This window comes from Halomonas sp. V046, from assembly GCF_052645355.1.
Genome location: NZ_JBQXYF010000006.1, coordinates 110,840 through 225,063 on the forward strand (window position 1 = coordinate 110,840; position 114,224 = coordinate 225,063).

Below are 114,224 nucleotides of genomic sequence, written 5' to 3' on the forward strand. Positions count from 1 at the left end.
TGGGAACGCAAGGAGTGGCTGATGCACCCCGAAGGCTACAAGTTCACCGACGCCTCTGTCGCTGATCTCTCTCCGACCATCGCCGAGTTCGAGACCGCGGCCAACTGGTCGCGCGAGTTCGAGCGCGAGAACGTCGGCATGGCCTTCTTCGTCCACAACTGATCGACAGGGGGCGCCACTAGGCGCCCCGCTGCTCTCCACTCTAAGCACAAGGTGATCGACATGGCAGAAGCCTCCGAAACCCAAGAAAAGGCCACCACGCAGAAGACCAACAAGGACGGCTTCGTCCCTGGTCAGCGAGTGAGTCCGAAAGAACTGGCCGAATTCCGAAACAAACAGCGCAAGGCCGCTCGCAAGTAACTACCCAGTAACACCCCGGGCGGCCCCAGCCGCCCACCTATTTCCGAGGCCATGACATGACCCAGTACATCACCGTTGCCGACGTGGACGCCCTGCTGCCTGCCGGCTGGGAAGGCACTGGCGACAAGACCCGCGCCGTCCTCGAGGCCAACACCTGGATGACCTCGCGCGGCGTCATGGCCTCCGATCCTGTCGAAGCCGACATCAAGCAGGCCGGCGCCTACCTGGCGCAGGATGCTGCCGCGGGCACGCTGTACGGCGACCGCGATCCGGCGCTCAAGAGCAAGCGGGTCAAGGCCGATACGGTCGAGTCGGAGAAGCAGTACCAGGACGGCGCCACGGCTAGCTCCGGCACGCTGAGGCTGGTCAACGACCTGCTCCGGCCCTACCTCACCGGCGGCGGTGGCTCCACCTTTGCTGTTCGGAGGGCGTGACATGAGAGTAACCATCAAGCCGGAAACCACATACACCGTAAATGTTGATGGCAAGACGTTTAGAGGGATGATCAAGCGCAGCGAGTGGAACGGGATGATGGAGCTGCGTGACGAGCAAGGCAGGACCATTATCGTCGAGTCGCCGCCACCCCTTGGCGCCATCCTCACCAACGTCTTCGGCGGCGATAACGAAGCCTGGGAGGTTGATCTGGTAAAGGCATCTCCGGGGGTGGTGTGACATGGGCCTACGTGACGATATTCAGGCCGACATTGCCGAAGCCTACGACAGCGACCTTGCCGATGCTGTGCGATCCTTCACCGGCTCCCGGGAGATAGCCGGCGAGTACGATCCCGATACTGGCAGCAGCAGCACGACAACGGTTACCTATACCGGTCGCGGCGTGGCCGGCGGCTACTCGGTCGAAGAGGTCGACGATCAGCACATCAGGCGCACCGACGTGAAGATCTCCGGCGTGCTCCAGAATGAGCTGATCTTGGACGCTGACCAGACCCCGGCTACGCCCAAGATCGATGACACCATCGATGGAATGCTGGTGGTCAACGTTGGACAGGACCCCGCCAAGGCCACTTGGACAATCCAGCTTCGGAGGTAGCCATGGCCAAGCGAGGATGGAGCAAATCGCTCTCTGGATTCTCTCGCCAGGTTGAGAGCGACCAGAACAAGCGGCTGCGGGCCACGGCCCTGCAGGCGCTAACAGGCGTCATTGAGCGGTCGCCCGTCGATACCGGCGCGTTCCGTGGCAACAACATCGTGTCCGTAGGTCAGCCGCAGAACACCTACAACCTCGAAGCCACTGGTGACTACAACCTACAGCAAGGCGAAGTGCGGCTGTCGCGAGTCACTGGGGCGTTCGAAGTGATCTACATCCAAAACAACCTCCCCTACAGCGAGGAACTGGAAGGCGGTTCGTCCACCCAAGCCCCTGCCGGCGTCTACGCCATCACCTTCGACAACCTGCGAGCGCAGAACACATGACCTTCGACGAGATCCGCATCGCTATCGAGTCGCGCCTGGTGTCGTGGGATGGCGTGCCGGTAGCGTTCGACGGCGCCCCGAATGGCCCGAGCGTGGATGCGGCCATCGCCAACCAAGAGCCATGGATCCGCCTCACGATCCAGCACGGCGACAGCTTCACCGCCGGCGTCGGCTCAAAGCCCTGTGTTCGCCGCCCCGGGCTGATTCAGTGCCAGGTGTTCACCCTGGACAATAAGGGCAGCCGGCAGGCGTACCAGATCGCTGACTCCCTAGCCGAGCACCTTCAATACTGGCGTACCGGGCACCTTGAGACGCTCGCGTCGTCTGTGCAGCGCATAGGGCCGTCTGGCGGCACCTATCAGATCAACGTATCGACGCCCTTCCGCGCCGGCTAAATCGCCCCACCGCCCACATCCGAGCCGCCTTGAGCGGCTTTTTTCATGCCTGGAGAAAATGCCATGTCCAGCGGCTCTCAGATCGCAACTTACCTCGCTCCTGAGTCCACACCAGGGGAAACGCCCGATCCGGCGACCTGGGACACCCTGCGCCTCACCGGCAACACCCTGACGCCCAACGTCTCCACTGAGGTCTCTGCGGAGGTCCGCGAGACTCGCATGCAGGGCGGCGGCATCATCACCAGCCTCGACTACTCCGGCGACCTGGCCGGCGAAATGAGCGCAGGTACGTTCGACAAGCTGCTGGAAGCAGCCTTCTACGGCACCTGGACGACCGACGTGCTGGAGATCGGCGCTGACCGCCACACTTTCACCATCGTGAAGGCGTTCAAGGACGTCGGCATCTACTCGACCTTCAAGGGTGTGCACATCGGTGCCATGCAGCTCGACATCCCCGAGGAAGGCAAGGTGACCTGCAGCTTCACCGGCATGGGCCTCGGCTATGAGGACGGCGAGACCGACCCGACCGCCGCTGGCACCGTGAACCCTCAAACAACCACCGTGGCGATGGGCTCGGCCACCAGTGTTGGCGACATTCTCGTCGACGGGGCCACCCTAGCCGGTGAGGCCTGCATCAGCGCCCTGTCCATGTCCATCGACAACACGCTGAAGACCCAGCGCTGTCTCGGCAAGGACGGCCCCGGCGCCCTGATTGCCACGTCGGCCAACGTCTCCGGCTCGCTCACCATGGCCTGGGGCAAGGCGGCCTGGAACCAGTGGAAGAAGATGCTGACCCGGGAGGCCATCGGCGTGTCCTTCCCGCTCTCTGATGCCGCTGGCAATGAGTACACCTTCGAGCTGCCCGAGATCGAGATCGACGGCGAGCTGCCTGACGGCGGTAACGAGGACATCGTTCAGGTGACCCTCAACTACACGGCCAAGAACACACCGATCAAAGTCACCCGCAGCCTGGCGTAAGGAGTCAGTATGGCTTTCAATGCAGAACAGAATGACCCCGCCAAGATTGAAGAGGGGGCAGTAGTCGAGCTGCGCGGCGCCAGGTGGTACGTAGCCCGGGCAGGAAACGCGGTTTATCGCGAAGAGATTGAGGCTATCCGACGCAACCCACCCGAGACGCAGCAGGACCGGATGGTGGCCGAGGCCCGAGCAATTGCCAAAGGCATCCTGCGCGGCTGGCATGTGGATGACGTGGTTGATCGTCACGGCGAGCCAATCCCATACACTGTTGAGAACGCAACTCGAATTCTGTTGGAAAACGATGATGTTGCCTGGGACTTGGTTCAAGAATCCAAGCGGCGCGAGAACTACCTCCGGGACGATATTGCAGACCAAGGAAAAAAGCCGCGGCAGCGCTCAAGTACCGCCTGACAGCAGCCGGGCGGGAAACCAAACTCGCCACGATCGCAAAGGCACTAAACCTCACAAAACAGGTTGAACCGCCCGAGATCGACGAGCGCTGCGCCTTCTGGCTGCATCTGTTCGATCTACTCTCTCCTTCAAGGCCAGCCGGCTTCGGCTCCATCCAACCCATACCGTTGTCTGAGATGGCTGCCTTGCTCCAGATGATGGTGCTACCCTGCTTAGCAGACGAGTTCATTAGCGTTATGCGAGAGATGGACTTTGCCTATCTAGAACACCACAACAAGGGTAAAGGGAAATGAAGGGAGCGATTGCCTTGTGCGCCGCCGTAATGCTGACCGGATGCGCTACCTCTCCAGTTCCAGCCGAGCAAGCTGACCAGGTTCCAAGCGAAAGGCTATACGGCCTTCAGAACCAGCCAAAAACACCACACGCCACTGTTCAAATCACACGAGACTCCGGTGTTAACTTCTCCATGTGCAATGCGAGTGTGCACATCGACGGCAAGAAAGTGGCGGAGCTAGAGCCCAGCGAGACAGCGTCGTTCTACGTTGATCCGGGCGAGCGGGTTTTAGGAATTACCACTGGTGGAGGAATCTGCGCCAACCTTATGCAAGAGCTTGAGTCCAGCCTCAAGGAAGGAGAGCGGAAACGCTACCGCATATCAATGGACGCCAGTGGATCATTAGACCTTTCTCGAACAGCATTCTGAGGTCCGTATGGAAGCTGGATATGCTTACGTCCAGGGGCTGCCGGTCCACCCTCTGATTGCCCTAGCCATGGCGATAGCGGCGTACTTCTTGCCGTGCATCATTGCTGCCATTCGAAAGATGCCTCACACAGCAGCAATCACAGTGCTGAACCTCGTCGCTGGCTGGACCTTCGTCGGCTGGGTTGTCGCGCTCACGTGGGCCTGCCTCGATAAGCCAAAGCCTAGTCAGTAGCCGCTACCATTCCCCTCTTCAAGCCCGCCAATGTGCGGGCTTTTTTGTGCCTGGAGAAAACGATGGCCTTTGAATCTCGCCTAGAGCTGACCATCGACAGTCGTGGCGGCGAGCGACAGCTCAAGCGTCTGGAGCGTGGGCTAGATGGAGTCGAGCGCCAAGGCGATAAAACAGCCCTAGCGACTAAGAGGATTGGCGCCGCCGCAACAGTCGCTGCTGGGGCCCTGGCTGGGCTTACTGTCGGCACCGGCGTGTTTGCGGCAGTAGCACGCCAAGCGTCGAGTGCTGCGGTCGAAATCGAGCGCATGGCACGCATCTCGAACACAAGTGTCGAGAGCTTTCAGCGTATGGCCTACGCCGCCAACCAGTACAACGTCGAGCAGAACGAAGTAGCGGACATTCTGCGCGACGTGCAAGACCGGGTCGGTGATTTCCTGTCCACAGGCGCCGGTGAGTTCGCCGACTTCTTTGAAAACATCGCTCCACAGGTCGGCCTGACCGCCGACGAGCTGGCCAGAATGTCCGGCCCGGAAGCCCTGCAGGCGATCTACAACGCCCTGGACAAAGCCAACCTCTCCGCGTCAGAAATGACGTTCTACATGGAATCCCTCGCCAGCAACTCAACCGAGCTGATCCCGCTTCTGCAGAGCGGTGGGCAGGCCCTTCGCGAGATGGGCGACGAGGCTGATCGCACCGGTAAGATTCTTTCGAGCCTGGAAATTCAGCGTCTCAAGGATATCCGAACCGAGTTTTCCGAGCTTGAGCAGCAGCTCACGGTTGAGACCTCTCGAGCCATAAGCCAGTTCGACGACATGATGAAGTCGTCATTGGAAGGTGTTAGCTGGGCCATTGAAAACGTGTCGCGGGGATTTTCCGCGTTCATGGACTATTTCCGGGAAAACGATCTTAAAAGGTCTCTGGTCGGTATCGATGACGAACTTAGCCGAGTATTCGACGACAAGCGTCGAATCGAGCTGCGCATCGAGATGTATGGTGCCGATTCTCCGCAAGGCCAGGACGCACTCGCCGCCCTGGATGAGGTGAAGGAGAGCTATGACGAGCTAATCGATCGCAAAAAGGAGCTTCTCCAGGAGCCTGAGGCGTTCCAACCACCAGAAGCGCAGACGTTCGATCGCGTCAGCAGCAAGGAGCGTGCGGAAGCGGAGCGTGAAGCCGCCAAGCTTGAGCGCGAACACGCCCGCGAAACAGAGCGCCTGGCTGCTGCACAGCAAAGCCTCGTCGACCGACTCTACCCTGCCCAGGCGGCATGGGAGCAGTACCGCGAAGACCTGGAGATGCTCAACCTAAGGGTAGCGACTGACGAAACGCTTAGTCTGGCCGATGCCACAGAGCGACTTCGTACCGAGCTTTCTGTCGAACTGACCGGCGGCTTTATGGAGCAGATAGCCACCGGCGGGCTTGCGGAGAAGGTCAAGGAGACCGACGACATCACCCGGGACCTCGGGCTGACATTCTCCAGCGCGTTCGAGGACGCCATCGTCGGAGGCAAAGGGTTCCGTGACGTGCTGGCGGGAATCACAGAAGACATCGCGCGCCTCGCGGTACGCAAGAACATCACCGAGCCTGCCGTCGACTGGCTTGGAACAGCCTTCTCGACCGGGCTGGCGGCATTCGGTGGTGGATCAGGGTCAGCAGGCACCTACGGCGGCGGCAGCGTCGGAGGCCTGTATGCCGATGGTGGCTATACCGGCGATGGCGGCAAGTATGAGCCCGCTGGCGTCGTCCACCGCGGCGAGTTCGTCGTGCAGAAAAGTGCCGTCGCTCAGCCTGGCGTCCTGCCGATGCTCGAGCGCCTCAACAGCATGCCTGGCTACGCCAACGGCGGCATGGTAGGCGGGCCCGCCTCATCCAGCCCCGTGGCCCCGCAGATCACCTATGCCCCTCAGCTCAACATACAGGCACAGCCAGGGGCCACGCAGCAGGATATCGATCGCCAGACCGAGGCATTCAAGCGAGCCAACAAGGCGCAATTCGCGCAGTTCATCATCGAACAGCAGCGCCCTGGTGGACTGCTGGCCAAGGGTTAAGCCATGGAACTCGACTTTCTCCCCGATATCAGCCGGGCGCCCGACTATGGGCTGATCGACCAGCCATCCTACAACGTCGATACCGTCAAGTTCGGCGACAACTTCACTCAGCGGCGTCCCGCAGGCCTCAATAGCGTCATGCGCGAGTGGACTGTCACTTGGTCGCTCATTACTCGAGAGGAAATGGAACGCCTGCGCGACTTCCTGAATTCTCGCCAGGGTGTCTATGCCTTTCTGTGGGGTGTGCCGGGCGAGCCTGAGGCATTGCGAGTGGTGTGCAAGGAGCCGCCCAAGACGGTCAATACGAGCTTTGGACGCCATACCCTTTCAGCCACTCTCACCGAGGACTTCGGGCTATGAGCCAGGTCATCGCTTCCGATGCCCAGCACCTCGAGCAGGACGCGATCGTCACCATGTTCGAGCTTGATGCTCGCAACTACGGTGACGGCATTCTGCGCTTCGCACCCTCGCCGGTGGACGGCGGCCCGGTGGGGTTCAACGGCTACGAGTATCAGCCGGTTCCGATCAAGGCCGAGGGCTTCGAGTGGAATGGCCAGGGCACCCTGCCCCGGCCGACGCTCACGGTCACCGCCATGGAGCTCGCGTTCCTGTCGCTGGTGATCAGTGCCGACGACCTGGTGGGCGCGCCTGTCAAGCGGCTTCGCACCTATCGCCGGCACCTGGATGACGGCAGTGCGCCCGATCCCGAGGCCTTGTTTCCGGTCGATTACTACGTGATCGAGCGCAAGGCCTCGCAGAACCGCCGCCAGATTCAATTCGAGCTGTCTGTTCAGATGGATCAGCAGGGTCGCATGATCCCTCACCGCCAGATACTGCGTGACACCTGCACCCACACATATCGCTATTGGGATGGTAGCCAGTACCGCTACGAGGGCGTGACCTGTCCCTATGCGGGCTCTGGCGAGTGGGAAGCTGACGGCTCGGATGCCCTGCCTGGCATGGGGCGCGATGTATGCGGCAAGCGGTTGAGCGACTGCCGGTTGAGGTTCGGGCAAGCCGGCGTCCTCCCGACACGTGCCTTCCCGGGCGTCGGGAGGGTTCGCTGATGCTTGAGCAGTACGCCAACCAGATTCGAGCCGAGGCCCTGGCCGCCTACCCCGAAGAAGCGGTGTGGCTTATCACCGACGACGGCTGCCGCCAGGTAAAGAATACCGCCGACGATCCTCTAGCAACCTTCGCTATCGGCAAGCGTGACATGGCCGCCGCGACCGCGCACGGGCTGCTCGCGATCATCCATTCGCACCCTGACTACCCAGACTGCCCCAGCGAGGCCGACATGCGCGGCCAGATCGCCTCAGGAGTGCCTTGGGGGATCGTGGCCACCGATGGCACAGACACCACGCCAATCCGCTGGTGGGGCCATGGTGATCGCCCAGAGCTGATAGGGCGAGGCTTCGCTCATGGGGTCACAGACTGCTACGCGCTGATCCGCGACTACTACGCCATGGAGCTCGCCATTGACCTACCTGAGTTCCCGCGATCGTGGGAGTGGTGGCTCAAGGGTCAAGACCTCTACCGCGATGGCTTCGCCGAGGCCGGGTTCCGCGTCATTGAGGCGAATGAAGCCCGGCCTGGTGATATGTGGTTTGCCCAACTGCGCAGCGACGTACCAAACCACGCCGGAGTACTGCTTGACCATGGCCTGGCTCTGCACCACCCATCGGCGCGTAACCCTGTTGACCCTGAGCGACTGTCACGCCGCGAGCCGATTGGCCGCTGGTTTCCCTACATCACCCACTGGCTCCGTCACACGTCGAGGGACTGATGAAAACGCTATTCCTGCATGGATCCTTGGGGGCTCGCTTCGGCGAGTCCTTTTCGTTGGACGTGCGCGATCCTGCCGAGGCATTGCGCGCCTTGCTGACTCAGATTCCTGGGTTTGAAGCCGCCATACGTGACGGCGACTGGCATGTCGTGCGCGGCCGGCTAGATGACGGTGACTCACTGGATGAGGAGGGACTGCTGGTCGGTGTTGGGGAGGACAGTGAGATCCATATCCTGCCCGCCATCTCGGGCGCCGGCGGCGACGGTATTTGGCAGACCATCGCCGGTGCCGTTCTGATCGTTGCCAGCTTCTGGGCCGGCCCTTATGGGCCGATGCTGTTCAATGCCGGTGTCGCGCTAGCCCTGGGCGGTGTGGCGCAGATGCTATCCCCGACCCCGCAGACAGGCGACTACGGCGAGCGAGAGCGACCCGACGAGCGCCCTTCCTTCCTGTTCGATGGCCCGGTCAACACATCGACCCAAGGCCTACCCGTGCCTGTGATCTACGGCCGCATCAAGACCGGCAGCGTCGTTGCGTCCGCCGGCATGACCTCTGAGGAGCTGGACGCATGACCGATCTGGTTGTCTATGGCGAGAAAGGCGGCAAGGGTGGCGGCGGTGATGCTCGCACGCCGCGCGAGGCGCCGAATACGCTACGCTCCACGTCCAAGGCTCGGGTCGTCGATATCATCGCTGAGGGGCCGATTGTCGGCCTCGTGGGCGGACTCAAGGGCATCTACCTGGATGACACGCCGCTGCAGGATGAAGGGGGTAGCTACAACTTCTCGGGCGTCACCGTTCACACTCGCACCGGCGAGCCTGATCAGTCTCATATTCCTGGCTTCCCTGCTATCGAAACGGCCAGCGATGTCTCGACCGAGGTGACCAAAGCCACGCCGGTGATTCGGACGGTCACGAATCCGGAGGCCGATGCTGTGCGCGTCACCGTGCAGCTTCAGGCACTGAGCTATCAGAACGTCGAGAATGGCGACCTGCTGCCGTCTGAGGTGGCCGTGGCCATCGATGTGCGCCCAAACGGAGGAAGCTGGTCAGAGAAGCGCTACGACACCATCAAGGGCAAGACAACCAGCCCTTACCAGCGGTCCTATCGTGTCGACCTCACTGGCCAGGGGCCTTGGGATGTCCGCGTGCGCCGCATCACCCCCGACAACGGCAGCGCGACACTGCGCAACCAAACGTACTGGTCCACCTTCACCGAGATTATCGACGCCAAGCTTCAGTATCCCGACACCGCTCTCGTCGGCATCGAGGTGGACGCTCAAGACTTCGGCAGCCAGATCCCGGCGCGTAGCTATGACGTGAAGGGCCTGATCGTCAAAGTGCCGACCAACTACAACCCGGTGACGCGAGCCTACTCCGGCCTATGGAATGGCGCGTTCAAGCTGGCATGGACGGATAACCCTGCTTGGTGCTTCCTCGACCTGGCCACCAGCACCCGCTATGGCGCGGGTCTCGAGAGCGTCGACAAATGGGGGCTGTACCAGATCGCGCAGTACTGCGACGAGCTGATCCCTGACGGCTTCGGCGACGAAGAACCGCGGTTCACCTTCAACACCGTGCTGTCGAGCCGCAAAGAAGCGATCACCGTCCTCGATACCCTGGCGTCTGCTTTCCGCGGCATGACGTACTGGGGCGCCAATACCGTGATGGCCACCGCTGATATGCCGGCGGATCCGGTCAAGCTCGTGTCTCCGGCCAATGTCGTCGATGGCGAGTTCGAGTACAGCGGCACTGCGCTCAAGGCTCGGCACTCGGTTGCCCTGGTCAGCTGGAACGATCCGGCAGACAACTACCGCCTCCAGGTGGAGGTGGTCGAAGATGCCGACGCTATCCAGCAATTCGGCTGGAAGCAGGTCGACGTCACCGCCGTTGGCTGCACCAGCCGCGGTCAGGCGCATCGACTCGGCAAGTGGATGCTCTACAGCGAGCGCGCCGAGACTGAGACGGTCACCTATCAGGCCAGCGTCGATCATGCCGACGTGCGCCCTGGCGATATCATCGCAGTGAATGATCCTTCGACAGCCGGTGCTCGCTTGTCCGGTCGGATCGCTATGCCTGGCCTCTCGGAGCTGACGCTCGATCAGGTGCCGCCTGAAGCGTCCGGAAGCAACTGGTTCCTCGACGTACTGCTGCCCACGGGTGGCATTGAGCGCCGTGAAGTTGACCAGTTCCGCGGTGACCGCATCACCTTGGTCGCCCCGTTGTCCGCCGAGCCGATCCGCGGCGCCATCTGGATGCTCTCTAGCCAGGACGTGGAGCCCCGGAAATTCCGCGTTCTCTCCGTGGTTGAGCAAGAGTCTGCGGTCTACCAGGTCACTGCCGTCGAGCACGACCCGACGAAGTACGATCGCGTCGAGCAAGGCCTGAATCTGCCCGATGAGGATTACACGCTGATCCCGACCGGGCCGGTGGTGGCGCCCTACTCCATCACCGTCGAGGCCTCGAAGTACCTGGCCGGCGGCACTGAGCACCAGAAGATCACCGTGAGCTGGACGCCAAGCGATGACGCTCGAGTCGTCCGTTACATTGCCGAGGTGCAGGGACCGAATGACGTGTCTTGGGGCGAGGTCTTTACCGGTACCGGCACGTCCTTCGATATTCTCGACGCCGCTCCTGGCGAGTGGCAGATTCGCGTGCACGGTGTCACCGGCACCGGCACCAAGTCGCCCTGGGCATATCGCACCACTAACGTCGCTGGCCTGCTGCTCCCGACGCCGCCGGATAGCATCGACATCCGCGCGGGCACCTTCGAGATCACGCTGATCCCCAATGGCCTCTACCCTGGGCAAATGTGGGAGTTCTGGCGGTCGAATGCGGCACTATCGTTGGGCCAGATCACCTCCAATGCTGTGCGCGTCGGCGTTGGGCCCACCCTCACCGATACCGACCTCACGCCCGATACGACATATTTCTACTATGTCCGCGGCGTAAACGCGTATGGCGTCTCGAGCTGGTACCCGGTGCAGGCCACTACTGAGAATGATCCCGAAAAGATCATGTCGGTGATCAGCGGGCAGATCAAACAGACAGACCTGTTCAGTGATCTGAGCCAGAACATCGACGGGCTCAACTCTAGCTGGGTGCTCAACGTCACCGGCGGCGGTCGCGTGGCCGGCTTTGGTACCGCCTACGACGACGACCAGGACGTGTTCGACTTCGGGGTGCTCGCCGATCGCTTCTACATCGCCCAGCCGGGTGACGGCGCCGCCGAGGTAATCCCGTTCATCTTCACCAACAACACGCTGTACCTGAAAGAGGCGCTAATTCAGTACCTCACCTTCACCAAGCTTAAAGCGTCAGATGGCTCGTTCATCGTCGAGAACGGAAAGGTGAAGGCCAGCTACATCCAGGCCGATGAGCTCCATGTGGATTACGGCAAGCTCTACAACATCGACGTGCAAAACGCCCACATCCGCAACGCCGCCATCACCAACGCCAAGATCGCAAACGCAGCAATCACCACTGCGAAGATCGGCATCGCCCAGATCGATACGCTACGGGTCGCCGGCAACGCGATCACCGTACCGGCTGGGGCTGCCCGCTCGGGAAACCTCGGAAGCACCGGCAATTGGAGGGACCTGCTCTCGGTTTATATCAACGCCGAGGGCAACCGAGTGTTTGGCTGGTTCTCCGCCGTCAGCAGAAACGATGGCAATTACTTCCGCTGGGTGGTGGATGGGAGCGTCAAGCACGAGATCGGTGGCGGCGCCAACTCTGCTCCGAACGGCATCATTGATTGCGGGACTCAATACGGGGTGACAGTGAAGGTGCAGACCAAAAATGCTCTCGGAACGTCCTACCTCGACTATTCCTCACTCCTGGTGATGGGGGCTAAACGATGAAAATCGCCATCTACTGCGAGCTCACCGGCTTGATCCAGCGCATCACCGAGTGTCCCGAGCAATTCGTCGAAATGCAGTGCGGCGATGATGAGAGCTACGTGATCCTCGATAGCGACCTGGACGACTCGGCGCACTACGTCGACCTGGCCAGCGGTGCAATTCAGCCGAAGAAGACTCGCGACTACAACCTGGCGTGCCGCGGCCTGTCGGCCATCATTACCGGTCTGCCCGCCGGCACCCTCGTGCGCGTCGAAGGTGCTGAGGTGATAGCCGACAACGACCCGACAACGGTGACATTCGACGTGCCGGGCGAATACCTACTGGAGCTGGTGGGCCCGGCCGAATGCCTCGATGAAACGCTGGAGGTGGTGATCGATGGCTGATCTTGGCATCAAGCGCTTCGCTTCCCGAGCAAAGGCCGAGGCTCACTATCTCGCCTTGGTCGATCAGGAGGCGGAAGCGGCCCGCTATGTCTCACCGGCCCAAGAGGCTATCTATCAGCTCAAACTGGCAGAGGCGGCCAACGGCTTCGGCCCCAGGTTAGAAGCCGAGGCTGCTGCGACTGACACCGATGTGGCTACTGTCTGCCAGCGCATCAAGCATGCCCGGCAACGATGGGAGGATCGCGCCGGCGCCATCGAGGACGCCCGGATTGCGGCTAAGGCCGTCATCCGACAATCCAAGGCTCCCGCCGACATGCACTGTGCTCTATCGCAATTTCGCAACGCACTATGACAGCCGCCCTCAAGGCGGCTTTTTCATGGGAGTAATACCATGACTCTGAGCCTATCCGGCACACTGAAAGACCCCTATGGCGACGCCCTGCCCGGGGCTCGCATTCGATTCGACGCAGTGCTCACCTCATCGTCTGTGCTTCAGTACATCCGTGCTGAGGCCACGACCGACAGCGGCGGTGACTACGCCCTGCAGGTGCAGGAAGGGCGTTACAACGTCTACGTGCTGACCGATCGCTCATACCTCACGCTCGGCAAGAACGTAGAGGTTCGAGCCGACACTTCGGCGACCACGCTCAATGAGCTGCTGATCGACTGGCAAGGTGAGCAAGACCTGACCCCGGCCATCGTAATCGAGTTCCGAGCGCTTACCGCGGAGGCCCGTGGGTATCGAGACGAGGCCGAGTCCTCGGCAAGCGCCGCCTCTGACAGTGAGATCAACGCAGCGCAGTCCGAGAGCAATGCCAGCACGAGCGCGAGCAATGCCGCCGACAGCGAGGCAAACGCTGGACAATCAGCGACGGCGGCTGCCGGCTCTGCCACCGCTGCCAGCAACAGCGCGGGCGCTGCCGCGACATCCGAGTCAAACGCCTCAGGCTCGGAATCTGCAGCAGCCTCCTCGGCCACTAGCGCCGCTGACTCAGCGGACGCCGCTGCAACGTCTGAGAATAACGCCTCGACCTCAGCCACCAATGCCGCTGAAAGCGAGACCGGCGCTGGCGACTCTGCTGCCGAGGCCATGCACTGGGCTCAGTATCCGAACGACACGCCTGTGCCGGAAGGTAACGGCTCTCAATACTCTGCCGCTCACTGGGCCGAAGTCTCGCGGCAGCGCGCCGTCAATGCCATGGTCGCCCAAGGTGCCTGGGATGCAAGCACAGGCACGCTCCCCGCCGAGCCTGCCGGTGCCAGCTATTGGCTCGTCACTGGCGCAGCCAGTGGCGAAATCATTGGCGGTGTCGAGTATCGCAATAAGGACATGCTGCTGTGGACGCCGAATGAGAGTGGCGGTGGTGGCACCTGGTCCAAGATCGACAATACCGACAGCGTGGCCAGCGTTGCCGGCAAGACTGGCGCGGTCACGCTCGTTCCGGGAGACGCAGGTGCCGACCCTGCTGGCTCGGCCGCTGCCGCTGAGCAGGCGGCTAAAGACTATGCCGTCCAACGCTCAAACCACACAGGCACCCAGCCGCTCTCGAGTATCTCAGGTGCAGGCACTGCTGCTGGTGCTGATACAGGCACTGGTGCGGGGCAGGTACCCACAACCGCCGATGCAGATGCCCGATATGCGGTACTGGCTGGGCCGAACAGCTTCGACACGATGCTTGAGGTCAATGGTGTCCAAATTGTCGCCAGCGGATCGAACACTGATGGAAACTGGACGCGTTTTTCTGACGGCACGCTTATCCAATATGGCAGGCATGTTTCGTTCAACTCCACAACAGACACTGTCATGGGGCCATTGTATCGAAGCACTGCAGGGCAGATAGCCATTCTTCTCCCACAAGCATTTTTTGGCAATCGAGATGATTACTCTTCATCCGTTCAGGTTGGAGGAACGAGCTTTCAGGCGGCTGCAGACGATTTGGTAGGGGTTCAGCAAGTACAACATGAGAGCCAATCTGAGATAAGGCCAATTCTGGTATCCACTATCATTCAGTCAGGGACGCTATATTTTACGTGGCAAGCGAAAGGTCGCTGGAAAGCCTAGAGGATAACATGATGAAAATTAGATTCTTGGCAGTGGGCGTAGGGCCCGACTACTACTCATTTGACGACGACAAAGTGATCGCTCACAAAAATGGAAAACAATCAGCATACGACTTCTCAGAAATGGAAGATGGCGACATAGCCACCATTGGCGTTTTCGGCGATCGCGCACCAATTCGCAGAGCTGAAAAGACTGGCGGAGTTTTGCACCTTCACTTGCTCCAAGTAGTTGATGCTGGCTTCTGGACTGCGGGCGACTGGTTTAATGTCAGTGAATATAACCCTGAGGGCGTACACGTCAAACTAATTAAGACCAAAAAAAGTCATGGAGTGCCGACAGCAATGACCAAGTTAGGAGTTAAACCTATCAGTACCGACGAAGGATGCCAATGATGGGGAGCGTTACGTTGCACAAACCAAAGTCCGCCGCCGACAGGCTGTCTGACGCTCAGGCGTCGAAGCTCGCCACCATCGAGCAGTCCCGCAAAGACGCCGAGGCCTATGGCGTCAATCTGAACGGCATCCGCTATGCCGGTGATCCGAGCAACCGGCAGGCGCTTTCCGAAGTGCTGGACCTGGCCGAGGCCACCGGCATGACGATCATCTCAGCGTGGAAGGATAGCGATGGTGGGTTTCACTCTGACCATCCGGTCGCCGACGTTCGTCAGGCACTTCTCGATATCGCGGCTCGCCGCGGTGACCTGATTGCACAGGAGGGAGCGCTGGCCGCGCAGATCGCTGCCGCCGAGACGGTTGAGGCTGTCGAGGCGATCACCTGGAAGGGTTGAGGCCGGCGCCAGGGACGGCGCTACCAGTCTGGGATCAGTGATGCCCAGGAGTAGGTGTTGCCACAACTCTTGCACTCGACGCAGTAGGATCGACTGTGAGGGCCGGCGGGCATGATGTAGAAGTGATCCCACCCCTGGTATCCCGACGGAGTGAACTCAAGCGTCTGGCAGGCCGTACAGAACATCTGCAGCCCACCAGCGACGACCTTGTAGGTGATTTTCTGATGTTCCATGCCACCTCCGCCGTCTGCGCGCTCGAGGTCAGCTTAGGTCACCACGACCTCTCGAAGAGTCGAACGGCTCAACGGTTCAGGCGCTACCACAGCTCAACGACTTTGAAAACGTATTCGTTCTTCTTTACCTGCACCACTTGGAGCAGAAGGTCCTGCAGAGGCGACCCCGGCTCGTTCTTGTCAACGATGCCGTGGTAGGGCCGCTTCTCGCCAACAGCCAGCCCTTCGATATAGGTCTCGTGCGGAAGGGCTATGGTGTCTCCGCTTTGAAAGGCCATATCCATCCTTACTTTGCACGTGCCAATGTGCACCAATGAGCATAGCATATAGCATTAGATTATAAAGAAAGCCTAGTCTTTAGGCTTAGGAGCAGACAGGAACCATTGACTGCTATCAGCCTACGACGTCGCCCCACAGGACTGGTACCGCCACGCCTCCGAACTTTGCCTATGCTTGAGCCATGTGCGGACGCTACAACCTTCACGACATGCCAGCCATCGACACGCTCCGGCAACTGATACCGGGGCTCAGCGAGGTCGTGCCTCCCTCTCGGCGATACAACGTTGCCCCGGGCACCGACATCTCTGCCGTATTCCTGCCCGATCCAGAGTCGGACCCACAACTAAACCTGCTCTGGTGGGGCTTCCGCCCTGCCTGGGTCGGTGAAGGTGGGCCAACATCGATCATCTACAAGGCCGATGCATGGATGCAGGCAAGCGCCAGGCTCTTGAGGATCAGGTAAAGGCTGCCGAGACAGTGGAAGCGGTTGAGGCGATCAGCTGGGAGGGTTGAAGCCGGCGCCAGGGATGGCGCAAAATCAGCGGTTGAGTTTTTTCACAATCCACTCGGTTGGACAGGTCAATAAACCATCCAGCTTTCTAGCAATGGTTGAAATGAGCAAAGTAATGTTAGACTCGTATGCGTGCAGCTCAATTCTGGCGAGCTTTTCAGCGTCAGCTAAAAGCCTCTCTTTATGCCCTCTATTAAGCTCCGCCATGTCTTCACCATCCATATACTCATGAAACTCAAGATTCTCAAACAGCCTTTGAAAAAGAAACACTTCTTCCTTACTCATAAACAGATAGTTGATGCTGAAGACTTTTTTTGCCTTCTGTCGAGCTTCATTGCTCACAGAACTCGCCTGATCTACATTATCTTTAAGGTCCTGACCTCCATTCGACTGCATCAACTCTAGGAATGACTCAGCATAATCAATGCTTTTATTTATAGCGTCAAATAAAAGAAAGTAAGCCTCTTCCTTTTTCTCCCACGCGCGCTCTCTTTTAAATCTCCTTACTGCTAAATTTGCGGTAATGGAAGCGGTCACAAACGCCACTACAAATGGCATAACAAACGACAACCAAATAGTTCCACCTTGCCCCATGCTGCACCCCATTAAGTGAACTTCCTTCGAGCCTGCCCCACCTCTTCACCTTGGCCCTTTGCCTGCCGCCACACGCCATCGCTGACGCCATGCTTACGGGCCCGCAGGTACTGCGGCGTCTCAGGCTCCCACCAGTCGACCCTGTTCTCGTCATCCAGCCGACACCGCCCGCTGATCAGCCAGCCCTGCCACACGACGTGGTACTCGACCAGCCTGTCTATCGGCGGCGATGACCAGCTCAGGCCGAGCCAGCCCTTGCGCTCGAGGCGTTTGCGCCACTGGGTGATCTCGTACTCGCTCATTGGCACCACTGAGTCTTGCTGGCCCCTGGCCGGTATGGCCGAGCCAGCCCTGCCTCAATCAGCTGGTCGCCCAGGTCGTGGCCGTCGACCGTCACTCTAGCCAGGATGCGGAAGAAGCTCCCTCGCTCGATCTCGTGCAGCTGAATGCGCTCAGCGTCACGCAACGCCGCCACGGTGAACTGCTTGGCCTCCCGGGCCAGCGCCTTCTCTCGCTCCTGCTGCTCGGGCGTCGGGCACCTGCTGCGCATCTCTGGCGTATTGATGCCCTCGATGCGCACCGGGATCCGCTCACCGATCACCGCCGGCCAGCCGTCGATGTCGGCCCGGAATGTGTCGCCGTCAACGATGCTGGTTACCCTGGCGACGGTGGCGCTGCCATAGCCGGCATGAGCCTGGGCAGTGACGGCAGTCAGCAAGACGCCGAGAAACACTGCTACAGGTGCAACAGCCACTCGATCTCACGCTCATCGTCGACGTAGTACGATTCCAGGTCATCGGGGTTTTCGAAGCGAATGGCTGACTCAAGGGTGAGGCTCTCGCCGGAAGGCAGTGTGAACCGCTTGTGAGTGGCCTGCCATACAGACAGGCTCTCAGACACCGCAAGCTCAGCCTTCTCGTACTCGACCAACACCGTTGTAGCGCCGCCTTCCGGGTGCACTACCGGGATAGTTCTATGCTGCATGATCAACCCTCATTGGCAAATTGTATTAGAAGATGAGGGTAGCGCATGAAGGCCAGCCGTTTCCGAAGAATTTTGCATGGCGTCATCCAACACGACCTGCCATAGGATGGCCCATGGCGCGTTGTGCTGGCGTGACCAAATCGTGACTCGCAGACCTCGCACTGACGCCTAAACGTGTACCAAGGTATGCAAAATGTCACGTTGCATGGGTTGCGCCCGGCATGCAATCGATTGAAATTAAACGACAATCCTGTTCTTCGTTTTGGATAGCCGGGATTTAGGTTCTAGTGCCTTAGCGCGTGGGAGTTCGAGTCTCCCCATCCGCACCATTTTGATTCCCTTCAGTTTTTCCCGAATTCCAGCACGTTGTCATGGCGCACTAGATTTTCGGGTGTGACCGGATTGTGACCGAGCCAAATCACGGCCTCGCTCGACGCGCGCCCAGATGTGTCTCTCGATTCTGCCAGAGCAGTGCGACAAGGCCGATGCCCCGTCATGTCGGGAAGAACGGCAAGCTGTCCAGGCGTCGACGGCCGGCACGCTTCAACGGCAGCCAGCCCCCACGGTGAGGGGGCTGGGTGATCGCGGGAGACGACGGGACTCGTCGTGAGCGACACTGGCGTGCCCAGGCCTAGAGCGGCCCGCCAGCAAGTGATGCGAGCACCATCAGGACAGAAAAGGCATCACCGCCGGGGCAGCACCAGAGGGGACCGAACGCAAGAGCCGGGAATCCCGCTCTCAGACGTTATTCGGAGAATCGCGGTGGAACTCATCGACTTCCTTTTCCGCTTCTTCGCGTGCCAGGCCATGGCGTTCCTGCAGTTTGCCGACCAGCTTTTCACGCTCGCCGTCGATAACGTCAAGATCATCGTCGGTGAGTTTTCCCCAGCGTAGCTTGGCTTCGCCCTTCAGTTGCTTCCAGCCGCCTTTCAACTGATCGCTATTCATGACGCACTCCTTCCTTATCACTTCAGGGGATGTCGTTTCGAGCTCTTCCTAGCCCTCGCCCTCAAGCTAGCAGACGTTGTGCGAGTCGCTACAGCATAATGTTGTTCATGCCAAAGGCCGTTTCACCACGCAAAGAAGGTCCGCCAACCACTCGACCATCGTGACCACGTGCGTCTTTCAGGGAACAAGCGGGACATACTGTGATCTCAGAGACTTACGGATGTGCGGCCGACCCGCCGCCGAGCCTGGAGAAACCCGCGGCATCAACATCTAAGCGCAGGAAGCCAACCACCGCTGCCACGCCTGCCACGCATCCATAACGCCCCAACCGGGCCACTCCCACGAGCACGGAAGTTCCCCATGAAGACATCACTGATCAAGCTGCCCGGCCTTACCTTGGCCATCGCACTCTCCTCCCACGCCGTGGCCGACGGCGATGCATCCCCCTGCCAGGCCAAGGAAGATGATGTCCGAGAGCAGATCCAGCACGCCCAGGACCAAGGCAACGATGATCGCCTCGAGGGCCTTGAACGGGCGCTGAAAGGCATACAGGAAGGCTGCACACTGGAAGGCCTGCTCGCCGATGCCGAACAGGAAGTGAAGGACAGCCTCGCGGAAGTCCAGGAACGCCAGGATGACCTCGAAGAAGCGCTGGAGAATGACGATGTCGAAGACATCCAGAAGCGTCGCGAGAAGCTCGAAGAGGCGACGTTGGAGCTCGAGGAGCATTCCCGGCAGCTGCAGTCCCTCCAGCAGCCTCACTGACTGCGGCCACTACGGCCACAACCGGCGTCAGCTGAGCGGCTTGCCGATAGCCGCTTAGCTGAGTCGCCGCATAGCTACGTCGCTGCGTATCTGGGTGGCCGCGTATCTGAGTCGCTGCGTATCTGAATCGCTGCGTATCTGAATCGCTGCGTATCTGAATCGCTGCGTATCTGAATCGCTGCGTATCTGAGTCGCTGCGTATCTGAGTGGCTGCGTATCTGAGTCGCTGCGTATCTGAGTGGCTGCGTATCTGAGTGGCTGCGTATCTGAGTGGCTGCGTATCTGAGTGGCTGCGTATCTGAGTGGCTGCGTATCTGAGTGGCTGCGTATCTGAGTCGCTGCGTATCTGAGTCGCTGCGTATCTGAGTCGCTGCGGGTCGGAGTGGCCGCTTAATCGCCGCGAAGAAAGTCGCGCCGCTCCCCGGGCGGCGCAGATCCTTTGTGCGTCAGTCCTGCCAACCGCCGACATCTCGCGCTATCCGATCCCTCCCGAATCTGAAACGGCTCGCTTGCCCTCGCGTCGACCGCCGGCATCTCGCGCTACCCGATCCTCCTCCTGAATCTGAAACGGCTCGCTTGCCCCTCGGGTCGACCGCCGGCATCTCGCGCTACCCGATCCTCCTCCCGAATCTGAAACGGCTCGCTTGCCCTCGCGTCGACCGCCGGCATCTCGCGCTATCCGATCCTCCTCCTGAATCTGAAACGGCTCGCTTGCCCCTCGGGTCGACCGCCGGCATCTCGCGCTATCCGATCCTCCTCCCGAATCTGAAACGGCTCGATTGCCCCTCGGGTCGACCGCCGGCATCTCGCGCTACCCGATCCTCCTCCCGAATCTGAAACGGCTCGCTTGCCCCTCGGGTCGACCGCCAGCATCTTGCGCTATCGATACTCCTCCTGAAACGGCTCGCTTGCCTCTTGCGTGGCCGCCAGCACCTCCCCGACGAGGCAACGTTGACCGGAAATGCCCTCATGCACGTCGCACTAGGATATTCTCTACGCCAGAACACTTCTCACTCCACGCAAGATGGCGTTCAGCGGGCTTGTGACCCGCGGCTAGAGGACACTGCATGCTTAATTACTTCGCCCTGGGCGTTCTGTGCTTCGTGGTACTGACGCTCTTCTACGGGGTTATCGCCATTCACGATATTCCCTACGGGATAGCGAAGAAACGCGATCATCCTCATCAGGATGCCATCCACGTCGCCGGCTGGGTCAGTCTATTCACGCTGCACCTGCTGTGGCCCTTTCTCTGGATCTGGGCGACCTTGTATCGCAAGGACCGGGGCTGGGGGTTCAAGCAGATCGAACAGGAGCAGGCACGCGAGCGCCAGGAGATGGACGAGCTGCGCCTCGAGCTGGAGGCGCTCAGGCATCGTCTGGATGCCCACGAGGCCGCCGTCTCTCGGCCGCCTGAGCAGGAGCAACGCTGATGGACCTGCTGATCCTGCTGACCTATGCCGCGCTATGCATTGCCGTGTTCAAGGTGTTCCGTATCCCGCTCACCAAGTGGACGGTCCCCACGGCGGTGCTGGGAGGCATCATCCTCATTGCCACCCTCGTATTGCTGATGAACTACAACCACCCCTTCACGCGCCAGGTTCGCCAGGCCTACGCGATCACTCCTCTGGTATCGGAGGTGCGGGCCAGGGTCGTCTCGGTCGATGTCGCACCCAACACCCTGGTCGAGGCCGGCACGCCACTCTTTACCCTGGACGCGCGTCAGTTCCAGGCCAAGGTCGACCGCCTCACGGCGGAACTGGCCGACGCCCTGCGTGGCTCCGATAGCCGCGGCGCCGGGGTGTCCGAAGCCGAAGCCAATCTGCTGGCCGCCGAGGCCGAGCGCGATCAGGCCCGGCGCACGTTGGCCCGCTACCAGGGCGCCTCCTCGGCCTTCAGTCGCCAGCAGATCGATGAGGCCCAGCAGAATGCCCAGACCACTGAAGCCCGGGTAGCCCAGGCCGAAGCCGCATTGGAGCGGGCCCAGGCAGAGCAGCGCCCCGGCGATGACGATGAGGACCCGGTGGTCGCCGCCAAGCGCGCCGAGCTCGTTCAAGCACAACTCGACCTGGACAACACCGTCATTCGCGCGCCGACGGCCGGGTACCTCAGCCAACTGGCGGTGCGGCCCGGCATGATGGCGGTGCCCCTGCCGCTGCGCCCGCTGGGCGTCTTTATCCACGATGAGAAAGGCCGCTTCACCGGCGCCTTTCGCCAACAGGCGTTGAACCGCATCGAAGCCGGTAACGACGCGGAACTCACCTTCACGGCTCTCCCCGGGCAGGTCTTCGCCGCCGAGGTGATCGAGGTACTGCCGGCGATTGCCGAGTCCCAGGTCGCGGCGAGCGACCGACTCCTGGGGGCAGATGCTTTCGCCAGCACCAATGCGCCCGCACTGGTAACGCTCAGGCTCAAGCCGGGACAGGACATCCCCGACCTGCCGCTCGGCGTCAGCGCCCAGGCGGCGGTCTACACCGAGCATTTCCACCATGTCGCCATCATGCGCAAGGTTCTCCTGCGGATGCTCGGTTGGCAGCACTACGTGTATCTGGATCACTGATCCAACCAGCGCAGGCGACCCCGCGGCTGGGCCGCGGATGCCGACGTACCAGCCCCAACCAGCCCCAGCCCGTGTCGAGCCGAACCCGGCTCGCCACGGGCGCCTTGCCTACCCCTCTCCGGCATGCGGTATGCCCCCGACGATCACCTGGCTGGCCTGGTCCAGGTGCCGTGCTTCCGACGACGCATCACCACGCCTTGGCCCGGCCTGAAGTCACAGTCCCCCCCCGGCCTTGCCGAGCCGTTGATTCTCCGCCGTCCTCCCGGCCGGCTCTGGCCTCAGGTTGCTCACAACACCGCTTACAACACCGCCCACATCAACGCCCACCTCACATCGCTGCAAGCCCCCAAGTGCGTCACTCGCCTGGCGGCGCCACCTGGATGCCGGCTGCGGGGTCGCCCGCCCGTATCCGACCCACCGCCTCGCCAGACCAGACCACACTGGCAAGCGATCCCCTGGGCGGATAGTCTGGTTCCTCGAGTCGTCGGCTCTCTCCTCCGCCTCTCCTCCGCCACCAGGACACGCCATGAAACGCGAAACCCTTGCCCTGCATCACGGCTACGCACCGGACAACCAGCACGCCGTGGCGGTGCCCATCCACCAGACCACGTCCTTCTCCTTCGATGATGCCCAGCACGCCGCCGATCTGTTCGATCTAAAGGTCGAGGGCAATATCTACTCGCGGATCATGAACCCGACCTGTGCCGTACTCGAACACCGGGTTGCCGCGCTGGAAGGCGGCATCGCGGGCCTGGCCGTGGCATCGGGCATGGCGGCCATCACCTGTACCCTGCAGACACTGGCCGAGACCGGCGACAACATCGTGTCGATCAGCGAGCTCTACGGCGGCACCTACAATCTCTTTGCCCACACCTTGCCGCGCCAGGGCATCGAGGTACGCTTCGCCGACAAGGATGACCTGGCCTCCATCGCCGCCCATATCGACGCCAGGACAAGAGCGGTGTTCTGCGAGAGCATTGGCAACCCGTCGGGAAGCGTGGTGGACATCGAGGCCCTCGCGCGGATCGCCCACGACCACGGCGTCCCCTTGATCGTCGACAATACCGTGGCGACGCCCTTCCTGTGGCGCCCGATCGAACACGGTGCCGATATCGTGGTGCATTCCGCGACCAAGTACATCGGCGGCCACGGCACCACCGTGGGCGGCGTCATCGTCGACGCCGGACGCTTTCCCTGGGCCGAGCACAGCGAACGCTTCGCGCTGCTCAATGAGCCCGACCCGTCTTACCACGGCATTAGCTACACCCGCGACGTAGGCGATGCGGCCTTTATCGCCCGGGCACGGGTGGTTCCCCTACGTAACATGGGGGCCGCCCTTTCCGCCCAGGCCGCATGGAACCTGCTGCAGGGCCTGGAGACGCTGGCCCTGCGCATCGAACGCATCTGCGACAACAGCCAGAAGATCGCCGAGTTCCTCGATCAACACCCCAAGGTGACCTGGGTGAAGTACGCAGGCCTCGCCCACCACAACGACCACTCCCTCGCCCGTCAGTACATGCAAGGACGCGCATCGGGCATCCTCAGCTTCGGCATCGTCGGCGGCCGCGAGGCCGGCATGCGCTTCTACGATGCCCTCGGGTTGATTCTGCGACTCGTCAATATCGGCGACGCCAAGACCTGCTCGGCGATACCGGCGGCGACCACCCATCGGCAATTGAACGACGCGGAACTCAAGGCCGCGGGCGTCTCGGCGGATATGGTGCGACTCTCGATCGGCATCGAGCACGTCGATGATCTAATTGCCGATCTGGACCAGGCGTTGTCTGCCTCACAGCTGTGACCGAGTGACTCTCCCAGGCCCGATGCCGCATCCGGCCACGAACGCTTCGTATTCCCCCGGTCGTGCCTGCCCCGGCGCGACCGACATCCCCTGCCTCCCCCCGTTCGGGCCAACCGCCGATACGCATATCCTCTCGCCGAGCAGGATGGACTACGCTGAGAGCAGCGCCAGCGGAAGGCCCTCTTTCGCCTTGTCGCGCAGCAACGGAGGCGAGCGATCATGGCAGAACGCATTGACCAGCAAGGCGAGTACGACGATGAGGATACGAGCAAGGGGCGCTCCCCGCGGCTGATCTGGAGCTTGCGCGCCCTTGGGCTGCTGGTCGCAGCGGGGGTGTGGTTGGCAATGGGCAGCGCCGGATCATTGACCCCGGATGCCCGCTGGGTCGCCACCATCGGCACGCTGATGGCGATCTGGTGGATGACCGAGGCGATTCCGCTGTCCGTCACCTCCCTGCTGCCGATCGTGCTGATTCCGATGCTCACGGACCGCACCGTGTCGGAAAGCACCGCCCCCTATGCCAGCTCGATCGTGTTTCTGTTTCTCGGTGGCTTCCTGATCGCCATCGCCATGGAAAAGTGGGAACTGCATCGACGTATCGCCCTGTTGACGCTGCAGCGAGTGGGCGTCGAGCCCCGCCGTATCGTACTCGGCCTGATGCTGGCCACGGGCTTTCTATCGATGTGGGTGTCCAATACCGCCACGACGCTGATGATGCTGCCGATCGCCCTGTCCGTGTTGACGCTGGTGGTGGAGCGAAGCGGCACGGACGATGGCGAGCAGGTCGGGGACGATCTTCACAAAGGCGGCAGGATCTCTGACGTCATCGCCGACAAGAACATCCGCCAGTTCGGCGTCTGCCTGGTCCTCGCCATCGCCTGGTCGGCGTCCATGGGAGGCCTCGGCACCCTGCTCGGCTCGCCGCCGAACGCCATCGTTGCCGGCTACGCCGCCGATGAACTGGGCCGCGATATCGGCTTTCTGGAGTGGATGCTGATCGGCGTGCCGTTGGCGTTCACCTTCATCATGATCGCCTGGGTATTGATGACGCGGGTCCTCTACCGTTTCAAGCTCGACGAGGTCCCCGGTGGGCGCCAGATGATCGAGGATCAGCTGCACGCCTTGGGTCCGGTCAGCCAGGGCGAGCGCATGGTCATGCTGGCCTTCGGCGGCGCCGCCTTCTTCTGGGTAGTGCCCGGCATTCTGACCAGCCTGCCGCTGATCGGGGACTGGTTCGGCTTCCTGGGGGCGCTCGACGACACCGCCATCGCCATCGCCGCCGGCATTGCCATGTTCTTCCTTCCCGGCAACACCAAGGGCGACATGGTCCTCGACTGGACCGACGCCGAGAACGGCCTGCCCTGGGGGGTGTTGCTGCTGTTCGGGGGTGGACTGTCGCTGGCCAGCGCCGTGGCGGCGACGGGCCTCGATGGCTGGTTCGGCGAACAGGTAACGGCGCTCGGCGCGCTGCCCATGATCGCCCTGGTCGCCGCCGTGACCTTGATCGTGCTGTTTCTGACCGAGATCACATCGAACACGGCCACCGCGGCGACCTTCATCCCGGTTCTCGGTGGTGTTGCCACCGGCATCGGCGCGGATGCCATGACGCTGCTCATCCCCGCGGCCTTCGCGGCGACATGCGCGTTCATGCTGCCGGTCGGCACCCCACCCAACGCCATCGTCTTCGGCTCCGGCGCGGTCACCATCACCCAGATGGCACGCGGCGGCATCATCCTCAACATCATCGGCGTGCTCTTGATCACGCTGTTCTGCTACGTGCTCGGTGGCTTTGCGCTCGGTCTGGCATTCTGACGCCTGGAGCTCCCGGGCCGAACGCAGCTAAGAGCGCAGCCAAGAGCGCAGCCGCCACATCGCCTACCAGGCCAGGGAAACCAGGCCAGGGAGGCCAGGGAAACCTAGGAGCCTCCCTCACCAGGCAGCGCGATCGGTATCGGCGAGGGAGGAATCCAATGGCCACTGATCAGCGCCTCGGCCGGTCGATAGAAGCGCAGGGTGTAGCTCCAACCGGGGGCGATGGCGAGGTAATTCGGCGCCTCGGGATTGCCGCCGAACTGAATCGTCACCGAGCCATCCTCATTGGCATCGGCGCGTGTGCTGGTCAGGGATGAAGCGCCCTCGGCGTCAGGCAGAAACCGGCCCTGCTGGTCATAGACACTCAGCGACCAGAAGCCGGTCACCGGCACCTCCACCGGCAAGGTCAGAATATGGGGGGTGACGCCATCGTTGGCGGCGACGCTGAAGGTCATGAAATAAGCGTCCTCGATGGGCTGGCCGAGCCAGCCCGCCGCCGTCCCCCATAGATGTCGAATGGGATCGACGTCATCCTGGGCACCAAACATGCCGTGGCTACCGGAAATGAACGGCGACAGCCCGAGGATCGCCTCGCGAACCTTGCCTAGGCTCTCCTCGTCCCATTGCGGCAAGCTCAACTCGCCGGGATCAGACTGCTGCCATTCGATGGCATCCTGCATGGCATTGGCCTCGGCGATGTCGGCGACATCATCGCCATCCACCTGGGTACGAAACATCACCAGCCCATAGCGGCTCCCCACACTTCCCTCGGTCAGCTCTATCTCGACACCGCCGTACTCCATCGCGACCGTGTAGTGATCCTGGTTGACCACCTGCATCGATTGCAGGCGTGTGGCGCTGGACGGCGTCACGAAGGTGATCGCTTCACTCAGATCGAAGATGCCGACACTGTGCAGCACATCACGATTGGCCCGGATGACCTCGGGTTCATCCAGCGAGGGCGGCGCTCGGTCATGGCGCAGAGTGCCAAAGTAACCGTCGTCACCGTACAGGGTGAAGTAACGATCGGTCTCGGCACGCACATAGTTGTCGAGATTGACCACCACGGGCTGCTCACCGGCGAGCGCCCTAGCGGGGAGGCCAGCGGGGAGGCCTGCCCCGACCAGGGCACAACACGCCAGGACCTTCGTCACACCGGACGAGCCTCGCCGCACGGAAGACGGCATACGCATAGGTCTCATGGGGCCTCTCCCATCGCCACGTTCGAAGGTGAAACGTATTGGTGGAGCATAGCCTGTCTCGCCCCGAGGGCGGTCAACGCGGGGCCACCGTCCATGAATTGGCAAAGCGCAATGGGGATACCAGGGAGGCCAACCTGAGACCGGCCAACCTAAGACGAGCCGCCGATATGGCGAGAAAGCGTGCGCCGATGCATCCAAAGCGCATGCCCAAGCGTATATCTCAAGGCTGCGGTCGGTTGTGTCTTTGGCCGTGGCAATTCCCTGTTTGGCCCGTCTCCTGGCGGGCCACTTTTTTCGTGCATCCGCCACCACCGCGTTGTGCTGCAACGCCCACCGGGGCCCCCGGCACGCATCGTCGCCCTACGGATCGGCCCATCGCGGTCCGAGGTCCTGGACCAGCCCCTGTACCAGGCCCCGCACCAGGGCCTGAGGAGACGCCCAGATATCACGCCAGGATGAGTCGCCCGGCGATCGCCGCTGGCGTGTCGCGGCGGCAGACGAGCGCTTCTCGCGCCCAAGGGTCAGCCGCCGGCCACGGTCATCTTGTCGATCAACCAGCTGCCGGTGTGGATGCTGCCCCGGGTATCGGTGTCGTCGCCGATGCCGACCAGGCCCTGGAACATCTCGGCCAGATTACCGGCGATGGTAAACTCTTCCACCGGGTGCTGAATCTCGCCGTTCTCGACCCAGAACCCGGCCGCGCCACGCGAATAGTCCCCCGTCACCCCATTGACTCCCTGCCCCATCAGCTCGGTCACGAGAATCCCACGCCCCATCTTCTGGAGCAGTGCATCACGGCTTTCCAGCGGTGCCGTGATGCGCAGGTTGCGGGCGCCACCGGCGTTGCCGGTGCTTTGCATGCCGAGTCGGCGACCGCTGTAGGCCGAGAGCATGTAGCTTGCCAGGCTGCCGCGATCGATGAAGACGTTGTCCCGGGTCTGGACGCCATCGCCATCGAAAGGACTACTCGCCATGGCGCCGACCAGCATCGGCTTCTCCTGCAGCGAAAACCACTCAGGGAACAGCGAGTCACCGAGGCGACCGCACAGGAAGGACGCATCACGATAGATGGCTCCCCCGGCGATGGCCGACATCAGGTGGCCGACCAGGCCGCTGGCAAGCATCGGGTCAAACAGCACCGGAAAGCGCCCGGTCTCGGGACGCTGGGCGCCGAGACGGCGCAGGGTGCGTTCGGCGGCGCTGCGCCCGACCGCCGCGGCATCGCGCAACTCGTCGGGGTTGCGTGCACTGGTGTAGTCGTAGTCGCGCTGCATGCCACCGGCATCCTCGGCAATCAGCATGCAGGACAGCGAGTGATGGCTGCCGCGCTGGCTGCCGAGAAACCCATGGCTGTTGGCGTAGACCCTGACGCCCTCGCCACTGGACAGGCTGGCGCCGTCGGAACTGCGCACGCCGGCCACGGCCAGGCCCGCGGCCTCGCAGGCCAAGGCACGCGTGATGGCGTCATCGGTCGTCAAGGCCCAAGGATAGTGCACGCCCAGGTCGGGCAGGTGGGTCGCCATCAGTTCTGCGTCGGCCAGGCCCGAGGCCGCGTCCTCACCGGTGTAGCGGGCGATGGAAAGGGCTCGCTCGACGACACTGCGAATCGACTCGTCGCTGGCATCGGTCGATGACGCACTGCCCTTGCGTTGGCCGACATAGACCGTGATGGCGATGCCTTGATCCCGCGACAGCTCCACCGACTCGACGTCGCCTTCGCGCACGCTGACGCCGATTCCTTGATCGACGCTGGCGCCAAATTCGCAGGCATCGGCCCCCAGGCGACTGGCCAAGGCCAGGGCCGTTTCTGCGCGACTCTCCAGGACCCGCTGTTGGGCCACGGCATCAAACGCCTGTGTCATGAGGTCTTCTCCTATCGCGGCCGCCTGAGCGACCCTATCGTTGACTGTGACGCTGCGCCGCCGTCAGGCCGCGCAGGCTGGTATACTCTGACCATCGTGACTCCGACGGAGCCAGGATGCGTCATGGGCCGAGGCGTCGTAGGCCCGTCTGATTCGAGGCTCTCGCCCGATGCAGGCCTTCTGACCCGCTCCTTCTGACCCGCTCCTTCTGACCCGCCCTTCTGACTATGGACCCGGCATGACCCAGGATGATCTCTCCGCCGCCGACGAGCGGCCCAGCAAGTCCCAACTCAAGCGCGAAATGCACGAACTCCAGGATCTCGGCGAAACCTTCATCGCCATGAAGCCCAAGGAGCGCGAGCGCTTCCCGCTGTCCGACGAATTCATACGCGCCATCGAGGAAACCGACCGTATCCGTGCGCGTGAGGCGCGCCGCCGCCATATGCAATACGTCGGCAAGCTGATCCGCAAGGAGGATCTCGACGGCATTCAGGCGGTGTTCGACGAGATCGAACAGACCCAGGTCAATCGCGACCACGCCTTGAACCGGCTGGAGAAATGGCGCGATCGTCTGATCGAGGAAGGCACTCCCGCCATCGAGTCCTTCATCGCCGACTACCCGGACGTCGATCGCCAGGCGCTACGCCAGCTGATTCGCAATGCCGTCAAGGAACGCGAACAGAACAAGCCGCCGACCAACGCCAAGCGCCTGTTCAAGTTGATTCGCGAGACCGCCGGGGTCTGACGCCGGCCTGTCATCACCTTGCCGGCACGGCGGGTCGACGCCATTGTCTTTGCACCGCGCCGTCGGCCGTCATTGCACGGCCGTGGCGCGCCCCGTTCGTCGACCGATTGCAGACGGATCAGGACTGGGTGCCGCCCACCGTCAGCTCGTCGAGCTTGAGCGTCGGCTGACCGACGCCCACCGGGACGCCCTGCCCCTCCTTGCCGCACACCCCGATACCGGTATCCAGGGCCAGGTCATGGCCGATCATCGACACCCGCCCCATGGCCTCAGGCCCGTTACCGATCAGGGTCGCCCCCTTGACCGGGGCGGTGATACGCCCGTCTTCGATCAAGTAGGCCTCGCTGGCCGAGAACACGAACTTGCCGGAGGTGATGTCGACCTGACCGCCACCGAAACTGACCGCATAGATGCCGCGGGAGACGCTCTTGATGATGTCCTCGGGATCGTCGCTGCCCGCCTGCATATAGGTGTTGGTCATGCGCGGCATCGGCATATGCGCGAAGGATTCGCGCCGTGCATTGCCGGTGGGCGCCATGCCCATCAGGCGCGCATTGAGCTTGTCCTGCATGTAGCCGGTAAGAATGCCGTCCTCGATCAGGGTCGTGCACTGGGTCGGGGTGCCTTCATCATCGACCGACAGCGAACCGCGTCGGTCGGCCAGGGTGCCGTCATCGACCACGGTCACGCCGGCGGCGGCGACCCGCTGGCCCATGCGCCCGGCGAAGGCCGAACTGCCCTTGCGGTTGAAATCGCCCTCCAGGCCATGGCCAACCGCCTCGTGCAGCAGGATTCCCGGCCAGCCAGAGGCCAGCACCACCGGCATCTGGCCCGCGGGGGCATCGACTGCGTCGAGGTTGACCAGCGCCTGACGCACCGCTTCCTTGGCATAGGTCTCGGCGACGCCTTCATCGCGCAGTCGCGCCATCGGATAGCGCCCGCCCCCGCCGGCGCTGCCGCGCTCGCGGCGGCCGTCACGCACCGCGATCACACTGACATTGAAGCGCACCAGCGGACGGATATCCGTCGCCAGGGTGCCGTCACTCGAACGCACCAGCACTACCTCATAGGTACCGCTCAAGGAGGCACTGACCTGGGTGACGCTGGGATCGGCCGCCCGAGCGACGCGATCGGCGTGCTTGAGCATCGCCACCTTGTCCTCGGCGGACAGCCCAGACAGCGGGTCGATACCGTCATAGCGTGCGTCGCTGACGACCTGAACCCGTGGAGCCTGCTTGAGGCGCTGACCGCTGCGCACGATGCCCGCCGCGGTGCGCCCGGTCTCCGCCAGGGCATCGACACTGATCTGGTTGGAATAGGCGAACCCGGTCTTCTCGCCGGCCATGGCGCGCACGCCGACGCCACCATCGATATTGTAGCTGGCGTCCTTGACCTCTCCGTCCTCGAGGACCCAGCCCTCCTGCCAGCTGCGCTGAAAGTAGAGATCGGCGTAGTCAATGCCCTGCCCCAGGGCGTGCTCGAGGCCGCTATCGAGGCCATCGAGGTCAAGCCCGCCAGGCGTCAACAGGGTGGCCACGGCTTCATCGAAGGATGCATTGGGTGATGTCATTGAGCACTTTCCAGAGAAATCTGCGGCGAGGTCCAGGGACCTTTCACCTGATAATGAATGCGTGTCACGCGGTCAATCACGTCGCCAAACAGCTTGTCGGCCACGAACAGCGCGCCACCGATGACCGGGGCGCCGGCGATAACCGCCGCCAAGGGCAGGTTGTTACTCACCGGCACGGTCACACCGAGCTTCAAGTCCAGCTGGCGTCGCGCCAGGTCGGCGGCCCCGTCCAGCGTAAAGTTGGTCGCGGGGCCATCGATCGTCACCGGGCCCTCCGTCTCGAGTATTCCACCATACAGGGTTGCCGAGCCGCTGACACGGTCGAAGGCGGTGCCCTCTCCGGTCACATCGGAGAAGTCCAGGCGTAGGCGCCGGAGCAGGTTGTCGACGTTGAGCAAACCCACCACCCGGGCGGAGGGCGAGCTGACATTGGCAAAGGTGCCGTCGCGCATCTCGATGTCGAGGCTGCCGCGGGACCGTGCCAGGGCAAACTGCCAGGGCGCCCCCGGCCAGGCCAGCTGACTGTCGACATTGAGTTCGTCGGCACGCACGGCAACGTCCTGGCCCAATGCCGCCAACGCCGTGCCCGGATCACCGCCGCTCAGGCTCAGGCGCGACCGAGTCAGACTGTCCTCGGCGCCGGAGGCCTCCCAGACCAGCGACCCGCTGGCGGTGACCTCGCCCAGCGTCATGGACAGCGGCTCCAGGGATAGCCGTTCGGGGCTCGCGCGCCACTCGCCGCGGAAGGGACCGAAGCGATTGCCCTGATGCTCCAGGGTATCGATGGACACGCGCCCCGCGGGCAGCTGCCCCACCCGAGCAGGAAAGCTCGCCGCATCCGGCGCCACCTCGAGCTCACCGAACAACGACCCTGCCTCGGCGCCACTGACGGCGGACGAGGCCATGTCGTCTGGTACCAGGCCATCGAGTCGCAACCGCGCGAGATCGATCACCAGAGGCTGAGCATTACGCCCTTGATAGGTCAAGCGCCCGGCCAGCAGACTGCCCGCGAGAGCCACATCCCAGTCGCGACCACGCGGCGAGGCGTCGATCGACAGCGAGCCCAGGCAGCGGTCTTCGTTGCTCAGGCAGTCGGTATCGACCTGAACACGAGACACCGCCGGCTGGCCGCCACCGCTTGCGCTCGGCATCGACGACGCCAGGGGCTTCAAGGCATCGGCCCAGGCCGTGAGATCGAGTTGCGGCACGTAGGCCAGCACCGACCAGCCGGGGCGACTCGGCCACTGCCGCGGGGCGTCTCGGCCGATCCAGACCTGGCCCTGGCTAGCGCCGGCTGCCCGCCAACGTACGCCGACATCGCGACCGAAGCTCCCGGTCATTGACGCCGAGTCGCCAAGGCCAATGTCGAGGTGCAGGGGACGTGTCGCCGACGCGCGCTTGCCGAGCGGCGATGGCAGGGCAATCGACAACCCCTCGAGGGTGCTATCCAGGCTCAGTTGCTTGGCGTCCAGGTTGAGCCGGCCCCGCCACGGCATCCCCCCGGACAGCAGGACGTCCCGCGGCAATCCGGCCCAATCGAGCAGCGATGGCGCATCGACCTGCCCCGACAAGGCAATCACATCGTTGGCACCCTCCAGCTCAGCCGTCACCTGCCCACCGAGAACGCGTCCGCCCATCTGTCCCGACAAGCCGCCGTCTTCGCCTTCCTGTGTCCAGGTCAAGGGCCCCGAGACATCGCTGAACATCAGACCAGTACTGGTATGCTCGACCTGGGAGGCGCGGGCATCGGCGGCCACGGTCAGACTCAGCGCCTCCGGATTCTGCATCGGCACGCCAAGCGAGAGCGTGCCGGTCACGGCGCCGTCGCCTCGCCAGCTCTCGGCGGCGTCGGCGCCCTCGACCGGCATCGCGGCCAAAAACGCCAGCAGGTCGGTCAGCGAGGCCGTCAACGGGCCCTCGACCTTGAGCACATCGTCGTCCAGGGAGACCTCGGCCTGCTGTGTCTCGACGCCGAGACTCTCGGCGTGATTCACCGTGGCGTTCAGGCTGTCGCCTTCCAGCGCCAGGTGGCCGCTGACGTTCTCCAGCGCCGGCCAGCCATCGGCGTAAGGCACCGTGCCGTCGACGACATCGAGATCCAACTCGAGCGTCGGCTCGAGCACCGGCGCGGACAGGTCCTGCTGCTCACGCAGCGGCACGTGAATGCGCAGGCTGCCCTCGGGGACCCTGCCGGCCAGGCCGCTGGCCAGCCACTCGGCGAGTTCGGCGTCGACGTCGTTGCGCAGCAGCGGCATCGGCAACCAATCGACCAGCGGCCGGGAACGCGCATCCACATCGCGAAAGTCCAGCGTCAGGCCGAAACCGCCGCGCCGATCCGAGGCAATGGCCAGGCCGAAGTCGCCTTCGACCTCGGCCCCCTGCCAGCCCACCCGAAGGTCGCGTCCGCTGACGAAGCTGCGTGGGCCGTCGTAGGACCACGCGACCTCTCCGCTGGCATGATCCAGCGCCATGGGCGCGGCAAACAGTTCGGGAAAGCTCATGCTGGCATCGCCGCTGTCGACGAACTCGACCCGGCCGCGCTTGCCATCGGCCTCGACCCAGATATCCAGCGGCCCGCCGCCCGGCGCACTCTCCCACGGCGAGACTTCGACCCCGGTTCCGGCGACCCGGGCCTGCCATTCGCCGCCACGCTTGCCGAAACCGAGGCCGGTGACTCGCCCTCTCGGCTGCAGCGAATCGACCGTCCGAGCCAGGCCTTCGGGGAGCCGCAGCCGCTCGCGCCACTTGGCCAGCGCAGCCAACTCGAAGCCGCTGGCATTCGCCCACCAACCGTCATCGACGCGCTCGATGTGCCAGAACTGGGGGACCGGATTGGCATTCGGCGCCTGCTCTCCGTCGCTGCCGGTCCACGCCACGCCTTCGGCATCGCCTTCGAGCCAGACCTCCCAGTCATCGAGACCACGTCTGAGCCACTGCCCGCGTATCTCGGCGCCGCGCATCACCACGCCACCGCCCTCGTTGGTGACCTGCCCGAGCGGCGGCGACTGGTTGAGCGCCAGGCGCGGCGCGGTGACGTCCAGGCGCACATCCGCCAGTTGACCGTTGTCCCACCGTCCCCACAGGGTGGCATCGCCGCTCGCTTCATCGAAGCGCAGCACCTTCTCGATGCCAAATAGTTCCGAGAGTCCGGTGAGGCTGTGAAGCTTCATCGTACCCTGCAAGGCGGCGCTGAAATTGCTGGCATCACGCTGCCCGGGCGTCAGCGACATCACCACTTCCATGGCTTCCTGCGAGCGCCCCTCGACGAAGACCTCGCCTTCGATATGGGTCCGACTCTCATCGCCGGTCATCAAGAGTCTGGGCGCGTGCAGCACGGTGACCTTGCTCTGGCCGTGAAGCACCAGGCGCAGGTCATCGACCCAGGCGCGCTGCCTGAGCAGCACCCCGACCCAGAAATCCAGGCGCTCGAGATCGAACTCGCCTTCGGGCATCAGTTCAGGGGGGATGCGCGCGGGAGGGGGCCAGATCCAACGGCGTTCGGGGTCCTGATAGAGGTGCAGCGTCACCCCTTGGAAGTGGGCCTTATCGACCACGGGGATGAGCTGGGACAAGCTTTCCAGCGTATCGAGACGGACCTCACCGCGATCGATCTCGAGCAGCGGGTAGCTGCCCATGGCGTCTTTGGCCTCGAGGCTCAGGCCATCGAGGATCAAGGCGGGGTCGAGGCCTTCCAGGGCCCCATCGACGGCCACGAGACTGGCCTCGGCGTTGAAACGATCGCGCACCATGTCGACCAGGGTCGGCTCGAGACGCTCGACCTGGCCCAGCGACACACGCAGCACCACGATCACCAGGGCGGCCACTGCCAGCCCCACCGCGATCAGCGTCAATAGCCAGCGCGACAGTAGGCGGAACGGCACCATGGGATCACATCAGCACGATGTCGTACTGCTCCTGTGAATAGTGGGTCTCGACCTGGAAGCGGATCGTCTTGCCGATGAATTCCTCGAGATCGGCCACCGCCGCGGACTCCTCATCGAGCAGGCGATCCACCACCGATTGGGACGCCAGCACCGCATAGGTCTCGGCGTTGTAGGCGCGCTCCTCGCGCAGAATCTCGCGGAAGATCTCGTAGCATACCGATTCAGGCGTCTTCAGGGTGCCGCGGCCCTGACACGACGGACAGGGCTCGCACAGGGTCTGTTCGAGGCTCTCTCGGGTGCGCTTGCGAGTGAGCTGCACCAGGCCAAGCTCGGTGACGCCGGTGCACTTGGTCTTGGCGTGATCACGCTCCAGCGACTTCTCGAGCATCCTCAGCACCTGGCGTTGATGCTCGAGGTCGATCATGTCGATGAAGTCGATGATGATGATGCCGCCGAGATTTCTCAGGCGCAGTTGGCGAGCGATGGCGGTCGCCGCCTCGAGGTTGGTCTTGAAGATGGTTTCTTCGAGATTGCGATGGCCGACATAGCCGCCGGTGTTGACGTCGATGGTGGTCATCGCCTCGGTGGGATCGATCACCAGATAGCCCCCGGACTTGAGCTGCACCTTGCGCGCCAGGGCCTTGAGAATCTCATCCTCGACGCTGAACAGGTCGAAGATCGGACGTTCACCGGCGTAATGTTCGATGCGCCCGACCGCCGTAGGCATGAACTCTTCGGCGAACTCGATCAGCTTGACGTAGTTCTCGCGGGAATCGATGCGCACCTTTTCGATATCGTCGCGCATCACATCGCGCAGCGTGCGCATGAACAGGGGCAGATCGTCGTAGATCACGCTGGGGGCCGGTGCGGTGATCTTGCGCTCGCTGACCTTGCGCCACAGGCGCAGCAGGAAATGCATGTCCGCGGCCATTTCGTCGAGGGTCACGCCCTCGGCGGCGGTACGCACGATGAAGCCGCCACAGATATCGATCTGCTGCTCGGCCTGGGCCGCCTCGACGAGTTCTCGCAGGCGCTCCCGCTCGCTGTCGTCCTCGATCCGCTGAGACACCCCATTGTGTGGCGAGTCCGGCATGTAGACGAGATACCGCGACGGCACCGACAGATGGGTGGTCAGACGCGCGCCCTTGGAGCCGATGGGGTCCTTGGTGACCTGAACGACCAGGGACTGCCCCTCGTGGAGCAGGTGCGAGATCGACTGCTGATCCTCGGCGGGAGCGCCCGGCGGTGTCACGTCGTGGGCATGGATGAAGGCGGCACGATCGAGCCCGATGTCGACAAAGGCGGCCTGCATGCCCGGCAGTACCCGCACCACCCGCCCCTGGTAGATGTTGCCGACGATACCCCGGCGCCTCGCGCGCTCGATGAACGCCTCCTGCAGCACGCCGTTTTCCACCACGGCAACACGGGTTTCCATGGGCGTCAGGTTGATGAGTACTTCACCACTCATGCGGCAGTCCTTGTCCTGAAAAGTCTCGAGCCATTATGACATAGGGCAGGCGACATAGGGCCTTATCCGTCAGGCCATGACAAGACCTGGTGAACGCTCTCCCAACGCGAATGCGCGCCTCAGGATAGCTGCCAGGTCGGCACCCCCTGACGCGCCAGCAGTCTCGCCGTCTCGAACAGCGGCAGCCCTACCACCGCCGAATGACTGCCCTCGATGCGTGCCACGAACACCGACGCAAGGCCCTGGATGGCGTAGCCCCCCGCCTTGTCTTCGGGTTCGGACGTGCGCCAGTAAGCGCCGATTTCCTCATCCGTGATGTCGCGCATCCACACCTCCGTGGAGACGGTCGCCTCCAGCATGCCCGCCGGGCCGGTGACCGCCACCGCCGTCAGGACCTGATGGCTGCGCCCGGACAACGATCGCAGCATGGCACGGGCATGGGCTTCGTCCACGGGCTTGCCAAGAATGGTGCCATCCAGCACCACCGCGGTATCCGACCCGAGGGTGGGCAGATCGCTCGAGACGGCGCCGGCTTCGGCCTTGGACCGGGCCAGGCGCGCGACATAGGCCTGCGCCGACTCACCCGGGATGGGCGTCTCGTCGATATCGACCGGGCACAAGGCGACGCTGACGCCGATAGCGCCAAGCAAGTCACGCCGACGCGGCGATGCCGACGCCAGGCACAGCACCGGATCACGCACCTGGCTCGACTGCGCTTCGATCATGGCCCCTTCTCCCCTTGCGTCTGGTGAGAGCGCAGGTCGGATTCGAACACCGCCGCCCCCTGGGTCATTCTCGCACCGGACGTCGTGCCAACGCCTTGAACAGCGTCGCGAGCCACGGCCACAGTGCCGCGCCGATCAGCGACGGCAGCAGGAACGACAAATGAATCGAAAAGGGGCCAAACAGCGTGCGCAGCCATTGCTCGACGAGCTGCACCATGCCCAGCAAGACGAAGATCAGCACCGCCTGCTGGAGCAGCGAATAGGTACGAAAACGCGGATACACCAGGGCCCCCAGAAACGCCAGCAGGGACAGCGTCAGCGCATTCTGGCCGAGGGGCGCCCCTTCGATCAGGTCGAGCAACAACCCCAGCACAAAGCCGTGGAAGACGCCGATGCGATCGGGTTGCTGCATGCACCAGTAGATCAGCATGAGCCCCAGCCAGTCGGGGCGCCACACCTGCCACCCCTCAGCCATGGGCATGACCTGAAGGCAAAGTGCCAGGGCCAGGGTCAGCCACACCCAGATCAGACCAATGCGCGGAGCGACGGCCATTACTCCTCCTCCTCGACGGGCGGCGTGAGCAGCTCGACCAGACGCAGCGCGGCCTCGATCGCCACCGGATCAAGATCAGGATGCCAACGGCCATCGGCCGCATTGAGCGCAGGCTCGGGCGGAAACAACAGCAGGAAATGCCGTGAGCGCTGCAGCTGAGCCACCGGACGCGCCTTGACCGTGGCGAAAGGTTCGCCCGGGTCGTGGGACACCTCGCTCACGCGAGCCACTGGATAGCCCGCCGGGAAGCGCCCGGCAAGCCCGGAACTGACCAGCAGGTCGCCCTCGCGAATGTCGGCGGTATCCGGCACATGCAACACCTTGAGGGCCTCATAGTTGCCGGTACCCTGCACGATGAAGCGCAGGCCATTGCGATTGACCTGGATCGGTAACGCGTGGCTGGCGTCGGTCAGCAGCAGTACTCGACTGGAATACGCGGACAGTTCACTGATCTGCCCGGCAAGCCCCGACGAGTCCATCACCGGCTGGCCGACGTAGACGCCATCGCGCCGGCCCCGATCGATCACCATCTGGTGGGTGAAGGGGTCGGGGTCCAAGGACAACAGCTCGGCGGTCAGGTAAGGAACCTCGCGCTCGCGCCCGGCGTCGAGCAGCTCGCGCAGGCGCACGTTCTCCGCGGTCAGGCTCGCCATGCGCTGAACCCGATGGGACAGCGTCAGCAACTGCTCGCGCAGGCGACGATTTTCCTCCACCAGGGCACGCTGATCCGACAACGCCAACGCCCCCCAGTTGAGCACGTCGCTTGGCAGGCTCACGGCCCACTGAATCGGCGCCACCAGTGTCGACAGCTGGGCGCGCACCGACTCCATGCGAGTGAAGTGGGTGTCCACGAACATCAGCGCGCCGGCCAGCACCGCACACAAAAACATGCGGTAGCCGGGCACTGAGCCGTGAGAGAACAGCGGTTTGATAGGCCGACTCCCTCGAGATCCTGGGCCAGATTAATCGCTGGAGAGCAGCTCGAAGGTGTGCTGATCGATCATCTCAAGCGCCTTGCCACCGCCGCGGGCCACGCAGGTCAGCGGGTCGTCGGCGACCACCACCGGCAGGCCGGTTTCCTCGGCGATCAACTTATCCAGATCACGCAGCAACGCACCACCGCCGGTCAGCACCAGACCGCGCTCGGCGATGTCGGATGCGAGCTCCGGGGGCGACTGTTCCAGCGCGCTCTTGACCGCCGCGACGATGGACCCCAACGGCTCCTGCAGTGCATCGAGGATCTCGTGGGAATTCAACGTGAAGCTGCGTGGAATGCCCTCGGCCAGGTTACGACCGCGCACGTCGATCTCGCGCAGCTCCCCCCCCGGATAGGCGCAGCCGATCTCTTCCTTGATGCGCTCGGCGGTGGCCTCGCCAATCAGGCTGCCATAGTGGCGACGCACGTAAGCGCTGATGGCCTCGTCGAAGCGATCGCCGCCAACGCGAATGGATTCGGAATAGACCACGCCATTGAGCGAGATGATCGCGATCTCGCTGGTGCCGCCGCCGATATCGACGACCATGGAACCCTGGGCCTCCTCGACAGGCAGGCCCGCACCGATGGCCGCGGCCATTGGCTCCTCGATCAGGAACACCTCACGCGCGCCTGCGCCTTCGGCGGATTCCTTGATCGCGCGCCGCTCGACCTGGGTCGACATGCAGGGCACGCAGACCAGGACACGCGGACTCGGCGTCAGGAAGGTGCTCTGATGCACCTTGCGAATAAAATACTGCAGCATCTGTTCGGTCACGGTGAAGTCGGCGATGACGCCATCCTTCATCGGACGAATCGCGGTGATATTTCCGGGGGTGCGACCGAGCATACGCTTGGCGTCGGCACCCACCGCAGCCACGCTGCGCATGTTGCCGGACTGCCGAATGGCGACGACCGACGGCTCGTCGAGCACGATGCCGCGATGACGCACATAAATGAGCGTATTGGCCGTTCCCAGGTCGATCGACAGATCGCTGGAGAACACACCTCTTAAACGTTTGAACATGGAGACGATACCTAGTGCAGACCGGAAACCCTGTGCGGACGCAAACGGTATCACTCACCCCCCCCAGCGGCAAGCGGAAGCCGCGCCGTTGTTGACCGGACAGAGCTGCCCGATGGGCGGCGAATGTGGTACCTTCTGCGGTCATTTCACGGACCCTTCCCTCGAGGAAACGATCATGGCGCTCGAACACGCCGAGGTCCTCCGCGCGGCCCACCTGGCCCGGATCGACCTTTCTGAACACGACGCAAGCCACTATCTCGATGACATCGGCCGCATTCTGGCGATGGTCGATCAGCTCCAGTCACTGGACACCGACGGCGTGGCCCCGCTGGCCCATCCCCTGGATGCCACCCAGCGATTGCGCGCCGACGAGGTCACCGAGACCGACCAGCGCGACAGCTACCAGAGCGTCGCGCCCCAGGTCGAGAATGGCCTGTATCTGGTGCCCCGGGTCGTCGAATGAGCGACCGGCCCGCATCGTCTCCTACCGCTTGAACCATCGCCATTGGCGGAGCCACGTCTTTACGGAGCCAGGCCCATGCATGACAAGACGCTGACCGAGATCACTCAGGCGCTGGCCGCCGGCACGATCTCCAGCCGCGAGCTGACCCAGGATCTGCTCGGGCGCATCGACCGACTCGACGGTCGCCTCAACAGCTTTATCACGATAACCGCCGAGGAGGCACTCAGCGCCGCCGAGCAGGCCGACGCCACTCGCGCCAAGGGCGCTGCCGGCCCACTGACCGGCGCGCCCCTGGCGCTGAAGGACATCTTCTGCACCCAGGGGGTGAAGACCACCTGCGGCTCGAAGATGCTCGAGACCTTCGTCTCGCCCTACGACGCGACCGTCGTCGAGAAGCTCAAGGCCGCCGGCACGGTGAGCCTTGGCAAGACCAACATGGACGAGTTCGCCATGGGCTCCTCCAACGAGTCGAGCTTCTTTGGCCCGGTGAAGAACCCCTGGGACCTCGGCGCCGTCCCCGGCGGCTCCTCCGGCGGCAGCGCCGCGGCCGTGGCGGCAGGCCTGGTGCCCGCCGCCATGGGCACCGACACCGGCGGTTCGATCCGCCAGCCGGCGGCCTTCTGCGGCATCACCGGCCTCAAGCCGACCTACGGACGCGTCTCGCGCTACGGCATGATCGCCTACGCCTCGAGCCTCGACCAGGGCGGCCCCATGGCCCGCAGCGCCGAAGACTGCGCCCGCCTGATGAACGTCATCGCCGGTCACGACGTGCGTGATTCCACCAGCGTCGCCCGCGGCGTGCCGGATTACACCAATGAGCTCGACGCACCGCTCAGCGGCCTCAAGATCGGCCTGCCCAAGGAATACTTCGGCGACGGCCTCGACGCCGGCGTCGCGGCCTCCATCGACGCCGCGATCAAGGAGTTCGAGGCCCTCGGTGCCAGCGTGCGCGAAGTCAGCCTGCCGCACACCGCCTACGCCATTCCGGCCTACTACGTCATCGCCCCGGCGGAGGCATCGTCCAACCTGTCGCGCTATGATGGCGTGCGCTTCGGTCACCGCTGCGACAACCCCGCCGATCTGATCGACCTGTACAAGCGCTCCCGCGCCGAGGGCTTCGGCGAAGAGGTCAAGCGGCGCATCCTGATCGGCACCCACACCCTGTCCGAAGGCTTCTTCGATGCGTACTACACCAAGGCCCAACAGGTCCGCCGCCTGATTCGCCAGGACTTCCTCGACGCCTTCGAAGAAGTCGACGTGCTGATGGGACCGGCAGCGCCGACCCCGGCCTTCGACCTGGGCGCCAAGAAGGATCCGGTGTCGATGTACCTGCAGGATATCTACACCATCGCCATCAACCTGGCGGGCATCCCCGGCATCAGCGTTCCGGCAGGCTTCTCCGGCGCTCGCCCGATCGGCCTGCAGATTCTCGGCACCCACTTCGCCGAGGCGCGGCTGTTGAACGTCGCCCACCAGTTCCAGCAGGTCACCGACTGGCACCTGCGTCGCCCCGACGTCATCGAGGAGAACGCCTGATGCAATGGGAAACCGTGATCGGGCTGGAAGTTCACGTCCAGCTTGCGACCCGCTCCAAGATCTTCTCGGGCTCCTCCACCACCTACGGCGCCGAGCCCAACACCCAGGCCAACGCCGTCGACCTGGGCCTGCCTGGCGTGCTGCCGGTGCTCAATGAGCAGGCGGTGGCCATGGCGCTCAAGTTCGGCCTCGGCATTCACGCCGAGATCCCCGAGGTGTCGGTGTTCGACCGCAAGAATTACTTCTACGCCGACCTGCCCAAGGGCTACCAGACCAGCCAGATGTACCATCCCATCGTCGGGCCGGGGGAAGTCGAAATCTGCCTGGATGACGGTACCTCCAAGGCCATTCGAGTGCACCACGCGCACCTCGAGGAGGACGCCGGCAAGTCACTGCACGAAGACTTCCACGGCATGACCGGGATCGATCTGAACCGCGCCGGGACCCCGCTTTTGGAGATCGTCTCCGAGCCGGACATGCGCTCGGCCAAGGAGGCGGCCGCCTACCTGAAGGCGATCCATTCCATCGTCACCTACCTCGGCATCTCCGACGGCAACATGGCCGAAGGCTCCATGCGCTGCGACGTCAACGTCTCGGTGCGGCCCAAGGGCCAGGAGGCCTTCGGCACCCGTGCCGAGGTCAAGAACGTCAACTCCTTCCGCTTCGTCGAGCGAGCCATCGCCTTCGAGGTCGAGCGTCAGATCGAGCTGATCGAGGACGGCGGCAAGGTGGTGCAGGAGACCCGCCTGTACGACCCCGACGCCGACGAGACCCGCAGCATGCGCACCAAGGAAGAAGCCAACGACTATCGCTACTTCCCCTGCCCCGACCTGCTGCCGGTGGTACTCGACTGCGCCTACGTCGACCACCTGCGCGAGACCTTGCCGGAGTTGCCCGCCGACAAGCGCGCGCGCTTTCAGAACGACTTCGGGCTCTCGGCCTACGACGCCGGCGTGCTGTCGGCCAGCCGTGAGATGGCCGAGTACTTCGAGCGCACCAAGGAGGTCTGTGGCGATGCCAAGCAGGCGGCGAACTGGGTCCAGGGCGAACTCGCCGGGGCGCTCAACCGCGATGGCCTGGACATCTCCGACAGCCCGATCAGTGCCGATACGCTCGGCGCCCTGGTGGCGCGCGTGGTCGACGACACCATCAACGGCAAGGCCGCCAAGCAGGTCTTCCAGGCCCTATGGAACAGCGAAGGGACCAGCGCCGATGAGATCATCGAGGCCAAGGGCCTCAAGCAGGTCACCGACACCGGCGCCATCGAGGCCATGGTCGATCGAGTGATCGCCGATAGTCCGGCCCAGGTCGCCCAGTACCGTGACGCGGAGCCCGACAAGCGCGGCAAGATGATCGGCTACTTCGTCGGCCAGGTGATGAAGGCCTCCCGCGGCACCGCCAACCCGCCGCAGGTCAATGCCCTGCTCAAGGACAAGCTCGACGCCATGTGCTAGCCGAGCCCCGGCGTGAGCATGGCGCGCCGGTGACAGCGTCACGAGGGCATCGGCGCGCTGTCACCCCCTGAAGCAATGCGCTAATGTGCTGGAACCGGCCGGCGGCGACAGCCGCCGGCGGCCTTTCGATCCATTCAAGGAAGCTTCGATGTCCGACGATGTCGGCGCCCGTCTGCGGGCCCTGAGAACGCTGCGCGGCATTTCCCAGCGTGAGCTGGCCAAGCGCTGCGGCGTGACCCACTCCAGCCTGTCGCTGATCGAGCAGAGCAAGGTCAGCCCCTCGGTGAGTTCGCTGAAGAAGATTCTCGACGCCATCCCGATGAGCGTCGGCGACTTCTTCACCATGGATCTCGAGAGCAAGAACCAGGTCTTCTACGGCGCCGATGAGCTCACCGACGTCGGCAGCGGCGACGTGATGTTCAAGTTGATCGGAGCCAACCGCGAGACCCGGGCGCTGTCGTTCATGGTCGAGACCTACCCGCCCGGCACCGACACCGGCCGCGAGATGATCGCCCACCAGGGCGAGGAAGCGGGCGTGGTGCTCGAGGGGGAAATCGAGATCACCATCGGCGCCGAATCACGGGTGCTGACGGCAGGCGAAGCCTACTACTTCGACACCAACGTGCCCCACCGCTTTCGCAACCCCGGCAAGACCCCTTGCCGCCTGGTCAGTTGCGCCACCCCGGCACGTACGTTCTGACAGGCACACCCAAGCCTCAGTAGTACCGAATTGCCTGCCAGTTGCTACAAGCCCCGGACCAGACGGCCCGGGGCTCGTTGTATCTGGGAGCCGCCTGTCACTGCCAAGTCGCATCAACGATGCACGAAGACTGCCGCACGCTTCTCGGCGAAGGCCGCCATGCCCTCGCGCCGATCGGCGAAGTCGAAGGTCGCCTGGAAGGCTCGCCGCTCGTGCACCAGACCGGCAGCCAGACCAGTCTCGAAGGCCTGATCGATCGACTCGCGTATGCGCATCACCGCGGGCCTGGAGTGGCGAGCAATGACTCCCGCCACCTTCATCGCCTCGGCCATCAACTCGCCGTTGGGCACGACACGGGCGACCAGTCCAGCACGCTCGGCTTCCAGGGCATCCATGGTGCGCCCGGTCAGGCATAGCTCCATGGCCTTGGCCTTGCCGATGGCACGGACCAGGCGCTGGGTCCCGCCGGCCCCCGGCATGGTACCCAGCTTGATCTCGGGCTGGCCGAAACGGGCACTGTCACTCGCGAGCAGGATGTCACAGGCCATGGCAAGCTCGCACCCGCCGCCCAGCGCCAGGCCCGACACTGCGGCGATCACCGGCAGCCGGCAGCGCTCCAGGCGCTCGAAGCCGCGACTGCGTTCGAACGGATAGTCGTCGGCATAGAGCGAAGCATGATCGCGGCCGGCCATCTCGCCGATGTCGGCGCCGGCGGCGAACACCTTGCCGCCACCGGTGATGATCACCGCCCCGATGCTCTGCCCAGCGACGGCGCCGTCTTCACCGTGGCCAACAAGGTCACCCTCGGCCTCTCCACCGGCAGGCTCTCCACGACCAGGCGCGTCATGAACAGTCCAGGCACGCCGCTCAAAAGCATCCAGCGCCAAGCCAAGCTCCACCAGTAACTGGTCACAGAGTGCGTTGTGGGCGTCGGGGCGATGCAGCCGAATCACGCCGACCCCGCTCTCGACCCAGGCCTCGATCATCGAAAAAGACCCATCCCTCAAAGGCGACTGGTTCATGGACTCAGCTCCTGGGCCAAGGCCTGCTGCTTGGGCAGGCTGTCGCCAGCGTTGAGTCGCGGCCGGCCTGGCTCCTGCTCCGCCAGTGGCTCGCAGGCCTCGAGATGATCACGACTGCGTTCCACCAGGCGCTGATACTCGCGTGTGCCGCGCCGCTTCCAGGCCACTTCCTGATCCGACAGCGCCCGGCGAACCCGCGCCGGTGAGCCCATCACCAACGACTGCGGCTCACATCGAAAGCCGGTCTTGACGAAGGCCGCCGCCGCCACGATAGAACGCTCTGCGACGTGGGCCTCGTCCATCACCACGGCATTCATGCCGACCATGGCATCACGCCCGATAACGCAGCCATGCAGCACCGCACCGTGGCCGATATGACCATCACGCTCGACCCGAGTGACACCCCCGGGAAAGCCGTGCATGACACAGGTATCCTGCAGGTTGGCTCCTTCCTCCAGCTCCAGGCGACCGAAATCACCACGCATGACCGCGCCGGGTCCGACGTAACACCGCGGACCGACGATCACGTCGCCGATCAACACCGCCGTGGGGTGAACGTAGGCGCTTTGGTGGACCACCGGGGTCACGCCTTCCAGGCGATAGCAGGGCATGGCAAACCTCCTCAGGCCGCGGTGTGGTGACGACGACTCTGGACGACGACGAAGCGGTCGGCGACGAAGGCCAGGTTCGACAGTGAGGCATTGGCCGCCGGATTCCCCCCGGTGGCATGGAAGTCACTGAAGGCCGCCGACTGGTTGACGAACACACCGCCATCCATGTTCAGCGACAGCGGCACGGCGACGTCCATGGCCAGGCGTTCGAAACGCTCCGCGACGGCCTCTTCGGTGGTATAGGCGCCAAGGGTGATGGCGCCCTGCTCGGAAATGACCTCCCGGGCCAGAGCCATGCTGTGATCGGTATCCTCGGTCGCGACGATGAACGAAATCGGGCCGAAGCGCTCCTCGCGATAGGCGGCCTTGTTGTCGCCATCGACCTTCAGCAGCAGTGGCGTGTGCACCCTGGCCTTGGGGAACTGAGCGTGCACCCTGGCCTCGCTGTCGAGGACCACCTCGCCGAGGGCGCGACTCGCGGCGATGCGCTCTTCGGTGGCGCAGGACTGGATGGCGCCGAGCACGGCGCAGGCACGGTCATTGTCGGACAGAAACTTCTCCACCGCCGTGGCAATGGCGGCGGCCACCTCGTCAAAACCGACATGACCTTCCGACGTCTGGATGCCGCCCTTGGGCACATAGATCGCCTGGGTCGTAGTACACATCTGCCCCGAGTAGAGGCTCAAGGTAAAGGCCAGGTTCTGGGTCACCGCCTTGAGGTTATCGACACTGTCGATGATCACGCTGTTGATCCCGGACTTTTCGCTATACACCCGCGCCTGACGGGCATTGTCCTCGAGCCAGTTGCCGAAGGCGCTGGAGCCGGTGAAGTCGATCAGCTTGACCGCCGAGTCGAGCGCCAGGCGCTTGGTCACCGGCGCCGCTTGGGAGTCGGGCACCAGGCTGACGATCCAGGGCGAGAAGCCGGCCTCCGCCAGCACCTCCTGGGCCACCTTCACCGTCATCGCCACCGGCAGCACCGCCCCCGGATGGGCCTTGACCAGCACCGGGTTGCCGGTGGCAAGGCTCGCAAATAGGCCCGGATAGGTGTTCCAGGTAGGAAAGGTGGAACAGGCCACCACCAGCGACACACCGCGCGGCACGATGTGATAACGCTTGTCCAGCACCAGGGGGCCATGCTTGCCCTGGGGCTTCTCCCAACGCGCCTGGCTCGGCACCTGAGACATCGCCTGCCAGGCGTAGGTGACCGCCTCCAGCCCACGATCCTGAGCGTGCGGACCACCGGCCTGAAACGCCATCATCGGCGCCTGCCCACTGGTGTGCATGACCGCCTGGGCAATATCGGGGCTCAAGGCATTGAGACGCGCCAGGATCTCCAGGCAGACCCCCACCCGCGCCTCGACGCCGGCATCACGCCACTCGGGCAGCACCGACCCCATGGCCGACACCAGCGCATCGGCATCGGGCCGCGCATAGCTCACACCAAGTTCGAAGCCGTAAGGCGAGACCTCCTCCCCCACCGACTCACCGCTGTCGACACCGCCTGGCAACGATAGCGCGAAGGGCTTTCGTAGCATCTGTTCGAACCGCTGCGGTGCTCCCTTCACGGCATCATCGGGGTACTGCTTGAGGCTTTCGGGATAGGGCGTCCAGAAGCCGCGATCGGCAATGGCCGCCAAGGCCTGGTCGAGGGTCTCACGGTGACGCTGGAACATCTGTTGGGCAACGGAGGACATGGCACGGCTCCTGATACAGGGGAGAAGGAAGCTATTTTTGATACCCTATGGAACAAAAATGCTACACATAGCGTAACGGTTCATCAAACGCTTCCGAACCAGACACAGAACCGAAAACTCATTCCTTTTCGCAGCAAATCAACATAATAATGTTATATTACAAAGAGATAACGCCAAAAGTTGAGTTAAAAACACGCTACCTAAGACCATGGTCTAGTCTGCCGCAACGGCACGACACATACCTTTCTTACCATTGTTTTTTAACACTATTTTTCATTGACCACCAAAAAACGACACAATAGCCGAAAATATCAAATTTGATCTGTGTCATATCATGATTATACTTTTCCTCGTATCGCGAAAGCCTTGCGCCCTCTCCTCACCGGTCACTGTCCAGGACGGCAAGGGACGACAACGCAGATACGCCGAGCGCCTGCGGCTATCCGAAGACAGCGCCTGCGGCTGCCCGAAACCACAGCGCCTGCGGCTGCCCGAAACCACAGCGCCTGCGGCTGCCCGAAGACCCAGCGCCTGCGGCTAACCGAAGACACAGCACTTGCGACAAACGCTAAGACACAGGCCTCCGCCAGAGAGCGCCCCAACAAGAGATTCGCCATGAGCCACCCCCTGATCATCGACGGCCCCGAGCGCGGCGTACTGCGCCTGACACTGAATCGCCCCGAGGCCCGCAACGCGCTCACCACCACCTTGCTGCGCGCCATCGCCGAGGCGCTCGCCGCCGCGGCCACCGACGACAAGGTGGGTGCGGTGGTGCTGACCGGCGACCAGCGTGCTTTCGCCGCCGGCGCCGACATCAAGGAAATGGCCGAACGAGACCTGGTCGGCATGCTCAACGATCCACGCCAGCGTCACTGGCAAGCCATCGCCGACTTCCCCAAGCCGATCATTGCCGCGGTCAACGGCTACGCACTCGGCGGGGGCTGTGAGCTGGCCATGCACGCCGACATCATCATCGCCGCCGACACCGCGCGCTTCGGCCAACCCGAGATTCGCCTCGGCATCATGCCCGGCGCTGGCGGCACCCAGCGCCTTGTGCGCGCGGTCGGCAAGTCGCTGGCGAGCCAGATGGTTCTGACCGGCGAGGCGATAGACGCAGGTCGCGCCCTGGCGGCCGGCCTGGTCAGCGAGATCACCCCACCGGAACTGACCCTCGAGCGTGCCACCGCCATCGCCGAGACCGTCGCCGCCCAGGCACCGCTCGCCGTACGCCTGGCCAAGGAGGCCCTGGCCAAGGCCGGCGACACCGACCTGGCCACGGGCCTGCGCTTCGAACGCCATGCCTTTACCGTGCTGGCGGGCACCCAGGACCGCGACGAGGGCATTGCCGCCTTCCACGACAAGCGTGCGGCAAGGTTTCTGGGGCGCTGATCGCCGGCCGCCCCTGAGCATGCCCCGCTTCTCGCCCCCTCCGCCTGCAAGACCGATATCACAAGGACCGCAACATGAGTGAAGCCACTGTTCTCTACCGCGTGGAAGATGGCCTGGCGCGCCTGACCCTGAACCGCCCCGAACGACTCAACAGCTTCAACGGCGAGATGCACGAGGCTATGGCCAAGGCGCTGAAGGACGTCCAGGCCGATGCATCGGTGCGCTGCCTGCTGATCACCGGCAACGGTCGAGGCTTCTGTGCAGGCCAGGACCTGGCGGATCGTCAGGTATCCCCCGGCGATGGCGCCCCCGACCTCGGCGAATCCCTGGAGACACGCTACAACCCGATGCTGCGCACCCTGAGGGCTCTGCCGATGCCGGTAGTCTGCGCGGTGAATGGTGTCGCCGCCGGCGCCGGCGCCAATATCGCCCTGGCCTGCGACATCGTGCTTGCGGCCCGTTCGGCGAGTTTCCTGCAGGCCTTCTGCCGACTCGGCCTGGTGCCGGATTCCGGCGGCACCTGGAGCCTTCCCCACCTCGTCGGCATGGCCCGGGCCAAGGGCTTGGCACTGCTTGGCGACAAGCTCAGCGCCGAAAACGCCGAGCAATGGGGACTGATCTGGCGCTGCGTGGACGACGCGGCGCTGGCCGACGAATCCCTGAACCTGGCCCGCCATCTGGCCACCCAGCCGACCCAGGGACTCGCGCTGATCAAGCGCGCCCTTCACGCCAGCCAAGAGCAGAGCTTCGATCAGCAACTCGATCTCGAACGCGACTTCCAGCGCCTCGCCGGACGCAGCGACGACTACCGCGAGGGCGTCAACGCCTTCATGGAAAAACGTGCACCGGTGTTTTCCGGTAAATGATCCTCACCGCACCACAGGAGAGCCCCATGGCCCCCGTCAACGCGCCCGCTATCGCCTCCTCCACGCCCTCCAAGACTCCCGCCAAACCGCTCGATCTCGGCGCGGTGGTCGGAGTTATCGGCGCCGGAGCCATGGGCGCCGGTATCGCCCAGGTGGCGGCCCAGGCCGGCCATCGGGTCAAGCTGTACGACAAGCGCGAGGGCGCGGCCGATGACGGCAAGGAAGGTGTGCGCAAGGCCCTGGAGCGACGCGTCGACAAGGGCAAGATGCCGGCCGAGGAGGCCGCCGCGGTCCTCGAGCGCCTGGTCCCCAGCGCAGACATCGACGCTCTCGCCGACTGCCGGCTGGTGATCGAGGCGGTGGTGGAGGACCTGCCGATCAAACGCCAGCTGTTCCAACGCCTAGCGGAGATCTGCGGCCCTGACGCGCTACTGGCCAGCAACACCTCATCGCTGTCGATCACGGCCATCGCCGCCGGTATCGAACACCCCGAGCGCATCGCCGGCCTGCACTTCTTCAATCCGGCGCCGGTCATGAAGCTGGTCGAGGTCGTATCGGGGCTCGCCACCGGCGATGACACGGCCGCGATTCTTGTCGCCACCGCCGAGCACTGGGGCAAGGTCGCGGTCAAGGCTCGCTCGACGCCTGGCTTCATCGTCAATCGCGTGGCTCGCCCCTTCTACGCCGAGGGCCTGCGCCTGCTCGAGGAAGGCGCGACGGACGCCGCCACCCTGGACCACCTGATGCGGGGTGCCGGTGGCTTCGCCATGGGCCCGTTCGAGCTGATGGACCTGATCGGCCAAGACGTCAACTACGCGGTCACCCGATCGGTCTTCGATGCCTACTACGGTGACCCGCGTTTCACCCCGTCACTGACCCAGCAGGCTCTGGTCGAGGCCGGACGCCTCGGGCGCAAGAGCGGCCAGGGCTTTTTCGACTATCGCCCCGAGGCCCGCGCCCCACGGCCAGCCCTGGCACCTAAGGTGCAGGTTGCGCTACCCGGGCTGCAGGTCATGGGCACCGGCGGCCCCCTGGAGGGGCTGGTTCGGCGCGCCGACGCTGCCGGTGTCGATGTCATCAGATACAGCGATTCAGCGCAGAATAACGGGGACTCACTCGCCCCCTGCCAGCCCCACCTGGAACTGCGACTGGGGGAATTGCGCCTGAGGCTTTGCGATGGCCGCAGTGCCAGCGAGTGCGCCCGCGACGAGGGCCTGACTGCCCTGGTGTTGCTCGACCTGTGCCACGACTATGAAAGCGCCAGCAGCATTGGCCTCGCTGCCAGCCATGCCACCACCGACGCCCAGCGACGCCTGGCGACGGCGCTCCTCCAGCGCCTGGAACTGGACGTCGCCTGGCTCGACGACATTCCCGGCCTCGTCGTGTTGCGCAGCGTCACCATGCTCGCCAACGAAGCCTTCGACGCCTTGCACACCGGCGTCGCCAGCCAGGCCGATATCGATCGCGCCATGCGCTTCGGCGTGAACTACCCCGTGGGGCCATTGGACTGGGCAGAACGCCTCGGCCTGCCCTTCGTCCATGCCTGCCTGAGCCATCTGCAACAAAGCTATGGCGAGCCCCGCTACCGCCCGTCCTTCCTGCTGCGCCAGCGCGCCCTTACCCCCCTTTGGCCCAGCGCAGACGCCCGGCCTTCGACCACGGAGAACCGCCATGCCAGCTAATAACGCGCGCCCCGATAGGGCCGGCACGACGCCCACCACGCCGACAACGCCCCCCATCACTAGGGCCGACTCGATGCCCGCCTGCCACGACCTTGGCCCCCAGGCTCTGGCCGAGGCCTGCGCCGAGGCCATGTTCGCCCGCGACCAGGCCAGCCAAGCGCTCGGCATGCGCCTTGTCGAGGTAGGCCCGGGACGCGCCGTGCTGGCGATGACGGTGCGCGAGGACATGCTCCAGGGCCACGGCAACTGCCACGGAGGCTTGCTCTTCACCCTGGCCGACTCGGCCTTCGCCTTCGCCTGCAACAGCTACGACGAAGCCACCGTCGCCGCCGGCTGCAGCATCGACTATCTCGCCCCGGCGCAACTCGGCGACGAACTCACCGCCAGCGCCATAGAGCGTAGCCGCCGGGGCCGCACGGGGCTCTACGACATCACTCTGAGCCGCCAGAATGGCGAGCCGGTCGCCCTGTTTCGCGGACGCTCTCACCGCCTTCGCGGTAGCGTTCGCCAGCCGGGAGCAAGCTCATGAGCCAGGCCCTGATCATCGACGCGCTACGCACCCCCATCGGCCGCTACGGCGGTGCCCTGGCCGCGGTGCGGGCCGACGACCTCGGCGCGGTGCCGATACGCGCACTGCTCGAGCGCCACCCCGATCTCGACTGGCGCCGGATCGACGATGTCTTCTATGGCTGCGCCAACCAGGCCGGCGAAGACAACCGCAACGTGGCTCGCATGTCGGCGCTGCTGGCCGGACTGCCGGTGGAGGTTCCGGGCACGACCCTGAACCGGCTGTGCGGCTCGGGTATGGATGCCATCGGCAATGCCGCCCGCGCCTTGCGTTGCGGTGATCTGGGCCTTGCCGTGGCTGGCGGCGTGGAATCCATGTCACGCGCGCCCTTTGTCGTCGCCAAGGCTGAGCAGGCCTTCAGCCGAACCAACCAGATGCATGACACCACCATCGGCTGGCGCTTCGTCAATCGCCGCCTCGAGGCCGAGTATGGCATCGATTCGATGCCCGAGACCGCCGAGAACGTTGCCGAACGGTTCAAGGTGGCTCGCGCCGACCAGGACGCCTTCGCCCTGCGAAGCCAGCGCCGTACCGCCGCCGCCCAGGAAGCCGGACGCCTGGGCGACGAGATCGTCGCGGTGCGGGTGCCTCGGCGCAAGGCCGACGATCTGGTGGTCGAGCACGATGAGCACCCCCGCCCGGCCACGACCCTCGAGCAACTGGCGTCCTTACCGACGCCGTTTCGCCAGGGCGGCAGCGTCACCGCCGGCAACGCCTCCGGTGTCAATGACGGCGCCTGTGCACTCTTGATGGCCTCCGCCGACGCCGCCCGCCAGCACGGGCTCACGCCGCGCGCCCGAGTGCTCGGCATGGCCACCGCCGGCGTCGCCCCGCGGATCATGGGCTTCGGGCCGGCGCCTGCGACACGCAAGGTACTCGCCCAGACCGGCCTGCGCCTTAACCAGATGGACGTCATCGAGCTCAACGAAGCCTTCGCCGCCCAGGCACTCGCGGTGATGCGCGAACTGGGCCTCGCCGACGACGCCGAGCACGTCAACCCCAACGGCGGCGCCATCGCCCTGGGACACCCATTAGGCATGAGCGGCGCGCGACTGGTAACCACGGCGCTGCACGAACTGGAGCGGCGCCAGGGCCGCTACGCCCTTTGCACCATGTGCATAGGCGTGGGCCAGGGCATCGCGATGATTATCGAACGTCTGTAGCACCCCGCACACAGGTGCGACGCCAACGGGACGCCGGCAGATTGCCCCCCACACCGAGCATCGCCGGCTCTCGGCTTCACCCCCTGACGCTGTTGCCAGACAGACTGGCCAGCAAAACGGCTTATCACGACAACAAGATCGCATTGGAGCCTGCCATGACCCTGACCGCCGAACGCCTCACCAGCCCGGAACTCGAAGCCATCGAGACCGCCAGCATCGATGAACTGCGCAACACCCAGCTCAAGCGCCTGCGCTGGAGCCTCAAGCATGCCTACGACAACGTGCCCCACTACCGCCGCCGCTTCGATGACGCCGGCATCCACCCAGGCGACATCACCCGCCTGGAAGATCTTGCCCGCCTTCCCTTCACCACCAAGGCGGATCTGCGCGACAACTATCCCTTCGGCATGCTCGCCACCCCCATGAGTGACGTCGTGCGCATCCATGCCTCGAGCGGCACCACCGGCCAGCCCACCGTGGTCGGCTACACCCAGAACGATATCGACACCTGGGCCGATGTCGTGGCGCGCTCGATCCGGGCCGCCGGCGGCTCACGCAACGACAAGATTCATGTCGCCTACGGCTATGGCCTGTTCACCGGCGGCTTGGGCGCCCACTACGGCGCCGAGCGACTCGGTTGTGCGGTCATCCCGATGTCCGGCGGCCAGACAGAGAAGCAAGTACAGCTGATCCGCGACTTCGGCCCCGAGATCATCATGGTCACGCCCTCCTACATGCTCACCCTCGCCGACGAGATAGAGCGTCAGGGCATCGATCCCCGGACGCTGCCCCTGCGCACCGGCATCTTCGGTGCCGAGCCCTGGACCGATTGCATGCGCGAGAACCTCGAACGCCGCCTCGGCATCGACGCCCTCGATATCTACGGACTGTCCGAGGTCATGGGGCCCGGAGTGGGCATGGAGTGCCTCGAGACCAAGGATGGCCCGACCCTCTGGGAAGACCACTTCTACCCCGAGATCATCGACCCGGTCAGCGGCGAGGTGTTGCCGGACGGCGAGTACGGCGAATTGGTGTTCACGACCCTGACCAAGGAAGCAATGCCGGTGATTCGCTACCGCACCCGGGACCTGACCCGACTGCTGCCTGGTACCGCCCGCCCCATGCGCCGCATCGACAAGATCACCGGGCGCAGCGACGACATGCTGATCATCCGCGGCGTCAACGTGTTCCCGACCCAGATCGAGGAGCAACTGTTGAAGATCAACGCACTCTCGCCCCACTACGAGATCGAAGTGCGCCGGGATGGCAACCTGGACATGGTGCTGGTGCGGGTCGAGGCGGCAAACGACGACATCGCCCTTGACCCCAGTGCCTGCGATCGCCTGCAGAACGAGTTGCGTCACGCCATCAAGACCCACATCGGCATCTCGACCGACATCGAGGTGTGCTCTCGCGATCAGGTCATGCGCTCCGTCGGCAAGGCCAGGCGGGTCAAAGACCTGCGCTAACCCCGACCAGCCCTGGGCGCGACACCGCGCTGTCGCGCCCAGTCGTCTTCTCGTCTTCCCTCGTGCCGAGACAGTGCCGAGACGGTGCCGAGACAGTGCCGAGACGGTGCCGAGACGGTGCCACGACGGTGCAGCGACCGAGGGCATTGCCCGCTGCAGGCGCCAAGTATCGTGATACAAGATCCATATAAAAATTTCGATCAACGCTTACAAAAATCCTGCTAACCGCCATCTGCATCCGACCAGACGACAGATCCCGGCCAGTCACAATTCGGCCTTAACAGGCAAAAAAAGCCTTGATCCCGCATTTTATGGCGCCAGTCAGCACCCGCCGCGACCAAGGTATAAACTGACACACCAAATTTTATATTGATAGCATATCGTGTGTCATTATACTGGACACTATTGATGGTCGCCGCTACCAGGCGTCCATGACGAGGAGGACACCATGTACGCCCAGCTCGTGGAAACCGGCAGCAAGCGGCTCAAGACCCTCGAGGAGATGAGCCCAGAGGAGCGCGAATTCCAGCAGCGTATCGATGACGAGATCAAGATCGAGCCCAAGGACTGGATGCCCGACGCCTACCGCAAGACCCTGGTGCGCCAGATCTCCCAGCACGCCCATTCGGAGGTGGTCGGGATGCTCCCGGAAGGCAACTGGCTGACCCGGGCACCGACGCTCAAGCGCAAACTGCAGCTGATGGCCAAGATCCAGGACGAAGCCGGTCACGGCCTCTACCTGTACAGCGCCATGGAGACCCTCGGCGCCGATCGCGACGAAGAAATCGACAAGCTCCACGACGGCCGCGCCAAGTACTCGAGCATCTTCAACTACCCGACCCTGAACTGGGCCGACATGGGTACCATCGGCTGGCTGGTCGACGGCGCCGCCATCGTCAATCAGGTTCCCCTGCAGCGGACCTCCTATGGCCCCTATTCCCGCGCGATGATCCGTGTCTGCAAGGAAGAGAGCTTCCACCAGCGCCAGGGCTACCAGATTCTGCTGACCCTGATGCAGGAAGGCACCAAGGCCCAGAAGACCATGGTCCAGGACTCCATCAACCGCTTCTGGTGGCCCGCCCTGATGATGTTTGGCCCGTCGGATGACAAGTCACCGAACAGCGCCCAGTCCATGGCCTGGAAGATCAAGCGCCACAGCAACGACGAACTGCGCCAGCGCTTCCTCGACCAGACCGTCCCTCAGCTCGAACTGCTCGGCTGTCGTGCGCCGGATCCAGATCTGCGCTTCAACGCCCAGACCGAGCATTGGGAGTTCGGCGAGATCGACTGGCAGGAGTTCTTTGACGTGGTCAAGGGCGACGGGCCCTGTAACGCGGAGCGGGTCAGTGCCCGTCGCCGCGCCATCGACGACGGCGCCTGGGTGCGCGAGGCCGCCCGTGTTCACGCCGCGAAGCGTCGAGGCCGCCAGCACGCCGCCTGACGCGCAACGAATGCCCCATCACCCACCACCTGCGAGGAAGCCCCATGGCTGACTGGCCCCTGTACGAAGTCTTCGTGCGCTCCAAGCACGGCCTGAACCACAAGCATGTCGGCAGCATCCATGCCGCCGACCCGAAGATGGCATTGGAGAACGCCCGCGAGCTCTACACCCGACGCAACGAAGGCGTGAGCCTGTGGGTGGTGCCGGCGGCACAGATTACCGCCTCCACCCCCGATGAGAAGGGGCCGCTGTTCGACCCGTCCAACGACAAGGTCTACCGCCACGCCTCCTTCTACGACCTGCCCAAAGAAGTGGGCCACATGTGAGGGAAACCGCCATGCCATCCTCAAGCCCTGCGGCTCGCCCCAACGCCGACCAGGCCGCGCTCGCCGACTATCTACAGCGCCTGGCAGATACGACCCTGATTCTTGGTCAACGCCACGCCGAACTATGCGGCAAGGCCCCGGCCCTGGAGGAAGAAATGGGCCTGCTCAATGTCGGACTCGACCTGTTCGGCCAGGCTCGCAACTGGCTCGACTACATCGCCGAACTGAACGCCGACGGTCGCGATGCCGATGACTTGGCGTTTCGTCGAGACGCCAGTGAGCTGCGCAACCTGCTGTTGGTGGAGCAGCCCAACGGCGACTTCGCCGATACCATGGCGCGACAGTTCCTGTTCGATGCCTGGCACGTGCCGATGCTCGACGCATTGGCCCGGTCCACAGACAAGCGCGTGAGCGAGATCGCCGCCAAGTCGCTCAAGGAAGCGACCTATCACCTGCGCCGTTCCAGCGCCTGGGTGATCCGCCTCGGCGACGGCACCAACGAGAGCCACCAGCGCATGCAGCGCGCCATCGATACCCTGTGGCGCTTCAGCGGTGAGATGACCCGCTACGACGAGGTCGACTCTGCGATGGAGGCTGCCGGCATCGCTCCCCGCGCCGAGACACTGGCCGAGTGCTGGCACGACACCGTCACCCGAGTGCTCGATGAAGCCACCCTGAGCCACCCGGGCGACGACGCCTGGATGTACAGCGGTGGCAAGGTCGGGCACCACACCGAACACCTGGGCTTCCTGCTGGCGGAGATGCAGTTCTTGGCACGGGCCTATCCAGACGCCAAGGCCTGGTAGCGGGCGCCAGCGCCGGATTCGAGCCATTCGCCTGGCAACCCATCATCAGCGCGGCTCTCTCGCCCCTTTTGGTGCCGCCATCCGCCAACACCCGGCACGGAGACGACCATGACAGACCTTCTGCCTCAGACCATGGCTGCGCATACCCGATCATTCGGCCAGTCGCCCGAATCCCCTCGCCCCGGCACGGCGGCCATGGCACGCCACGACAGCCTCGACGACTGGCCTTCGACCAACCTGATCGGCAGTGATCGTGCATCCCTGGCCAAGGCCGGGCCCATCGGCGACGAGGATGCTGTGCTGGCGGTACTGTCCGAGGTCCTGGACCCGGAGGTCCCGGCGGTCAACGTGATCGAGCTCGGCGTCGTACGAGAGATCGCCTGGCAGGACGGGTGGCTCAAGATCGGCGTCACACCGACCTACTCCGGTTGCCCCGCCACCGAGGTCATCGAGCAGTCGATCGAGCAGGCACTGGTCGACGCGGGCTACCCGGCGGTACGCATCGAACGTCGACTGTCGCCTGCCTGGACCACCGACTGGATCAGCACCACGGGCCGCGACAAGCTCCGTGCCTACGGCATCGCACCACCGGTGGGCAGCGCCGACAAGCGCTCGCTGACCGGCCTCGATGAGCCCCGTGTCACCTGTCCACAATGCGCCAGCACAGAAACCGAAAGGGTCAGCGAGTTCGGCTCCACCGCCTGCAAGGCGCTGTATCGCTGCCGCACCTGCCTCGAGCCCTTCGACTACTTCAAGTGCCTGTAACCACGATCAGCAGCCCCATGAACCCGACGCCGAGCCGCCACCGACATCCGACGAGACCTTCACCATGAGCCGATTCCACCGCCTTACCGTCGAGGATATCCGCAAGGAGACCCGGGACGCCGTGTCCATAGCCTTTCGAGTGCCGCCCGAGCTGCGCGAGGCCTTTCGCTTCACCCAGGGCCAATACCTGACCCTGCGTCGCGACATTCAAGGCGAGGACGTTCGCCGCTCCTACTCGATCTGCACGGGCGTGCAGGACGACGATATCCGAGTGGCGGTCAAGCTGGTCCCCGGTGGCGCCTTCTCGACCTTCGCCAACGAGGCCCTGGCAGTGGGCGACAGCCTCGAGGTGATGCCTCCCCAGGGCAAGTTCTTCGTGCCCCTGGACCCGAGCCGCCACGGCCACTTCCTAGCAGTGGCCGCCGGCAGCGGGATCACCCCGATTCTGTCGATCATCGCCACCACCCTGGAAACGGAACCCGGCAGCCGCTTTACCTTGCTCTACGGCAATCGCTCCACCGCCGGCACCCTGTTCCGCGAGCGCCTGCAGGATCTCAAGGACCGCTACCTCGAGCGCCTCAATCTGATCTACGTGTTCAGCCGCGAAGCGCAGGACGTCGATCTCTACAACGGCCGCATCGATGACGAAAAGTGCCGTGCCCTGTTCGATCGCTGGGTCGACGTCACTGGCCTCGATGCGGCCTTCCTGTGTGGCCCTGAAGACATGACCGGAATCGTGCGCCGGGCGCTTCAGGACCACGGCATGGCGCCGGAACACATCCACCGCGAGCTGTTCGGTACCGCGCTGCCCACCGCCGGGGCCAGGCAACGCCCGGCCAACGGCTATCGTCGCCCCGGTGAGGGTGACGCCCATATCAAGGTGATCAGCGATGGACGGGTCGTCGAGTTCGACATGGCCCACGACGCCGAGAGCATTCTCGAGGCCGGCAACGCCCAAGGCGCGGACCTGCCGTTTTCGTGCAAGGCCGGCGTGTGCTCGACCTGCCTTGCCAAGGTGGTCGAGGGCGAGGTGGAGATGTATGCCAACCACGCCCTTGAGGACTACGAGATCGAGGCCGGCATGGTGCTGTCATGCCAATGCCACCCGATCAGCGACCGCGTGACCCTGAGCTTCGAGGACCACTGAGACACCGCCCCGGGGCCTAGCGCCGCGCCTCCTCGTCTCGAGGACCATCGCGACACCGCTCCGGGCATAGCGCCGAGCCCCTCGTTTCGAGGACCACTGAGACACCGCCCCGGGGCCTGGCGCCGCGCCTCCTCGTCTCGAGGACCATCGCGACACCGCTCCGGGCATAGCGCCGCGCCTCCTCGCTTCGAGGACCACCGCGACACCGCTACGGGCATAGCGCCGAGCCCCCTCGCTTCGAGGACCACCGCGACACCGCTCCGGGCATAGCGCCGAGCCCCCTCGCTTCGAGGACCACCGCGACACCGCTCCGGGCATAGCGCCGAGCCCCCTCGCTTCGAGGACCACCGCGACACCGCCACAGGCATCGTGACGAGCCTCCCCCTGACAGCTCGCCGCGGCGCCCGCATCGCCCGACACAACAATGCCAACCAAGAGGACGACACGCCATGTCACTCAAGCGCGCCCACGGCGACATCCAGCCCGGTCTCAAATGGGGCCCCTTCACCCTGCGCATTCCCGGCATTCACGTCGACCTGACCCCCAGCACCCATCTCCAGGGCGGCCTGCTGCTGCTCGCCACCGGGGGCGCCACGGCGCCACTACTGGTGCAGTACTTCGGCGTATCCTTCGACATCGCCTGGACCGTCATGCTGGTAATGTTCTTCTGGGTCTTCGCTCAGACCTTCCTGTTCGGCGATGTCTATTCGGCGGGCGGCATCGCCGCCGGACTGCCCTTGACCATCGTCTTTCTCGACAGCCTGACGCCAGGGCCAGAGGCCGTCCGGGCGATGATCGCAATCACCCTGGTGGTCTCGGCGCTGTTTTTGTTCTTCGGCCTGTCGCGACTCGGCGAGCGCTTCAATCGCATGGTGCCCGGACCACTCAAGGCTGGCATCATCATGGGCGCCGCCGTGGCCGCCTTTCGCTCCGAACTCGGCCGACTCGACAGCATGCCGCTGACGCTGGTGACCGCCTGGGCCGTCGTGCTGACGCTGATGTTCTCGGTGCCCTTCGCCCGCCTGCCCAATACCCGACTCAAGACCCTGGTGGGGGCCAATGCCATGCTGGTCGCCTTCATCGTCGCAGGCGTCGTGGGACTCGTCAGTGGTGAACTCGAGTTCACCATCGAATGGGGCTTCTTCGTCCCGCCGCTGGGCGCTACCCTGGACGCCCTGGCGCCCTGGTCGGTGGGCATGCCGTCCTGGGACATGATCCTCACCGCGACCCCCATCGGCGTGATGCTCTACATCCTCGCCTTCGGCGATCTGCTGGTCGCCGATACCCTGCTTCACGAGGCCGACGACGCCCGCGGCGACGAAAAGATCGACATCGACCTGACCCGCAGCCACTACGTGCTGGCGATTCGCAACCTGGCACAGATGGTGACGGCGGGTCCGCTGGTGATGCTCCATGGGCCGATCTGGACCGGGGTTCAGGTGTTTCTGATCGAGCGCTACAAGAAGGGCCGCCAGGTGATGGACTCGATCTTCACCGGCACCACCAACTTCTACCTGATGGCCATTCCACTGGGGCTCTTGATGCCGGTGCTGGGGCTGATCACCCCGATGCTGCCGGTGGCACTGTCGGTCACCATCATCCTGACCGGCTTTGCCTGCGCCTTCGTCGCCATGGCCATGGTCCACGACAACGTCGAGCGCGGCGTCGTGCTGACCATTGGCATGCTCACCGCCACCCTGGGCCCCGCCTGGGGCATTAGCGCGGGTCTGATCCTCTGTGCCGTGCTGCTGGGCCGCCGAGGCTTGCCAGGCGATGCCGACGACAAGACACCCGAAAGCCCAGCGCCTGACAGCAAGGCCACCGTTGACGCGTCCTAGAACGCACACACGTCGACACCTTACTGACGGCGGCATCCAAGGGGGGCCGAGAGCCCCCTTTCGCCAAGCCAGACACCCCTGCTGACCGAGTTGAACCCACGCTACTTGTTCGCACTCACGCGGCTTCGAATCACGAAATCGCATCCTGGCCATCACGGCCCTCCGCCCCCTGCCCGATGAGGTTCACCGCAACTGATATGCTAACCCACCCAAATGATTGCTCTTCAGGCCATTCGCAATGCTGTTTACAGGGCAACATTGCAGCCCTTGGTTTGAAATTCTGCCCCATCACAAACGGTTCTTCGTCGTTTCTCTTGGATTTGGCGTGATCGAGCAAACGGCACACCGAGCTGCCAATCAGATAGATCATGGCGATGACGTTGGCGTCGTTCCGGTAGCCGCGTGCGCGTGATTGAGCAGCCTGGAACAAGCCGCCCATCCCTTCCAATCGTGCATTCGTCAGTTCCGAGATCCATCGCCTGGTTACCGAGTCGACGTGTCGCTCCAGCGTCGACAGGGCCTTTCCCATTGGCTTCAAAAGAGGCTTCTCCGAGACCGCTGCACGCATGACCTTGAGGTAATTCGTGATGCGCCACCGAGCCGCTCGCGGAGGGGCCTTCTGGATCCAGCGCAGCTTCTCCTTGCTCACCCAGGCATCGAACGTGGCGACCTGATCGGCCACCAACTCCTGGAGCGCCGCCAGTTGCTTGGGCGTCAGGTTCTCGTTTCCCAGGCTTTCCAGCCGTGCCCAGCGCAGCGACTTGGGCTGTCCCTGCTCCCGGTGCTCCTTGTTGCGCACCTCATCCAGCCCCTTGGTGAAGGTCTGCGCGATATAGGACCAGTCGACCGTCACCTCGTCGTTGGTGAGGTTCTAGGCAACGCCGCTGAGAAAGGCCTGAGACATGTCGCGGTCCACCAAGCACATTGTCCGGATCGCCGCCATGCGCCGCCAAGAAGGCGCTGAATGCCTTGATGGCGTCCTTGCTGTGGCCCGGGACGGCGAAGATCACCGGCCCCTGCTTGCGCTGAATGTCGAGAAGCACCGTCACGTAGCGCTGGCCGCACCGGGACGCCGTTTCATCGACGCCGACGGTGGCCACGTTGCTCAGATCCAGCTCCCCCTGCGTGCGGCCGACGTAGTGGTGCGATGCATCACAGTCGCTTGTCGGTGTTCTCCATCTGCCAGGAGACGGCTAGTACCGGCATCTCCCCACCCAATGACGAAGAACCACAAAAATGGCCACGCAAGGCGTGGCCGAAGGACAAGACGAGGGATCGCCCCATCGGTGCAGGTTGCCTGGAGGCCTCAGCTCGAGAGCGACATCCAGACGCTCTTGAGCTCGGAGTATTCCTCCAGGGAGTGGTGTGACTTGTCGCGGCCGTTGCCGGACTGCTTGACGCCGCCGAAGGGCACCGTCTGGTCACCGCCGGCCCAGTTGTTGACGAACACCTGGCCCGACTCCAGGCGCCGAGTGACGCGCATGATGCGATCGATATCCTGGCTCCAGAGCCCCGCCGCCAGGCCGAAGTCGCTGTCGTTGGCGAGGGCGATGGCCTCCTGCTCGGTATCGAAGCCAAACACCGACAATACGGGCCCGAAGATCTCCTCACGACCGATGGCCATGGCCGCGGTCACGCCGTCGAAGACCGCCGGGGTGATGTAGAGCCCTGCGCCGTCCCGCGCCTCGCCGCCGGCCCTCAGGCAGGCGCCTTCTGCCACGCCCTTGGCGATATAGTCGAGGATGCGCCGGTGCTGACCGGCGTCGACGATGGCGCCCATGAAGCTCGACGGGTCCAGTGGGTCCCCCGGCTGCATGCCCTGCGCCGCCGACAGCAGCTTGTCGACGAAGACGTCGCGAATGCTGTTCTCGACCAGCAGGCGCGAACCGGCGATACACACCTCGCCCTGGTTGTGAAAGATCGCCTCGGCGGCGCTCACGGCGACCCGATCGAGGTCCTTGCAGTCGGCAAAAACCAGGTTCGGGCTCTTGCCGCCGCACTCCAGAAACACGCGCTTCAGGTTCGACTGACCGGCGTACTGCATCAGCTGCTTGCCGACGGCGGTGGACCCGGTGAACGCCAGACAGTTGACGTCCATCGACAGCGCCAGCGCCTTGCCCACGGTATGCCCAAAACCCGGCAACACCTGGAAGACCCCCGCAGGCAGCCCCGCTTCGCGAGCGAGTTCGGCCAGCCGCAACGCCGACAGCGGCGACTTCTCCGATGGCTTCAGGATGACGCTGTTGCCAGCCGCCAGCGCCGGCGCAATCTTCCACGCCGTCATCATCAGCGGAAAGTTCCACGGCACGATGGACGCGACCACGCCAAGCGGCTCGCGCAGCACCAGGGCAAGCGCCTCGTCACCGGTCGGAGCGACCTCGCCATAGACCTTGTCGATGGACTCGGCCTGGTGACGGACGCAGCCGATGGCCCCGGCCATGTCGCCGAGCGCACTGGTGATCGGCTTGCCCATGTCGAGGGTATCGAGCAGTGCCAGTTCGTCGCGGTGCGCCTCCATCAGGTCGGCGAGCCTCAGCATCACTTGCTTGCGGCGAGCCGGCGCCAGCCGCGACCAGCTACCCGCCCGAAAGGCGCTCCGTGCGTGCCCCACGGCGCGCTCGGCATCGGCGGCGTCGCAGCTTGCGATGTGGGCAAGCACCTCACCGGTCGCCGGGTTGATGGTCTCGAAGGTCTCACCGCTGAGCGCGTCCACGAACTCATCGTTGATGAAGGCGCGAGTCTTGAGGCCGGGCTTCACGGTGTCAGCAGCAGCCTGCCAGTCGGCCAGGGTCTTTGCCTGACGGCTTCTTTGCGTCATGCCGTAGCCTCCTCACTGCCTGCCACGCTGGCCCCGCTGGCCTTGAGCCGACGAGCGGTCTCATCGAGTGCCGCCCGGGCCAGGCGTACCAGCTCATCGATCTCGTCTCGGGTGATCACCAGGGGCGGCGAGATGACCATGGTGTCGCCCACCGAACGCATGACCAGGCCGGTCTCGAAGCAGATATCACGACACAGACCACCCGCCGACAGCGACTTGTCGAAGCGCTCGCCCGTGGCCTTGTCGGCGACGATCTCCAGCGCCCCGATCAAGCCCAGCGAGCGGGCCTCGCCCACCAGCGGGTGATCTTCGAGCTCACCCCAGCGGCTGGCGAGATAAGGCCCGAGGTCCTCCCTCACCCGCTCTACCACGCGCTCCTCTTGCATCAACTGCAGGTTCTTGAGCGCCACAGCGGCACAGGTCGGATGACCGGAATAGGTAAACCCATGGTAGAACTCGCCACCCTCGTTGATCAGGGTGTCCGCCACGCGGTCACCGACTAGTACGCCGCCGATCGGCAGGTAGCCCGACGATAGTCCCTTGGCGATCGGCATCAGGTCTGGCTCAAGGCCGAAATGGTCGCTGCCAAACCACTCGCCGAGTCGCCCGAAGCCGCAGATGACCTCATCGACCACCAGCAGAATGTCGTACTTGGCGAGCACCTCCTTGACCGCCGGCCAGTAGCTTGCAGGCGGGATGATCGCGCCACCGGCGCCCTGCACCGGCTCGGCGATAAAGGCCGCGACCCGGTCTTCGCCGAGCTCGAGAATGCGCTCCTCGACGGCCTCGGCGCAGACGCGACCGAACGCCTCGGAACTCATGTCCCGCCCCTCGCCGTACCAGTACGGCTGACGCACATGGGTGATGCCCGGCACACAGGGGCCGCCCTGGTCATGCATGGGCGCCATGCCGCCGAGGCTCATGCCCGCCACGGTCGATCCGTGATAGGCGTTCTCGCGACCGATGACCCAGTGCTTCTCGGGCTTGCCCTTGAGCGCCCAGAAGCGCCGCACCATGCGCAGCATGGTGTCGTTGGCCTCGGAGCCCGATCCGGTGAAGAACACCCGATTCATGTGGGCCGGGGCGAGCCGGCACAGGGTCTCGGCCAGCTCCACGGCCGGTGGATGGGTGGTCTTGAAGAAATTGTTGTAGTACGGCAGCCGCGTCATCTGCTCGGTCGCAGCATCGACCAGCTCCTGGCGCCCATAGCCGAGATTGACGCACCACAGGCCCGCCATCGCATCGAGGAGACGATGGCCCTCGGCATCCTGAATATAGATGCCATCGGCATCGACGATGATGCGACTCCCCTCGTCACCGAGTGCCTTGAAGTCGGTGAAGGGATGCAGGTGATGATCACGATCGAGCGCTTGCAGCCGAGTACCGCGTTGAGGGGACATGGCCCATTCCTCCAGATAAAAGAACGCCTGAGATGGTGTTATTGTTTAATCAACATATCGACCTCGCCACGGACTGCCAACCCTTTTCCCAAAAACGAGCCAAAATTACTTCTAACCCACTGATTATACGTATACGACTATCGTACAATGTCGACATTATTAAAAAACACCAACAAAAAAACATTGACAGATAACACCGCCATGGCCAACTTTCATTGACGCAATTTCCCAAACAGGAAGCGTCGACAATCACCCTGCCGCCAATAACAACCCGGGGACACACGCCATGACCATCAACCGCCACGCCCTTCGCTGGGTACTGCTCGCGCCGCTGATCGCCCTCCTGTGGGCAGTATCACTGCTCGCCCAGGCCGCCCCGACCATCACCCTCCCGGACATCATCCTCGATGGCGTCGCGACCGACATCGAGATCCAGGACCTCACCCCGCAGCAGTCCGTCTACGCTCGACTGGATGGCAGCCCCATCGCCATGACAACTGGCGACGATGGCACTGCCAGCGTCAGCGTGACCCTCACCGCGGAGCCTGCGCTGCTGACACTGGTGGACGACTCCGGCACGCCTCTGGCCAGCACCACCCTCGACGGCCTGCCCGCCTGGCTATCGCTGCTGCCGGCCCTGACCGCCATTACCCTGGCCCTGGCCTTTCGCCAGGTGATCCTGGCGCTGTTTTCCGGCCTGCTACTGGGGGGATGGGTACTGCACGGCATGGACGCCAAGGCGCTGATCAACGCCTTCGGCGACTCGGTGAACGTGCATGTGCTAAGCGCCGCCAGCGACAGCGATCACATGTCAATCGTGCTGTTCTGTCTGCTGATCGGCGGCATGGTCGGCATCATCTCGCGCAACGGCGGCACCCGCGGCATCGCCGAACGCATCAGCCGGGTCATTCGCGGCCGGCGCCAGGCACAGAACTCCACCGCCCTGCTGGGACTGGCGATCTTCTTCGACGACTACGCCAACGCCCTGATCGTCGGCAATACCATGCGCCACATCACCGACCGGCTGAGGATCTCCCGAGCCAAGCTCGCTTACCTCGTGGACAGCACCGCCGCCCCGGTCTCGGCGATCATGCTGGTGACCACCTGGATCGGCTTCCAGGTCGGCCTGATCAGCGAGGCCATGGCCGGTATCGAGGGCTGGTCGGAATCGGCCTACTCGGTCTTCGTCAACGCCATCCCCTATAACGCCTACCCGCTGCTGGCCTTGGTGTTCGTGTTTCTGGTGGCCTGGACCGGCCGCGACTTCGGCCCGATGCTCGCCGCCGAGCGCCGGGCCCTGTCGGAGCCCGGTTCACGGCGTGGAGTCACCAGCCGCGAGGCGATCGTCGAGGAGGCCGATATCCCGACCAAGGAAGGCATCCCGACCCGGGCGCTCAATGCCATCGTGCCGATGCTGGTGCTGGTGGGCATTACCCTGGGCGGCATCTATGCCACGGGACTGTCGGCGCTGGGCGGTGGAGAACACGACCTGCGCGATATCTTCGGCGAAGGCGATTCGTTCAGCGCCATGATGTGGGGGTCTCTCGCGGCCTGCCTGGTGGCGGTGATCCTGACCCAGGCTCAGCGCCTGATGAGCATGACCGAAACGGCCCACTACTGGTTCGAGGGGGTGAAGTCGATGTTGCTGCCGATCACCATCCTGATGATGGCCTGGGCGCTGGCCAACGTGAACGAGGCCCTGCACACCAGCGACTTCTTGATCTCGGCCCTCGGCGACAGCCTGTCACCCGAATGGCTACCCGCGGTGATCTTCGGCTTAGCCGGCTTCACCGCCTTCGCCACCGGCTCCTCCTGGGGCGTGATGGGTATCATGATGCCGCTGGTGGTGCCACTGGCCTGGGCGGTGCTGAGCCACCACGGCCTGGCCGGTACCGCCGAGGGCATGCCGCTGCTGTATGCCTCGGTGGCCTCGGTGCTGGCCGGGGCGGTGTGGGGCGATCACTGCTCCCCTCTGGCCGAGACCACCCTGCTTGCGGCCATGGCCAGCGGTTGCGACATGATCGACCACGTCCGCACCCAGTTGCCCTACGCCCTGCTGGTCGGCGCCGTGGCGCTGGTCTTCGGCACCATCACCGTCGGTCACGGCGTCAGCTGGTGGATCGGCCTCAGCGCTGGCGTCGCCGTCCTGATCCTCGTGCTCTATACCCTCGGCCAACGCGCCACGGCAGCTCAGGATGGCGTGCCCGGCGACGAGACGAGCCCGAGAAGCAGCCCGGTGAAATGATCCGGTGACATGCCCCGGTGAAATGCCCCGGTGAAATAGCCCTGAGAGCCTGCCCTGAGCGACAAGCCACGGCCGACCGCTCCTGGTCTTGACCGCGCCCACCAGCCAACACAACCAACAAGGGCCCACGACACTGTCGTGGGCCCTTGGATTTGCCGATTCACCGGGGCGAGCCGGTCAACCGCGACACGCGTCGGCGAAGCCTTCGAAGATGGCGTCATACAGCGGGTGCTCCTTTGGCTGCCATTCGGGATGCCATTGCACCGCCAGGGTAAAGCCCGGGGCTTCGGCGACCGACACCGCCTCGACAAGACCGTCCGGCGCGATGGCCTCGACACGCAGACCATCACCGAGTCGATCCACGCCCTGCTGATGCAGCGAATTGACCCGCGAACGGGTGTCGCCGAAGAGCTTGGCGAGCCGACCGCCAGGCTGAATATCCAGATCATGCGTCGGGGCGTACTGCTCGGCCTTTTCGCCTTCGGGTTCGCGATGGTCGAGCTTGCCTTCGACCTGCTGCACGGCCTGATGCAGGCTGCCACCGAAGGCCACGTTGAACTCCTGAAAACCACGGCAGATTCCCAGCAGCGGCAGGCGGCGCTCCAGCGCCAGGGGTACCCAGGTCATGGCCGCCGCATCACGGTCGACATCATCGCGGGTGTTCTCGGCGATGCGCTCGGCACCGTAGCGGCTTGGCAGCACATTGGTATAGCTGCCGGTCAGCACCAGGCCGTCGAGACGGTCGAGCAGCGCACCGGCGGCCTCGGCATCGACATCCTCCCACACCGGCAACATGACCGGCTCCAGGCCGTAGTCGCGCAAGGTGCGGACATACTTGTCGGTGACCATGTGGGCGGGATGACCCTCCACCACGCGACGGCAAGCGATGACGCCTACCAGGGGACGAACAGACATGATGCCTCCTGAAAACTCAATCGGGTTGTTATGTTTTGCTCAACATACATGGGTTCGCTTTTCTTGCCAAGGCGAGCCAGTAACCAAACCGAAGAATAGGTGTTAAATACTTGTTATAAAAGTATTTATTAAGAGACGATAGAGAAGAATAGACTTTCGGATAATGCCGACATGTCGTAAATAATTTGACAACACCAAGGCGGCGGCGGAAAGATAGCCATGACCAAAACAAACGTTTACAGGTGACATCATGTCCACCCCTCCCGTCGACGAGGCGCGTGACTTCCTCGCCCGCCACCCCGAGATCGACAGCGTCGATCTGCTGTTGAGTGATCTCAACGGCGTACTGCGGGGCAAGCGTATTCCCCGGGGCAACCTCGAGAAGGCCTACCAGAACGGAATCAACCTCCCCGGTTCGGTGTTTGCGCTCGACATCACCGGCAACACCGTCGAGGCAACCGGGCTCGGCCTCGACATCGGCGATCGTGATCAGGTCTGCCGTCCAATACCTGGCTCACTGATGCCGACGCCCTGGCTGCGCAGTGGCAAACAGGCCCAGCTGTTGATGGACATGCGCAACGACGAGGACGGCCCCTTCTTCGCCGACCCACGCAACGTGCTGACCCGCCAGATTCAGCGTCTGGCCGATCGTGGCCTCAAGGCGGTGGTGGCCCTCGAACTCGAATTTTACCTGGTTGACCGCTCCCGCGACGAACTCGGCATGGCCCAACCGCCGCGCTCCCCCGCCACCGGAGAACGCGCCACCGAGAGCCAACTCTACTCGATCAGCGAACTCGATGAATACGCCGACTTCCTGGAGGACATCCAGTCCGCGGCCGAAGTTCAGCAACTGCCGCTGGATACCGCGCTCAAGGAATGCGCCCCGGGGCAGTTCGAGATCAACCTGATCCACAGCGATGATGTGCTCAAGGCCTGCGACAGCGCCGTGCTGCTCAAGCGCCTGATCAAGGGCGTGGCCATTCGCCACGGCTTCGAGGCGACCTTCATGGCCAAGCCCTACGGCGGCCAGGCCGGCAACGGCATGCACGTGCACATGAGCCTGCTCGACGAAGGCGGTGACAACGTCTTCGCCGCCGCCGATGAGGATCCTCTCGGCACCGACACCTTGCGTCATGCCATTGGCGGCCTGATGGCGATGATGCCGGCATCAATGGCGCTGTTCGCCCCCAACGTCAATTCCTTTCGCCGCTTCCAGCCAGGGCTCTACGTGCCCATGACACCGACCTGGGGCTACGACAACCGTTCGGTGGCGCTGCGTATTCCGTCCGGCCCCAACGTCGCCCGCCGGGTCGAACACCGGGTCGCCGGCGCCGACGCCAACCCCTACCTGCTGCTCGCCGCCCTGTTGGCATCGGTCACCCACGGCATCGCCCATCGGCTGTCCCCGGGCGAGCCGGTCACCGGCAATGCCTACCAGCAGTTCGCCCCGACCCTGTCCAACAGCTGGTCGCGCTCGCTTGACGTGCTCGAGGCCTCCGACGTGCTAAGCGACGCCTTCGGCGCTGATTTCCTCAAGGTCTTCCTCGCCAATCGCCGCGCCGAACGCGAGGCCGCAATGCAGGCGGTCAGCCGCCTGGAATACGACTGGTACCTGCGCCACGTCTGACCATAGACGTTGTCACCCTCACACCACTGGGTCTTACGATGATAACCACAACTTCCCCTGGTGCTCCCGCCCCCTCTATCTCTCGAGGGGGATGGTCATGAGCCATGCCTCGCCCCACGCCTTCGAACCCTCTCAGCCCGATCGCCGCAGCACCGGCCGTACCCTGTCGCTGGTGGTCGGGTTGCTCGCCGCGATCGCCGCGCTTACCTACTACCACGAGTCGGGCACGCCGTTTGGTTGGATCAGCCTGGTGCCGTCGCTGATCGTATTGACCGTGGCCATCGCCACCCACCGCACCCTGGAGGCGCTCGCCATCGGCTCCTTGGCCGGCCTAATCCTGATCGAACCTGCTGACTATATCGGCGAGCTTGCCGAGATTTCGCTGTCGGTGATGATGAACGAGACCATCGCCTGGCTGATTCTGGTGTGCGGTCTGCTGGGCGGCTTCATCGCCATGCTCGAGAAATCCGGCTGCACCCTGAGCTTCAGCTACGTCATCGGACGCCTGGTGAAGACCCGGCGCCAGTCACTGCTCAGCACCGCGGTGCTTGGCGTCTTGATCTTCATCGATGACTACTTGAATGCCCTGGCGACACCGGCCGCCATGAAGCGCCTGACCGACCGCTTCGGCGTGTCCCGCGAGAAGCTCGCCTACATCGTCGACTCCACCGCTGCACCGATCTGCGTACTGGTGCCGTTGTCGACCTGGGCGGTGTACTTCGCCGAACTGCTCGAGACCAACGGTGCCACCGACGGCCCCGGCATGTGGCTGTATATCCAGTCGATTCCGTTCATGCTCTACGGCTGGGTGGCCATGGGCCTGGTCTTTCTGGTCGCTCTCGGCCTGGTGCCGGACCTTGGGCCGATGAAGGCCGCCGAGGCCCGCGCCAAGGCCGGCCAGCCGATTCCCGATGGCGCCCCGGACAGCCCCCTGGGTGACGAAACGCCCCGCGGCAAGCCGTGGGTCGGCGTGCTCAACTTCGTTGCCCCGATGGCGGTGCTGATCGGCGCCAGCGCCTACTTCGAGATCGACCTGCTCAAGGGCGTGATCGCGGCCACGCTGTTCACCATCGTGCTCTACCTGATCCAGCGCCTGGTCACCTTCCCGGCCCTGATGGATGCGATCATGGATGGCTTTCGCACCATGATGCTGCCGCTGGCCATCGTCGCGGTGGGATTCGTGTTGCGCGAGGTCAACGATCAGCTCGGCATGACCCAGTTCATGATCGATAGCCTCGCGCCTTACCTGACGCCGGCGCTGCTGCCTGCCATCGTATTCGTGTCGATGGCAGTGGTGGTCTTCGCCACCGGCTCATCCTGGGGGGTGTTCGTGATCTCGATTCCGATCGTGATCCCCATGGCCGCACACATGGGCGCACCGATGCCCCTGGTGGTGGGCGCCCTGCTCTCGGCTTCGAGCTTCGGCAGCCACGCCTGCTTCTTCTCGGATTCCTCGGTGCTGTCGTCCCAGGGCAGCGGCGTGCTGCCGATGCAGCATGCCCTGACCCAGTTGCCCTACACCCTGATCGGGGCAACCGTCACCACCCTGGGCTTCCTGGTGCTGGGCTTCACGCTGACGTGATGGTTCACTCGACGACGGACGCGAAATGACCATGGCCCCGACATTGCGTCGGGGCCATGTTTTATGAACCTGTTTTTTCCCGTGTCACCGCCTCGGTCTTTCCGGGAGCGCCTTGTCGCAGCGCCTTGCCACAACGCCTTGCCACAACGCCTTGTCGCGATAAAAGATCCTTGCGCTAGTTGACCAGCCTGACCGTGGTATTGGCCGAATGACCGAGGGCATCGATCACGGTGATGCGATGAAACCCACCCGTGACCTCATCGAGCGCCACCTCGCGGCGCAGTGCGTCCGCCGCCACTGGCCGATTGTTGATCAGCCAGCGAAACGGCGGGCGACCGCCCTGAAAGCGCACGAACAGCGACGCTGAGCCTGCGGTCACGTACACCTCCGCGCCGTCCCGCGGGGCTACGATAGCAAGCGGATTGGCCACGGCGTCGACGTCATCGCGGAAGGTTCGTAGCGCGCGTGGCAGATCACCGGTGGCGGCGATCACTGCATCCGCCGGCGGTGTTCGGTTCGGCGCGGTGATGCCAAGAGTATCGAAACTCGAAAACAGCAGCGGACCGGCGCTATCGGCGCCAAGAGAACCGGGCATGGCACCATTATCGGGCCGCCCGACCAGGACGCCGATCACATGCCGGCCATCGAATCCGATCGCCCAGGTGTCGCGGTGCCCGTAAGAGGTCCCGGTCTTGAAGGCGACCCGATCCCGGGCGCCGAGCCCCGCCCGAGGCGTCTGACGCAGAATGTCTGCCAGGTACCAACTGGCACGCGCGCTGATGACGCGCCGAGCAGCGGACCCAGGGGCGCGGCCGTCGACAGCAGCAGAGCCAGGCGGGCCGGCCGGTGACGGGATCAGGGTTCGCTGGGTAGTAAGTTCCACCGACCGGCCCCCGTTGGCGATCATGGCATACACCGCCACCATGTCCTCCAGGGTGACGCCGACGCCGCCAAGACCGATGGCCAGACCCGGTGGTCGATCACCGGGCAGCTTCGGCTCCGCCCCCGACCGACCCATGGCGCCCAGCAACCTGGTCGGTCCGAGCGACTCGAGCACCGAGACGGCCGGCAAGTTAAGCGATTCCTGCAGCGCTTGGCGCACCGTGACGGGGCCACGAAAGCGACCGTCGAAGTTGGACGGCGACCAGCCATCGAAGTCTCGCGGCGCATCGTTGATCAGGGTCTCCGGGTGGATCAGACCGTCGTCGAATCCCAGCGCATAAATCAGCGGCTTGAGCGTCGAGCCCGGTGAGCGAATGGCCTTGGCCATATCGACGTAACCCGAGCGCCTGGCATCAAAAGGATCCGGCGCGCCGATGCGGGCGCGCACCTCACCGCTGCGATAGTCCGCCACCAGCAGCGCGGCGCTGATCGGTGACACCTGCTGGCCCACCCAACGCGCCAGCATGGCCTCAAGACGGCGCTGAAGCTCCGCATCGAGAGTCGTTTCGAGCCTGAGGTGGCTACTATCTAGAGCGCCCCGGGACCGGATACTATCTACAGCGCCCCGGGGCCGGCGCTCGCCAGCGGTGTCGGGCTGGCTATCGACTGCGCCCCGGGACCGGATACTATCGACAGCGCCCCGGGACCGGATACTATCTAGAGCGCCCCGGGGCCGGCGCTCGCCAGCGGCGTCGGGCTGGCTATCTACAGCGGCATCGGGCTGGCTATCTACAGCGCCCCGGGGCCGGCGCTCGCCAGCGGCTTCGGGCTGGCTATCGACAGCGCTCCGGGACCGGCTACTATCTAGAGCGCCCCGGGACCGGCGCTGGCCAGCGGCGTTGGGCTGGCTGCTATCGACAGCGCCCCGGGGCTGGCTGGCCGCGTTCAGACGCGCCTCGGCCAGCATGTCACTGGCCAGGTGCCAGGCCAGGCGCGGCATCGGCCGAAGCGTGGTCGGCATGGCCTCGGCCTTGGCCTCGACGACGACGGCCTCTGACAAAAGGCCGCGGGCGCGACTCAGATCGAGCACGCGATCGCGAGCGGCACGGGCGATGTCGGGGCGCCGATACGGCACGCGCTGTGCTGGCGACTGCGGAATGGCGACCAGCAGCGCCGCCTCGGCGGCAGAAAGGAACAGCGGGCTCTTGGCGAAATAGGCACGACTGGCGCTGGCGACGCCTTCGAGGTTGCCCCCCATCGGCGCCAGGTTGAGATAGAGCGTAAGAATCTCGCGCTTGGAAAGGCGCCGCTCCAGGGCCAGCGCGGCGCGAATCTGGCCGAGCTTGGCAGCCGGCGTGCGGGTCGGTTGTCCTTCGAGCAGGCGCACAACCTGCATCGTCAGCGTCGACGCTCCCGAGACCACGTCTCGATGCCACAGCGCCTGTAGCGAAGCGCGGGCCAGCGCCAGCCAGTCAACGCCGCGGTGGGCGTAGAAGCGCTTGTCTTCATAGGCCAGCAGCATGTCGAGGTAAGCAGGGTCGACGTCTTCCACCGCGGTGTCGATGCGCCAGAAGCCGTCGTCACTGAGAAACAGGCTCAAGGGCTCGCCGGCACGGTCCAGCACCGCCGGCGAGTTGGGCACCGAGCCGCGTGCATCGACAAGCCTTGGCGCCGACGCGACCCATTGCTCGACGGCGCGACCGGCACCGACGCCGATGACTACCGCCAGGGCGAGCGCCACGATCACGCAGGGGCGCAGGCACCACCGCGACGACCACACCAGGCCCTTGTCATGCATCACTGGCCGCCGCGCCCTTCATCATCACCGCGGTCGCGACCGCTACCTTCTTCGCCCTCGCCCACGACGACCGTCCCCGATGCGGTGCTGGCCCGCAGGCTCGGCACGTACATGTCCTGAACCTGGGCCGCTGGGTGATGAAAGCGGCCAGAGCGAATGGCACGCACCACGTAGGCAAGCTCGAAGGGTTCGCGCTCATCGAGCGTCACCGCGGCGAAGAAGCGATCCGCGCCAAACTGCGCATGGGTCGGCTTGATGCCGCCGGCCAGCCACTCAAGGCTTGCGGTGTCGCCGGACGATACAAGGCTCGGGTTATCGATAGCAAAGCCGGCGGGCAGCGGGTCCTCGATGGCGAGCTGACCTTCGCCTGCCACCAGCGGCGTCACCCGCAGCAGCACCACCAGCTTGTCGTTGAGCGCCACCCGATTCACATCGACCCGCTCCCCTTCCAGGCTGTAATAGCGCCGCGATATCTCGATGCCGGAGCTCTCGGCCATCACCTCGCCCACGGGCACGCCCTCGATCATGACGGAGACATCGCCGGCCGCCTTGGCCGGGTTAGTCACCGAGGTGGCGCGGTACTCGGCCAACGACATCCGTCGCGCTAGCCCAGCCATCTCGGCGTCTTCCAGCAGCGAATGGGCGACACGCAGCGCCGCCGCCTGCTCCTGGGTATTGCCGCGTGAGGCCTGGCGCAGGGCATCGTTGATCACCGCGCCCACGGGCTCACCCATGGCCGGCTGACCGACGCCGGCAAAGTCCGCCGCCAGCGCCAGCCGATAGGCAATGGCCAGATCGCGAACGCGGCTCGCGTAGATGTCGCCGCGACGGGAATAGCTGGCATAGTCAGCGGCGCCAATGAGCGTCGAAAGGGCCGCCTGGAACAGCCGGTTGGCGCGGCCAGGATCGCCGATTTCGCGCAAGGCGGCGCCCAGGTAGGCGGCCTCCAGGCCACCGTCGTTGCCCGCGTTCTGGGCCTGGAACCAGGTATCGGAGAAGTAGCGCAAATCGCTTGCCCGAACGTCTCCGGCCAGCGCCAGCACATACAGCGCATAGGCCGCCGCGGAGCGATTCTCTCGCGAGCCACTGCTCGAGTTGACCTTGTTTTGCAGATTGGCGAGCGCGCCGGCCAATGCACGCTTTGGAACATCGGCGCCGGCATCCCGGGCGCGCAGCAGAAATTCCGTGGCGTAGGCATCGAGCCAGAAGTGGCCGCTGCCCGGCGCCCAGTCGCCGAAGGCGCCGCTGGCCGACTGACGCGACAGAACCTCACCGACGCGCTCACCGAGCCTGTCATCGGCGAGCGCCTGACGGTCCGGCGCCAATAGCGATCGCGCCGACAGCAGCGGCTCGGCCGAGGAAATCAGCTGTTCGGTGCAGCCCCACGGCGTGTGATCCAGCGCCGACACCAGGCCCGCCAGATCAAACAGCGCCAGCGGCCCGAAGCTCAGGTTCACCGTCGCCTCTGGCGCGAAGCTTGCCACCACGGGCTTCGGCAGCGCGAGCGCCTCACCGGCACCCAGGCGGCCGACGTAACGGCTACGCCGGAGCGGATCATTGCGCCGGACATCGATCGGCACGCTCTGGGTCAAGCGCTGGCCGTCTGGCGTGATGACGGCGATATCCACCTCACCTTGTCCGACCTCGTCGGCCGACAGCGCAAGATCAAGGGTCTGGCGCTCGCCGTCGGACAAGGTCAGGCGGCGAGTCGCGAGCGCCCCGTTTGTCAGATCGAAGACCAAGGGGCCCCGGGATGCCAGCTCGACCCCCACCTCGCCCGTCGGACCCTCGGCGTGGGCCAGCTCAAGGCGTAGCTCGGTCCTATCGCCCGGGGCCAAGAAGCTCGGCACATGGGCCGTGGCGACGATGGGATCTCGCACGATCACGTCTTCACTGGCACTTCCCAGCGCGCTGTCGGTCCAGGCCATGGCCATGGTTCTGACGGTGCCATTGAAGGCCGGCAGCGGCAGCTCAATCGTCGCCTGGCCGCTATCGTCGACGGCGACAAGGCCGGAGAACAGCGTGACGAATTCCTCGCGCTTGGGGCCCGGGGCCTGGCTCGCGGTGTTGCTGTCGCCACCCTCACGCAGGGCGGCGATGGCCCCGGGGACGTTGTCGATCAGGCGTCCATAAAGATCGCGCATCTCGAAGGCCAGCCGGCGCTGACCGAAGAAATATGCCTCGGGCTCGGGCGCCTTGAAACCGGTCAGGTTGAGAATCCCCAGATCCACCGCCGCAACGGTGGCGAACACAGGCTCCCCCACGGGGGCGTTATCCACCGACAGGGTCAGGGCTCCGGTCTCGCGTGGCCGCCAGCGCGCCGTCGGCGCAAGCGACAACTCCAACCTGCGCTCGGCGGTATCCACACTCACCCAGTTGACCCCGATGGCACGGCTCGGATTCAGGCCTTGGCGTCCCTGATCGGCCTGTTGCTCAGGCGTGACCAGCGAGGTGATGACATAGGCGCCGGTGCCCCAGCGCTCATCGATGTCCAGCGTCAGCTCATTGGCGCCGGCCTCGACCTCGAAGCGCCGGCTATCGACGAGCTTGCCGTTGAGCACCCGCACGAAGGCAATGCCGGACTGGCGGGCATCGAAGCGCAGCGTCAGTTCATCGCCGCTGGCGTAGCTCGACTTGTCGATGCCGGTCGTAAGCCTATCCGGCGTTGCCGCCGAGCCGCCGCCACCGCGGTAACCCGCCATGAACTCGCGACGGGCGAGCACCGGGGTTCCACCGACGTCGGCACGCAGCTCAAGTTCATACTTGCCCCACTCGACGGGGACCGATAGCGCCGTCATGGTATCGGCCGCAATATCGATCTCGCCGTTACCGACGCGCGTGCGCCGCTCGATGGACGAATAGCCCCACTCGCCGTTGACGCGGTACCACTGATAGTCCTGCTCGATGCGCGACAGGGTCCAGGCGGCCCCGGCTATCGCCAGCCTCGCCAGGCCGGGCCCGAGGGACACGACGTCGAAGGTGGCGCTCGCATCCTCTGGCGCCACCTCATCGAAGCGCGCACGCAGGCCGATCACCGCCGTCGTGAGCGCCACGGGAAGCTCGAGTCGTCGCTCTACCGGTCGCCCCGACCCCTCACGCAGCTGCATGGCCAGCGTCAGGACCTCCGGTTGACCGACGCTCGCCGGCTCGGGAAGCGGCATCGCAAGCGTGGCGCGACCATCGGCACCGGTCACCCGCCCGCCCGGCAATACCGCAAAGGTGGTCTCGTCTTCCCCGCTCGGGGTGCCGAAGGCAAAGCCTGGATAGGCAGCGAGCTCGCCGCTGGGCCGGCGGGTCACCCTGCCGGCGATCGCCAGGTGAGCACCGGGCGCGCCATACAGATACTGCGCATCGACGCTGACCCGTGGCGGCCTGCCTTCCGCAACCCGATCGACGTCGGCGGCCAGGTCGAAATCGATTCGCTCCGGCACGAAGTCGTCGACCAGAAAGCCGACCTCGCCGAGCATGTCGGCCTCAGGGTCGGCGTAGAAACGCAGCTTCCACAGGCCATGCATGGCTCCCGGCTCGATGGCCACCGACGCGACGCGACCGCCGGCCCCTTGATCGCCTAGGGTCTGACGCGACGCTTCCTTGTCATCGGGGCGATGGACGACCATGGTCAGCGGCAGATCGACAATCGCGCGGCTCTCGGCGTCGCGGGCCAAGGCGGTGGCAAAGACCGTATCCCCGGGCCGGTAGATGCCGCGTTCGGTGGTCGCGAACAGCGTGATGGCTTGAGGCGCCGGCTGACCGGCCACGCCGCGATCGGACAGATCAAAGCCCGCCTCACGCAAATTGATAAAGGAAAAATCAGCGCCGTCGCCGAGTGCGGCGAGCATCGCCGGCCGGTCGCCGCCGCTGCCGGTGAGCCACTCCGGGGCGATGCGCGCATAGCCCGAGGGATCGGTCGTCACCTCCTTGAGCACGCTGTTGTTGCGCGCGATCAGGCTGAGCTGCGCCCCCGCCACCGCCTGGCCATCACCGAGGCGTTCGACGAACAGGTGCAGACCATCGGGGCCCGCGAAGCTTGAGATGGCAAGATCGGAAATCAGAAACCACTGCGTCGCGGCGACCCAGGCGTCCGCCCCTTCGGGGCTCGCACTCAGCACATAGACGCCGGGGCCGAGGTCTTCCATCGCCGTTGCGACCTCCAGCAACGAGACGGTTTCCTCGTTCAATCGGCTGTCGATATCGGCCTTGCCGCGCCACACCTCGACCCCGTCTTCCTCGGCGAGCCGCATCGCCTGATAGCGATCCATCGGCGTGAGAAAGCGCTCGATGTCGAGAAACTCGCCAAGGGCTCGCTCGCCGATATGATAAAGGCGCACATCGACGACATCGGTGTTGACCGCCGTGATCGGAAGGCGCGGCGCACGCGCGCTCGGTAGCACATAGCCGCGGGTGTCGAAGCGCACGCTCGGCGGCCGATTCGGCATCCAGATATCGAAGGTCTCGGTCCGTGCGGTGGTCTCTCCTGAGGCCGCCGGCATGCCTTCAAGCAATGTGATGGCGTAATCCAGGCCGTGCTCGAGTCCCGACAGACACAGGCGCTTACCCTCGACATCGACGTCAACCGCCACCCCTTCTACGCGCACATAATCGGCGTAGTAAAAGCCATCGTCGCGCAGCGCCTCGGAGTACTCGGCGCAGAACCGTGGGCTCGCGCCCTCGGCCTCGGCCTGGGTCCCCATGACCCGGGGCCCGTAGGTTTCACGCGCCGCCTCGAGGCGCTTGCGATCACCGCTCAAGTCGGCGAGGCGCCGGTGCGCCGCGACGATATCCGGGCCGCGCTCGGGATCTTCCTGGAGCCGCTCGACGATGGCCTCCAGTACGCTAAGGCGTTCCTCGTCCTGGTCGGCGCGCACCCAGGCGTTGGCCAGAAATGCCATCTCGGCGTAGCCCCAGCGGCGCAAGAAATCGGGCCGCGCCTGGCCGCCCTGGCGCGCGAAGTCGGCCAGCGACAACCAGCCATCCGGTACATTCCGATCGACGGCGAGGGTCAGATCGTGGCGAGCATAGTGGTGACGATTCTGCTCCAGGGTCTCATACAGCTCGCGAGCCTGACGCCACTCGGCGTCTGAGAAAAACGCCACTTCGGCCTGACGACGCGCGTTGCTCAACAGCGCCGCATCGCTATCTACCAGCACGGCCGACAAGGCCCCGGTGAATGGCTCCGGGCGCGCATGGCCCGACTTGAGAAAGCACGCCGACGCGCCGGTGTTGAAGGTGAAGGCCTTGCACGATGACGCTTCGCGGCAGGCCTTGATGCAGTAGCCAAGGTCGGTTTCGAAGATCGCGCGAAGATCATCGCCAAAAAAATCGCTGTCGCGCTGGTAGTCGATACGCCGCTCAGGCAAGACACCGAGCGCGTCCTGGGCTGTCACCTGGGCTGCGACCTGGGCTGCCACCTGAGCCGCGACCAGAGTCGTCAGACAGGCACCAAAAGCCACCAGAAGTATCCGTTTCATGGGCGCGACCTACGCTATCCAGAGAGACAAACCCAGAGAGACAAACGATGGACGCGTACGACGACGCCCTTGCCTCACTCTAGTCCAGGATCAGCAGGAACTGATGCTTGGGATAGCGTATTTTGCCTCGGCACTCGCCCGTCATGACCGATGCCACAACGACAAGGGCCCGGCGAATGCCGGGCCCTTGTCGTTGTGGCCTGCTGGTTCGGCGGACGCGGCCGGCTCGGCCCAGCATCGCACCATGTCTTTGCCTTGAAGGGGCATGGGCGTCGTCGCCTAGCCCTTGTGATCCTGCTCGGCCTCATCCACGACCACGCTCCACACCGGGCTACCTTGCTCCAGCAGCACACGGTCGCCGTCCGGGGCTTCATCCAGACGCGCGGTCTGGGTAACCCCGTTGTAGCGCCAGCTAACGTCATAGCCGACGGTCTGCTGACTGGTATCCGTCACGGTCTGACAGCGGCGCTCGGTGGTCGTCACCGTCTGGCCGGACTCGATACGCTGCTGCACCTCGCGCCCGGCGAACCCGCCACCGATGGCGCCCGCCACCGTCGCGATCTTGCGCCCGCTGCCCCCACCGATCTGATTGCCGACCAGGCCACCGACCACGGCGCCGGCGGCGCTGCCGAGAATCGAATGCGGGTCCCGGGTCGGCGCCTGACGGGTCACCGCGACGTTCTCACACACTTCGCGCGGCGTCTGGATACTCTGTGTCACCGCATCGACGTCGGTGATATCGGCAAACTGCGGACCCTCGGGCCCCTGTTGAACCTGCCAGGCGCCAAAGGCCAAACCGCCAAGCCCCAACACGGCCAGGGTCGAACCCACGATGATCGACTTGCTCATAGCTTGTTCTCCTTGGATGTTTGCTCGGTCGGCGTTCGCTATTGCTTATAGGGCATCGTGTATAGAGCAACGCGTATAGAGCATCGCCTCTACGACACCGCCTCCACGACTCGGATCGTCAACCGATCCCGATAGCCACCGCCGAACCACCTCTGTTGCCATCATGTGCTAGTCATGGGCCTATCATAGCCGTTATCGAACGGTGTTCGCAGCGAGTCCAGGGCGATTGCAATTTTGTTGCCCAGGTGTCGCACCACGGCGACGTTACCTGGCGAAAAACGGCGACGGTTATGGTCATAGCCATAGCCATGTCGGCCAATATCGGCCACGTGACGTCGCCGCCAGCCCCTGATGCACTCGCCGACGCAACTGCCGGCGCTGCCGACGCACCTGCCCCGCCAACGCCATCGGCCCGCACGAAGACCGGCGGGCCGATGGCGTTGTTAGTTACGGGACCTTGGCCCCGGGGTGCGCCTTGACCGCGCCCCGGTGTCCGGCGCCAGGTGCTCGGCACCCGAGCGCCTGGCGCTCCTCTCAGATGCCCAGCTTGTCGCGGGTCTCGTAGTACCAGGCGCCCATGGCGGACAGCGGCACCCTGAGCATGCGCCCGCCCGGGAACGGCAAGTGCGGCAGACCGGCGAAGGCATCGAAGCGCTCGTCACGCCCGGTCATCACTTCACTGATCAGGCGCCCGGCGAGATGCGTGCAGGTCACCCCGTGTCCCGAATAGCCCTGGGCGTAGTAGACGTTGTCGTTGAGTACGCCGAACTGAGGCAGCCGGTTCAGGGTCATCAGGAAGGTGCCGCTCCAGGCATAGTCGACCTTGACCTTCTTGAGCTCAGGGAAGGTCTTCTCCATCTTGGGGCGAATCACCGCTTCGATATCGGCCGGGTCCTCGCCACCATAGTTGACGCCACCCCCATAGATCAGGCGGTTATCGCGGGTCAGCCGATAGTAGTCGAGCAGGTAGTTGCAGTCTTCCACGGCGATATTGGTCGGCAGCAGGGCCCGGGCCAGGTCCTCGCCCAGAGGCTCGGTGGTGATGATCTGGGTGCCGCAGGGCATCGACTTGCCTTCGAGTTCGGGTACGACACCGCTTAAGTAAGCGTTGCCTGCCATGACCACACGATCGGCCTTGATCACGCCGCTGGCGGTCTTCAGCGTCACCGGTGAGCCGTGGACCAGGCTGGTCACCGGGCTCTGCTCGAAGATCACGCCACCGAGAGACTCGAAGGCCGCCGCTTCGCCCAGCACCAGGTTGAGCGGATGAAGGTGACCACCAGAGTGATCGATCAGGGCGCCGACATAGCGATCGCTGTTGACCTCTTTACGATAGGCATCGCCTTCCAGCAGTTCGAGCTGGTCGTTGCCATAGCGCTCCCACAATGCCTTGTGCTCCTTGAGCCCCTTCATCTGCTTGGCATTGCAGGCAGCAAACAGGTTGCGCTCGCGAAGATCGCAGTGAATATCATAGGTCGCGATGCGCTCGCGGATGATGCGGTTGCCTTCGAAGGCCATGTCGCCAAGCGCGCGGGCGGTCTGCGCGCCGTACTTGTCCTCGATCACATCCATGTCACGGCTGTAGCTATTGACGATCTGGCCGCCGTTTCGCCCGGAGGCACCATAGCCCACTCTGGCCGCTTCGAGCACCACCACCTTGAGGCCCTTCTCGGCCAGGTGCAGTGCCGAAGACATGCCGCTGAAGCCGGCACCGACGACACACACATCGCAGCTCACCTCACCGCTCAGTGCCGGCCGCTCCGGGCTTGGATTGGCCGACGCCGCATACCAGGAAGCGGCATGCGGGGTGAGCGTTGCGGCGGGTTTGGCCTCGGGGCTTGATGACATGACGAACTCCACAGTGGTTATTTTATTCAACACTTAGTGGCATTTTACGGCGCTTGTGTGCCAAAACACAACATCACAGGACTGGAATACTTACCACCCTCTCTCGAAACGACGAAGGGCGCCAGCCACGGCTGCCGCCCTTCTTTCACCCTGTCGGTCTCCTTGGTCTCTTCGCTGTGTTGACCCTCTCTACCTTGATCGCCCTAGCATGTCCCATCGACCCTGCGGGCAAGTCCCTGCGCGCCTCACCCGGTTCACCGGGAGCGCGCTTCGCTCCACAGCTGTTGCAGCAGTTCGAGCTGCTCGCCCTCTACCGTCGGCGTGAACGAGAGGCGCTCACGGGTCTGCTCATCGGGCATCACCGGCGGTTCACGCAAGGCCGCATCCAGCATCGTCTGGGCGGCCTGGTTGGGCGAGGTGTAGAGATTGTAGTTCGACAGCTTGGCCGCAACCTCCGGGCGCAGCATGTACTCGATGAAGGCGCGCGCCGCGTCAGGATGCGGCGCATGGGCCGGAATCGCCATGACATCGACCCAGCGCTGGGAGCCTTCCTTGGGCACGAAGAAGCCGACGTTGCCGTAAAGCTCCGGGTCATCGGCCTTCTTCGCCGCGACGTCGCCATTGTAAGCGATACCGGCATGGATCACGCCGCTGGCCACCTGCTCGATGCTGGCGGTGGCATCCACGAAGCCGACGAAGTTCTCGCGCCCGCGGGTGTCGACCACCGTCTTGGCGGCGGCGACCCAAGGCTCTTGGCCGACGCAGTCGAAACCCGCACCCTGAAAGGCACAGATCGTCGAGAAGGTGAACTGGCCATCACCCTTGAGCAGCGCGAACGGATACTCGGAATTGACCTCGGGATCATAGAGCATGCCCCAACTGGGGTCGGGATCGGGGAAGGTATCGGTGTTATAGACGACCCCCGTCACGCCCCACTGGTAGGGCACGGTATAGCGTCCTTCGGGGTCATAGGGCGGCGCGCGAAAGTCCTCGAGGACATTGCCTCGGCCTTCCAGGGCGTCGCCGTCCTCGGTCAGCGGCTGTAGCACGCCGGCCCCGATCAGACGCGGTACGAAGTAGTCCGACGGAATCACGATGTCGTACTGGGCATCGCCGCCGGCGGTCAGCTTCGACAGCATTTCGGCGTTGGAGTTGTAGTAGTTCTGCACCACCTCGATGCCGGTCTCGGCCTCGAAGTCCTCGATGATCTCGGGGTCCATGTAGGAGGTCCAGTTGAACAGGTTCAACTGAGTGTCCGCGGCGCTTGCCGCGCCGCTCATGGCGACCAGTCCGAGGGCAAATAGCCCCGAGCCGACCCTGCCGGTCCATTGTGCTTGCCTCATGGTCTCTCCTTGTGCGTTGAGGGCCGCCCCATCACGCCGGCCGGCCCATTCGGGCGGGGGCCGATGCTCGACATTCTTGCTCGGCACCCTGTCCGCTCTATCATCGGTGCTGTCGTCGTCGACATCGTCGCATGGCCTGGGCGATGCCAGAAGGCAGTCACCCACCCGAGGGGCGTTCATCCGCCAGGATGAACGCCATGGCACTAGGCCCTTGCCGGCTACACCCGGAGCAGCAGATGCTCGCGCTCCCAGGAGCTGATCACCTGGAAATAGGCGCGATGCTCGGCGCGCTTCACCGCCAGATAGCTGTTGGTGAAGCGCTCGCCGAGAATGTCCGCCAGGGGCGCACACTCATGCAGCATGTCCAGCGCCGGGGAGATATCATCCGGCAGCTTGTTGCCCCCGGCCCAGGCCGAGCCGACCATCGGCGGACGCGGCTCGATCTGCCCCAGCATGCCCAGATAGCCACAGGCAAGCGACGCCGCCATGACCAGATAAGGGTTGGCATCGGCCCCGGCCAGCCGATTCTCGACCCGGGTCGCCTCGGGGCCAGACACCGGCACCCTGAGCCCAACGGTGCGGTTATCCATCCCCCACTCGACGTTGATCGGGGCCGAGCCTGAGGTGTCGGTGCGCATCAGCCGGCGGTAGGAATTGACGTTGGGTGCCAGCAGCGGCATCGCCGCCGGCAAGTAACGCTGCAAGCCGCCGATGAAGTGGTGGAACAGTCGGCTCGGCTGACCATCCTCCCCGGCGAACAGGTTGTGGCCCTTCTTGCTGTCCACCAGGCTCTGGTGGATATGCATGGAACTCCCCGGCTCGTTGGCCATGGGCTTGGCCATGAAGGTGCCGTACATGCCGTGGCGCAGCGCGGTTTCGCGCAGCACGCGCTTGAACATCACCACCTGGTCGGCGAGCGCCAACGGATCACCGTGCTGGAAGTTGACCTCCATCTGGCCCGCGCCCTCCTCGTGAATGAGGGTGTCCAGGTCCAGGTTCATGGCGTCACAGTAGTCGTACATTTCCTCGAACAGCGGATCGAACTCATTGACCGCATCGATGGAAAACGACTGGCGGCTGCTCTCCTGGCGACCGGTGCGGCCGATCGGCGGCTCCAGCGGATAGTCGGAATCGGTGTTGGTCTTGACCAGGTAGAACTCCACCTCCGGCGCGATGACAGGACGCCAGCCGCGCTCCTCGTAGAGCGCCAGCACGCGCTTGAGCACGTGGCGCGGCGACAGGTCCACCGGCTCGCCGGTGAGGTAATAGCAATCGTGAATGATCTGGGCGGTGGGATCCTCCGCCCAGGGCACCAGGAAGACGGCGTTGGGGTCCGGTACCAGCTCCATGTCCCGTTCGGCGGGGTTCCAGAATCGGATATCCTCGTCGTCGGGGTAGCCCCCGGTCACGGTCTGAATGAAGATCGAATCGGGCAAGCGCGGACGCCCCCCCTTTAGGTACTTGCCGGCGGGCATGATCTTGCCCTTCAGTATGCCGGTAAGATCGGTGACGAGGCTCTCGACCTCGGTGATGCCGTGCTGCTGAAACCAGTCATTCATGGCTGGCTGTTCCTGGCGGTTACTCATGAGAGTGTTCCGTTAGTGTGGTTGTTTCACTCGTCGGTGGCCCCCGAAGCCCGGCGCCGACCGCGATTGGCCGACCCGGTGCCCCGGGGGTCAACCTGCTTTACCGAGCCTGTACCTCGGACCACAGCTGCTGAAAGGTCTGCAGCTGTTCGCCGGCAAGGCTCGGCGTGAAGCGCAGACGCTCCATGTCGGCGTCACTGGGCTGTGACGGCGGCTGGGTCAGCACCTCGTCGAGATAGGGCTCGGCCGCCGCATTGGGGCTGGCGTAGTAGTTGTAGTTGGAGAGCTGGGCGCCGACTTCGGCATCCAGTATGAAGTTGATGAATTTATGGGCGAGATCTGGGTTTGGCGCCTCAGACGGAATCAGCATGGAGTCCACCCACATTTCGGCGCCTTCATCGGGGATCATGAAGGCCAGGTTCTCGAAGGACTCAGGATCTTCGCTCTTGAAGTACAGATAGTCACCGTTATAGGACATGCCCACGTGGGTCACGCCCCGGGCGAGCTGTTGCAGCGCCGGGGTGCCATCGGTGAAACCGGAGAAATTGTCGCGATTCTTGGTCTCGATCATCAGCCGAGCGGCCTCGCGCCAGCTATCGAGACCGGTGCAGTCGTAGGGTTGACCGAGCGCTGCGCAGGCCCCACCCATGGCCACCTGGCCGTCGCCGATGATGGCGAACGGATAGTCGCCATTGACCTCGGGGTCGAACATCAGCGACCAGCTCTTGGGCGCCTCGGGGAAGGTATCGGTGTTGTAGACGATTCCCGTGGTGCCCCACTGGTACGGCGCCGAGTACGCGGAGCCCGGGTCGAAGCTCGGGTCCTGGAACTGCTCCCTCACATTGGCGAAGTTGGGCAACTTCGAGCGATCGAGCTTCTGCACCAGGCCGGTCTCGATCAAGCGTGGCACGTAGTAGTTGGACGGCACGATGATGTCGTACTGGGAAACGCCGCCGGCGTTGAGCTTGGCGAACATCTCCGGCAGCGAGTTGTAGTAATTCTGCACCACCTCGACGTCATACTTTTCCTCGAAGGCCTCGATGATCTCGGGGTCCATGTATTCCGTCCAGTTGAACAGATACAGCTTGCCTTCCTCTGCCAGGGCGCTGCCTGCGAGCGTGAGGCTGCCGAGTGCTACGGCCAGGGCGACAGATGTGTTGCGCTTGAGCATGGGTATCTTCTCCTTGTTTTGCTTGCGTGGTTTCCCGTGCATGGTTTCCCGTACGTCGATAACGGTTTCGCCTCTTCGGCGATGGATCAGGTCTTGCTCTGGCGGTTGAACAGCATGCTCATCACCGCGGCCAGGGCCACCGCGCCGATCATCAGCGTGGCGATGGCATTGATCTCCGGCGACACGCCCTTCTTGATCGCGCCCCAGATATAGATCGGCAGCGTCGCGCTCTCCGGCCCCGCGGTGAAGAAGCTGATCACGAAGTCATCCACCGACAGGGTAAAGGACAAGAAGAAGGCGGAGATCAACGCCGGCTTGATGGTCGGCAGCATGAAGTGCACCACGCGCTTGAACGGTGTCGCGTAGAGGTCCTTGGCCGCCTCGAACAGGCTGGGATCGAGCCCGACGAAGCGCGAATAGACGATCAACGCGACGAACGGAATCTGGAAGGTCACATGGGCGATGATCATGGTCCCGAGCCCGGGCTGCAGCAGGCCGGTCAAGCGATGGAACTGCACGAAGAAGGCCATCTCGGAGATACCGAAGACGATATCCGGCAGCACGATCGGCAGATAGATCAGCACGATCAGCCAGCCGAGCTTGCGGTGGCGATGGCGATACATGCCGTAGCCGATCAGGCAACCGATGACCAGGGCAACGATCGACGAACAGATCGCCAGGACCAGGGTATTGCCGAACGCCGACATGATCTGCTCGTTACCGAGTAGCTGGTAGTACCAGCGCAGCGACAGCCCGGTCATGCTGGCGGCGCTGTTCGAGGCGTTGAAGGAGAACATCACCACCACCGCCAGCGGCAGGTACAAAAACACCATGGTGATCCACCAGAAGGCCGTCAGGCCACGCTTCAGGGTCCGCTTTCTCATATCACCACCTCTTCACCGCCACCCAGACGCTTGCCGATGCGACGCATGGCGAAGAGCCCAATGAAGGTCGCAATCAACATCAGAATCGCGCCGGCCGCCCCCAGCGGCCAGTTGGAGCCACCCGAGAACTGGGTCGCGACCAGATTGCCGAGCATCAGCGCCTTGCCACCGCCCAGCAGCTCCGGGATGACGTACATGCCGAAGGCCGGAATCGCCACCAGCACGATGCCGGCCAGAAGCCCCGGCAGGGTCTGCGGAAAGACCGCATGCCAGAACGAACGAGCGGGTGTGGCGTACAGATCCTGCGCCGCCTCTACCTGGGCGGTATCGAGCTTCTCGAAGGCGGCATAGAGCGGCAGCACCATGAACGGCAGGAAGTTGTACACAAGGCCCAGGGTCACGGCGAAGTTGGACGGATAGAGACCCATGTTGGGTGCGATCAGGCCGAGCGCCTCGGCGGCGCCGGACAGCGGCGTACCGGGTGCCAGCAGGTTCATCCAGCCGAAGGTCCGGATCACCTGATTGGTCCAGGACGGCACCACCACCAGCAGCAGCATCAGCGGCCGCCACTTGGCCCGGCAGGTGGTGATGTAGTAGGCGATGGGATAGGCCACCACCACCACCAGCCCCGTGGCGACAAAGGTCTGCCACAGTGAGCGCAGCAGCGTATAGAGGTTGCCCGGGCTCCAGCCGAGAAAACCGAACCCGGCCAGCTGCTTGAAGGAATCCAGCGACAGTGGCATCTGCGGCAGACCGTAGGGGCCATTGGACATGAAGGCCACGGCCATCAGGTAGGCGCTTGGCAGCACCAGGAAGAAGATGATCCAGGCGGCACCCGGGGTCACCGTGAACAGCAGGTGGCGCGCTTCGCGCACCATGCCCTGGCTGCGCCCGATGACGGCAGGAGAAGTCGTCGACATATCGGGCCTCACTCGCTCAGGGTGACGAGGTCTTCCGGGGCGACCACCAGGGTCACCTCGTCGCCTACGTCGGGCAGGTGGCGACCGCGGTTATTCACCGTGGCCTGCAGACTCGAGGTGCCGATCTCGAGGCGGTACTCGGCGTGGCTGCCGCGGTAGAGCCGCTCGGTGATTCGCCCGGGCAGATGGTTCACGCCGTCGACGTGACCGACCTTCAGGTCCAGGGTCTCCGGGCGAATCAGCAACAGATCGCCCGTTCCGCCCTCCTCGGCCTCGAGTACGCCGAGCTCGGTGGTCAGGCGATTGCCGTCCCGGGCGCTGACCGGATAGAGATTGTCGTGGCCCATGAAGCGCGCAACAAAGGCGTTGGCCGGACGCTCATAGACTTCACGCGGGGGCCCGACCTGCTGGATCGTACCGCCGTTGAGCACGGCGATGCGATCCGACATGACCATGGCCTCATCCTGGTCATGGGTGACGAAGACGAAGGTCATGCCGAGGCGCTTCTGTACCCGCAAGAGTTCCACCTGGAGCTGGCTGCGCAGGCCCGCATCAAGCGCCGACAGCGGCTCGTCCAGCAGCAGCACGTCCGGCTCGCAGACCAGCGCCCGGGCCAGGGCGATACGCTGACGCTGGCCGCCGGAAAGCTGGTCGATGCGCCGATCGACCAGATCACCGAGCTTGATGAAGGAGGCGATCTGGTTGACCTTGGCCTCGCGCTCGGCGGCACTCACGCCGCGCATCTTGAGGCCGAAGGCCAGATTCTCGCGCACCGACAGATGCGGAAACAGCGCGTAGGACTGGAACACCGTGTTGACGCTGCGTCGATGCGGAGGCACCTCGGTGACCTCCTTGCCGCCGATGGTCAAGCTGCCATCGTTGGCGTCTTCGAGGCCGGCCAGAATGCGTAGCAGCGTGGTCTTGCCGCAGCCCGAAGGCCCCAACAGGGTAAAGAACTCGCCGGCCTCGATGGTCAGGTCGACACCGTCCAGCGCCACCGTGTCGCGACCGAAGCGCTTGTGCAGGCCCCTCATCTCGATCGAAGACGCGGTGCGACGCTCAGCCGCCTCGCCGGCGGCATCACGCGCAGAGGGATCGGCATCACGGACGCTATCGCCCATCGCCGTCAGGGAATCGCTCATGGAAATATCCTCGTCGTTCTGACGGCCAGTCACAGCCGGTCGCGAAGCTTGTAGAAGGTGGTCGCCAGCACCAGCAGCGGCGTGCGCAGCAAGCGTCCGCCCGGGAAGGTTCGGTGCGGCATGGCGGCGAAGGTGTCGAAGCGCTCGCTATCCCCGCCGAGGGACTCGGCAAGCAGCTTGCCGGCGAGCCCGGCCATGGCCATGCCATGGCCCGAATAGCCCTGGGCATAGTAGATGTTCGCCCCCAAACGGCCGAAGTCCGGCGCACGATTGAAGGTGATGGCGACGTCGCCCCCCCAGCGGTACTGGATCTCGACGTCATTGAGTACGGAGAACAGCCGACGAATCTTGCCGTCGATGCGAGCCTCCAGCCCACGTGGCGCGCGGCCGTCGTAGCTCACCTCGCCGCCGTAGATCAGGCGCCGGTCGGCGGACAGACGATAGTAGTCGAGGACGAAGTTGGCATCCGACAGGGCATCGTTTCTGGGCAATACCTGGGCGGCCTGTTCGGCGGTGAGCGGCGCCGTGGCGATCATGTAGTTGGCGGCGCGCATGATGCGCCCACTCATCTCCGGCACCAGGTCTTTGCCGTAGGCGTTGGTGGCGAGGATGACGCGATCCGCCACCACCCTGCCCTGGGCGGTGATGATCGTGGCCGGCTCACCGCGCTTGAGCTCCACGACCGGGCTATGTTCATGCAGGCTAACGCCGGCACGCTGGGCGGCGCGGGCAAGGCCCAGGGTATAGTTGAGCGGGTGCAGGTGACCGCCCTCGCCCTCCCACAGAGCCGCCGGATAGGCATCGGTCACCACGTGCTCACGCAGGGCATCACCTTCTCGCCACTCAAGCGACTCGTAGCCGAAATCGCGGGCCATGCGCTCGCGAAAATCGCCGAGCTCCTTGACATGACGCGGCTTGACCGCGGCGTGCAGGTAGCCCCAGGCAAGCTCGCAGGGAATGGCGTGGCGCTCGATGAGTTCCGCGGTGAGGCGCACCGCCTCGCGGCTCATTTCCCAGATGTCGCGAGCGCGTTCGCGGCCGAGGGCCTTGTCGACGGTAGCGATGTCGGTGCCAAGGCCCGGCAGGATCTGACCGCCGCTGCGGCCCGATGCGCCGTGGCCCACGCTGGCGGCCTCCAGCAGCACGACCTTGTAGCCGCGCTCGGCCAGATGCAGCGCCGCCGAGCAGCCGGTGACGCCGCCACCGACGATACACACATCGGCGCGCGTATCGCCTTGCAGCACGGGGGTGGGCTCGAGCTGGACCGCAATGGAATCGCGGTACCAGGAAGCGGGTGTCGCGGACGATGAAGAATCAGTCATGCGATAGGGGTCCGTCTGTGTTGCGCCTTGCGCTTGTTGTTGTAAGCCGTCCGGTCGATGCTCGCCGGACTTGGCTTAGTGTGACACCAGCACGATGGTGCACGTCAAGTATTCAATAACGACGAATCTTTCACCCTTGGGTGAGGGGTTTAATACGCAAGACTTGTCACCAGCATATTTTGCGCCAAAAAATAGCAGGATAGTCGGATTCAGCTGCGATCACAGGAGCGTCTTGCGCCGCGCGTCATCGCCCGAGAATACCGCGGCACCGGCGAAAACCCGTCGTCATATAATCGACACCCGACGACAGAGCGCCTGCTACGTTCAAGGCCCTGCCAGCGCAGTATATTCGACGAAAGAATGATAGGAAATGGCACCTTGCCATACAGCAAGCATCAGGCAAAAGCAGTAGTTCAGGGGGGGGGGGTTACCTGTCGCTCGAGCGCCTCGAGAAACACCTCGAGCACCCGATGGGCGCGGCGGTCGCGCCGGGTGATGGCACGGAAGGGAGTGGCGTAGCCCGCAGACTCTTCGCACAGCGGGTACCGGCGGCCTTAGGGGCGTGCTGAATAACTGCCCCGAGGCCGACCGGCCCCGGGGACAGCGCCACACCTAGCTGGCGATCGCCTGTTGAAGCTTCTTCTTGGCACTACGCGAGCGTGTCCGGTCGCCGAAGTACAGCTCGAGAACATCGCTGCTCTGCCGCGGCGCCAAACGACTCCCCAGTACGCAGGCCAGAAGCGATAACACGAATGACCAGACGAAAGGATGAAAGCCAAACACGCTGGAACTGCCCATGGTCAGGTACTGCAAGACGAAGGACACGAAGCCCACCAGCATGCCAAGCAGGCATCCCATATGGTTCATGCGTGGCCAGAACAGGCCAAGAATGGTCGGCCAGGCGAAGGTAGCCCCCAGTCCAGCACCGGCAAAGACCACGATCAACTGCAACAACTGGGGTGGGTTGAAGGCCAGAATGACCCCCACGATGGTGACGCTGAAGGTCATCAGGTGGGTCAGCTTCTTGGCCTTTTCTCCACTCATGTTCGGCTCGAAGCTATGCTGATAGATATCGCGGACCAGGGCTCCTGCGGTCACCAGAAGAAAAGAGCTCAGCGACGACATGATCGCCGACACGGGTGCCGCAATCACGAAACCGGCAATCGCTGCCGGCAGCACCATCATCACCGTGGCGGTCATGGCATGATCCGGAGACTCGAGCTCAGGCACCAGCGCTCGACCCGCCACGCCGACAAGCATGATCAGCGGATACATGATAGCAACATAAATACCGGTCATCAGCGCCGCACGCTTGAGCACCCGTGAATCATTGAACGTCAGGAAACGACTGACCAGCGCCGGCTGTCCGAGCTGCGATAGAGGCATCAACACGAAGAACGAAATGGCCGCCACCAGTGGCAAGAAGTCCTTCGGTCCCGGGCCAGACACCAGCTGCTCCGACTGGCTGATCAGTCCAGCCTGAAGCGCCTCGAACCCTCCGACCATGCTGACCGCGAAGTACGCCGTCATGATCACCCCCACGAGCATGACGACGGCCTGAAAGCTGTCGGTCCATGCCACCGCACGAAAACCACCGTAGGCGGTATACAAGGCAACCGAGACGGCAAAGCCGATCACTCCCCAGTGATAGGGAATGCCCACCACCGCCTCTAGCACCCTGGCTCCCGCGGCGTACTGCGCCACCATGAACGCAAGATACAGGATCACGATCATCAGCGCCGAAAGTACGCCGATCATGGGACTTTCAAAGCGGTCACGAAGCAGGTCAGGAAAGGTCAGGGCACCGGTCTTGCGGCCGACCTGACCGACCCGCTTGCCGAGGATACCGAAACCGGTGGTAATGACGACCATGAAACCGGAAATCCAGAGAAAAACGATCCAGCCATAGGTGTGCAACAGCCCAGGGACACCGATAAAGGTACCACCACTGGCCATCGTGGCGATCCATGTCAGGCCGAGAATCCAAGGACCGGTTTGACGCCCACCGACAAAGTACTCTTCCATGAAATCGCCTTTCGCAGTGCGTCGACCACTGATGAAGGCGAACAGAAATGTAATACCAAGATAAAGACCAATCACTATAGCTACACTGGTCGAATTTTCGGAATACATGCTCGATTCCTCGGTAAATTATTCTTTAACGTCAGGGTCGTCTTCGAGATAGAAGAAGGCATAAATACTATTGACCACCGCCGCGGTAAGAAACGGCAGCAAGACACCCCAAAATATCCAGGTTGGCAGCCCCATGGTGGTCGACAAATCGTTGTCGACATAGCCAAGCCAATAAGACACGCCTACCGTCCAGACGAAGAAAACCAACCAGATAATTCCCGCCACCATGGCTTCTTTTCGGGTACGCAGGTAGTAACTGCGCCCCATCAGTTCATCGAGATTCTCGCTCATCGATATCTCCCAGAGTTTATTCTTGTGGTATGAATTTCATGCTTTCCCATGCGCTGGCGATGCCACTCCCAATGGCCAACGCTGCCAGCGCCCCTACCCCATGACTCTTTGCTTACGTAGTCATGGCGTCACGACTCTCGCTCTCTGACCGACAACCTCCTTCGGATCATCAGCGACCCGTCAGCCCTGCAGACATCACGCTCACCAGAGACGGTGTCAGGCCTCGGCTTTTCCTTGGCTAGGCCGAGGTGCTTCGATCACTGGCCTGATACGCAAGAAGTTGCTTCCAGATCGCCACCTCATCCACCGTGACCCACTCCATGGAGACCCGGCCATTGACCAGGTGGGCATGGCTCAATCCCATGACATAGACCGGTGCGCCGGTCGGCTCACCGAAGTGCCCCCAACCACTATGCGTCGCCGTGAATGACCAACGCATGGCGATACGCAGCGGCTGGCCGGGATCACGGTTAACGATAAGGTGTTCCACCGAGAGTCGCGCATCGGGAAATGACGACAGGTATCCCAGCACAAAACGATCGATATCGCCGTGGCCATTGAGCACGATCCCACCCGGCGCGTTGAGTGTCGCCCCGGGGTGGTAAAGGGCAAATAGTTCGGAAATCTCCTTGCCATCCCAGATCGCAGACCAACCCTCGGCATAGCGAGCCGCCTGGGCGTCATCGTCGATACGACCGCGGTAGCTGCCCTCGACATCTTCCTCAGGGGTAAAGTAGCGCGCACGCCCGAACTGACGAATGTCACTCTCGACCTGGCGCTGCGCGAGCTCCCGTGGCTCGATACCAAGACAGTGCGCAAAGGCCGCCTGATCGCGCACCAACCACTCTTCATGGACCTGGTTTTCTCGCACCACGCAGTCGGCGATGACACGTGAGCGCACCACCCGCCCGGAGGCATTGCCGTAGGCGCCGCTGCCGGTATGGCGCATGACCGATATCAAGCGGTGTGACGAGTAGAAGCCGCGGTCCTCGTCGCCGCTCCAGATCACGTCTTCACCCACCAACTGGCGGTCGGGAAACTCGTTCAGCGTCTGCAGGGTCGCCGCAGTGACGCCTCGGTTATCGGTGAGAATCCCGCTCGGTGCCCTGACCAGAACATCGTCGGCGTAGTAGCGCTTGAGCTTGGCGCCAACGCCCCGCTCCTCCCAGATTTCACGGGTAATGCCGAGGATGTAGTCCGGCAGGTCGTTAAAGTGATCATCGAACCCTTTCATCGGGTCTCTCCTTCATCGTCAAGGTGTTTGAGTTATGGGTTGTCGCTAGATGACGGGCGCAGATCTCGCCGGCGTCCTAGACGCGGCGCTTCTCGAAGGCCTCCCAGGCCTCGAGGAGGCGATCGTAGTCGAAGCCAGGTGCCCGGGCACTGGCCAGTAGCTCCTTCTCGGCCGCGACGATGCGCTCGATGGCCTCAGGCAGTGCCAGCACCTCTTCAGCGGTGAGGCGCACCGCGCCATGTCGATCGGCATGGATCAGATCGCCAGGCTCCACACGTAGGCCAAACACCTCGACCGGCTCATCGACTGCCGTCACGCGCACGTAAGCGTGGGAGGGCCCCACTCGTCCACCGAGTACGGTGAAGCCCGGCTCGAGATCATCGAGATCGCGAATCACGCCGTTGGTCAAAACACCCTGGACGCCGAGGCGCTTGTGCAAGCATGTGTTCACCTCGCCCCAGTAAGCACCGACCGCCTGATCGCCATCCTCGTCCTCGATCACCATCAGCGAGTCGGCGGGGCTTTCGGCCACATGACGATAGTAGGCGAGTCGACGCTCACGAATGGTCGCGGCCGGCTCATCGGGAGCGGTCAGTGCACGAATTTTTGCGCAACGTGCATAGCCGACCAACGGCGCAGCACCAGGATCGGCGGCCACCAGCGGCTGCCGAGTGAAACCCTCGCCGCAGCGTGTGCCACGCACCAGATCGAGAGCATTGGCCACCGTCGGGGTATCGAAACCTCGCAGCGTCTGCAAGGCGTCGGCGAGAGAGGTGTCTGGTGAGTTCATAAGATCTCCTTGGAAGGAAACTCGAGCAGGAAAAGGATCATATCGACGCCGGTAGCTCGAGCCACCTGGCCAGCGCAGCATTGACTGCCGACGGCGCCTGCAGCGTGCTCAGATGACCAATCCCCGGCAGTACCGTCAGCTCGGCGCCGGCAATCTGCTCGGCGAGATAGGTGTGACGCGATAGCGGGCACAGCTGGTCACCATCACCACATAGCACCAGCGTCGGACAGCCAATCTCGCCCAGTCGTCGGCTAGCATCGGGACGATCGCGCAGGGCCATTGACTGGCGGCGGAAGGTCTCGAGTCCGGCATCCCGCGCCATGGCCACCACCAGTTCGGTGTGGCGTGGATCCTGCGGCTGCCCCAGGGCGGGATACAGCGGCGCCAGCACCTCGCGAGCGTAGCGTTCAAGCCCCATCTCGCGAGCCTTACGCAGATCATCTTCGCGCAGCGCCTGGCGCTCGGCGGCCTCGCCGAAGGGGTTGGTGTTCAACAATGCCAGTCGCGCTACTCGCTGGGGGGCCTGGCGCATTACTGCCATGGCCAGGATGCCGCCCATCGAGAGCCCCGCGAGGCTGAAGCTCTGCCACGGCGCCTGGGCAATGACATCTCGGGCGATGGCATCGAGATCGTCGCTGGCGTCCACTCTCGGCACGACAATCTCCGCGTGCCCGGTGAGCGCGGCAATCTGCGGCGACCACAGCCGTTCATCGCACAGGGTGCCAGGGATCAGCATCAACCCAGGACTCGTCATGGCGCTATCACGGGTCCGGCCGGCGTATCGGTGCCACGCACCACGACGACCTCGGCGGGCGCATCTGACATCAGTCGGTGCGCCCACCCCTGAGGAGAGGTGAAGGTATCGCCGGCGTCGAGGATGACGTCACCGGCACTGCTCTGGACGCGGACTCGACCACGCTGCACCAGCAAGACCTCCGGCTCATCGCAGTGATAGAGCGGTGTCTGGGCGCCTTCGGACAAGCGCAGGACTCGCACCTGGAAGCCATGGGGCCACCAGCCGACGATGGGGCCAGGGGCGAAGCCATCACCACTGTGCCGAGATACGATCACCGGACACTCCTCGACCCCGCGACCATTAAGCCCGGCGCCCTCGGTCGCGCTGAGCTGATCATGGCGCACCACGCACTGCGCTAGGCGCTCGGCCGTGGGAGTCACCAACCGCGCCACCTCATCGGCGTTCGGTGCCTGCTCGAGCTCTGCTCCCTCGGGCACCTGCTCACCGGCGCGCAGGTCGACCAACTTGCCCCCCTTGAGCAACACCAGACCATGCTCCTTGGCCAGCTCGAACACGCTCGGCGCCCACTTGACCCTTCCCGGGTCGTCGCCGCCGAGCAACACAAAAAGAAAGCCGTCCCCGGCGTCGAGCTTCTCGAAACCCCGAAACATATGAACGGGGACGCTGGCGATATCGCCCGGCCCTACCTCGACGCTACCGTCCTCGCCCTCTGCGCCGAAGATCAGTCGCCAATGCCCACTGTGAACGATGAACACCTCGGCACTCTCGTGGGAATGCTGCGAATTGAGGCACCCTTCCGGCTGCCGAGCGCCGCCGACATTGAAGCCATGCGGCTCCGCTATATGGATATGCTGGTTCGGATTCTCCGAGACACCCGGCCCGATGATGGTGAAATTTTCCTTGCGATCCGACCCGGGGGTGCGGGTATCGACGAAGGCATTGCGACAGGGCACCAGGTCTGCGTAGCGGACCCGGCGTGCCTTGAGTGTTTCACGTGTCCAGCTCATGCTCTCTCCTGATATCGGTACTGGGGGGACGACACGGCAGTCGCCGCTTTATCAAAAAACTACGTTTCACGCCGGCACCGGCCGCCTATGATCGCGGCGGAAGGGCCCAAGGGGCGCCGCTGCGTCGCACTGGCGTCGCGACGACAGCCGTTATTGAGCGGTCCATCCGCCGTCGACCATCAAGGCGCTACCGGTGACCAGCGCCGCGGCATCGGAGGCCAAAAACGCCACCGGCCCCATGATGTCCTCGACCCTGCCCAGGCGGCCCAGCGGTATCTTCGCCAGCACCTCTTCACGAAATCCGGGGCGGTCGAAGAAGGGGCGCGTCATGGGCGTCTCGATAAAGGTCGGACAGACGCTATTGACGCGAATCCCGCGTGGCCCAAGCTCGACGGCCATGGCTCGCGTCATCCCTTCCATTGCCGCCTTGGAGGCGCAGTAGAGTGTCCGGTTGGCAGCACCGACGTGCCCCATCTGCGACGACATGTTGATGATGCTGCCACCATCGGTCATCGACTCACTGATGACCTGGGCCAGAAAATAGGCGGCTCGCACATTCAGATTCATGACCGCGTCGTAGTCTGCGCCCCTGATATCGCCCAGCGGTTTCGGCCGATTGGTGCCCGCGTTGTTGACCAGGATATCGGTGGCCTCGCCGGTAAATGCCTCACGAACCGCGTCGATATCCGACACATCCAGGGCCATCGCCTGAGCTTGATGACCGGTTTCCCGCAGCGCCAACACCACCGCATTCAAGGCATCCCCGTCCCGTGCCACCAGTGTGACATTGGCCCCGGCCTCGGCCAGGGCGCAGGCCGCCGCCAGCCCCAACCCTTTACTGGCGCCGGTGACAAGCGCACGGCGCCCATCGAGCCGTGCGCTCGGCATGCTCGGCAGGGGCATCGCCTGGTGCCGGCTCATGCCTTCACCTGCCCCGCGTAAGGCACATCCTGCTTGCCGTAGCGACGCACCCGCTCGTTGGCCTGCTCGCCATGACCAGCAAATCCCTCGAGTGCACACAATCGAGAGCAGTAGCTGCCGATACGCGCGGACGCCTCGTCGGTGAGGACTTTCTGGTAGGTGCAGGTCTTGAGGAACTTGCCGACCCACAGGCCGCCGGTGTAGCGCGCGGCCTTCTTGGTCGGCAGGGTGTGATTGGTGCCGATGACCTTGTCACCGTAGGCGACGTTGGTACGCGGGCCGAGAAACAGTGCGCCGTAGTTGACCATGTTCTCGAGATACCAGTCGGGATTCTCTGTCATCACCTGGACGTGCTCGTAGGCCATCTCGTTGGCCACCTGGAGCATTTCGTCATGGCTGTCGCAGACGATGATCTCGCCGTAGGCCTCCCAGGCCTGGCGTGCCAACTCGGCGGTCGGCAGTTTCTTCAACAATTCCGCGATGGCAGCCTCGGTGTCTCTGGCCAGGGTCTCGGAATTGGTCAACAGCGCCGCCGGCGAGGTCGGACCATGCTCGGCCTGCCCCAGCAGATCGGTGGCGCATAGCAGGCCGTCGACACTGTCATCGGCAATCACCAGGGTCTCGGTGGGACCGGCAAACAGGTCGATGCCGACGCGACCGAAGAGCTGACGCTTGGCCTCCGCCACGAAGGCGTTGCCAGGGCCGACCAGCATGTCGACCGGGGCGATGGACTCGGTGCCGATGGCCATCGCACCAACGGCCTGAACGCCTCCAAGCACCAGGATCTCATCGGCGCCAGCCAGGTGCATGGCCGCGACGATGGCCGGGTGAGCGCTGCCCTTATAGGGGGGAGCCGCCGCCACGACTCGCTTTACCCCCGCGACCTTAGCCGTCAACACGCTCATGTGCGCCGAGGCCACCATCGGATAGCCCCCTCCCGGGATGTAGCAGCCCACGGCACTGATCGGCACATGCTTGTGCCCCAGGATCACACCGGGGCTATTCTCGACCTCGATTTCGGTCATCGACGCCAACTGAGCCTCGGCAAAACGACGCACCTGGGCCTGGGCAAAACGGATATCCTCAAGCGCCTGGGGCTCGATCTCGGCCATGGCTCGCTCGATGTCCTCCGGGCTGAGACGAAAGCTCGTCGGCGACCAGTTGTCGAAACGCTCCGACAGTTCACGCACGGCGACATCACCCCGCGCTTCGATATCGGCCAGGGTGGTTTCGACGACCTCGCGGACCTTGCGATCGCCTTCCGCGCGGGTCTCCACCGTAGCGCCGGATTTCAATGTACGAATCATGAATGCCTCCAGGGGCAGTTCGTTATTGGATATGAGGACATCTCTGCCCGCACACCCGATGAAAAGGAATCCATCCCGCCAGCGTCGGCGGTATAGGGTGTGATACGACTATGCATTCGTATGCATACTTAAATGAGTGCGGTGTTATCCTTCGCCGAACCATCTTCGCGATGACCGCAGGAACGGCTCCCAAACCGGCAAAAAGCGTCGATCCGCGCATGCAAACGCCTTTACCCAGCACCGCCACATCACTCAGTCAATGGACGATCACAGCGCAAGGTGCCGTGCGCCAATCGCGACAAGGTGCCCGCCGGGTCTTCACCATGGATAAAAAATGGCAGTTATTGCATACGAATGCAAACACACATCAAGAAAGCGCGCGCTACCACTGTTATCTGATGTCTTTATAGGCTACAGAAAAATCAAACAGATAGAGAAAACAGCCCCGCCTGACGGGCGCCTGGTGTTCGACCATAGAATAAGACCACCACCTATCATCACCCCCGGATGCGCTCGCCAGGGTGCAGGCCTCACTCCATGCGGCGCGTGGTATGCCGAAGCACAGGAGTGACGGGAAGCACCTGGCTGTCGGCAGCCTCGGCTCCGTGCCGAATCTGCTCGATCAGCAGTGACGTTGCCGCCTCGATCATCTCGTCGATAGGCTGGCGAACCGTGGTCAGGGCGTAGCTCGGCCAGGCCGATACCGGAGTATCGTCAAAGCCAATCACCGCAACCTCTTCCGGTACCCGTCGGCGCAGCTCATGACGCAGTGTCTCCAGCACGGCGACGGCCATGTGATCACTGGCGGCAAAGATGGCATCGGGCCCTTGCCCCCTGGCGAAGAGCGCCAACGTCTCGTGACGCGCCTTGTCGAAATCATAGTTGCCGTGCACCACGGCATACGGCACCAGGCCGTGTGCCGCCAATCCATCGACGAACCCTTCATGGCGCCGACGGCTGGTGGACGAGGTTTCGACCCCGGCCACGAAAGCGATGTCACGATGGCCGCTCATGGCCAGGTAACTGCCCGCCCAGTAGCCACCGTGATAATTGTCACTGTATACCTGACTGATGCCTTCGAATTCGACGCTACGGTTGAGCAGCACCACCGGCACCCCGGCATCCACACACTCACGAGCCAGGCTCGACGTCAGCAACGCCGACAGCATCAGGATGCCATCTACCTGGCTTTGCAGGATGCTATCCATGATCCCGGGAAAATCATCGCTCTCCGGCACCACGAAGAGCAGCAGATGGTAGCCCTCGGCCTGAAAACGCTGGGAGGCCTTCTCCACCGCCAGGGGGTAGAACATGTTGTCGAGACTGGAGAGTACCAGCGCAATAGTGCGCGACGATCGCGTGATCAACGAGCGTGCGATACTGTTAGGGCGATAGCCCAGCTCGCGGGCGGCGTTTAGCACCTTGAGCCGAGTCTTCTCCGAGATGCTGGCCTCGGGCGAGAAGCATCGACTCACCGCGGACTGGGATACCCCCGCCCGAAGCGCCACATCACGCGAGGTCACTGCCGGTTTTCTCTTCATGATCCTCCCATGCATCGCCTGATCATCATATGACTCATGTGGGTACAGAACGCCTCAACAAGAGTGATTCAGCGCCTCGAGAAACACCTCGAGCACCCGATGGGCGCGGCGGTCGCGCCGGGTGATGGCAACGAAGGGAGTGGCGTAGCCCGCAGACTCCTCGCACAGCGCACGCAGACGGCCCTGAGCCACCCAAGGCTCGGCCTGATGGTCCGGCAGGAAGCCGAGGTAGGCACCGGTCAGGATAAGAAATGCCACGCCCTCGCGGTCAGAGGCCGTGGCGCTGCCACGCAACCAGGCATGTTGCTCCCGCCCGGCCTCCGGCAGCGGGTAGGACGGCACCACCGCCTCCCAGGAGGCCAGATCCGGCAATCCGGGGTCCTCGCCACCGAACAGTGGATGACTCCTGGCACAGTAAAGCCGCGAGCGCTCTTCGTACAGTTCCTGGGCGTCGACGCTCGCCGGCAGGTTGACCGCCGGCACCACGCCGACATGAAAGCGGCCATCGAGGACCGCCCGTGCGATCTCGTCAGGCGGGTCCATGTGAATGTTGATGCGCACGTCCGGCCCCTGGCGCTTGAGGCTCGCCAGGGCATGGGTCAGGCGCATCTCCGGTGAGCTCACCAGGGTATCGGTGATGCCGATATTGAGCTCACCGCGCAGGCTGTGATGAAGCGCGTTGACCTCGGTGCGAAACGCCTCGAGACCGGCGAGCAGACGGCGGGTGCCTTCGAGCACCTCGCGTCCCTCCTCGGTCAGGGCGAAGCCTCCGCGCCCACGTCGGCACAGTTTGAGCCCGAGGCGCTTCTCGAGATCGCCCATGTGCAGGCTGATCGCCGAGCGGCTGATGCCGAGCTCGCCCTCGGCGGCGGAGAAGCCGCCGCACTCCGCGACGGCCTTGAAAACGCGCAGCAGGCGAATGTCGAAGTCGGTGACGGCACCGGCCGGTAGCGCACGCGCCAGGGTCATCGGCCTGCCGCTTTGCACGCCGAGCATTCAGGGTCGCGACGCAAACGGTAGTGGCGCCACTCACCGCTCAAGCCGTCGAAGGTGGCCAGGCCGCGGTGCGGCGACCCCGCACCGCTGAGCAGCTTGATCGCCTCCAGCGCCTGGAAACTGCCGATGACGCCGACCAGCGGCGCGATCACGCCGCTTTCGGCGCACGACAGCGCCTCATCGCCTTGGTCATCCGGCGGATACAGGCAGGCATAGCACGGACTCGTCTCATCGCGAGGGTCGAACACCGCCAGCTGTCCGGAAAAGCGAATCGCCGCCCCGGACACCAGCGGCACCCCTGCCGCCAGGCACGCCGTGTTAATCGCATAGCGACTGGAGAAACGATCGGTGCAGTCGAGCACGACGTCGGCCTGGCTCGCGGCCTCGGCCAGCGCCTTCTGGTCCAGGTGCCGCTCGATGACGGTGACCCGGCAATGCGGGTTCACGTCCGTGACCGACGCCGCGGCCGATGCCGCCTTGTTGGCCCCGAGGTCGGCATCTCCGTGGGCAATCTGTCGCTGCAGGTTGGAGATCTCGACGACGTCGGCATCGGCAATGGTCAGCCGCCCGACCCCAGCCGCCGCCAGGTAGAGCGCCACCGGCGACCCCAGCCCGCCGGCACCCACGATCAGGGCCCGGCCATCCAGCAGCCGCTGCTGGCCGTCGATATCCACTTGGCCGAGCATGATCTGGCGGCTGTAGCGCAGCAGCGCCTCGTCGTTCATGGGGGACCTCACTTGTCCTCGAGTTCTTCGATATCGGGCACGTGCAGGGTGAAGTCCTCCTTGACCTCCTCCATGACCACGTAGCTCTTCGATTCCTTGACCCCGGGAAGGGTCAGCACCACATCGCCGAGCAGCTGGCGATAGGCCGACATCTCCGGAATGCGGCACTTGAGAATGTAGTCGAACTGGCCCGAGACCAGATGGCACTCCTGGATCTGGGGGAGCTTGGAGACGGCGCGACGAAACTCGTCGAACACCGCCGGCGACTGGGTCTCCAGGCTAATCTCGACGAATACCAGCAGGTTGGCCTTGAGCACCCGCGGGTTGAGGATCGCCTTGTAGCCACGAATGACGCCGGCACGCTCGAGGCGCTTGACCCGCTCGAGACAGGGCGTGGTCGAGAGCCCCACCTGGGCAGCCAGGTCGACGTAGGAGACACGAGCGTTGTCCTGCAGACAGCGGAGAATCTTGAGATCGATGCGATCGAGTGAACGAGTCTTGGTTTTCATTATGGTCCTGACACTCGGGTAAATTCGGTGCGCCGCGGCGCCTCGAGGGCCCGGGCAGCGGGTCTGGAATGATCCACTGAAAATCACCACCGCGAGAGCCAGCCACGACATTCTCTCACGCCGCATCGCCCCCCCGCGGCAGGATTCACTGCAAGAGGAGTACCACATGGGGCCTTTCGGCTCCACCGACGCGGGATCAACGCAGGCACCGCCGCCGCGCCTAGCGCAGGCCGAGGGTCACACGCTCCCGCCCACCAAGATCCACCCGGGTCTCGACGTCCCGAAACCCCGCCTCGACCAGGATCTGACGCACCTCTGGCCCCTGACTCATGCCGTGCTCCATCAACAAGGTGCCGCCAGGAGGCAGACGCACCAGCGCCGCCTCGGCGATACGCCGCAGGTCGCCCAACCCCGCTTCCGACGCGACCAGTGCGCTGAGTGGCTCGAAGCGCACGTCGCCCTGTGCCAGATGGGGGTCGGCGGCATCGATATAGGGCGGATTGGCGACGATCAGATCGAAGCGCTCGTCCTCGTCGAGGGCGCCAAACCAGTCGCTGACACGAAAGCGCACCGCCAGATCATGGCGCCTGGCATTGCGACGAGCCAAGGCGATGGCCGGCTCACTCAGGTCGATGCCCTCCACCCGCCATCCCGGTCGTTCGCTGGCAAAGGCCAGCGCGATGGCACCGGTGCCGGTGCCTAGATCGAGCAGCGCGCCCTCGCCGGCGCTGGCCCGCGCCAGGGCGGTCTCGACCAGCGTCTCGGTATCCGGTCGCGGGATCAGCGTGCTGGGCGCCGTCTCAAGACTCAGCCCCCAGAACTCACGTTCTCCGGTCAGGTAGGCCACCGGCCGCCCGTCGGCCCGGGCCGCCACCAGGGCATCGAAACGCGCCCGAGGCCAGCTCTCGAACTCTCGATCGCCCCAGGTGTAGAGCCAGGTGCGGTCGACACCGAGCACGTGACCGGCAAGCACCTCGGCGTCGAGCCGTGCACTCGGCGACCCAGCCCCGGCAAGCCTTGCTGTCGCCCGCGCCAGCAGGGCATCGATGCGCATCAGTTTTCCTGCTGCAGCGCCGCCAGCTGCTCGGCCTGAAACTCGTGGATCAGCGGCTGGATGACCTCATCGAGGCCGTCGCCGGCGATGACTTCGTTAAGCTTGTAGAGGGTCAGATTGATGCGATGATCGGTGACCCTGCCCTGGGGAAAGTTGTAGGTCCGGATACGCTCGCTGCGATCCCCGGAACCGACCAGGGAACGCCGGGCGTCGGCTTGTTCCTGGCGTTGGCTGGCCAGCGCCGATTGCTTGAGGCGTGCGGCCAGCAGCGACATCGCCTTGGCCCGGTTCTTGTGCTGACTGCGCTCTTCCTGGCACTCGACCACCACCCCGCTTGGCAGGTGAGTGATACGGATCGCCGAGTCGGTGGTATTGACGTGCTGACCGCCGGCGCCACTGGAGCGAAAGGTGTCGACGCGAAGATCCGCCGGATTGATATCGACATCGGTGACCTCATCGGCTTCCGCCATGACCGCCACCGTACACGCCGAGGTATGGATGCGGCCCTGGGATTCCGTGGCCGGCACGCGCTGCACCCGATGGGCACCCGATTCAAACTTGAGCCGCGCGTAGACCCCGTCCCCCTTGACCCGAGAAATGATCTCCTTGTAGCCGCCCTGCTCACCGTGGCTGGCGCTGACCACCTCGACCTTCCAGCCCTGGTGCTCGGCATAGCGCGAGTACATGCGAAACAGATCACCGGCAAACAGCGCCGCCTCGTCGCCGCCGGTTCCGGCCCGCACCTCGAGGAAGACGTTGCGGCCATCATCCGGATCCTTGGGCACCAGCAGGCGCTTCAGCTCGACCTCCAGCGCCTCGAGGCGAGCGAGGCCGTCCTCACGCTCCATCTGGGCCAGCTCACGCATCTCGGCATCGGCATCATTGGCCATCTGCTCGGCGGTTTCGATATCCCCCTCGACGCCGCGATACTGACGCCAGGCTTCCACCAGCGACTCGAGCTCGGCGTACTCGCGGGAATAATCGCGAAAGCGCGGCTGATCGGAAATCACATCGGGTTCGGACAGCAGCGCGGAGAGTTCCTCGAAGCGCTCGACGAAGGCGTCGAGGCGCTGGCGCAGGGAGGCTTTCATCGGCATTTCCTTGAAGTCATTGTGGGACAGCACGCCGAGAGTTCGGTCAGGTGCGGCCCATGTCTGTGCTCGCTGACGGTATCGCTCGACACCGCCCCGCCAGGCGCGCCGGCGGCGCCAGAGCGACCTTCGGCGACACGGCTCGCCGAGGGCTATCGGATAGCCCGCGTCGCGGTGCCGCTAAGCTCTCTTGTCGGTGTCGCCGAGCAGCAGCTCGGTAGCGGCCTCGAGCAGGTCCTGACGCTCGCCGGCGGCGGCGTCGCGCAACGCCAGGGTCGGCTGATGGAGCAGCCGGTTGGTCAGCTGGTGAGCCAGGCGCTTGATCACCGCTTCCGGGTCTTCACCCTTCGCCAAACGCTCCAGGGCCTGGCTCTGGGCTTCGTCTCTCAGCCGCCCGCCCTGGGCACGCACATCCCGGATCAGCTCACTGCCCCCGCGAATGCGGCGCTGATGATGCCAGTGGTCAACGCCGAGCTGAATAAGCGCTTCTGCCTGATCGGCGGCGACCTGACGGTGACGGCGGTTCTCCTCGATCACCTCCTGGAGGTCATCGACGGTGTACAGAAAGATATCGCTCAACTCGCCGACTTCCGGCTCGATATCCCGTGGGACGGCGATATCGACCATGAACACGGGACGATGGCGACGGCGCTTGAGCGCCCGCTCGACCATGCCCTTGCCGAGAATCGGCAACGGTGCGGCGGTAGAAGAAATGACGATATCGGCATTCTCCAGCGCCGTGGGGATCTCATCCAGGGTAATCGCCTGCCCGCCGAGACCGCCCGCCAGGGCGTTGGCACGCTCCCGAGTGCGGTTGGCCACGGTCAGCTGGCGCACCCCGGCCTCGTGCAGATGCCGCGCGACCAGCTCGATGGTCTCGCCGGCACCGATCAGCAGCGCCCGGGCCTTGGACAGGTCGTCGAAGATACGGCTCGCCAGGCTGACCGCGGCGTAGGCGACCGACACCGGATTCTCACCGATTCCGGTTTCGGTGCGAACTTGCTTAGCGACGGCGAAAGTGTGTTGAAACAGCCTTTCCAGCTCCCCGCCCAAGCCGTCGGCGCGTCGCGCCGCCTGGTAGGCATCCTTGAGCTGTCCGAGAATCTGAGGCTCGCCCAACACCATCGAATCGAGGCCAACCGCCACGCGCATCAGATGACGCGCCGCGTCGCCATCCAGATAGTGATAGGCACAGTGCATCAATTCGTCCACCGGCAGCGCGTGATAGCGCCCCAGCCAGTCGAGCACCTCCCGCTCCCCGGCATCCTCGGTGATGCAATAAAGCTCGGTGCGGTTGCAGGTCGACAGCACCGCGGCTTCGAGCACCCGTGGCAAGGCGCGCAGCTGCTTCAGCGCCGCGTCCAGGTGCGCGGGGCCGAAGGCGACTTTCTCGCGCACCTCGATGGCAGCGGTGCGATGGTTGATGCCAAGGGCAAGAAGGGTCATGCGTTCGACGTCTTCACCAAAATGGGATCGGGAGCCGCCTCACCCGACGGGTGAGGATCCGCTCCTGCAAGGCGGCACATTCTACCATAGCCCTGCCGCAAGCGGCTCCCCCGAGGCTTTGACCTTTGCCAAGCTACGTCAAGCCGTTATGCTGACGCTTCGTTCTTATATCAAGAGGCACGCATGCCCGGCGACGCGCGCATCCGACAGCTTAGAGCACCGCTGGTTTCGCTGACCCTGACCGTTCTGGTGAGCGGCTGCCAGGGCTTTTCCGTGTCCTCTGCCACCTCCCCCCAGGCCGACCCCATGGTCGGCGCACCGCCGATTACCCGAGGCCTGGACGCCGAGGGGCTATCCACCCTGCTGGTCGCGGAGCTTGCCGGCCAGCGCGGCGACTACCGCCGCGCCACGGAGGGCTACCTCAGGGCCGCCGAACGCTACGACTCCCCGGCGCTGGGCGAGCGCGCCACCCTCGCCGCACGCTTCGCCGACGATCCGCAGCTGTTGCAGCGCGCCGCCCAGCGTTGGCAGACGCTTTCTCCCGAGGCGGCCCCCGCCGCGCAAGTGCTGGGCAACCTGGCCGGCAGCCGCGGCGACTGGCCCGAGGCCTTGCGCCAGCGCCTTATCGCCGACGTCGATGGCACCAGTACCGATATCACACGCTTCGTCGACACCGCGCTGTCGACGGGCGCCGATCCGAGCGCGCTGGCGACGCCGCTACGCGACCATTTGTCACGCCCAGCACTGGCGCCCGAGGCACGCCGTGATGCCGAACTGGCCATGCTGCTGATTCGGTCCACCCAAGGCGATACCGAACTCGCACAGCGAGAGCTATCTCGGCTCAAGGCACAGGCGGACGACATGGCCCAGTACTGGCTCGTCGCCTCGCGTCTGGCATTCGATCGTGGCGCTACCGGCGAAGCACGCACCGCCGCCCGCCGGGGCCTGGCCATGGCCCCGGGGGACCCGCGCTTTCTGCTGTTGATGGCCAGGGCCGACATTCGTCTCGGCAACCTGACGTCCGCCGAGGCCAACACCGACGCGCTACTCGAGGAACGCGACAATGACCCGCTATTGCGTATCGGCCTCGCTCAGCTCTATCTCGAAGAAGATCATTTAGATCCGGCGCGGCGGCTGCTGACCCCGCTGGTCGGCGAAGCGGATGCTCCGCCGGCCGCCTACATGCTGCTGGGGGCCATCGCCGAGCAGGAAAACGACGTCGACAACGCCCTCCTTTATTACCGCCAGGTGCCAGAAGGCCCGGACTTCTTGCTCTCGCGGCAACGCTCGGCGAGCCTGCTGATCGAGGCCGACCGCCTGCTCGATGCCCGTGCCTTCCTGCGGGTGGAGCGCCTGCGCCACGACGCCGCCTACAGCGACCTGGTGATGCTGGAGATCCAACTGCTGGATGCCGAGGGTTACCAGCGCGACGCCGACGCCCTGCTCAATCGCGAACTGGCCCGCGTCCCGGACGACGGCGAGTTGCGCTACTACCGCGCCATGCGCGCCTGGCAGGCCGGCGATACCGACACCTCGGAGAGCGACCTGCGCCGGCTGGTAGAGCAACAGCCGGATAACGCCAACGCCTTGAACGCCCTCGGCTACACCCTGGCCGACGAGGGCGATCCCGATAGGCTCGACGAAGCTGCCGCCCTCATCCAGCGCGCCTACACGCTGGACCCCAACAATCCTGCGGTGCAAGACAGCCTCGGCTGGGTCGCCTATCGGCGCGGCGACCTGACCACCGCACTGCGCTGGATAGAGCAGGCCTGGCGGGCCCTGCCCGACCAGGAAGTCGCGGCGCACCTGATCGAGGTGCTGTGGGAGCTGGGTCGCAAGGAGCGTGCCCGAGAGATCCTGGCCGTGGCCACCGAACAGTTTCCCGAACGACCGTTGATCGATGCGCTACTCGATCGCCGCCCGGGCCTTGCCCCCTGAGGGCAGCCGAGCCGTCCTCGGTGGCCTGCCCGACGGCGACTCTCGGTTAGCCATCGACGGCCTGGCGCGACAGGCGAGGCGCCGCCGCCGTCTCGCTCAGCCAGATTGCGGGGATAGGCCAGCGACGGACCACCGGCAGCGTCACCGCGGCTGGCATTCCCCTGCACACGCGTGACCTGGCACAGAGTTTCCAATAGCCTTGATCCCCCTTACCCCTTCAGCCCCAAGGAAAACGTGATGACTAGCCCCTTGCGTCTCACGGCCGCCGCCTGCTGCATCGCCCTGCTGGCAGGCTGTGCCACCACCTCAGACACCGCCCCGCTCAGCCAGACGCGCAGCGATGGCCAGTGGCAGCAGCAGCTCACCGAGGTCAAGGCATTCTCGTCCTGGAACCTGACCGGCAAGGTGGGCCTGCGCTCGCCCGACGACTCGACCAGCGCCAACCTGGATTGGCGCCAGACGCCCTACCACTACCGCCTTCTGGTCACCGGCCCCATGGGCGCGGGACGCAGCACGCTCGAGGGCCGCGATGGCCGCGTTTCGCTGACCACCAACGAGGGTCGCTTCGAGGCCGATAGTCCCGAGGCACTGATGGAGGAGCGGCTCGGCTGGTCGCTGCCCGTGTCCAGCCTGACCGACTGGGTCCGCGGCCTGCCCGCCGAAGGCGAACCCTTCGATACCACCAAGGACAACCTCGGCTTTCCCGCGACCCTGGCCCAAAGCGGCTGGGACATCGAGTACCGCGGCTGGGACAACGTCGATGGCCTGTGGATGCCCAACCGCCTGATCATGACCTATGGCGACCTGCGTGCCACCCTGGTGGTCAATCAATGGCAGGCCCTCGACGCAGAGTGAGTGCGTAACGGGCCGGCGCGCTCCAGCCGTCGGCCGATGTCGGGTCGAATCGCGACGGCTTGTGCACTGACGCCGCCACCCAGGACGCCGCCACACAGGACGATGAAACGCAAAATGACCGCGCAGCCCTCCCGGCCTTCCTCGCCTCCTTATAAGGAAGGCGCTGGCATCACGCTTCCCGCTCCGGCCAAGCTCAACCGCATGCTGCACATCACCGGCCGGCGCGCCGATGGTTATCACGAACTGCAGACCCTGTTTCAGTTCCTGCATCACGGTGATCGCCTGCGCTTCAGCCAACGCGAAGACGGCGACATCGTCCTCACGGGTGAACTCGCCGGCGTGAGTGACGCCGACAACCTGATTTACCGGGCCGCCATGCTGCTACGCCGCGAGACCGGCTGCCGACGGGGTGCCACCGTGCACCTGACCAAGCGCCTCCCCATGGGCGGTGGTCTGGGTGGCGGCAGCAGCGATGCCGCCACCACCCTGGTCGGGCTCGACCGACTGTGGCAGCTGGGCCTCCAGCGTGGCCGGCTCGCCGAACTCGGCCTCATCCTCGGTGCCGACGTACCGGTGTTCGTTCACGGCCACTCGGCCTGGGCCGAGGGGGTCGGCGAGCGGTTGACGCCGGTGACCCTCGACACGCCCTGGTTCGTGGTCGTGCACCCCGGCGTACACGTCGCCACCCCTCAGGTGTTCGGGGCGCCGCAATTGACACGCGCCAGCCCCCCGATTACCATGGCGCGCGCACTCAAGGGGGGAGCGTCGAGCTGGCGCAACGACTGCGAGATCACCGTCAGGGAGCTTTATCCCGAGGTGGCGCGCGCCCTGGATTGGCTAAGCGCCCGGGCACCGTCCATGTTGACGGGCACCGGCGCTTGTGTGTTTGCCCGTCTGGACAGTGAGCGCGCCGCCGATAAGCTCAAGGCCGATCTCGACGCCGCGGCGATCCCAGGCTGGCAAGCCTTCGTCGCCAGAGGCCTCAACCGCTCCCCCCTGCTCGATGCCCTGAACGACTGACGTTCGGGCGTCGCGCACCGGGAATCGCCGGTCTTGCCATCGCGAGGCCGGCGATTCCCGGATATTGTCCTTCTGAGCGCTGGGCGCAGGCCGTGACTCCTCCCGGACTCACCCCCCAGACTCACACTGAAGACCCAACACAGCAAAGGTGGCTGCGCGTGTCAAAATTGATGGTTTTCGCCGGGAATGCCAACCCCGAACTCGCCCGTAAGGTCGCCGAGAGCCTGGATAGCCGGCTTGGCAATGCCACAGTCGGTCAGTTCAGCGACGGCGAAGTCGCGGTCGAGATCAACGAGAACGTGCGCGGCAAGGACGTCTTCGTCCTGCAGTCCACCTGTGCACCGACCAACGACAACCTGATGGAGCTGATCCTGATGGTTGACGCCCTGCGTCGCGCCTCGGCGACGCGAATCACCGCGGTAGTGCCCTACTTCGGCTACGCCCGCCAGGACCGCCGCGTGCGCTCCGCTCGGGTGCCGATCTCGGCCAAGATCGTGGCCGACATGATGGTCAAGGCCGGCGTCGACCGGGTCATGACGATGGACCTGCACGCCGATCAGATCCAGGGCTTCTTCGACGTGCCGGTAGACAACGTCTACGGCTCGCCGATCCTGCTCGATGACATCGAGCGCCAAAACTACGACGACCTGATCGTGGTATCGCCGGATGTCGGCGGCGTGGTCCGCGCCCGCGCCATCGCCAAGCAGTTGAACGCCGATCTGGCCATCATCGACAAGCGTCGCCCCCAGGCCAATCAGGCCCAGGTGATGCATATCATCGGCGACATTCAGGACCGTACCTGTGTGGTGGTAGACGACATGATCGATACCGCCGGCACCCTGTGCAAGGCGGGCGAAGCGCTCAAGGAGCACGGCGCCCGTCGCGTCGTCGCCTACGCCACTCACCCGATCCTGTCCGGCCCCGCGGTGGATAACATCGTCGGCTCGGTACTCGACGAGGTAGTGGTCGCGGACACCATTCCGCTGTCTGACGCCGCGCGTCGCAGCGGCCGTATTCGCCAACTCAGCGTGGCCGGACTGATCGCCGAAGCGATCCGTCGGGTCAGCAACGAGGAATCCGTCAGCGCCATGTTCCACTAAGGCTCGGCCTTACGAACCCGGCGCGGGACAACGCGCTCTCGACGAGAGCAAATGGAACCACCGAGGTCTGGTCGCGGTCCCGGTGCCTTCCCTACTTCCAGATAGAGGCAACAACATGTCCGATTACACTCTTACAGCCAGCGTTCGTAACGACCTGGGGAAAGGTGCGAGCCGCCGCCTGCGTCGTGCGAACGAGCAAGTCCCCGCCATCATCTACGGTGGCGAAGCCGCCCCGCAGCCGATCGCGGTCGACAAGACCAGCTTCTACAAGGCGCTGGAAGAAGAAGCCTTCTTCTCCTCCGTCATTACCCTGAAGCTGGATGGCAAGCCCCTCCAGGTGGTGGTCCGTGACCTCCAGCGTCACCCGTACAAGCCGCTGGTCACCCACGCCGACTTCATGCGCGTCGATGCGACTCATGAGATCACCATGCGCGTTCCACTGCACGTGGTGGGTCAGGACGAGTCCAAGGCCATCAAGCAGAACGACGGCGAGCTGCACCAGCTGGCCAACGAAGTCGAGATCAGCTGCCTGCCGAAGGACCTGCCCGACTACCTCGAGGTCAACATCGCCGAGCTCGAGATCGGCAGCACCCTGCACCTGTCGGACCTTTCCGTGCCGGCCGGCGTGACCATCGTCGAGTTGAGCTACGGCGAAGACCATGACCAGGCCATCATCAACATCACCAAGTCCAAGGTGATGAGCGAAGAAGGCGAAGAGGCCGACGAAGGCGGCGCCGCCCAGTCTCCGGCTGCCGACACTGCCGCCGAGGAAGGCAAGGACGAGGAAGGCGACAAGGAATAATCGCCATTCTCTCCAGGGGGCCACTACGGTGGCCCTCTTTGTTTGGGCGGCGTCTCGACGCCCTCACCTCTCAGGGCTAGCGATTGCTACCTACGTCACTGCCCCAAGCGCTTCGCCTAGGGCCGCCATCGCGGCACACGATGCCGGCCCTAGGCAAAGCGCTTCATCGTGCAGATACAGCGCTCGGCTCCTCCCGGGCCACCGTGCTCACCCCATCAAGCGTGGATGCGCCTGATGTTGTCCGGAGATTTTACTATGGCAAGGATCAAGGCGCTGATCGGGCTAGCCAATCCCGGCGCTGAGTACGAGGCCACACGGCATAACGCCGGCGCCTGGCTGGTGGAAGCGCTCGCCCGCCAGGCCGGCGCTAGCCTGCGCCCGGAGAAGAAGTTCCTCGGCCTCTACGCCAAGGCCTTCGTCGAGGGCCAGGACCTTCACCTGCTCATCCCGACCACCTACATGAATCGCTCCGGCGGTGCGGTGGCAGCGATGGTCAACTTCTTCAAGCTCACTCCGGATGAGCTGCTCGTCGCCCACGATGAGCTGGACCTGCCGCCGGGCAACGCCCGCTACAAGCAGGGCGGTGGCCATGGCGGGCACAACGGCCTGCGAGACATCATCAGCGCTCTGGGCAACGACAAGTCGTTTCATCGCGCCCGCATCGGCATCGGCCACCCGGGCAGCGCCCCTCTGGTGACCAACTATGTGCTGGGGCGCCCGGGCAAGGCCGAACGCGACGCCATCGACGGCAGCCTGATCGAGTGCCTCGCGACCTTGCCGCAGGCGCTGTCGGGCGACTGGGCCAAGGCCATGAACCGGCTCCACAGCTTTTCGGCGCCCTAGCCCGTAGCACAGCCCGTAGCACGCGTGACACGCAACGCGGCCCAGCGCTGACGCAGGCACGGTGCCACCAGACGATTCGGTCAACATGACTTACGGCACGCCTATCAGTGCCGTAAACTGTACGCCACTTATTTGAACCGTCCGTTCTCATTCACGTCTTCAGGAATCACCCATGGGATTCAACTGCGGCATCGTGGGCTTGCCCAACGTCGGCAAGTCGACACTGTTCAACGCCCTGACCAAGTCCGGCATCGACGCCGAGAACTTCCCCTTCTGCACCATCGAGCCCAACGTCGGCATCGTGCCGATGCCGGATCCGCGCCTCGACAAGCTGGCAGAGATCGTCAAACCGCAGAAGGTGCTGCCCACCACCATGGAGTTCGTCGATATCGCGGGCCTGGTCGCCGGCGCCTCCAAGGGTGAGGGCCTCGGCAACCAGTTCCTGGCCAATATCCGCGAGACCCAGGCCATTGCACACGTGGTGCGCTGCTTCGACAACGACAACGTCATCCACGTCTCCAACCAGGTCGATCCCCGCGCCGACATCGAGACCATCAACCTCGAGCTTGCCCTGGCCGACCTGGACGCGGTGGACCGCTCCATCCAGCGCCTGGCCCGGGTGGTCAAGGGGGGCGACAAGGATGCCATCGCCACCAAGGCGATTCTCGACCGTATCCAGCCGCACCTGGCCGAAGGCATGCCGCTGAGAAGCTTCGGCCTCGACGAGGACGATGTGAAGCAGCTCAGGAGCTTCGGTTTCCTGACCCTGAAGCCGACGATGTACATCGCCAACGTCAACGAGGATGGTTTCGACAACAACCCCTACCTCGACGTGGTCAAGGAGATTGCCGCCGAGGAAGGCGCCGTGGTGGTGCCGGTGTGCAACCAGCTCGAGGCCGAGATCGCCGAGCTCGACGACGAGGAACGCTCGATGTTCCTCGACGAGATGGGCATGCAAGAGCCCGGACTCGATCGCGTGATCCGCGCGGGCTACGCCCTGCTCGGTCTGCAGACCTATTTCACCGCCGGGGTCAAGGAAGTGCGGGCCTGGACCGTCAAGGTCGGCGCCACCGCCCCGGAGGGCGCCGGTGTCATCCACACCGACTTCCAGAAGGGCTTCATCCGCGCCGAGGTCATCGCCTATGACGACTTCATCCAGTACAACGGCGAGCAAGGGGCCAAGGACGCCG

Annotated in this window: 105 protein-coding genes (2 of these 105 running past the window's edge); 55 read left to right on the forward strand and 50 right to left on the reverse strand. The window is 64.2% G+C overall.

Going from position 1 to position 114,224, the window contains the following annotated elements; translation table 11 throughout:
• The 22 genes from ACUN9Y_RS09655 to ACUN9Y_RS09760 all read left to right on the forward strand — a co-directional run.
• Positions 1 to 162: the 3' end of a hypothetical protein gene (locus tag ACUN9Y_RS09655; protein WP_445460492.1), read on the forward strand. The gene continues 849 nt to the left of window position 1, outside the view; 162 of the gene's 1,011 nt are visible here — the last part of the coding sequence; the start codon falls outside the window, past its left edge; its stop codon occupies positions 160 to 162.
• 60 nt (positions 163 to 222) lie between these two features.
• Entirely contained in the window at positions 223 to 360 is a 138-nt protein-coding gene (locus tag ACUN9Y_RS09660; RefSeq protein WP_445460493.1) for a hypothetical protein, read from the forward strand.
• A 56-nt stretch (positions 361 to 416) separates the two neighbouring features.
• Positions 417 to 794 carry a DnaT-like ssDNA-binding protein gene (locus ACUN9Y_RS09665; protein WP_445460494.1) on the forward strand — a complete coding sequence of 126 codons (378 nt, stop codon included), beginning with the start codon at positions 417 to 419 and terminating at the stop codon, positions 792 to 794.
• A gap of 1 nt (position 795) precedes the next feature.
• Positions 796 to 1,032, forward strand: a complete 237-nt coding sequence (locus tag ACUN9Y_RS09670) for a hypothetical protein (RefSeq protein WP_445460495.1) — start codon at positions 796 to 798, stop codon at positions 1,030 to 1,032.
• 1 nt (position 1,033) lies between these two features.
• Positions 1,034 to 1,408: a hypothetical protein gene (locus ACUN9Y_RS09675; RefSeq protein ID WP_445460496.1), complete on the forward strand. Its 375-nt coding sequence runs from the start codon at positions 1,034 to 1,036 to the stop codon at positions 1,406 to 1,408.
• A 2-nt stretch (positions 1,409 to 1,410) separates the two neighbouring features.
• Positions 1,411 to 1,791: a hypothetical protein gene (locus ACUN9Y_RS09680; RefSeq protein WP_445460497.1), complete on the forward strand. Its 381-nt coding sequence runs from the start codon at positions 1,411 to 1,413 to the stop codon at positions 1,789 to 1,791.
• On the forward strand, positions 1,788 to 2,186 hold the full coding sequence (locus tag ACUN9Y_RS09685) for a phage tail terminator-like protein (RefSeq protein ID WP_445460498.1): 399 nt from the start codon (positions 1,788 to 1,790) through the stop codon (positions 2,184 to 2,186). Before ACUN9Y_RS09680 ends, ACUN9Y_RS09685 begins: the two co-directional genes overlap by 4 nt.
• A gap of 63 nt (positions 2,187 to 2,249) precedes the next feature.
• Positions 2,250 to 3,164, forward strand: a complete 915-nt coding sequence (locus tag ACUN9Y_RS09690) for a phage tail tube protein (protein ID WP_445460499.1) — start codon at positions 2,250 to 2,252, stop codon at positions 3,162 to 3,164.
• A gap of 9 nt (positions 3,165 to 3,173) precedes the next feature.
• The gene (locus ACUN9Y_RS09695; RefSeq protein WP_445460500.1) at positions 3,174 to 3,575 is read left to right on the forward strand and encodes a hypothetical protein; all 402 of its coding nucleotides are present in this window, start codon (positions 3,174 to 3,176) and stop codon (positions 3,573 to 3,575) included.
• A gap of 289 nt (positions 3,576 to 3,864) precedes the next feature.
• Positions 3,865 to 4,278 (forward strand): hypothetical protein, encoded by a 414-nt coding sequence (locus ACUN9Y_RS09700; protein WP_445460501.1) that lies wholly within the window; start codon positions 3,865 to 3,867, stop codon positions 4,276 to 4,278.
• 67 nt (positions 4,279 to 4,345) lie between these two features.
• Complete coding sequence (locus ACUN9Y_RS09705) at positions 4,346 to 4,510, forward strand: superinfection immunity protein (RefSeq protein ID WP_445460684.1); 165 nt, start codon at positions 4,346 to 4,348, stop codon at positions 4,508 to 4,510.
• A 62-nt stretch (positions 4,511 to 4,572) separates the two neighbouring features.
• Positions 4,573 to 6,558, forward strand: a complete 1,986-nt coding sequence (locus ACUN9Y_RS09710) for a hypothetical protein (protein WP_445460502.1) — start codon at positions 4,573 to 4,575, stop codon at positions 6,556 to 6,558.
• 3 nt (positions 6,559 to 6,561) lie between these two features.
• Positions 6,562 to 6,918: a phage tail protein gene (locus tag ACUN9Y_RS09715; RefSeq protein ID WP_445460503.1), complete on the forward strand. Its 357-nt coding sequence runs from the start codon at positions 6,562 to 6,564 to the stop codon at positions 6,916 to 6,918.
• Positions 6,915 to 7,625 carry a phage minor tail protein L gene (locus ACUN9Y_RS09720; RefSeq protein ID WP_445460504.1) on the forward strand — a complete coding sequence of 237 codons (711 nt, stop codon included), beginning with the start codon at positions 6,915 to 6,917 and terminating at the stop codon, positions 7,623 to 7,625. The genes ACUN9Y_RS09715 and ACUN9Y_RS09720 overlap by 4 nt, the downstream gene beginning before the upstream one ends.
• Positions 7,625 to 8,344 carry a C40 family peptidase gene (locus tag ACUN9Y_RS09725; protein WP_445460505.1) on the forward strand — a complete coding sequence of 240 codons (720 nt, stop codon included), beginning with the start codon at positions 7,625 to 7,627 and terminating at the stop codon, positions 8,342 to 8,344. The genes ACUN9Y_RS09720 and ACUN9Y_RS09725 overlap by 1 nt, the downstream gene beginning before the upstream one ends.
• Positions 8,344 to 8,916 (forward strand): tail assembly protein, encoded by a 573-nt coding sequence (locus ACUN9Y_RS09730; RefSeq protein WP_445460506.1) that lies wholly within the window; start codon positions 8,344 to 8,346, stop codon positions 8,914 to 8,916. The genes ACUN9Y_RS09725 and ACUN9Y_RS09730 overlap by 1 nt, the downstream gene beginning before the upstream one ends.
• A complete protein-coding gene (locus tag ACUN9Y_RS09735) occupies positions 8,913 to 12,206 on the forward strand; it encodes a host specificity protein J (RefSeq protein ID WP_445460507.1) in 3,294 nt (1,097 codons plus the stop codon). Before ACUN9Y_RS09730 ends, ACUN9Y_RS09735 begins: the two co-directional genes overlap by 4 nt.
• Entirely contained in the window at positions 12,203 to 12,589 is a 387-nt protein-coding gene (locus tag ACUN9Y_RS09740; RefSeq protein WP_445460508.1) for a hypothetical protein, read from the forward strand. The genes ACUN9Y_RS09735 and ACUN9Y_RS09740 overlap by 4 nt, the downstream gene beginning before the upstream one ends.
• On the forward strand, positions 12,582 to 12,941 hold the full coding sequence (locus ACUN9Y_RS09745) for a hypothetical protein (RefSeq protein ID WP_445460509.1): 360 nt from the start codon (positions 12,582 to 12,584) through the stop codon (positions 12,939 to 12,941). The genes ACUN9Y_RS09740 and ACUN9Y_RS09745 overlap by 8 nt, the downstream gene beginning before the upstream one ends.
• A gap of 39 nt (positions 12,942 to 12,980) precedes the next feature.
• On the forward strand, positions 12,981 to 14,651 hold the full coding sequence (locus ACUN9Y_RS09750) for a prophage tail fiber N-terminal domain-containing protein (protein WP_445460510.1): 1,671 nt from the start codon (positions 12,981 to 12,983) through the stop codon (positions 14,649 to 14,651).
• Positions 14,652 to 14,662: 11 nt separating this feature from the next.
• Entirely contained in the window at positions 14,663 to 15,043 is a 381-nt protein-coding gene (locus ACUN9Y_RS09755; protein WP_445460511.1) for a hypothetical protein, read from the forward strand.
• 14 nt (positions 15,044 to 15,057) lie between these two features.
• Positions 15,058 to 15,438, forward strand: coding sequence for a DUF4376 domain-containing protein (locus ACUN9Y_RS09760; RefSeq protein ID WP_445460512.1), 381 nt, complete (start codon positions 15,058 to 15,060; stop codon positions 15,436 to 15,438).
• A 20-nt stretch (positions 15,439 to 15,458) separates the two neighbouring features.
• Here ACUN9Y_RS09760 and ACUN9Y_RS09765 read toward each other — a convergent pair whose 3' ends face one another.
• Together ACUN9Y_RS09765 and ACUN9Y_RS09770 are read right to left on the reverse strand one after the other, a co-directional pair.
• Positions 15,459 to 15,671 carry a hypothetical protein gene (locus ACUN9Y_RS09765; RefSeq protein ID WP_445460513.1) on the reverse strand — a complete coding sequence of 71 codons (213 nt, stop codon included), beginning with the start codon at positions 15,669 to 15,671 and terminating at the stop codon, positions 15,459 to 15,461.
• A gap of 83 nt (positions 15,672 to 15,754) precedes the next feature.
• On the reverse strand, positions 15,755 to 15,949 hold the full coding sequence (locus ACUN9Y_RS09770; protein WP_445460514.1) for a hypothetical protein: 195 nt from the start codon (positions 15,947 to 15,949) through the stop codon (positions 15,755 to 15,757).
• Positions 15,950 to 16,131: 182 nt separating this feature from the next.
• Between ACUN9Y_RS09770 and ACUN9Y_RS09775 the strand changes: the two genes are divergently transcribed.
• Positions 16,132 to 16,413 carry an SOS response-associated peptidase family protein gene (locus tag ACUN9Y_RS09775; RefSeq protein WP_445460515.1) on the forward strand — a complete coding sequence of 94 codons (282 nt, stop codon included), beginning with the start codon at positions 16,132 to 16,134 and terminating at the stop codon, positions 16,411 to 16,413.
• Positions 16,414 to 16,488: 75 nt separating this feature from the next.
• On the opposite strand, the gene ACUN9Y_RS09780 is transcribed toward ACUN9Y_RS09775, so the two are convergent.
• The 5 genes from ACUN9Y_RS09780 to ACUN9Y_RS09800 all read right to left on the reverse strand — a co-directional run bounded on the left by ACUN9Y_RS09780 (position 16,489) and on the right by ACUN9Y_RS09800 (position 18,987).
• Positions 16,489 to 17,055, reverse strand: coding sequence for a hypothetical protein (locus ACUN9Y_RS09780; RefSeq protein ID WP_445460516.1), 567 nt, complete (start codon positions 17,053 to 17,055; stop codon positions 16,489 to 16,491).
• Positions 17,056 to 17,066: 11 nt separating this feature from the next.
• Positions 17,067 to 17,357, reverse strand: a complete 291-nt coding sequence (locus tag ACUN9Y_RS09785; protein WP_445460517.1) for a hypothetical protein — start codon at positions 17,355 to 17,357, stop codon at positions 17,067 to 17,069.
• Positions 17,354 to 17,809: a thermonuclease family protein gene (locus ACUN9Y_RS09790; protein ID WP_445460518.1), complete on the reverse strand. Its 456-nt coding sequence runs from the start codon at positions 17,807 to 17,809 to the stop codon at positions 17,354 to 17,356. The genes ACUN9Y_RS09785 and ACUN9Y_RS09790 overlap by 4 nt, the downstream gene beginning before the upstream one ends.
• Entirely contained in the window at positions 17,791 to 18,039 is a 249-nt protein-coding gene (locus tag ACUN9Y_RS09795) for a hypothetical protein (protein WP_445460519.1), read from the reverse strand. The genes ACUN9Y_RS09790 and ACUN9Y_RS09795 overlap by 19 nt, the downstream gene beginning before the upstream one ends.
• A gap of 738 nt (positions 18,040 to 18,777) precedes the next feature.
• A complete protein-coding gene (locus ACUN9Y_RS09800; RefSeq protein WP_445460520.1) occupies positions 18,778 to 18,987 on the reverse strand; it encodes a CsbD family protein in 210 nt (69 codons plus the stop codon).
• 360 nt (positions 18,988 to 19,347) lie between these two features.
• Here ACUN9Y_RS09800 and ACUN9Y_RS09805 point away from each other — a divergent pair, with 360 nt between their 5' ends.
• The 5 genes from ACUN9Y_RS09805 (at position 19,348) to ACUN9Y_RS09825 (ending at position 25,922) form a co-directional block, all read left to right on the forward strand.
• On the forward strand, positions 19,348 to 19,752 hold the full coding sequence (locus ACUN9Y_RS09805; RefSeq protein ID WP_445460521.1) for a DUF1090 domain-containing protein: 405 nt from the start codon (positions 19,348 to 19,350) through the stop codon (positions 19,750 to 19,752).
• A gap of 1,067 nt (positions 19,753 to 20,819) precedes the next feature.
• Complete coding sequence (locus ACUN9Y_RS09810) at positions 20,820 to 21,182, forward strand: DUF3302 domain-containing protein (protein WP_445460522.1); 363 nt, start codon at positions 20,820 to 20,822, stop codon at positions 21,180 to 21,182.
• Positions 21,182 to 22,309, forward strand: a complete 1,128-nt coding sequence (locus ACUN9Y_RS09815; RefSeq protein WP_445460523.1) for an HlyD family secretion protein — start codon at positions 21,182 to 21,184, stop codon at positions 22,307 to 22,309. The genes ACUN9Y_RS09810 and ACUN9Y_RS09815 overlap by 1 nt, the downstream gene beginning before the upstream one ends.
• A 526-nt stretch (positions 22,310 to 22,835) precedes the next feature.
• The gene (locus tag ACUN9Y_RS09820) at positions 22,836 to 24,110 is read left to right on the forward strand and encodes an O-acetylhomoserine aminocarboxypropyltransferase/cysteine synthase family protein (protein ID WP_445460524.1); all 1,275 of its coding nucleotides are present in this window, start codon (positions 22,836 to 22,838) and stop codon (positions 24,108 to 24,110) included.
• A 219-nt stretch (positions 24,111 to 24,329) separates the two neighbouring features.
• A complete protein-coding gene (locus ACUN9Y_RS09825; RefSeq protein WP_445460525.1) occupies positions 24,330 to 25,922 on the forward strand; it encodes an SLC13 family permease in 1,593 nt (530 codons plus the stop codon).
• Positions 25,923 to 26,026: 104 nt separating this feature from the next.
• Here the strand turns inward: ACUN9Y_RS09825 and ACUN9Y_RS09830 are convergent, their stop codons facing one another.
• The gene (locus tag ACUN9Y_RS09830) at positions 26,027 to 27,124 is read right to left on the reverse strand and encodes a DUF1214 domain-containing protein (protein WP_445460526.1); all 1,098 of its coding nucleotides are present in this window, start codon (positions 27,122 to 27,124) and stop codon (positions 26,027 to 26,029) included.
• Positions 27,125 to 27,645: 521 nt separating this feature from the next.
• Positions 27,646 to 28,986: a metalloprotease PmbA gene (pmbA, locus tag ACUN9Y_RS09835; RefSeq protein ID WP_445460527.1), complete on the reverse strand. Its 1,341-nt coding sequence runs from the start codon at positions 28,984 to 28,986 to the stop codon at positions 27,646 to 27,648.
• 238 nt (positions 28,987 to 29,224) lie between these two features.
• Here pmbA and yjgA point away from each other — a divergent pair, with 238 nt between their 5' ends.
• The gene (gene yjgA / locus ACUN9Y_RS09840) at positions 29,225 to 29,731 is read left to right on the forward strand and encodes a ribosome biogenesis factor YjgA (protein WP_445460528.1); all 507 of its coding nucleotides are present in this window, start codon (positions 29,225 to 29,227) and stop codon (positions 29,729 to 29,731) included.
• A 118-nt stretch (positions 29,732 to 29,849) separates the two neighbouring features.
• Here yjgA and tldD read toward each other — a convergent pair whose 3' ends face one another.
• From tldD to ACUN9Y_RS09875, 7 genes are all read right to left on the reverse strand, one after another.
• Positions 29,850 to 31,301: a metalloprotease TldD gene (gene tldD / locus ACUN9Y_RS09845; RefSeq protein WP_445460529.1), complete on the reverse strand. Its 1,452-nt coding sequence runs from the start codon at positions 31,299 to 31,301 to the stop codon at positions 29,850 to 29,852.
• Positions 31,298 to 35,185, reverse strand: a complete 3,888-nt coding sequence (locus tag ACUN9Y_RS09850; RefSeq protein WP_445460530.1) for a YhdP family phospholipid transporter — start codon at positions 35,183 to 35,185, stop codon at positions 31,298 to 31,300. The genes tldD and ACUN9Y_RS09850 overlap by 4 nt, the downstream gene beginning before the upstream one ends.
• Positions 35,186 to 35,189: 4 nt before the next feature.
• Positions 35,190 to 36,653 (reverse strand): ribonuclease G, encoded by a 1,464-nt coding sequence (gene rng, locus ACUN9Y_RS09855; protein WP_445460531.1) that lies wholly within the window; start codon positions 36,651 to 36,653, stop codon positions 35,190 to 35,192.
• A 119-nt stretch (positions 36,654 to 36,772) separates the two neighbouring features.
• Positions 36,773 to 37,378 carry a Maf family protein gene (locus ACUN9Y_RS09860; RefSeq protein WP_445460532.1) on the reverse strand — a complete coding sequence of 202 codons (606 nt, stop codon included), beginning with the start codon at positions 37,376 to 37,378 and terminating at the stop codon, positions 36,773 to 36,775.
• Between the two features lie 64 nt (positions 37,379 to 37,442).
• Entirely contained in the window at positions 37,443 to 37,931 is a 489-nt protein-coding gene (gene mreD, locus ACUN9Y_RS09865) for a rod shape-determining protein MreD (RefSeq protein WP_445460533.1), read from the reverse strand.
• On the reverse strand, positions 37,931 to 38,821 hold the full coding sequence (mreC, locus tag ACUN9Y_RS09870) for a rod shape-determining protein MreC (protein WP_445460534.1): 891 nt from the start codon (positions 38,819 to 38,821) through the stop codon (positions 37,931 to 37,933). The genes mreD and mreC overlap by 1 nt, the downstream gene beginning before the upstream one ends.
• 72 nt (positions 38,822 to 38,893) lie before the next feature.
• On the reverse strand, positions 38,894 to 39,931 hold the full coding sequence (locus ACUN9Y_RS09875; protein WP_445460535.1) for a rod shape-determining protein: 1,038 nt from the start codon (positions 39,929 to 39,931) through the stop codon (positions 38,894 to 38,896).
• A gap of 175 nt (positions 39,932 to 40,106) precedes the next feature.
• Here ACUN9Y_RS09875 and gatC point away from each other — a divergent pair, with 175 nt between their 5' ends.
• The 4 genes from gatC (at position 40,107) to ACUN9Y_RS09895 (ending at position 44,084) form a co-directional block, all read left to right on the forward strand.
• Complete coding sequence (gene gatC / locus ACUN9Y_RS09880; protein WP_445460536.1) at positions 40,107 to 40,394, forward strand: Asp-tRNA(Asn)/Glu-tRNA(Gln) amidotransferase subunit GatC; 288 nt, start codon at positions 40,107 to 40,109, stop codon at positions 40,392 to 40,394.
• A gap of 75 nt (positions 40,395 to 40,469) precedes the next feature.
• The gene (gatA, locus tag ACUN9Y_RS09885) at positions 40,470 to 41,930 is read left to right on the forward strand and encodes an Asp-tRNA(Asn)/Glu-tRNA(Gln) amidotransferase subunit GatA (RefSeq protein WP_445460537.1); all 1,461 of its coding nucleotides are present in this window, start codon (positions 40,470 to 40,472) and stop codon (positions 41,928 to 41,930) included.
• Positions 41,930 to 43,384, forward strand: a complete 1,455-nt coding sequence (gene gatB / locus ACUN9Y_RS09890; protein WP_445460538.1) for an Asp-tRNA(Asn)/Glu-tRNA(Gln) amidotransferase subunit GatB — start codon at positions 41,930 to 41,932, stop codon at positions 43,382 to 43,384. The genes gatA and gatB overlap by 1 nt, the downstream gene beginning before the upstream one ends.
• Positions 43,385 to 43,532: 148 nt before the next feature.
• A complete protein-coding gene (locus ACUN9Y_RS09895) occupies positions 43,533 to 44,084 on the forward strand; it encodes a cupin domain-containing protein (protein ID WP_445460539.1) in 552 nt (183 codons plus the stop codon).
• A gap of 113 nt (positions 44,085 to 44,197) precedes the next feature.
• On the opposite strand, the gene ACUN9Y_RS09900 is transcribed toward ACUN9Y_RS09895, so the two are convergent.
• The 3 genes from ACUN9Y_RS09900 to paaN are packed head-to-tail and all read right to left on the reverse strand — an operon-like array spanning position 44,198 to position 47,414.
• Complete coding sequence (locus ACUN9Y_RS09900) at positions 44,198 to 45,106, reverse strand: enoyl-CoA hydratase-related protein (RefSeq protein ID WP_445460540.1); 909 nt, start codon at positions 45,104 to 45,106, stop codon at positions 44,198 to 44,200.
• Positions 45,103 to 45,717: a phenylacetic acid degradation protein PaaY gene (gene paaY, locus ACUN9Y_RS09905; RefSeq protein WP_445460541.1), complete on the reverse strand. Its 615-nt coding sequence runs from the start codon at positions 45,715 to 45,717 to the stop codon at positions 45,103 to 45,105. The genes ACUN9Y_RS09900 and paaY overlap by 4 nt, the downstream gene beginning before the upstream one ends.
• Positions 45,718 to 45,728: 11 nt before the next feature.
• Positions 45,729 to 47,414 (reverse strand): phenylacetic acid degradation protein PaaN, encoded by a 1,686-nt coding sequence (paaN, locus tag ACUN9Y_RS09910; protein ID WP_445460542.1) that lies wholly within the window; start codon positions 47,412 to 47,414, stop codon positions 45,729 to 45,731.
• Between the two features lie 615 nt (positions 47,415 to 48,029).
• Here paaN and paaF point away from each other — a divergent pair.
• The 12 genes from paaF to ACUN9Y_RS09970 all read left to right on the forward strand — a co-directional run bounded on the left by paaF (position 48,030) and on the right by ACUN9Y_RS09970 (position 60,874).
• Entirely contained in the window at positions 48,030 to 48,803 is a 774-nt protein-coding gene (paaF, locus tag ACUN9Y_RS09915; RefSeq protein WP_445460543.1) for a 2,3-dehydroadipyl-CoA hydratase PaaF, read from the forward strand.
• Positions 48,804 to 48,877: 74 nt separating this feature from the next.
• Positions 48,878 to 49,669, forward strand: a complete 792-nt coding sequence (paaG, locus tag ACUN9Y_RS09920; RefSeq protein WP_445460544.1) for a 2-(1,2-epoxy-1,2-dihydrophenyl)acetyl-CoA isomerase PaaG — start codon at positions 48,878 to 48,880, stop codon at positions 49,667 to 49,669.
• Positions 49,670 to 49,695: 26 nt separating this feature from the next.
• Positions 49,696 to 51,351, forward strand: coding sequence for a 3-hydroxyacyl-CoA dehydrogenase (locus tag ACUN9Y_RS09925; protein WP_445460545.1), 1,656 nt, complete (start codon positions 49,696 to 49,698; stop codon positions 51,349 to 51,351).
• 73 nt (positions 51,352 to 51,424) lie between these two features.
• Positions 51,425 to 51,880, forward strand: coding sequence for a hydroxyphenylacetyl-CoA thioesterase PaaI (gene paaI / locus ACUN9Y_RS09930; RefSeq protein ID WP_445460685.1), 456 nt, complete (start codon positions 51,425 to 51,427; stop codon positions 51,878 to 51,880).
• Positions 51,877 to 53,082, forward strand: coding sequence for a 3-oxoadipyl-CoA thiolase (gene pcaF / locus ACUN9Y_RS09935; RefSeq protein WP_445460546.1), 1,206 nt, complete (start codon positions 51,877 to 51,879; stop codon positions 53,080 to 53,082). The genes paaI and pcaF overlap by 4 nt, the downstream gene beginning before the upstream one ends.
• Before the next feature lie 155 nt (positions 53,083 to 53,237).
• Complete coding sequence (gene paaK, locus ACUN9Y_RS09940) at positions 53,238 to 54,551, forward strand: phenylacetate--CoA ligase PaaK (protein ID WP_445460547.1); 1,314 nt, start codon at positions 53,238 to 53,240, stop codon at positions 54,549 to 54,551.
• A gap of 448 nt (positions 54,552 to 54,999) precedes the next feature.
• Positions 55,000 to 55,992, forward strand: a complete 993-nt coding sequence (paaA, locus tag ACUN9Y_RS09945; RefSeq protein ID WP_445460548.1) for a 1,2-phenylacetyl-CoA epoxidase subunit PaaA — start codon at positions 55,000 to 55,002, stop codon at positions 55,990 to 55,992.
• Positions 55,993 to 56,036: 44 nt separating this feature from the next.
• Positions 56,037 to 56,318 (forward strand): 1,2-phenylacetyl-CoA epoxidase subunit PaaB, encoded by a 282-nt coding sequence (paaB, locus tag ACUN9Y_RS09950; RefSeq protein ID WP_445460549.1) that lies wholly within the window; start codon positions 56,037 to 56,039, stop codon positions 56,316 to 56,318.
• An 11-nt stretch (positions 56,319 to 56,329) separates the two neighbouring features.
• Positions 56,330 to 57,124 carry a 1,2-phenylacetyl-CoA epoxidase subunit PaaC gene (paaC, locus tag ACUN9Y_RS09955; protein WP_445460550.1) on the forward strand — a complete coding sequence of 265 codons (795 nt, stop codon included), beginning with the start codon at positions 56,330 to 56,332 and terminating at the stop codon, positions 57,122 to 57,124.
• 108 nt (positions 57,125 to 57,232) lie between these two features.
• Positions 57,233 to 57,889 carry a 1,2-phenylacetyl-CoA epoxidase subunit PaaD gene (paaD, locus tag ACUN9Y_RS09960; protein WP_445460551.1) on the forward strand — a complete coding sequence of 219 codons (657 nt, stop codon included), beginning with the start codon at positions 57,233 to 57,235 and terminating at the stop codon, positions 57,887 to 57,889.
• A gap of 64 nt (positions 57,890 to 57,953) precedes the next feature.
• Positions 57,954 to 59,036: a 1,2-phenylacetyl-CoA epoxidase subunit PaaE gene (paaE, locus tag ACUN9Y_RS09965; RefSeq protein WP_445460552.1), complete on the forward strand. Its 1,083-nt coding sequence runs from the start codon at positions 57,954 to 57,956 to the stop codon at positions 59,034 to 59,036.
• Positions 59,037 to 59,485: 449 nt separating this feature from the next.
• Positions 59,486 to 60,874 (forward strand): hypothetical protein, encoded by a 1,389-nt coding sequence (locus ACUN9Y_RS09970; protein WP_445460553.1) that lies wholly within the window; start codon positions 59,486 to 59,488, stop codon positions 60,872 to 60,874.
• A 130-nt stretch (positions 60,875 to 61,004) separates the two neighbouring features.
• Here ACUN9Y_RS09970 and ACUN9Y_RS09975 read toward each other — a convergent pair whose 3' ends face one another.
• From ACUN9Y_RS09975 to ACUN9Y_RS09990, 4 genes are all read right to left on the reverse strand, one after another.
• Positions 61,005 to 61,727: a transposase gene (locus ACUN9Y_RS09975; protein WP_445460554.1), complete on the reverse strand. Its 723-nt coding sequence runs from the start codon at positions 61,725 to 61,727 to the stop codon at positions 61,005 to 61,007.
• Positions 61,675 to 61,974, reverse strand: coding sequence for a transposase (locus tag ACUN9Y_RS09980; RefSeq protein WP_445460555.1), 300 nt, complete (start codon positions 61,972 to 61,974; stop codon positions 61,675 to 61,677). Before ACUN9Y_RS09980 ends, ACUN9Y_RS09975 begins: the two co-directional genes overlap by 53 nt.
• Before the next feature lie 206 nt (positions 61,975 to 62,180).
• Positions 62,181 to 63,692 (reverse strand): aldehyde dehydrogenase, encoded by a 1,512-nt coding sequence (locus ACUN9Y_RS09985; RefSeq protein ID WP_445460556.1) that lies wholly within the window; start codon positions 63,690 to 63,692, stop codon positions 62,181 to 62,183.
• Positions 63,689 to 65,092: an aspartate aminotransferase family protein gene (locus tag ACUN9Y_RS09990; RefSeq protein ID WP_445460557.1), complete on the reverse strand. Its 1,404-nt coding sequence runs from the start codon at positions 65,090 to 65,092 to the stop codon at positions 63,689 to 63,691. The genes ACUN9Y_RS09985 and ACUN9Y_RS09990 overlap by 4 nt, the downstream gene beginning before the upstream one ends.
• A gap of 286 nt (positions 65,093 to 65,378) precedes the next feature.
• Here ACUN9Y_RS09990 and ACUN9Y_RS09995 point away from each other — a divergent pair, with 286 nt between their 5' ends.
• Positions 65,379 to 67,337 carry a Na+/H+ antiporter NhaC family protein gene (locus ACUN9Y_RS09995; RefSeq protein WP_445460558.1) on the forward strand — a complete coding sequence of 653 codons (1,959 nt, stop codon included), beginning with the start codon at positions 65,379 to 65,381 and terminating at the stop codon, positions 67,335 to 67,337.
• A gap of 177 nt (positions 67,338 to 67,514) precedes the next feature.
• On the opposite strand, the gene ACUN9Y_RS10000 is transcribed toward ACUN9Y_RS09995, so the two are convergent.
• A complete protein-coding gene (locus tag ACUN9Y_RS10000; RefSeq protein WP_445460559.1) occupies positions 67,515 to 68,252 on the reverse strand; it encodes a gamma-glutamyl-gamma-aminobutyrate hydrolase family protein in 738 nt (245 codons plus the stop codon).
• Positions 68,253 to 68,502: 250 nt separating this feature from the next.
• Between ACUN9Y_RS10000 and ACUN9Y_RS10005 the strand changes: the two genes are divergently transcribed.
• Both ACUN9Y_RS10005 and ACUN9Y_RS10010 read left to right on the forward strand, forming a co-directional pair.
• Positions 68,503 to 69,879 (forward strand): glutamine synthetase family protein, encoded by a 1,377-nt coding sequence (locus ACUN9Y_RS10005; RefSeq protein WP_445460560.1) that lies wholly within the window; start codon positions 68,503 to 68,505, stop codon positions 69,877 to 69,879.
• A 97-nt stretch (positions 69,880 to 69,976) separates the two neighbouring features.
• Positions 69,977 to 71,461 carry a Na+/H+ antiporter NhaC family protein gene (locus ACUN9Y_RS10010; RefSeq protein ID WP_445460561.1) on the forward strand — a complete coding sequence of 495 codons (1,485 nt, stop codon included), beginning with the start codon at positions 69,977 to 69,979 and terminating at the stop codon, positions 71,459 to 71,461.
• A gap of 175 nt (positions 71,462 to 71,636) precedes the next feature.
• Here the strand turns inward: ACUN9Y_RS10010 and ACUN9Y_RS10015 are convergent, their stop codons facing one another.
• From ACUN9Y_RS10015 to hemA, 26 genes are all read right to left on the reverse strand, one after another.
• Positions 71,637 to 74,141: a transglycosylase domain-containing protein gene (locus ACUN9Y_RS10015; RefSeq protein WP_445460562.1), complete on the reverse strand. Its 2,505-nt coding sequence runs from the start codon at positions 74,139 to 74,141 to the stop codon at positions 71,637 to 71,639.
• Positions 74,141 to 79,609 (reverse strand): alpha-2-macroglobulin family protein, encoded by a 5,469-nt coding sequence (locus tag ACUN9Y_RS10020; protein ID WP_445460563.1) that lies wholly within the window; start codon positions 79,607 to 79,609, stop codon positions 74,141 to 74,143. The genes ACUN9Y_RS10015 and ACUN9Y_RS10020 overlap by 1 nt, the downstream gene beginning before the upstream one ends.
• Positions 79,610 to 79,888: 279 nt before the next feature.
• On the reverse strand, positions 79,889 to 80,458 hold the full coding sequence (locus tag ACUN9Y_RS10025; RefSeq protein ID WP_445460564.1) for a glycine zipper 2TM domain-containing protein: 570 nt from the start codon (positions 80,456 to 80,458) through the stop codon (positions 79,889 to 79,891).
• Between the two features lie 534 nt (positions 80,459 to 80,992).
• Positions 80,993 to 82,306 carry an NAD(P)/FAD-dependent oxidoreductase gene (locus tag ACUN9Y_RS10030; RefSeq protein WP_445460565.1) on the reverse strand — a complete coding sequence of 438 codons (1,314 nt, stop codon included), beginning with the start codon at positions 82,304 to 82,306 and terminating at the stop codon, positions 80,993 to 80,995.
• 254 nt (positions 82,307 to 82,560) lie between these two features.
• The gene (locus ACUN9Y_RS10035; protein ID WP_445460566.1) at positions 82,561 to 83,649 is read right to left on the reverse strand and encodes an ABC transporter substrate-binding protein; all 1,089 of its coding nucleotides are present in this window, start codon (positions 83,647 to 83,649) and stop codon (positions 82,561 to 82,563) included.
• Between the two features lie 218 nt (positions 83,650 to 83,867).
• Positions 83,868 to 85,235, reverse strand: coding sequence for a glutamine synthetase family protein (locus ACUN9Y_RS10040; RefSeq protein ID WP_445460567.1), 1,368 nt, complete (start codon positions 85,233 to 85,235; stop codon positions 83,868 to 83,870).
• Between the two features lie 100 nt (positions 85,236 to 85,335).
• The gene (locus tag ACUN9Y_RS10045) at positions 85,336 to 86,406 is read right to left on the reverse strand and encodes an ABC transporter substrate-binding protein (RefSeq protein WP_445460568.1); all 1,071 of its coding nucleotides are present in this window, start codon (positions 86,404 to 86,406) and stop codon (positions 85,336 to 85,338) included.
• A gap of 86 nt (positions 86,407 to 86,492) precedes the next feature.
• Positions 86,493 to 87,290, reverse strand: coding sequence for an ABC transporter permease (locus ACUN9Y_RS10050; protein ID WP_445460569.1), 798 nt, complete (start codon positions 87,288 to 87,290; stop codon positions 86,493 to 86,495).
• Complete coding sequence (locus ACUN9Y_RS10055; RefSeq protein ID WP_445460570.1) at positions 87,287 to 88,210, reverse strand: ABC transporter permease; 924 nt, start codon at positions 88,208 to 88,210, stop codon at positions 87,287 to 87,289. The genes ACUN9Y_RS10050 and ACUN9Y_RS10055 overlap by 4 nt, the downstream gene beginning before the upstream one ends.
• An 8-nt stretch (positions 88,211 to 88,218) precedes the next feature.
• A complete protein-coding gene (locus ACUN9Y_RS10060; protein ID WP_445460571.1) occupies positions 88,219 to 89,352 on the reverse strand; it encodes an ABC transporter ATP-binding protein in 1,134 nt (377 codons plus the stop codon).
• Positions 89,353 to 89,381: 29 nt separating this feature from the next.
• Positions 89,382 to 90,674, reverse strand: a complete 1,293-nt coding sequence (locus ACUN9Y_RS10065; RefSeq protein WP_445460572.1) for an NAD(P)/FAD-dependent oxidoreductase — start codon at positions 90,672 to 90,674, stop codon at positions 89,382 to 89,384.
• Positions 90,675 to 91,286: 612 nt separating this feature from the next.
• On the reverse strand, positions 91,287 to 92,699 hold the full coding sequence (locus ACUN9Y_RS10070; RefSeq protein WP_445460573.1) for a sodium/pantothenate symporter: 1,413 nt from the start codon (positions 92,697 to 92,699) through the stop codon (positions 91,287 to 91,289).
• A gap of 126 nt (positions 92,700 to 92,825) precedes the next feature.
• A complete protein-coding gene (locus ACUN9Y_RS10075; protein WP_445460574.1) occupies positions 92,826 to 93,098 on the reverse strand; it encodes a DUF997 family protein in 273 nt (90 codons plus the stop codon).
• 238 nt (positions 93,099 to 93,336) lie between these two features.
• On the reverse strand, positions 93,337 to 94,332 hold the full coding sequence (locus ACUN9Y_RS10080) for an ester cyclase (RefSeq protein ID WP_445460575.1): 996 nt from the start codon (positions 94,330 to 94,332) through the stop codon (positions 93,337 to 93,339).
• Positions 94,333 to 94,408: 76 nt separating this feature from the next.
• Positions 94,409 to 95,122, reverse strand: coding sequence for an RraA family protein (locus ACUN9Y_RS10085; protein ID WP_445460576.1), 714 nt, complete (start codon positions 95,120 to 95,122; stop codon positions 94,409 to 94,411).
• A gap of 37 nt (positions 95,123 to 95,159) precedes the next feature.
• Positions 95,160 to 95,858: an alpha/beta fold hydrolase gene (locus ACUN9Y_RS10090; RefSeq protein ID WP_445460686.1), complete on the reverse strand. Its 699-nt coding sequence runs from the start codon at positions 95,856 to 95,858 to the stop codon at positions 95,160 to 95,162.
• A gap of 14 nt (positions 95,859 to 95,872) precedes the next feature.
• Positions 95,873 to 96,886: a cupin domain-containing protein gene (locus ACUN9Y_RS10095; RefSeq protein WP_445460577.1), complete on the reverse strand. Its 1,014-nt coding sequence runs from the start codon at positions 96,884 to 96,886 to the stop codon at positions 95,873 to 95,875.
• A gap of 150 nt (positions 96,887 to 97,036) precedes the next feature.
• Entirely contained in the window at positions 97,037 to 97,807 is a 771-nt protein-coding gene (locus tag ACUN9Y_RS10100; protein ID WP_445460578.1) for an SDR family NAD(P)-dependent oxidoreductase, read from the reverse strand.
• On the reverse strand, positions 97,804 to 99,114 hold the full coding sequence (gene hisD / locus ACUN9Y_RS10105) for a histidinol dehydrogenase (RefSeq protein ID WP_445460579.1): 1,311 nt from the start codon (positions 99,112 to 99,114) through the stop codon (positions 97,804 to 97,806). The genes ACUN9Y_RS10100 and hisD overlap by 4 nt, the downstream gene beginning before the upstream one ends.
• Before the next feature lie 530 nt (positions 99,115 to 99,644).
• Positions 99,645 to 100,655, reverse strand: a complete 1,011-nt coding sequence (locus tag ACUN9Y_RS10110; RefSeq protein ID WP_445460580.1) for a LacI family DNA-binding transcriptional regulator — start codon at positions 100,653 to 100,655, stop codon at positions 99,645 to 99,647.
• 54 nt (positions 100,656 to 100,709) lie between these two features.
• Entirely contained in the window at positions 100,710 to 101,624 is a 915-nt protein-coding gene (locus ACUN9Y_RS10115) for a LysR family transcriptional regulator (RefSeq protein WP_445460581.1), read from the reverse strand.
• Entirely contained in the window at positions 101,621 to 102,376 is a 756-nt protein-coding gene (locus tag ACUN9Y_RS10120; RefSeq protein WP_445460582.1) for a HesA/MoeB/ThiF family protein, read from the reverse strand. Before ACUN9Y_RS10120 ends, ACUN9Y_RS10115 begins: the two co-directional genes overlap by 4 nt.
• A gap of 8 nt (positions 102,377 to 102,384) precedes the next feature.
• Positions 102,385 to 102,885 (reverse strand): Lrp/AsnC ligand binding domain-containing protein, encoded by a 501-nt coding sequence (locus tag ACUN9Y_RS10125; RefSeq protein ID WP_445460583.1) that lies wholly within the window; start codon positions 102,883 to 102,885, stop codon positions 102,385 to 102,387.
• A gap of 220 nt (positions 102,886 to 103,105) precedes the next feature.
• The gene (gene prmC, locus ACUN9Y_RS10130; protein WP_445460584.1) at positions 103,106 to 103,939 is read right to left on the reverse strand and encodes a peptide chain release factor N(5)-glutamine methyltransferase; all 834 of its coding nucleotides are present in this window, start codon (positions 103,937 to 103,939) and stop codon (positions 103,106 to 103,108) included.
• Positions 103,939 to 105,030: a peptide chain release factor 1 gene (prfA, locus tag ACUN9Y_RS10135; RefSeq protein ID WP_445460585.1), complete on the reverse strand. Its 1,092-nt coding sequence runs from the start codon at positions 105,028 to 105,030 to the stop codon at positions 103,939 to 103,941. Before prfA ends, prmC begins: the two co-directional genes overlap by 1 nt.
• 180 nt (positions 105,031 to 105,210) lie before the next feature.
• Positions 105,211 to 106,476: a glutamyl-tRNA reductase gene (hemA, locus tag ACUN9Y_RS10140; protein WP_445460586.1), complete on the reverse strand. Its 1,266-nt coding sequence runs from the start codon at positions 106,474 to 106,476 to the stop codon at positions 105,211 to 105,213.
• 183 nt (positions 106,477 to 106,659) lie between these two features.
• Between hemA and ACUN9Y_RS10145 the strand changes: the two genes are divergently transcribed.
• The 7 genes from ACUN9Y_RS10145 to ychF form a co-directional block, all read left to right on the forward strand.
• Entirely contained in the window at positions 106,660 to 108,414 is a 1,755-nt protein-coding gene (locus tag ACUN9Y_RS10145; RefSeq protein ID WP_445460587.1) for a tetratricopeptide repeat protein, read from the forward strand.
• Positions 108,415 to 108,651: 237 nt separating this feature from the next.
• Positions 108,652 to 109,269: a lipoprotein insertase outer membrane protein LolB gene (lolB, locus tag ACUN9Y_RS10150; RefSeq protein ID WP_445460588.1), complete on the forward strand. Its 618-nt coding sequence runs from the start codon at positions 108,652 to 108,654 to the stop codon at positions 109,267 to 109,269.
• A 114-nt stretch (positions 109,270 to 109,383) separates the two neighbouring features.
• Positions 109,384 to 110,289, forward strand: a complete 906-nt coding sequence (gene ispE / locus ACUN9Y_RS10155; RefSeq protein WP_445460589.1) for a 4-(cytidine 5'-diphospho)-2-C-methyl-D-erythritol kinase — start codon at positions 109,384 to 109,386, stop codon at positions 110,287 to 110,289.
• Positions 110,290 to 110,447: 158 nt separating this feature from the next.
• Entirely contained in the window at positions 110,448 to 111,389 is a 942-nt protein-coding gene (locus ACUN9Y_RS10160; RefSeq protein WP_445460590.1) for a ribose-phosphate pyrophosphokinase, read from the forward strand.
• Between the two features lie 115 nt (positions 111,390 to 111,504).
• Positions 111,505 to 112,191, forward strand: coding sequence for a 50S ribosomal protein L25/general stress protein Ctc (locus tag ACUN9Y_RS10165; protein ID WP_445460591.1), 687 nt, complete (start codon positions 111,505 to 111,507; stop codon positions 112,189 to 112,191).
• Positions 112,192 to 112,446: 255 nt separating this feature from the next.
• Complete coding sequence (gene pth, locus ACUN9Y_RS10170; protein ID WP_445460592.1) at positions 112,447 to 113,034, forward strand: aminoacyl-tRNA hydrolase; 588 nt, start codon at positions 112,447 to 112,449, stop codon at positions 113,032 to 113,034.
• 172 nt (positions 113,035 to 113,206) lie between these two features.
• A protein-coding gene (gene ychF, locus ACUN9Y_RS10175) for a redox-regulated ATPase YchF (protein WP_445460593.1) crosses the window boundary here: on the forward strand, positions 113,207 to 114,224 show its 5' portion. It continues 74 nt past the right edge of the window; only the first 1,018 of its 1,092 coding nucleotides appear in the window; it begins with the start codon at positions 113,207 to 113,209; the stop codon falls past the right edge of the window.

Coding starts and splice junctions, on each gene's coding strand:
- ACUN9Y_RS09660 (WP_445460493.1), top strand. CDS start 223: ATGGCAGAAGCCTCCGAAACCCAAGAAAAGGCCACCACGCAGAAGACC.
- ACUN9Y_RS09665 (WP_445460494.1), top strand. CDS start 417: ATGACCCAGTACATCACCGTTGCCGACGTGGACGCCCTGCTGCCTGCC.
- ACUN9Y_RS09670 (WP_445460495.1), top strand. CDS start 796: ATGAGAGTAACCATCAAGCCGGAAACCACATACACCGTAAATGTTGAT.
- ACUN9Y_RS09675 (WP_445460496.1), top strand. CDS start 1,034: ATGGGCCTACGTGACGATATTCAGGCCGACATTGCCGAAGCCTACGAC.
- ACUN9Y_RS09680 (WP_445460497.1), top strand. CDS start 1,411: ATGGCCAAGCGAGGATGGAGCAAATCGCTCTCTGGATTCTCTCGCCAG.
- ACUN9Y_RS09685 (WP_445460498.1), top strand. CDS start 1,788: ATGACCTTCGACGAGATCCGCATCGCTATCGAGTCGCGCCTGGTGTCG.
- ACUN9Y_RS09690 (WP_445460499.1), top strand. CDS start 2,250: ATGTCCAGCGGCTCTCAGATCGCAACTTACCTCGCTCCTGAGTCCACA.
- ACUN9Y_RS09695 (WP_445460500.1), top strand. CDS start 3,174: ATGGCTTTCAATGCAGAACAGAATGACCCCGCCAAGATTGAAGAGGGG.
- ACUN9Y_RS09700 (WP_445460501.1), top strand. CDS start 3,865: ATGAAGGGAGCGATTGCCTTGTGCGCCGCCGTAATGCTGACCGGATGC.
- ACUN9Y_RS09705 (WP_445460684.1), top strand. CDS start 4,346: ATGGCGATAGCGGCGTACTTCTTGCCGTGCATCATTGCTGCCATTCGA.
- ACUN9Y_RS09710 (WP_445460502.1), top strand. CDS start 4,573: ATGGCCTTTGAATCTCGCCTAGAGCTGACCATCGACAGTCGTGGCGGC.
- ACUN9Y_RS09715 (WP_445460503.1), top strand. CDS start 6,562: ATGGAACTCGACTTTCTCCCCGATATCAGCCGGGCGCCCGACTATGGG.
- ACUN9Y_RS09720 (WP_445460504.1), top strand. CDS start 6,915: ATGAGCCAGGTCATCGCTTCCGATGCCCAGCACCTCGAGCAGGACGCG.
- ACUN9Y_RS09725 (WP_445460505.1), top strand. CDS start 7,625: ATGCTTGAGCAGTACGCCAACCAGATTCGAGCCGAGGCCCTGGCCGCC.
- ACUN9Y_RS09730 (WP_445460506.1), top strand. CDS start 8,344: ATGAAAACGCTATTCCTGCATGGATCCTTGGGGGCTCGCTTCGGCGAG.
- ACUN9Y_RS09735 (WP_445460507.1), top strand. CDS start 8,913: ATGACCGATCTGGTTGTCTATGGCGAGAAAGGCGGCAAGGGTGGCGGC.
- ACUN9Y_RS09740 (WP_445460508.1), top strand. CDS start 12,203: ATGAAAATCGCCATCTACTGCGAGCTCACCGGCTTGATCCAGCGCATC.
- ACUN9Y_RS09745 (WP_445460509.1), top strand. CDS start 12,582: ATGGCTGATCTTGGCATCAAGCGCTTCGCTTCCCGAGCAAAGGCCGAG.
- ACUN9Y_RS09750 (WP_445460510.1), top strand. CDS start 12,981: ATGACTCTGAGCCTATCCGGCACACTGAAAGACCCCTATGGCGACGCC.
- ACUN9Y_RS09755 (WP_445460511.1), top strand. CDS start 14,663: ATGAAAATTAGATTCTTGGCAGTGGGCGTAGGGCCCGACTACTACTCA.
- ACUN9Y_RS09765 (WP_445460513.1), bottom strand. CDS start 15,671: ATGGAACATCAGAAAATCACCTACAAGGTCGTCGCTGGTGGGCTGCAG.
- ACUN9Y_RS09770 (WP_445460514.1), bottom strand. CDS start 15,949: ATGGCCTTTCAAAGCGGAGACACCATAGCCCTTCCGCACGAGACCTAT.
- ACUN9Y_RS09775 (WP_445460515.1), top strand. CDS start 16,132: ATGTGCGGACGCTACAACCTTCACGACATGCCAGCCATCGACACGCTC.
- ACUN9Y_RS09780 (WP_445460516.1), bottom strand. CDS start 17,055: ATGGGGCAAGGTGGAACTATTTGGTTGTCGTTTGTTATGCCATTTGTA.
- ACUN9Y_RS09785 (WP_445460517.1), bottom strand. CDS start 17,357: ATGAGCGAGTACGAGATCACCCAGTGGCGCAAACGCCTCGAGCGCAAG.
- ACUN9Y_RS09795 (WP_445460519.1), bottom strand. CDS start 18,039: ATGCAGCATAGAACTATCCCGGTAGTGCACCCGGAAGGCGGCGCTACA.
- ACUN9Y_RS09800 (WP_445460520.1), bottom strand. CDS start 18,987: ATGAATAGCGATCAGTTGAAAGGCGGCTGGAAGCAACTGAAGGGCGAA.
- ACUN9Y_RS09805 (WP_445460521.1), top strand. CDS start 19,348: ATGAAGACATCACTGATCAAGCTGCCCGGCCTTACCTTGGCCATCGCA.
- ACUN9Y_RS09810 (WP_445460522.1), top strand. CDS start 20,820: ATGCTTAATTACTTCGCCCTGGGCGTTCTGTGCTTCGTGGTACTGACG.
- ACUN9Y_RS09815 (WP_445460523.1), top strand. CDS start 21,182: ATGGACCTGCTGATCCTGCTGACCTATGCCGCGCTATGCATTGCCGTG.
- ACUN9Y_RS09820 (WP_445460524.1), top strand. CDS start 22,836: ATGAAACGCGAAACCCTTGCCCTGCATCACGGCTACGCACCGGACAAC.
- ACUN9Y_RS09825 (WP_445460525.1), top strand. CDS start 24,330: ATGGCAGAACGCATTGACCAGCAAGGCGAGTACGACGATGAGGATACG.
- ACUN9Y_RS09830 (WP_445460526.1), bottom strand. CDS start 27,124: ATGAGACCTATGCGTATGCCGTCTTCCGTGCGGCGAGGCTCGTCCGGT.
- pmbA (WP_445460527.1), bottom strand. CDS start 28,986: ATGACACAGGCGTTTGATGCCGTGGCCCAACAGCGGGTCCTGGAGAGT.
- yjgA (WP_445460528.1), top strand. CDS start 29,225: ATGACCCAGGATGATCTCTCCGCCGCCGACGAGCGGCCCAGCAAGTCC.
- tldD (WP_445460529.1), bottom strand. CDS start 31,301: ATGACATCACCCAATGCATCCTTCGATGAAGCCGTGGCCACCCTGTTG.
- ACUN9Y_RS09850 (WP_445460530.1), bottom strand. CDS start 35,185: ATGGTGCCGTTCCGCCTACTGTCGCGCTGGCTATTGACGCTGATCGCG.
- rng (WP_445460531.1), bottom strand. CDS start 36,653: ATGAGTGGTGAAGTACTCATCAACCTGACGCCCATGGAAACCCGTGTT.
- ACUN9Y_RS09860 (WP_445460532.1), bottom strand. CDS start 37,378: ATGATCGAAGCGCAGTCGAGCCAGGTGCGTGATCCGGTGCTGTGCCTG.
- mreD (WP_445460533.1), bottom strand. CDS start 37,931: ATGGCCGTCGCTCCGCGCATTGGTCTGATCTGGGTGTGGCTGACCCTG.
- mreC (WP_445460534.1), bottom strand. CDS start 38,821: ATGTTTTTGTGTGCGGTGCTGGCCGGCGCGCTGATGTTCGTGGACACC.
- ACUN9Y_RS09875 (WP_445460535.1), bottom strand. CDS start 39,931: ATGTTCAAACGTTTAAGAGGTGTGTTCTCCAGCGATCTGTCGATCGAC.
- gatC (WP_445460536.1), top strand. CDS start 40,107: ATGGCGCTCGAACACGCCGAGGTCCTCCGCGCGGCCCACCTGGCCCGG.
- gatA (WP_445460537.1), top strand. CDS start 40,470: ATGCATGACAAGACGCTGACCGAGATCACTCAGGCGCTGGCCGCCGGC.
- gatB (WP_445460538.1), top strand. CDS start 41,930: ATGCAATGGGAAACCGTGATCGGGCTGGAAGTTCACGTCCAGCTTGCG.
- ACUN9Y_RS09895 (WP_445460539.1), top strand. CDS start 43,533: ATGTCCGACGATGTCGGCGCCCGTCTGCGGGCCCTGAGAACGCTGCGC.
- ACUN9Y_RS09900 (WP_445460540.1), bottom strand. CDS start 45,106: ATGAACCAGTCGCCTTTGAGGGATGGGTCTTTTTCGATGATCGAGGCC.
- paaY (WP_445460541.1), bottom strand. CDS start 45,717: ATGCCCTGCTATCGCCTGGAAGGCGTGACCCCGGTGGTCCACCAAAGC.
- paaN (WP_445460542.1), bottom strand. CDS start 47,414: ATGTCCTCCGTTGCCCAACAGATGTTCCAGCGTCACCGTGAGACCCTC.
- paaF (WP_445460543.1), top strand. CDS start 48,030: ATGAGCCACCCCCTGATCATCGACGGCCCCGAGCGCGGCGTACTGCGC.
- paaG (WP_445460544.1), top strand. CDS start 48,878: ATGAGTGAAGCCACTGTTCTCTACCGCGTGGAAGATGGCCTGGCGCGC.
- ACUN9Y_RS09925 (WP_445460545.1), top strand. CDS start 49,696: ATGGCCCCCGTCAACGCGCCCGCTATCGCCTCCTCCACGCCCTCCAAG.
- paaI (WP_445460685.1), top strand. CDS start 51,425: ATGCCCGCCTGCCACGACCTTGGCCCCCAGGCTCTGGCCGAGGCCTGC.
- pcaF (WP_445460546.1), top strand. CDS start 51,877: ATGAGCCAGGCCCTGATCATCGACGCGCTACGCACCCCCATCGGCCGC.
- paaK (WP_445460547.1), top strand. CDS start 53,238: ATGACCCTGACCGCCGAACGCCTCACCAGCCCGGAACTCGAAGCCATC.
- paaA (WP_445460548.1), top strand. CDS start 55,000: ATGTACGCCCAGCTCGTGGAAACCGGCAGCAAGCGGCTCAAGACCCTC.
- paaB (WP_445460549.1), top strand. CDS start 56,037: ATGGCTGACTGGCCCCTGTACGAAGTCTTCGTGCGCTCCAAGCACGGC.
- paaC (WP_445460550.1), top strand. CDS start 56,330: ATGCCATCCTCAAGCCCTGCGGCTCGCCCCAACGCCGACCAGGCCGCG.
- paaD (WP_445460551.1), top strand. CDS start 57,233: ATGACAGACCTTCTGCCTCAGACCATGGCTGCGCATACCCGATCATTC.
- paaE (WP_445460552.1), top strand. CDS start 57,954: ATGAGCCGATTCCACCGCCTTACCGTCGAGGATATCCGCAAGGAGACC.
- ACUN9Y_RS09970 (WP_445460553.1), top strand. CDS start 59,486: ATGTCACTCAAGCGCGCCCACGGCGACATCCAGCCCGGTCTCAAATGG.
- ACUN9Y_RS09985 (WP_445460556.1), bottom strand. CDS start 63,692: ATGACGCAAAGAAGCCGTCAGGCAAAGACCCTGGCCGACTGGCAGGCT.
- ACUN9Y_RS09990 (WP_445460557.1), bottom strand. CDS start 65,092: ATGTCCCCTCAACGCGGTACTCGGCTGCAAGCGCTCGATCGTGATCAT.
- ACUN9Y_RS09995 (WP_445460558.1), top strand. CDS start 65,379: ATGACCATCAACCGCCACGCCCTTCGCTGGGTACTGCTCGCGCCGCTG.
- ACUN9Y_RS10000 (WP_445460559.1), bottom strand. CDS start 68,252: ATGTCTGTTCGTCCCCTGGTAGGCGTCATCGCTTGCCGTCGCGTGGTG.
- ACUN9Y_RS10005 (WP_445460560.1), top strand. CDS start 68,503: ATGTCCACCCCTCCCGTCGACGAGGCGCGTGACTTCCTCGCCCGCCAC.
- ACUN9Y_RS10010 (WP_445460561.1), top strand. CDS start 69,977: ATGAGCCATGCCTCGCCCCACGCCTTCGAACCCTCTCAGCCCGATCGC.
- ACUN9Y_RS10015 (WP_445460562.1), bottom strand. CDS start 74,141: ATGCATGACAAGGGCCTGGTGTGGTCGTCGCGGTGGTGCCTGCGCCCC.
- ACUN9Y_RS10020 (WP_445460563.1), bottom strand. CDS start 79,609: ATGAAACGGATACTTCTGGTGGCTTTTGGTGCCTGTCTGACGACTCTG.
- ACUN9Y_RS10025 (WP_445460564.1), bottom strand. CDS start 80,458: ATGAGCAAGTCGATCATCGTGGGTTCGACCCTGGCCGTGTTGGGGCTT.
- ACUN9Y_RS10030 (WP_445460565.1), bottom strand. CDS start 82,306: ATGTCATCAAGCCCCGAGGCCAAACCCGCCGCAACGCTCACCCCGCAT.
- ACUN9Y_RS10035 (WP_445460566.1), bottom strand. CDS start 83,649: ATGAGGCAAGCACAATGGACCGGCAGGGTCGGCTCGGGGCTATTTGCC.
- ACUN9Y_RS10040 (WP_445460567.1), bottom strand. CDS start 85,235: ATGAGTAACCGCCAGGAACAGCCAGCCATGAATGACTGGTTTCAGCAG.
- ACUN9Y_RS10045 (WP_445460568.1), bottom strand. CDS start 86,406: ATGCTCAAGCGCAACACATCTGTCGCCCTGGCCGTAGCACTCGGCAGC.
- ACUN9Y_RS10050 (WP_445460569.1), bottom strand. CDS start 87,290: ATGAGAAAGCGGACCCTGAAGCGTGGCCTGACGGCCTTCTGGTGGATC.
- ACUN9Y_RS10055 (WP_445460570.1), bottom strand. CDS start 88,210: ATGTCGACGACTTCTCCTGCCGTCATCGGGCGCAGCCAGGGCATGGTG.
- ACUN9Y_RS10060 (WP_445460571.1), bottom strand. CDS start 89,352: ATGAGCGATTCCCTGACGGCGATGGGCGATAGCGTCCGTGATGCCGAT.
- ACUN9Y_RS10065 (WP_445460572.1), bottom strand. CDS start 90,674: ATGACTGATTCTTCATCGTCCGCGACACCCGCTTCCTGGTACCGCGAT.
- ACUN9Y_RS10070 (WP_445460573.1), bottom strand. CDS start 92,699: ATGGAAGAGTACTTTGTCGGTGGGCGTCAAACCGGTCCTTGGATTCTC.
- ACUN9Y_RS10075 (WP_445460574.1), bottom strand. CDS start 93,098: ATGAGCGAGAATCTCGATGAACTGATGGGGCGCAGTTACTACCTGCGT.
- ACUN9Y_RS10080 (WP_445460575.1), bottom strand. CDS start 94,332: ATGAAAGGGTTCGATGATCACTTTAACGACCTGCCGGACTACATCCTC.
- ACUN9Y_RS10085 (WP_445460576.1), bottom strand. CDS start 95,122: ATGAACTCACCAGACACCTCTCTCGCCGACGCCTTGCAGACGCTGCGA.
- ACUN9Y_RS10090 (WP_445460686.1), bottom strand. CDS start 95,858: ATGCTGATCCCTGGCACCCTGTGCGATGAACGGCTGTGGTCGCCGCAG.
- ACUN9Y_RS10095 (WP_445460577.1), bottom strand. CDS start 96,886: ATGAGCTGGACACGTGAAACACTCAAGGCACGCCGGGTCCGCTACGCA.
- ACUN9Y_RS10100 (WP_445460578.1), bottom strand. CDS start 97,807: ATGAGCCGGCACCAGGCGATGCCCCTGCCGAGCATGCCGAGCGCACGG.
- hisD (WP_445460579.1), bottom strand. CDS start 99,114: ATGATTCGTACATTGAAATCCGGCGCTACGGTGGAGACCCGCGCGGAA.
- ACUN9Y_RS10110 (WP_445460580.1), bottom strand. CDS start 100,655: ATGAAGAGAAAACCGGCAGTGACCTCGCGTGATGTGGCGCTTCGGGCG.
- ACUN9Y_RS10115 (WP_445460581.1), bottom strand. CDS start 101,624: ATGACCCTGGCGCGTGCGCTACCGGCCGGTGCCGTCACCGACTTCGAC.
- ACUN9Y_RS10120 (WP_445460582.1), bottom strand. CDS start 102,376: ATGAACGACGAGGCGCTGCTGCGCTACAGCCGCCAGATCATGCTCGGC.
- ACUN9Y_RS10125 (WP_445460583.1), bottom strand. CDS start 102,885: ATGAAAACCAAGACTCGTTCACTCGATCGCATCGATCTCAAGATTCTC.
- prmC (WP_445460584.1), bottom strand. CDS start 103,939: ATGCGCATCGATGCCCTGCTGGCGCGGGCGACAGCAAGGCTTGCCGGG.
- prfA (WP_445460585.1), bottom strand. CDS start 105,030: ATGAAAGCCTCCCTGCGCCAGCGCCTCGACGCCTTCGTCGAGCGCTTC.
- hemA (WP_445460586.1), bottom strand. CDS start 106,476: ATGACCCTTCTTGCCCTTGGCATCAACCATCGCACCGCTGCCATCGAG.
- ACUN9Y_RS10145 (WP_445460587.1), top strand. CDS start 106,660: ATGCCCGGCGACGCGCGCATCCGACAGCTTAGAGCACCGCTGGTTTCG.
- lolB (WP_445460588.1), top strand. CDS start 108,652: ATGACTAGCCCCTTGCGTCTCACGGCCGCCGCCTGCTGCATCGCCCTG.
- ispE (WP_445460589.1), top strand. CDS start 109,384: ATGACCGCGCAGCCCTCCCGGCCTTCCTCGCCTCCTTATAAGGAAGGC.
- ACUN9Y_RS10165 (WP_445460591.1), top strand. CDS start 111,505: ATGTCCGATTACACTCTTACAGCCAGCGTTCGTAACGACCTGGGGAAA.
- pth (WP_445460592.1), top strand. CDS start 112,447: ATGGCAAGGATCAAGGCGCTGATCGGGCTAGCCAATCCCGGCGCTGAG.